Annotated in this window: 115 protein-coding genes (1 of these 115 running past the window's edge); 66 read left to right on the top strand and 49 right to left on the bottom strand. The window is 50.9% G+C overall.

The genetic code is table 11. The annotated features are described in order from the left end of the window. From ACESMK_RS09095 to ACESMK_RS09040, 12 genes are all read left to right on the top strand, one after another. A protein-coding gene (locus ACESMK_RS09095; protein WP_372997436.1) for a hypothetical protein crosses the window boundary here: on the top strand, positions 1-128 show its 3' portion. It extends 76 nt beyond the left edge of the window; the window shows 128 of its 204 coding nt (coding positions 77-204); its start codon lies off the left edge, out of view; its stop codon occupies positions 126-128. Between the two features lie 11 nt (positions 129-139). Continuing rightward, positions 140-370: a hypothetical protein gene (locus tag ACESMK_RS09090; RefSeq protein WP_372997434.1), complete on the top strand. Its 231-nt coding sequence runs from the start codon at positions 140-142 to the stop codon at positions 368-370. After that, positions 363-1301, top strand: coding sequence for a DNA adenine modification methylase (locus tag ACESMK_RS09085; RefSeq protein WP_372997432.1), 939 nt, complete (start codon positions 363-365; stop codon positions 1299-1301). The genes ACESMK_RS09090 and ACESMK_RS09085 overlap by 8 nt, the downstream gene beginning before the upstream one ends. Positions 1302-1473: 172 nt before the next feature. After that, positions 1474-1971, top strand: coding sequence for a hypothetical protein (locus ACESMK_RS09080; RefSeq protein ID WP_372997430.1), 498 nt, complete (start codon positions 1474-1476; stop codon positions 1969-1971). A 319-nt stretch (positions 1972-2290) separates the two neighbouring features. Continuing rightward, entirely contained in the window at positions 2291-3052 is a 762-nt protein-coding gene (locus tag ACESMK_RS09075) for a DotI/IcmL family type IV secretion protein (protein WP_372997429.1), read from the top strand. Continuing rightward, positions 3049-3642, top strand: a complete 594-nt coding sequence (locus ACESMK_RS09070; RefSeq protein WP_372997427.1) for a hypothetical protein — start codon at positions 3049-3051, stop codon at positions 3640-3642. Before ACESMK_RS09075 ends, ACESMK_RS09070 begins: the two co-directional genes overlap by 4 nt. Continuing rightward, positions 3639-4640: a DotH/IcmK family type IV secretion protein gene (locus tag ACESMK_RS09065; protein WP_372997425.1), complete on the top strand. Its 1002-nt coding sequence runs from the start codon at positions 3639-3641 to the stop codon at positions 4638-4640. The genes ACESMK_RS09070 and ACESMK_RS09065 overlap by 4 nt, the downstream gene beginning before the upstream one ends. 1 nt (position 4641) lies before the next feature. Continuing rightward, the gene (locus tag ACESMK_RS09060) at positions 4642-6012 is read left to right on the top strand and encodes a DotG/IcmE/VirB10 family protein (protein WP_372997423.1); all 1371 of its coding nucleotides are present in this window, start codon (positions 4642-4644) and stop codon (positions 6010-6012) included. Beyond that, positions 6009-7604 carry a hypothetical protein gene (locus ACESMK_RS09055; protein WP_372997421.1) on the top strand — a complete coding sequence of 532 codons (1596 nt, stop codon included), beginning with the start codon at positions 6009-6011 and terminating at the stop codon, positions 7602-7604. Before ACESMK_RS09060 ends, ACESMK_RS09055 begins: the two co-directional genes overlap by 4 nt. A gap of 14 nt (positions 7605-7618) precedes the next feature. Further along, the gene (locus ACESMK_RS09050) at positions 7619-7999 is read left to right on the top strand and encodes a DUF6750 family protein (protein ID WP_372997419.1); all 381 of its coding nucleotides are present in this window, start codon (positions 7619-7621) and stop codon (positions 7997-7999) included. 6 nt (positions 8000-8005) lie between these two features. Next, the gene (locus ACESMK_RS09045) at positions 8006-8650 is read left to right on the top strand and encodes an HNH endonuclease (protein WP_372997417.1); all 645 of its coding nucleotides are present in this window, start codon (positions 8006-8008) and stop codon (positions 8648-8650) included. A 62-nt stretch (positions 8651-8712) separates the two neighbouring features. Continuing rightward, on the top strand, positions 8713-8988 hold the full coding sequence (locus ACESMK_RS09040) for a hypothetical protein (RefSeq protein WP_372997415.1): 276 nt from the start codon (positions 8713-8715) through the stop codon (positions 8986-8988). A 9-nt stretch (positions 8989-8997) separates the two neighbouring features. On the opposite strand, the gene ACESMK_RS09035 is transcribed toward ACESMK_RS09040, so the two are convergent. From ACESMK_RS09035 to ACESMK_RS09020, 4 genes are all read right to left on the bottom strand, one after another. After that, entirely contained in the window at positions 8998-9597 is a 600-nt protein-coding gene (locus tag ACESMK_RS09035; RefSeq protein WP_372997413.1) for a hypothetical protein, read from the bottom strand. 14 nt (positions 9598-9611) lie between these two features. After that, on the bottom strand, positions 9612-12098 hold the full coding sequence (locus ACESMK_RS09030) for a DotA/TraY family protein (RefSeq protein WP_372997411.1): 2487 nt from the start codon (positions 12096-12098) through the stop codon (positions 9612-9614). Positions 12099-12220: 122 nt separating this feature from the next. Next, on the bottom strand, positions 12221-13375 hold the full coding sequence (locus ACESMK_RS09025; protein WP_372997409.1) for a ParB/RepB/Spo0J family partition protein: 1155 nt from the start codon (positions 13373-13375) through the stop codon (positions 12221-12223). Continuing rightward, positions 13359-14219, bottom strand: a complete 861-nt coding sequence (locus ACESMK_RS09020; RefSeq protein ID WP_372997407.1) for a ParA family protein — start codon at positions 14217-14219, stop codon at positions 13359-13361. The genes ACESMK_RS09025 and ACESMK_RS09020 overlap by 17 nt, the downstream gene beginning before the upstream one ends. Before the next feature lie 509 nt (positions 14220-14728). On the opposite strand from ACESMK_RS09020, the gene ACESMK_RS09015 reads away from it, so the two are divergent. The 15 genes from ACESMK_RS09015 (at position 14729) to ACESMK_RS08945 (ending at position 32454) form a co-directional block, all read left to right on the top strand. After that, positions 14729-16219, top strand: coding sequence for a hypothetical protein (locus ACESMK_RS09015; protein ID WP_372997405.1), 1491 nt, complete (start codon positions 14729-14731; stop codon positions 16217-16219). After that, on the top strand, positions 16219-19212 hold the full coding sequence (locus ACESMK_RS09010) for a hypothetical protein (RefSeq protein WP_372997403.1): 2994 nt from the start codon (positions 16219-16221) through the stop codon (positions 19210-19212). The genes ACESMK_RS09015 and ACESMK_RS09010 overlap by 1 nt, the downstream gene beginning before the upstream one ends. Then, on the top strand, positions 19209-19733 hold the full coding sequence (locus tag ACESMK_RS09005) for a DotD/TraH family lipoprotein (RefSeq protein ID WP_372997401.1): 525 nt from the start codon (positions 19209-19211) through the stop codon (positions 19731-19733). The genes ACESMK_RS09010 and ACESMK_RS09005 overlap by 4 nt, the downstream gene beginning before the upstream one ends. Continuing rightward, on the top strand, positions 19733-20650 hold the full coding sequence (locus tag ACESMK_RS09000) for a type IV secretory system conjugative DNA transfer family protein (protein ID WP_372997399.1): 918 nt from the start codon (positions 19733-19735) through the stop codon (positions 20648-20650). The genes ACESMK_RS09005 and ACESMK_RS09000 overlap by 1 nt, the downstream gene beginning before the upstream one ends. Further along, complete coding sequence (locus ACESMK_RS08995) at positions 20637-21785, top strand: type IV pilus twitching motility protein PilT (protein ID WP_372997397.1); 1149 nt, start codon at positions 20637-20639, stop codon at positions 21783-21785. The genes ACESMK_RS09000 and ACESMK_RS08995 overlap by 14 nt, the downstream gene beginning before the upstream one ends. A gap of 17 nt (positions 21786-21802) precedes the next feature. Then, positions 21803-22075 carry a hypothetical protein gene (locus tag ACESMK_RS08990; RefSeq protein WP_372997395.1) on the top strand — a complete coding sequence of 91 codons (273 nt, stop codon included), beginning with the start codon at positions 21803-21805 and terminating at the stop codon, positions 22073-22075. 51 nt (positions 22076-22126) lie between these two features. Then, positions 22127-22960: a toxin co-regulated pilus biosynthesis Q family protein gene (locus ACESMK_RS08985; protein ID WP_372997393.1), complete on the top strand. Its 834-nt coding sequence runs from the start codon at positions 22127-22129 to the stop codon at positions 22958-22960. Beyond that, positions 22957-24549 (top strand): hypothetical protein, encoded by a 1593-nt coding sequence (locus ACESMK_RS08980; protein WP_372997391.1) that lies wholly within the window; start codon positions 22957-22959, stop codon positions 24547-24549. The genes ACESMK_RS08985 and ACESMK_RS08980 overlap by 4 nt, the downstream gene beginning before the upstream one ends. Then, positions 24546-25871, top strand: coding sequence for a hypothetical protein (locus ACESMK_RS08975; RefSeq protein WP_372997389.1), 1326 nt, complete (start codon positions 24546-24548; stop codon positions 25869-25871). The genes ACESMK_RS08980 and ACESMK_RS08975 overlap by 4 nt, the downstream gene beginning before the upstream one ends. Next, a complete protein-coding gene (locus ACESMK_RS08970) occupies positions 25858-26451 on the top strand; it encodes a hypothetical protein (RefSeq protein ID WP_372997387.1) in 594 nt (197 codons plus the stop codon). Before ACESMK_RS08975 ends, ACESMK_RS08970 begins: the two co-directional genes overlap by 14 nt. 25 nt (positions 26452-26476) lie before the next feature. Continuing rightward, complete coding sequence (locus tag ACESMK_RS08965; protein WP_372997385.1) at positions 26477-28255, top strand: GspE/PulE family protein; 1779 nt, start codon at positions 26477-26479, stop codon at positions 28253-28255. Continuing rightward, entirely contained in the window at positions 28233-29351 is a 1119-nt protein-coding gene (locus ACESMK_RS08960) for a type II secretion system F family protein (protein ID WP_372997383.1), read from the top strand. The genes ACESMK_RS08965 and ACESMK_RS08960 overlap by 23 nt, the downstream gene beginning before the upstream one ends. Before the next feature lie 45 nt (positions 29352-29396). After that, positions 29397-29933: a type 4 pilus major pilin gene (locus tag ACESMK_RS08955; RefSeq protein WP_372997381.1), complete on the top strand. Its 537-nt coding sequence runs from the start codon at positions 29397-29399 to the stop codon at positions 29931-29933. A 15-nt stretch (positions 29934-29948) separates the two neighbouring features. Further along, complete coding sequence (locus tag ACESMK_RS08950) at positions 29949-31247, top strand: type II secretion system protein (protein WP_372997380.1); 1299 nt, start codon at positions 29949-29951, stop codon at positions 31245-31247. An 83-nt stretch (positions 31248-31330) separates the two neighbouring features. Continuing rightward, positions 31331-32454 (top strand): IS3 family transposase gene (locus ACESMK_RS08945; protein ID WP_372997378.1). Its coding sequence is split into 2 segments (ribosomal slippage): positions 31331-31589 and positions 31589-32454, totalling 1125 coding nucleotides; the frame shifts between segments, so codons are not numbered across the junction. 74 nt (positions 32455-32528) lie between these two features. Here the strand turns inward: ACESMK_RS08945 and ACESMK_RS08940 are convergent. From ACESMK_RS08940 to ACESMK_RS08925, 4 genes are all read right to left on the bottom strand, one after another. Then, positions 32529-32726 carry a hypothetical protein gene (locus tag ACESMK_RS08940; RefSeq protein WP_372997376.1) on the bottom strand — a complete coding sequence of 66 codons (198 nt, stop codon included), beginning with the start codon at positions 32724-32726 and terminating at the stop codon, positions 32529-32531. Positions 32727-32971: 245 nt separating this feature from the next. Beyond that, positions 32972-33640, bottom strand: coding sequence for a hypothetical protein (locus tag ACESMK_RS08935; RefSeq protein ID WP_372997374.1), 669 nt, complete (start codon positions 33638-33640; stop codon positions 32972-32974). A gap of 4 nt (positions 33641-33644) precedes the next feature. Next, positions 33645-34697, bottom strand: coding sequence for a hypothetical protein (locus ACESMK_RS08930; protein ID WP_372997372.1), 1053 nt, complete (start codon positions 34695-34697; stop codon positions 33645-33647). Then, positions 34675-35013, bottom strand: coding sequence for a hypothetical protein (locus ACESMK_RS08925; protein ID WP_372997370.1), 339 nt, complete (start codon positions 35011-35013; stop codon positions 34675-34677). The genes ACESMK_RS08930 and ACESMK_RS08925 overlap by 23 nt, the downstream gene beginning before the upstream one ends. 74 nt (positions 35014-35087) lie before the next feature. On the opposite strand from ACESMK_RS08925, the gene ACESMK_RS08920 reads away from it, so the two are divergent. The 5 genes from ACESMK_RS08920 (at position 35088) to ACESMK_RS08900 (ending at position 39238) form a co-directional block, all read left to right on the top strand. Continuing rightward, positions 35088-35570, top strand: a complete 483-nt coding sequence (locus tag ACESMK_RS08920) for a hypothetical protein (protein WP_372997368.1) — start codon at positions 35088-35090, stop codon at positions 35568-35570. Continuing rightward, positions 35563-36207, top strand: a complete 645-nt coding sequence (locus tag ACESMK_RS08915; RefSeq protein WP_372997366.1) for a hypothetical protein — start codon at positions 35563-35565, stop codon at positions 36205-36207. Before ACESMK_RS08920 ends, ACESMK_RS08915 begins: the two co-directional genes overlap by 8 nt. Then, entirely contained in the window at positions 36207-37706 is a 1500-nt protein-coding gene (locus ACESMK_RS08910) for a toprim domain-containing protein (RefSeq protein ID WP_372997364.1), read from the top strand. Before ACESMK_RS08915 ends, ACESMK_RS08910 begins: the two co-directional genes overlap by 1 nt. 62 nt (positions 37707-37768) lie before the next feature. After that, the gene (locus tag ACESMK_RS08905; protein WP_372997362.1) at positions 37769-38497 is read left to right on the top strand and encodes a hypothetical protein; all 729 of its coding nucleotides are present in this window, start codon (positions 37769-37771) and stop codon (positions 38495-38497) included. A gap of 21 nt (positions 38498-38518) precedes the next feature. Beyond that, a complete protein-coding gene (locus ACESMK_RS08900; RefSeq protein ID WP_372997360.1) occupies positions 38519-39238 on the top strand; it encodes a hypothetical protein in 720 nt (239 codons plus the stop codon). Positions 39239-39253: 15 nt separating this feature from the next. On the opposite strand, the gene ACESMK_RS08895 is transcribed toward ACESMK_RS08900, so the two are convergent. Next, positions 39254-39775 carry a hypothetical protein gene (locus tag ACESMK_RS08895; protein ID WP_372997358.1) on the bottom strand — a complete coding sequence of 174 codons (522 nt, stop codon included), beginning with the start codon at positions 39773-39775 and terminating at the stop codon, positions 39254-39256. 62 nt (positions 39776-39837) lie between these two features. Between ACESMK_RS08895 and ACESMK_RS08890 the strand changes: the two genes are divergently transcribed. From ACESMK_RS08890 to ACESMK_RS08875, 4 genes are all read left to right on the top strand, one after another. Further along, positions 39838-40446: a hypothetical protein gene (locus ACESMK_RS08890; RefSeq protein WP_372997356.1), complete on the top strand. Its 609-nt coding sequence runs from the start codon at positions 39838-39840 to the stop codon at positions 40444-40446. A gap of 4 nt (positions 40447-40450) precedes the next feature. Next, entirely contained in the window at positions 40451-41560 is a 1110-nt protein-coding gene (locus ACESMK_RS08885; RefSeq protein ID WP_372997354.1) for a hypothetical protein, read from the top strand. Between the two features lie 11 nt (positions 41561-41571). Further along, positions 41572-42618 carry a hypothetical protein gene (locus ACESMK_RS08880; RefSeq protein ID WP_372997352.1) on the top strand — a complete coding sequence of 349 codons (1047 nt, stop codon included), beginning with the start codon at positions 41572-41574 and terminating at the stop codon, positions 42616-42618. 66 nt (positions 42619-42684) lie between these two features. Further along, on the top strand, positions 42685-44349 hold the full coding sequence (locus tag ACESMK_RS08875) for a hypothetical protein (RefSeq protein WP_372997350.1): 1665 nt from the start codon (positions 42685-42687) through the stop codon (positions 44347-44349). A 49-nt stretch (positions 44350-44398) separates the two neighbouring features. On the opposite strand, the gene ACESMK_RS08870 is transcribed toward ACESMK_RS08875, so the two are convergent. Then, positions 44399-44749, bottom strand: a complete 351-nt coding sequence (locus ACESMK_RS08870; protein ID WP_372997348.1) for a hypothetical protein — start codon at positions 44747-44749, stop codon at positions 44399-44401. Positions 44750-45016: 267 nt separating this feature from the next. On the opposite strand from ACESMK_RS08870, the gene ACESMK_RS08865 reads away from it, so the two are divergent. The 3 genes from ACESMK_RS08865 (at position 45017) to ACESMK_RS08855 (ending at position 49281) form a co-directional block, all read left to right on the top strand. Continuing rightward, complete coding sequence (locus ACESMK_RS08865; RefSeq protein ID WP_372997346.1) at positions 45017-46381, top strand: helicase HerA-like domain-containing protein; 1365 nt, start codon at positions 45017-45019, stop codon at positions 46379-46381. Positions 46382-46459: 78 nt separating this feature from the next. Beyond that, a complete protein-coding gene (locus ACESMK_RS08860; protein ID WP_372997344.1) occupies positions 46460-46948 on the top strand; it encodes a hypothetical protein in 489 nt (162 codons plus the stop codon). Positions 46949-46950: 2 nt separating this feature from the next. Further along, positions 46951-49281 (top strand): AAA family ATPase, encoded by a 2331-nt coding sequence (locus tag ACESMK_RS08855; protein WP_372997342.1) that lies wholly within the window; start codon positions 46951-46953, stop codon positions 49279-49281. Here ACESMK_RS08855 and ACESMK_RS08850 read toward each other — a convergent pair. Beyond that, positions 49278-49787: a hypothetical protein gene (locus tag ACESMK_RS08850; protein ID WP_372997340.1), complete on the bottom strand. Its 510-nt coding sequence runs from the start codon at positions 49785-49787 to the stop codon at positions 49278-49280. The two genes, ACESMK_RS08855 and ACESMK_RS08850, sit on opposite strands and share 4 nt — an antisense overlap. A gap of 5 nt (positions 49788-49792) precedes the next feature. Further along, positions 49793-50977, bottom strand: a complete 1185-nt coding sequence (locus ACESMK_RS08845; RefSeq protein WP_372997338.1) for a hypothetical protein — start codon at positions 50975-50977, stop codon at positions 49793-49795. 180 nt (positions 50978-51157) lie between these two features. On the opposite strand from ACESMK_RS08845, the gene dnaG reads away from it, so the two are divergent. The 5 genes from dnaG to ACESMK_RS08820 are packed head-to-tail and all read left to right on the top strand — an operon-like array spanning position 51158 to position 59507. Then, positions 51158-53008: a DNA primase gene (gene dnaG, locus ACESMK_RS08840; protein ID WP_372997336.1), complete on the top strand. Its 1851-nt coding sequence runs from the start codon at positions 51158-51160 to the stop codon at positions 53006-53008. A 15-nt stretch (positions 53009-53023) separates the two neighbouring features. After that, complete coding sequence (locus ACESMK_RS08835; RefSeq protein WP_372997334.1) at positions 53024-55522, top strand: hypothetical protein; 2499 nt, start codon at positions 53024-53026, stop codon at positions 55520-55522. Between the two features lie 15 nt (positions 55523-55537). Then, positions 55538-57583, top strand: a complete 2046-nt coding sequence (locus ACESMK_RS08830) for a RecQ family ATP-dependent DNA helicase (protein WP_372997332.1) — start codon at positions 55538-55540, stop codon at positions 57581-57583. Between the two features lie 55 nt (positions 57584-57638). Continuing rightward, on the top strand, positions 57639-58349 hold the full coding sequence (locus ACESMK_RS08825; protein WP_372997330.1) for a hypothetical protein: 711 nt from the start codon (positions 57639-57641) through the stop codon (positions 58347-58349). Between the two features lie 3 nt (positions 58350-58352). Next, entirely contained in the window at positions 58353-59507 is a 1155-nt protein-coding gene (locus ACESMK_RS08820; protein ID WP_372997328.1) for an ankyrin repeat domain-containing protein, read from the top strand. 278 nt (positions 59508-59785) lie between these two features. On the opposite strand, the gene ACESMK_RS08815 is transcribed toward ACESMK_RS08820, so the two are convergent. The 18 genes from ACESMK_RS08815 to ACESMK_RS08730 form a co-directional block, all read right to left on the bottom strand. Further along, positions 59786-60010, bottom strand: coding sequence for a hypothetical protein (locus ACESMK_RS08815; protein ID WP_372997326.1), 225 nt, complete (start codon positions 60008-60010; stop codon positions 59786-59788). A gap of 445 nt (positions 60011-60455) precedes the next feature. Next, positions 60456-61124, bottom strand: a complete 669-nt coding sequence (locus tag ACESMK_RS08810) for a hypothetical protein (RefSeq protein WP_372997324.1) — start codon at positions 61122-61124, stop codon at positions 60456-60458. A gap of 16 nt (positions 61125-61140) precedes the next feature. Further along, on the bottom strand, positions 61141-62097 hold the full coding sequence (locus ACESMK_RS08805; protein WP_372997322.1) for a hypothetical protein: 957 nt from the start codon (positions 62095-62097) through the stop codon (positions 61141-61143). A 322-nt stretch (positions 62098-62419) separates the two neighbouring features. Beyond that, a complete protein-coding gene (locus tag ACESMK_RS08800; RefSeq protein ID WP_372997320.1) occupies positions 62420-62599 on the bottom strand; it encodes a hypothetical protein in 180 nt (59 codons plus the stop codon). A gap of 25 nt (positions 62600-62624) precedes the next feature. Continuing rightward, on the bottom strand, positions 62625-62867 hold the full coding sequence (locus ACESMK_RS08795) for a hypothetical protein (RefSeq protein WP_372997318.1): 243 nt from the start codon (positions 62865-62867) through the stop codon (positions 62625-62627). 19 nt (positions 62868-62886) lie between these two features. Then, a complete protein-coding gene (locus ACESMK_RS08790; protein WP_372997316.1) occupies positions 62887-63087 on the bottom strand; it encodes a hypothetical protein in 201 nt (66 codons plus the stop codon). A gap of 60 nt (positions 63088-63147) precedes the next feature. Next, the gene (locus ACESMK_RS08785; RefSeq protein ID WP_372997314.1) at positions 63148-63462 is read right to left on the bottom strand and encodes a hypothetical protein; all 315 of its coding nucleotides are present in this window, start codon (positions 63460-63462) and stop codon (positions 63148-63150) included. A gap of 18 nt (positions 63463-63480) precedes the next feature. Beyond that, the gene (locus ACESMK_RS08780; protein WP_372997312.1) at positions 63481-63777 is read right to left on the bottom strand and encodes a hypothetical protein; all 297 of its coding nucleotides are present in this window, start codon (positions 63775-63777) and stop codon (positions 63481-63483) included. A 31-nt stretch (positions 63778-63808) separates the two neighbouring features. Further along, positions 63809-64057, bottom strand: a complete 249-nt coding sequence (locus ACESMK_RS08775; RefSeq protein WP_372997310.1) for a hypothetical protein — start codon at positions 64055-64057, stop codon at positions 63809-63811. A 15-nt stretch (positions 64058-64072) separates the two neighbouring features. After that, entirely contained in the window at positions 64073-64255 is a 183-nt protein-coding gene (locus ACESMK_RS08770) for a hypothetical protein (RefSeq protein WP_372997308.1), read from the bottom strand. Positions 64256-64272: 17 nt separating this feature from the next. Further along, a complete protein-coding gene (locus ACESMK_RS08765) occupies positions 64273-64512 on the bottom strand; it encodes a hypothetical protein (RefSeq protein WP_372997306.1) in 240 nt (79 codons plus the stop codon). Between the two features lie 34 nt (positions 64513-64546). Then, a complete protein-coding gene (locus ACESMK_RS08760; protein WP_372997304.1) occupies positions 64547-64885 on the bottom strand; it encodes a hypothetical protein in 339 nt (112 codons plus the stop codon). A gap of 16 nt (positions 64886-64901) precedes the next feature. Beyond that, positions 64902-65114, bottom strand: coding sequence for a hypothetical protein (locus ACESMK_RS08755; protein WP_372997302.1), 213 nt, complete (start codon positions 65112-65114; stop codon positions 64902-64904). 91 nt (positions 65115-65205) lie between these two features. Beyond that, positions 65206-65436, bottom strand: coding sequence for a hypothetical protein (locus ACESMK_RS08750; protein WP_372997300.1), 231 nt, complete (start codon positions 65434-65436; stop codon positions 65206-65208). Between the two features lie 83 nt (positions 65437-65519). After that, positions 65520-65921, bottom strand: a complete 402-nt coding sequence (locus ACESMK_RS08745; protein ID WP_372997298.1) for a type II toxin-antitoxin system VapC family toxin — start codon at positions 65919-65921, stop codon at positions 65520-65522. Next, positions 65918-66154 (bottom strand): type II toxin-antitoxin system Phd/YefM family antitoxin, encoded by a 237-nt coding sequence (locus tag ACESMK_RS08740; RefSeq protein WP_372997296.1) that lies wholly within the window; start codon positions 66152-66154, stop codon positions 65918-65920. The genes ACESMK_RS08745 and ACESMK_RS08740 overlap by 4 nt, the downstream gene beginning before the upstream one ends. A 64-nt stretch (positions 66155-66218) precedes the next feature. Then, entirely contained in the window at positions 66219-66947 is a 729-nt protein-coding gene (locus ACESMK_RS08735; RefSeq protein ID WP_372997802.1) for a tyrosine-type recombinase/integrase, read from the bottom strand. Positions 66948-67138: 191 nt separating this feature from the next. Beyond that, complete coding sequence (locus tag ACESMK_RS08730; RefSeq protein ID WP_372997294.1) at positions 67139-72682, bottom strand: LPD23 domain-containing protein; 5544 nt, start codon at positions 72680-72682, stop codon at positions 67139-67141. A 128-nt stretch (positions 72683-72810) separates the two neighbouring features. Here ACESMK_RS08730 and ACESMK_RS08725 point away from each other — a divergent pair, with 128 nt between their 5' ends. Continuing rightward, a complete protein-coding gene (locus ACESMK_RS08725) occupies positions 72811-73692 on the top strand; it encodes an EAL domain-containing protein (RefSeq protein WP_372997292.1) in 882 nt (293 codons plus the stop codon). 34 nt (positions 73693-73726) lie between these two features. Here ACESMK_RS08725 and tnpA read toward each other — a convergent pair whose 3' ends face one another. Beyond that, the gene (tnpA, locus tag ACESMK_RS08720) at positions 73727-74155 is read right to left on the bottom strand and encodes an IS200/IS605 family transposase (RefSeq protein ID WP_372997290.1); all 429 of its coding nucleotides are present in this window, start codon (positions 74153-74155) and stop codon (positions 73727-73729) included. Between the two features lie 39 nt (positions 74156-74194). On the opposite strand from tnpA, the gene ACESMK_RS08715 reads away from it, so the two are divergent. Beyond that, entirely contained in the window at positions 74195-75496 is a 1302-nt protein-coding gene (locus ACESMK_RS08715; RefSeq protein WP_372997288.1) for an RNA-guided endonuclease InsQ/TnpB family protein, read from the top strand. A gap of 61 nt (positions 75497-75557) precedes the next feature. On the opposite strand, the gene ACESMK_RS08710 is transcribed toward ACESMK_RS08715, so the two are convergent. After that, complete coding sequence (locus tag ACESMK_RS08710) at positions 75558-77165, bottom strand: EAL domain-containing protein (RefSeq protein WP_372997286.1); 1608 nt, start codon at positions 77163-77165, stop codon at positions 75558-75560. A 667-nt stretch (positions 77166-77832) separates the two neighbouring features. On the opposite strand from ACESMK_RS08710, the gene ACESMK_RS08705 reads away from it, so the two are divergent. After that, positions 77833-78321, top strand: a complete 489-nt coding sequence (locus tag ACESMK_RS08705; RefSeq protein WP_372997284.1) for a hypothetical protein — start codon at positions 77833-77835, stop codon at positions 78319-78321. Beyond that, positions 78318-78920, top strand: a complete 603-nt coding sequence (locus tag ACESMK_RS08700) for a hypothetical protein (protein WP_372997282.1) — start codon at positions 78318-78320, stop codon at positions 78918-78920. Before ACESMK_RS08705 ends, ACESMK_RS08700 begins: the two co-directional genes overlap by 4 nt. A 9-nt stretch (positions 78921-78929) precedes the next feature. Here ACESMK_RS08700 and ACESMK_RS08695 read toward each other — a convergent pair whose 3' ends face one another. The 4 genes from ACESMK_RS08695 to ACESMK_RS08680 all read right to left on the bottom strand — a co-directional run bounded on the left by ACESMK_RS08695 (position 78930) and on the right by ACESMK_RS08680 (position 82712). Next, positions 78930-80216 (bottom strand): tyrosine-type recombinase/integrase, encoded by a 1287-nt coding sequence (locus ACESMK_RS08695; protein ID WP_372997280.1) that lies wholly within the window; start codon positions 80214-80216, stop codon positions 78930-78932. Positions 80217-80466: 250 nt separating this feature from the next. After that, the gene (locus ACESMK_RS08690; RefSeq protein WP_372997278.1) at positions 80467-80754 is read right to left on the bottom strand and encodes a hypothetical protein; all 288 of its coding nucleotides are present in this window, start codon (positions 80752-80754) and stop codon (positions 80467-80469) included. 225 nt (positions 80755-80979) lie between these two features. Next, entirely contained in the window at positions 80980-81237 is a 258-nt protein-coding gene (locus tag ACESMK_RS08685) for a hypothetical protein (RefSeq protein WP_372997276.1), read from the bottom strand. Between the two features lie 248 nt (positions 81238-81485). Then, on the bottom strand, positions 81486-82712 hold the full coding sequence (locus tag ACESMK_RS08680; RefSeq protein WP_372997274.1) for a DNA methyltransferase: 1227 nt from the start codon (positions 82710-82712) through the stop codon (positions 81486-81488). 345 nt (positions 82713-83057) lie between these two features. Here ACESMK_RS08680 and ACESMK_RS08675 point away from each other — a divergent pair, with 345 nt between their 5' ends. After that, the gene (locus ACESMK_RS08675) at positions 83058-83663 is read left to right on the top strand and encodes a hypothetical protein (protein WP_372997272.1); all 606 of its coding nucleotides are present in this window, start codon (positions 83058-83060) and stop codon (positions 83661-83663) included. A 246-nt stretch (positions 83664-83909) separates the two neighbouring features. Here ACESMK_RS08675 and ACESMK_RS08670 read toward each other — a convergent pair whose 3' ends face one another. Both ACESMK_RS08670 and recA read right to left on the bottom strand, forming a co-directional pair. Further along, positions 83910-84953 carry a hypothetical protein gene (locus ACESMK_RS08670; RefSeq protein WP_372997270.1) on the bottom strand — a complete coding sequence of 348 codons (1044 nt, stop codon included), beginning with the start codon at positions 84951-84953 and terminating at the stop codon, positions 83910-83912. A gap of 633 nt (positions 84954-85586) precedes the next feature. After that, positions 85587-86642, bottom strand: a complete 1056-nt coding sequence (recA, locus tag ACESMK_RS08665) for a recombinase RecA (protein WP_372997800.1) — start codon at positions 86640-86642, stop codon at positions 85587-85589. 294 nt (positions 86643-86936) lie between these two features. Between recA and ACESMK_RS08660 the strand changes: the two genes are divergently transcribed. From ACESMK_RS08660 to ACESMK_RS08645, 4 genes are all read left to right on the top strand, one after another. Then, positions 86937-87203, top strand: coding sequence for a hypothetical protein (locus tag ACESMK_RS08660; RefSeq protein ID WP_372997268.1), 267 nt, complete (start codon positions 86937-86939; stop codon positions 87201-87203). Between the two features lie 217 nt (positions 87204-87420). Next, positions 87421-87804 carry a LexA family protein gene (locus tag ACESMK_RS08655; protein WP_372997798.1) on the top strand — a complete coding sequence of 128 codons (384 nt, stop codon included), beginning with the start codon at positions 87421-87423 and terminating at the stop codon, positions 87802-87804. 26 nt (positions 87805-87830) lie between these two features. Next, a complete protein-coding gene (gene umuC, locus ACESMK_RS08650; RefSeq protein ID WP_372997266.1) occupies positions 87831-89087 on the top strand; it encodes a translesion error-prone DNA polymerase V subunit UmuC in 1257 nt (418 codons plus the stop codon). Positions 89088-89232: 145 nt separating this feature from the next. After that, positions 89233-90585, top strand: a complete 1353-nt coding sequence (locus ACESMK_RS08645; protein WP_372997264.1) for a hypothetical protein — start codon at positions 89233-89235, stop codon at positions 90583-90585. Positions 90586-90597: 12 nt separating this feature from the next. Here the strand turns inward: ACESMK_RS08645 and ACESMK_RS08640 are convergent, their stop codons facing one another. Continuing rightward, entirely contained in the window at positions 90598-92097 is a 1500-nt protein-coding gene (locus tag ACESMK_RS08640; protein WP_372997262.1) for an ankyrin repeat domain-containing protein, read from the bottom strand. 168 nt (positions 92098-92265) lie between these two features. Between ACESMK_RS08640 and rdgC the strand changes: the two genes are divergently transcribed. The 6 genes from rdgC to ACESMK_RS08610 all read left to right on the top strand — a co-directional run bounded on the left by rdgC (position 92266) and on the right by ACESMK_RS08610 (position 98211). Continuing rightward, positions 92266-93477, top strand: a complete 1212-nt coding sequence (gene rdgC, locus ACESMK_RS08635) for a recombination-associated protein RdgC (protein WP_372997260.1) — start codon at positions 92266-92268, stop codon at positions 93475-93477. A 68-nt stretch (positions 93478-93545) separates the two neighbouring features. Continuing rightward, positions 93546-93791, top strand: coding sequence for a hypothetical protein (locus ACESMK_RS08630; RefSeq protein WP_372997258.1), 246 nt, complete (start codon positions 93546-93548; stop codon positions 93789-93791). 225 nt (positions 93792-94016) lie between these two features. Continuing rightward, positions 94017-94544: a hypothetical protein gene (locus tag ACESMK_RS08625; RefSeq protein WP_372997256.1), complete on the top strand. Its 528-nt coding sequence runs from the start codon at positions 94017-94019 to the stop codon at positions 94542-94544. A gap of 332 nt (positions 94545-94876) precedes the next feature. Next, positions 94877-96115, top strand: a complete 1239-nt coding sequence (locus ACESMK_RS08620; protein WP_372997254.1) for a hypothetical protein — start codon at positions 94877-94879, stop codon at positions 96113-96115. Positions 96116-96179: 64 nt separating this feature from the next. Further along, positions 96180-96680 carry a hypothetical protein gene (locus ACESMK_RS08615; protein ID WP_372997252.1) on the top strand — a complete coding sequence of 167 codons (501 nt, stop codon included), beginning with the start codon at positions 96180-96182 and terminating at the stop codon, positions 96678-96680. A gap of 274 nt (positions 96681-96954) precedes the next feature. Next, positions 96955-98211: a tyrosine-type recombinase/integrase gene (locus ACESMK_RS08610; RefSeq protein WP_372997250.1), complete on the top strand. Its 1257-nt coding sequence runs from the start codon at positions 96955-96957 to the stop codon at positions 98209-98211. Between the two features lie 585 nt (positions 98212-98796). Here the strand turns inward: ACESMK_RS08610 and ACESMK_RS08605 are convergent. Continuing rightward, positions 98797-99138 carry a YebG family protein gene (locus tag ACESMK_RS08605; protein WP_372997248.1) on the bottom strand — a complete coding sequence of 114 codons (342 nt, stop codon included), beginning with the start codon at positions 99136-99138 and terminating at the stop codon, positions 98797-98799. A gap of 118 nt (positions 99139-99256) precedes the next feature. Continuing rightward, the gene (locus ACESMK_RS08600) at positions 99257-100018 is read right to left on the bottom strand and encodes a DNA/RNA non-specific endonuclease (RefSeq protein ID WP_372997246.1); all 762 of its coding nucleotides are present in this window, start codon (positions 100016-100018) and stop codon (positions 99257-99259) included. A 106-nt stretch (positions 100019-100124) separates the two neighbouring features. Between ACESMK_RS08600 and ACESMK_RS08595 the strand changes: the two genes are divergently transcribed. From ACESMK_RS08595 to ACESMK_RS08580, 4 genes are all read left to right on the top strand, one after another. Further along, entirely contained in the window at positions 100125-100724 is a 600-nt protein-coding gene (locus ACESMK_RS08595) for a hypothetical protein (protein WP_372997244.1), read from the top strand. Positions 100725-100863: 139 nt separating this feature from the next. Further along, on the top strand, positions 100864-101988 hold the full coding sequence (locus tag ACESMK_RS08590) for a hypothetical protein (protein ID WP_372997242.1): 1125 nt from the start codon (positions 100864-100866) through the stop codon (positions 101986-101988). An 8-nt stretch (positions 101989-101996) separates the two neighbouring features. Further along, positions 101997-104585, top strand: coding sequence for a type IV secretory system conjugative DNA transfer family protein (locus ACESMK_RS08585; RefSeq protein ID WP_372997240.1), 2589 nt, complete (start codon positions 101997-101999; stop codon positions 104583-104585). A gap of 42 nt (positions 104586-104627) precedes the next feature. Next, a complete protein-coding gene (locus tag ACESMK_RS08580) occupies positions 104628-106055 on the top strand; it encodes a hypothetical protein (RefSeq protein ID WP_372997238.1) in 1428 nt (475 codons plus the stop codon). Positions 106056-106068: 13 nt separating this feature from the next. Here the strand turns inward: ACESMK_RS08580 and ACESMK_RS08575 are convergent, their stop codons facing one another. The 5 genes from ACESMK_RS08575 to ACESMK_RS08555 all read right to left on the bottom strand — a co-directional run bounded on the left by ACESMK_RS08575 (position 106069) and on the right by ACESMK_RS08555 (position 109273). After that, positions 106069-106647: a hypothetical protein gene (locus ACESMK_RS08575; protein WP_372997236.1), complete on the bottom strand. Its 579-nt coding sequence runs from the start codon at positions 106645-106647 to the stop codon at positions 106069-106071. A 7-nt stretch (positions 106648-106654) separates the two neighbouring features. Further along, the gene (locus ACESMK_RS08570; RefSeq protein ID WP_372997234.1) at positions 106655-107251 is read right to left on the bottom strand and encodes a hypothetical protein; all 597 of its coding nucleotides are present in this window, start codon (positions 107249-107251) and stop codon (positions 106655-106657) included. A gap of 209 nt (positions 107252-107460) precedes the next feature. Continuing rightward, positions 107461-108087 (bottom strand): hypothetical protein, encoded by a 627-nt coding sequence (locus ACESMK_RS08565; protein WP_372997232.1) that lies wholly within the window; start codon positions 108085-108087, stop codon positions 107461-107463. After that, the gene (locus ACESMK_RS08560; protein WP_372997230.1) at positions 108084-108725 is read right to left on the bottom strand and encodes a hypothetical protein; all 642 of its coding nucleotides are present in this window, start codon (positions 108723-108725) and stop codon (positions 108084-108086) included. Before ACESMK_RS08560 ends, ACESMK_RS08565 begins: the two co-directional genes overlap by 4 nt. A 71-nt stretch (positions 108726-108796) precedes the next feature. Then, positions 108797-109273 carry a lytic transglycosylase domain-containing protein gene (locus ACESMK_RS08555; RefSeq protein WP_372997228.1) on the bottom strand — a complete coding sequence of 159 codons (477 nt, stop codon included), beginning with the start codon at positions 109271-109273 and terminating at the stop codon, positions 108797-108799. Positions 109274-109376: 103 nt separating this feature from the next. Here ACESMK_RS08555 and ACESMK_RS08550 point away from each other — a divergent pair, with 103 nt between their 5' ends. From ACESMK_RS08550 to ACESMK_RS08540, 3 genes are read left to right on the top strand one after another with little or no spacing between them, the layout of a single operon-like run. Continuing rightward, positions 109377-111575, top strand: coding sequence for an ATP-dependent helicase (locus ACESMK_RS08550; protein WP_372997226.1), 2199 nt, complete (start codon positions 109377-109379; stop codon positions 111573-111575). After that, positions 111572-112198: a tetratricopeptide repeat protein gene (locus ACESMK_RS08545; protein ID WP_372997224.1), complete on the top strand. Its 627-nt coding sequence runs from the start codon at positions 111572-111574 to the stop codon at positions 112196-112198. Before ACESMK_RS08550 ends, ACESMK_RS08545 begins: the two co-directional genes overlap by 4 nt. A 20-nt stretch (positions 112199-112218) precedes the next feature. Further along, positions 112219-112725, top strand: a complete 507-nt coding sequence (locus ACESMK_RS08540) for a hypothetical protein (protein ID WP_372997222.1) — start codon at positions 112219-112221, stop codon at positions 112723-112725. Between the two features lie 179 nt (positions 112726-112904). Here ACESMK_RS08540 and ACESMK_RS08535 read toward each other — a convergent pair whose 3' ends face one another. From ACESMK_RS08535 to ACESMK_RS08525, 3 genes are all read right to left on the bottom strand, one after another. Beyond that, on the bottom strand, positions 112905-113480 hold the full coding sequence (locus ACESMK_RS08535; protein WP_372997220.1) for a hypothetical protein: 576 nt from the start codon (positions 113478-113480) through the stop codon (positions 112905-112907). Next, positions 113480-113770: a hypothetical protein gene (locus ACESMK_RS08530; RefSeq protein ID WP_372997218.1), complete on the bottom strand. Its 291-nt coding sequence runs from the start codon at positions 113768-113770 to the stop codon at positions 113480-113482. The genes ACESMK_RS08535 and ACESMK_RS08530 overlap by 1 nt, the downstream gene beginning before the upstream one ends. Positions 113771-113910: 140 nt before the next feature. Next, a complete protein-coding gene (locus ACESMK_RS08525) occupies positions 113911-115245 on the bottom strand; it encodes an IS200/IS605 family accessory protein TnpB-related protein (protein ID WP_372997216.1) in 1335 nt (444 codons plus the stop codon). Positions 115246-115343 lie beyond the last annotated feature (98 nt).

Raw genomic sequence — 115343 nt, 5'->3', positions numbered from 1 at the left:
TGTCCCTGGTTATTGCGGGCACCTCAGGATACGAGGCCACACGACTATGGGGTGAGCAGATCGCTCAGGTCCAGATCATCGTCGGCGGCGTGATGGCTTCATTCAGCTTCGCAGCTCTTATGCGGTAACGGAGGCAGCCATGTTGCAAAGAACGAATATCATCAATGCTGCCCGCGACTCAGTGGCAAAGCTTGAATCTGAAAAGCCAGGCGCTGGCCTTGAAGAGATGGCCCATGCCTTCCGGGTCCTGATTAACAAGTATGTCGATGAGCGGGACCTTGAAGACCTCACCGAAGAATTTCACCTCGAAATCTTCACCTACTTCCCGGCGCTTCCTGGAGCCCCTGAGGAGGAGGCTGAACATGAATAAGCCTCAAGGGTTTGCAAGCTCCGTCGCCTCATATCCGAATCGCGGTAAGTGGGGTGACTCTCGCTGGCGGGGTAACTGTTCAGGTCACATCATCAAGGACGCTCTGGGCTCCTATTTCGATTGGTCCAACCCAGAGGCCCTTTTCGTTGACCCATCAGAGGGTTCCGGTACTTCCGGTGACGTTGCCCGGGAACTGGGGGTGAATTACAAAGGCCTCGACCTTCACAGTGGGTTCAACCTCCTCAGAGACGATTTGCTCGAGTCCGTTGGCCGTCCAGCTGAAATGATCTTCTGGCATCCCCCGTATCACTCGATGATCGAGTATTCCAAAAATGTATGGGGGAACGGACAGGCTCACCCCGACGATCTTTCGAATTGCCAGAGCGTCGGCGAGTTCATCGAGAAAAGCCAGTTGGCCCTGATGAATATCTATGACGCCCTGTCCCACCAGGGGCGAGCCACGTACTGCGTGCTAATCGGCAACATGCGTAAGTCCGGTGAGTTCTATGACCTTACAGGAATGCTCCAGAGGGTGGCCCCAGGGAGGCTGAGGGACATCATCATCAAGCAGCAGCATAACTGTGTATCGGACTCTCGCCGCTATGGGGGTGCTTCATTCGCCCGTATCGCGCACGAAACCCTATTGGTTTTCGAGAGGGACAGAAGGATTCTCTGTGCCATCGACTTTGCCTTCCAGGTTGAGCAGCGTTTAGCCAATGCCCAGAGAATGACGTGGCGATCGGCTTTGAAGCGTGTCACCCGCCCTGGCGAAAAGGTTCACCTACAGGACCTGTACGCTCGCCTGTCGGGGTACGCCAAGCGTGTTGCGACCAACCAGAACTTCGAGGCGAAGATTCGCCAGGTAGTCCGACGTTTTGAAGAGGACTTCACACCCCTCGGGAAAGGGGTGTATGAGAGGGTGGCGGCTTAATTGCCGCCATTGTTCATGGTCACCCATGCTGATAGTATAACTTGCTTTCTCAGGCAAGTTATCAAGCCGGGAGCCCCGGTTTCAGCTGGTGTGGCCCAGCCATTCGCTTCGCGATTTGTGTGCACTAATGGGAAGCGAACAATTGTGGCAACCGCTACACTTGGAGTTTGAATTGAATATTGAAGCTGTAAAGGAAACCGTGCCTACTCACTTCCCGGACCAGACAAGCAGCCCCTTCACTATCGGGGACATCATGACCATTGATATGGATGGTCATCTGGATTTCCATTGCACTCTTTTCTGGAATGGCCGGGAAGTCGCAAAGATTGATTCGAGCCCCGGCCCTTTTGAAGCCCTTAACTGGGAATGGCTTGATGAATCCGCAAAGAATGACTTTGCTTCGTTCCTCCGACTTGCAAAATTCCCTACAGCCGACCTTTTTGTGGGTAGCATGATCGCATGCTTCTGCAATATCGAGTGGCTTGCCAAGGAATGCGAAACAGATACATTGTTTCGTTTTGCAACCGACCCCCCTCACGTTTTTCAGCGTGTTAAACAACCCTTCTCTGCCGAGATAAAAGCCCGTCTTATCAATCGTTACGGGAAGAATATCTACTTCTTCAACGAGGCTCTCGATAGGTTCAACAAGATCGGCAATGTTCTTGACTGAAACTCTGATTTAATTTATCTTCTCATTAGGTTAGTGAGAGGTTTTATTTTGTCAGACGAATTTGATCCGAAGGCCTTAGAAAAGAAGCTGTGGAGTGAGAAAGTCGATCAAGAGGATTCCATTCGGTTCTCTTCAAAGACTTTGCCGCCAGCTTCAGTTGGGCTCGCAAGTATCAGGATGAAGCGCTGGACTCGCAGGCTGGTGGCTTTATCAGCTGTTTTCCTGGTGCTTTCAACAGTTCTATGGGTCAGTAAGACACATCACGTTCTGAGACTTTCCACCCAGGATGGATTGGTTCAATCAGTAGAGCTTTTAATTAATGACGAACGCTAAAACACCAGTACGGAAAACAATTAAGGCATCTGGCCAAAAAGCCAAGGCCTCGCCTGCTCGTGTCGTTCGTAAAAAAGCTCCGGCGCAGGCCAATCCTGCCGCTAACGCTCCGGTACCCACCCAAGGCCCCAAGACTTATAAAGAGAACCAGTCTCGCTTGGCCTTTGTGGACAGCAATCTGTCGAATTTTTTTTGGGCGCTTGGACTTTGCATCGGATCATTCGTGTTGTTTGTCATGGTCTTCTTCTGGACGCCTGATCATTACAACATTCCCGCCACTGACGATTATCGCTTGATCAATTTGAAGCCTCTCAGCGAGCAAGGCGATATTACTGATGCAGATGCGCGTGACTTTGCTGCAGAGGCGATCGAGGATGTTCTGTCATTGTCCAACCTGAATCCCAAGGCGAACATGAACGAAGCCTTGGACGAGTATTTCACATCCGGTGGGCGAAAGGACTTTCTCCAGGCGCTGGAGGCTGCGGGAGATCTCCAGCCATTGGTTTCCGGCCGATACTCTACCCTCGCTGAGATCCAGTCAGTGCCGGTAATCGAAGAGTATCGGCTTACCAACAATCGTTTCACATGGGTCTTTACGGTTCCAGTTCGCTGGCAGTGGTATGACACAGCTGAGAAGCGTCGTCGTTATGCAAACATCAACGTAACCATGTTCATCATTCGTGAGAGCCGGCTGCTCAATAGTGCCGGAATGTCTGTTGATGCTCTTGTTTACGGGAGCGGCTCATGAGTTTCCCTGATGTGGCAAACAAGAGCATCAAGCCCCTCTACATCCTTTCCGCGATCCTGATGATTGCCGTTGCTGGACGCTTACTTTTTGACTTCCATCCTCGGATTGATATTCGCCCAGATAGTAGCCCGGTAGTTCGTGCACCCCTGCTTCCAATACCAAATGTTGGTCCAATTGCACGGGAACACTGGATAAAAAAGACGCTTCGTGAGTGCTTTTCTTTCACGACTACAGAGATGGAAGAAACGACCAATAACTGTGCCTTGTTTTATTTTGACATTAATTCTCAGGGGGCTTTTGAAAAGGTTATCACTCGAAGCTCTTTCGGTAGATACATGCAGGAAAATCCTCAAAGTGGTGCGGTTGTCCAGTCAGTCAACAAACGAGGCCCTTTCATGATTTATGAAGGTTCCGCTGGCGGTCGGCCGATCTGGAGGTATCAAACTGAAATTATGACGACATTGTTTCTACCGGGCCGGACTGCCACAAAGCGTTGGTTAATTGACGCAACCATGACGTTCGATACACCCGATTCCCTGTACTTTTCCGGCTTTCGTTTTACGTCCTTTTTCATGAGGGAACAGGCATGATCAAGCATGTGACCCCTTTGGCAATGGGCCTCACTTTGTTCGTTTTCTCCGGTTTTTCTGTAGCTCAGAATTCCTCCGATTCTGGGGACGGTGTGTTGATGTTCACTCCCACTGAAAAAGACGAAACTGTCATGAAGCAGCGTCGTGAGGCAATGAGTCGCTATATCTGGCAAGAAAAAAATCTTGAGCCTATTCGTGCAGAGCTTAGGGAGCTCGAACGGGAAAAAGCGTATGCCCGTGAGCGTGACCAAAAGCTGGGCATTCCTCCTAAGATCATCATCGATCAGCGAGTAGTTCAGGAAGAGCAAATCCGGGCCCGCAATACCCCGTTAAGAGAGGCCGCATGCCAGATTAAGACGATCTCTTATAGCAACAGCAATCCTGAGGCCATCCGCTTGCCGATTGCTTCTCGATCCCCGGCTCATCTAATTTTTCAAGACTCCACAGGCCAGGTTTGGCCGTTGGATGGGCACACCCAGGGTGATTCTGGAGCTTTCTCAAGCGAGATCCTTGAGCAACAACCTCATATCTACGAAGTTGCAGTACAGAAGCCCTTCGCCATGGCCACTAATAACCTTTTGCTGGAGGGATATCCGCAACCGATCGTGGTTCGCCTGGTCGGCGATGAAGAAGAGAATGTTTGTGTTTTGAATGTTCGCCTTAACATGCCGGGCCCGAACGCTAAAACCAACCCTACAATGCTTTCTGATGCAGGCTATGGCGGTGGTGAAGACGAGATCATGTTCAGATTGGCAGTCAATGACATTCCTAATGGCGCTGAAGAAGTTGACTTGACTGGACTACAAGATGCAGGCCGGGCCTGGATTATCAACGGTCGGCTTTATTTGCGCAGCAAGTTCTGGATGGAAAGCCCCCCACGCGCTCAGATTCAGGATGTAAGTGGAATTTATGTTTACCGGATCGAAGATCCATCCCAGGCAACTGCCTACCTAAGAACGCCCGATGGCGAATCTGTAAGAGTAACTATTGGTTCTTAATATGGCCGACGAAAACATTCAGGATAGCCCAGATCAGGAAGCCAATACCTTTTGGGACTCCTATGGCGAAGAGCAAGATCGAGAAGATCGTGCCAGACGCAAAGCTGCTCTCAAAAATGCCTTCAAGAAGGGTGGGCGTGGTTTTTTGGTGATCGGCGTAGTTGCTGCGGGCCTATTCACATACATGATCATGAGCGCCCCAGAAGAGACAACCGAGAATTCCACAAACAATGCCAGTGTTGTTAACAGAACCAATCAAGGTAATGTTCGCGAAACTGAGCTTTCTGAGGACAGCCCTATTGCCCGCCAACAACGTGAAACTCGCGAGCAACAGGCGGAAAACGCTCGAACTCAGGGTCAAACGTACATCGAGCAAGTAACGTTACAAAATCAGGAACGGGCTGAGGAGTCTGCTGCAGAGGAATCCGTTGACACTAAGAGAGACACTGGTGATTTGGCGCTGGACACTTTGCAAAGTCAGTCTCAACGAGTTTCAACGGGAAACCCGACTCCGGTAACCCCGCCAGGCCAGACCAATCAGAATCGTCGGGCTAGTCAAAGCCAGCCAGAAGGCTGGACTTTGAAAGACGAAATTGAAGAGGCTAAGTCACTTGGCGAACAAGCAAAAGAGGATCTGCGAAAGGTCGCTGAATCCCAGGCCAACTACGGAACTTACACCAGTTACAGTTCCGCCTCTCGAGATACCAGCAACTCTGGGAGTTCCGATTCCAATGGAGCATCTAATGATGAGATCCCGTTCGTCACTGGTGGGTATGGTGAAGATTTGGCCTTTTCTCAAAATCCATCTGGTGAAAGCCCATCCACTTTCAAGATACCCGCAGATACACGACTTTTCGGAGTAGCTACTACTGCGCATAACTCTGACATAGGCGGCCCAATGTCGTTTGAGTCAGTAACGCCACCGCTTGATGGCGCCGTTTTCTTGGCGGAGGAGGTGCCTGTTCAAGGTGAGGCAGTTGTTCCCCAAATCACCCAAATGATCTACCGCGGTGAGAGTTATGACGTCCGAGCACTGATTGTTAATGCTGAAACCTTCCAACCAGGTATCGCTAGCGACTACGACAACCATTACCTGAGTCGCTGGGTGCCTTATCTTCTTGGCACCTTTGGTGGCGCCTATGCCGAAACACTACGAAATAGCACCACCACCACAAGCCCAGAAGGCGCAACCGTTAATGAATCAAGTGACATCCCTGATGCTGCCGATCAGGTCAAATTTACCGTGGGCACAGGTCTTGGTCGCATGGTACCGGTACTTCAGGAGCAAATTAATCGTCCAGTTACTGTTGAAGTTTACAACGGTGAACAGGTTGGAATCTGGATCCTAAGTGAAGTCGAGGTTAAGAGATGAGCTCTGAAAGTTGGATCGAAATCCTCAATCGCGCCATTCAACTGAGCGCAGATTGGGAAGTTGAAGATGATGAGTCCGGTCAAAACTTTATCTATGACTCCGAAGTTTTGAACGACATCGTTACTCTTCTTGAAACTGGTGCAACCAGTGATGAGGTTGTTCATCAATACGGGGAGTACGTAGGCTCTGACTTTGAGCGCTATGTGGAGGTTCTTGAACAGGCAATGGAGCAGGCGGAGGATGAGGAACCTGATGTTCTCGACGATAATCCTCCCGTTGTTCAGGAAACGTTGGACTCAGAACAACTGGACCAGCAAGGTGAATCTTTTGAGTTGCCTGAAGAAGAGGCTGGCGCGGCTTCAGAAGCTTCAACGAATAAGCCCCAGAAAAGTAAGAAGGGTCTTGTTGTCGGATCTGCTGTTGCCGGGCTTGTTCTGATGCTTGGCGCTGGTGGCTTTGTCTTCTACTCAGCCTTTACTCAGACATCAGCTCCGGCCGCACAAAGCAGAAACGTTACAACTGTACTGAAGTCCACACCAAAACCACCGGTAAATGAGCAGGGCCCTAGACAGCCTGAAACCACCGCAAACCCAGATGGTGTTGACACTGGTCGGCAACAGTCGTCTCCTGCAAACGAAAACAAAGGATTCACTGTGGCTCAAATAGGTTCTGAGCAAAACCAGAACGTCATTAGCCAGAGCCGTGCTCAAAACCCAACCCCTACAGCAGTTCAGCAGTCCGGAACTCCGACTCAATCGTCCAGGCCTGCCCAGAACGTGGCACTTGATGATTCCCAGATTGATGAAATGCGTAATGAGATCAACGCTCAGATTGAGAAAATTGAAGAGTCGATGACGGCCAAAATTGGTGACCGTTTTGGTGACCTTCGGGAAACACTCGGACGACTGGAAGCTCAACTAAAGCGAATTGATGAGCTTGAACAGAAAATCGCTGAAGAAAAAAGTGAAGAAGACGTTCGGTCGGAGCTTGTGAAACAGAAAGTTAAGGGCCTAACACGACTTGGTGAATTTTCAATTCTTGCGAACGCAGGTGTTAACAACCGAGTAGTGGCGCTCTCCCCTACCAACAAAGTTATTACTCTTGAAGAGGGCGAGAGAAACATCTTGGCGGCCGGGAGCAATCTCACAGTTGAAGAGATTATTGGCAACGGTGACGCTGTTATCTTTAGCAACGGATGGTTCATTGATCACGTCAGAGCTCCCGAGAGCTTGCGGGAGCAACGATTGTCGCAGGAAGCTGCTGAGTCCGACACCAGGAGCGAAGGCACGGACAATAAGCCTCAAGTGCCTCGTACAGCTGCCATCTCCAAATCCTTGAATCCTGCAACGGTCGCTGCATCTTCTCGCAACCGCTCTACAGTTGATTCACGTTTCCCGACAATTCAGCGGGCACCTCAGGGATGGGAAGCTTCGGCTCTTATTCCCCCTCGCAGAGCTGTCATCATAACCCCAGAAGGTAACTCAATCACGATTACCCCTGGATCTGAAATAGCTGGACTCGGCAAAGTGCATTCGGTCAAACAAGACCGCGTACTGGCCGGCCAGTACTTTATCCCCCTCAGCAACATGTAATCAGGAGAATACCTATGAAAAACCTCATGCTTAAAGCCTACGTTTCCGTTGCAGCATTTGCAGTCACCAATGTTGCGCATGCTCAGGAAGATCTTGCTTCACGTATCACTGACGAAGGCGGTTGGTTGGATCAGCTTGGCGCGATTGGAATGCTGGTCTTAGCGGCTGCGTTTCTGGCGGGTGTTGGCTGTGTTTCTTACGGGATCTGGTACTACGTGAAGAAAAGTGACAATCCCCAGGAGCCTGATGCCGGGTCCAAGGCACTGAAATTCATCGTCGGTGGCGCAGCTTTGACCATTGTGCCTTTGGTTATTGCGGTTATGACCATGACGCTTGGCGGCAGCAATGATGCATCCGGTAACGTCAACAATCAACTTCAGCAGTTCCAGGGATAATCTGATATGAAATCCATCGTACTTTCTGTCAAACGCAGTAAGTTTCGGATGGATGACGCCCGGTCTCATGAAAAAGACCGGGCGTATCAGCAGATCCGTCCTAAGATTCTTGAGCGAGACAATCACACCTGCCAATACTGCGATCTTCGTTTGGAAGGCAAGCAGGAGGTTCATCATCTAAGTGGTGAGCATGGCGACAACTCCCCTCAAAACCTGATTACTGCCTGCCGACTGTGCCATCTTGCCCACCATATCGGGTTCGTGGGCGTTAAAAACGCGGGTCTGCTAGTTCGATTGCCTGGTATTCAGCAAGCTGAGTTAAACCACCTGCTTCGAACTCTTTGGGTTGGAGAAGACTCCAAACTACTCACTGTTAAAGATCAGTGCGCAAGCCTTCTCAGATCGCTTGCATTAACTGCGCGAGGTGCTGAGGCCCTGCTGGGCTATAGTGACCCCAAGCTGCTTGGAGACTACCTTCTGAGACTCAATGAGAAGGCGTACAAGAGGCGTATCGGCATCCTCAGGGATATCAAGATCCTGTACCACAGGGATAGTTTTGAAGACCATATTCGCGATGTGTCTGACGTATACGCTGGATATCCTGTCGCCCGGTGGGGCAAAATAGCTGAAGCATTCTCTCAATCTACTTGACTCCCTCTACACGTTATTTTATCATTTGGTTGCGTGTAGAGGGATTTTCAAGAGGCAATGTTATGCGCTCAGGATCCCATGGTTCTTTTTTCCTGACCGGACTGATGATCTTCGGTTTGGTGTATGCCATCTGGCTTATTCAGCTTCCCCCCTTTTCTTGGTGGGATGGCTTTTTGATGTGGTTTTATGAGTGGGTGCTCGACTGGAGGGTTTCTTCAGAAAGTACTTTGTTCTATCTTTCTGTGATCGTTCCGTTAGAGTTCGTTTTCTTCTTCTTCAAATATCTCTTGTTCCCATCGATCGTAACTTCATTTTTGGCCGCGTTTTATAGGCCATAAAAAAGGGGCCTAGCCCCTTTTCTTTATTGTAACCTTTCTCTTGGGCGTCATTTCCGCCTTACTCTCAGCCTGCGGATCCTTTGTGTACAGGCGCCATTCAGGTGGTAGAGACGATGGAATCAATGTTCCTGGCCTTCTGGATATAAACTTCAGTAGTTCTCCAGGAGACAAGAACCTTTTTTCCTTGATACAAATCTGGTGATGAGTGGCCGCTAAAAGCATTGCCGGAAGGGCAATCAACGCCAGGATATTGAAAAGCCCGGCAATAACAGATCCGGATCCTGCCAACGCTATAGCCGCAGTCAGCGAAATCCCAAACCACAAAAAGCCCTGAATTACCGCGACATTTCTATATGCTTTCCTTACGTCATCAGGCCGACGCCTATTCTCGAAGCATTTCTTCTCAAAGTCGAACCCTTTTCTTTTAGCTATAACTTCCTTGATATTAACATCGTTGACCTTCTTCCATTCTGTATATTGATCTTTTAACGTACTCCCAACATCTGTTCCAAAAGACTGAGATACAAATGCTCTCGGCCCCATCGTTACAGCTAAAAACCTACGAAGTCCTTTACTTGGTTTTCTTCTTTTATTGACATCATCTTTCATAAATTCTTACCATCTTAATTCTGTTTCTTTGAAGCTGGGTTACGAGAGCCAGCAACTGAACCAGTAATATAAGAGACTTGACTCTTTACATTTTTCTGAACTTCATTTGCCGCATCAGGAACTCCAAACGGATTTACAATCCCGCCAGATATCCAGTTATTCATTGAGTCAGGAATAATGTGCTGAATTGAATAAATGAATCGGACAAGAATTGTCACAGCAATAACATATACTAAAAGCTGAGCGGACACTTCATAAATTACGTTAGATGCAGATCCACTTAGAGCATTATCTATATTCCAGGCTCGCCAATATTGGGTATTGAAAAACGAAAATATCGGAGCTGCCACAGCGTTCGCGACCGCCACGCCTATAACGATGAAAAATGGCTTTAGAAAAATAGCCGCAGTTAGACTTAGAGCTTTTAGGAATCCTGTATTAATTGCACCATCGCCGTCACTATTGGTAAGAAGAGATACAGCGAATGTTACTGCAAACATTCCTTCTACTGTTGTTGCTAACCACCCAACGACCTGCATCGCAAAAATCAGAAAAGGGATCATAGGGAGAACATAGGTAAGATAGAAGCCACTGGTGATCATCGCTATAGAGAGTGTCTCCATGAATCCCGCAAGAACGCCGAATAAAGCGGCCAAGGCACCTCCGGCTGCGCTTAGTAGATTCCCTATTCCAGGTATAGATGATTCAGACCCTTTATCAATGGTCTTTTGTGTGACAAGTAGGGTTGTTGTTACAACTTGATATGCGACCCCGAGTGTTTGCATAGAGGTCCCTAAACCTGCCAGTGTGTTTAATGGGTGCGGATCCCGTGTCGCACGCCAATCACGACTTCCCAAATCGCCAGGATCATTACCACTGTTTACCGTAACGTTTTCAGAAGCGTTTATGGTTGCATTATCGGCTCGGTTTAACCAGTTACCACTATAAGCCAGAGCATTTAGCGTGGTTTCTGAAAACGTTGAGGCAGCGCTTTCTTTAGCAGCCCTCAGGTTACATTGTGAAATCGTACAGTAATCAAGAACACCTATTTCGGGACGACTTGAATCGTTAAATGTTGCTCTGTATTTTCTTGTTAAATCCACCACCAGTGAGCTATAACTTAATACATCATTTTTTGCTTCACAGTTTTCATCCTTAATGAATCCCATTATTCCCGTGACTTCAGCACAGGGTATTTCTGATATTGACGAAGATACCAACTGGTGAGCTTCAGATGTGTTAGAAATTGCTAGGCTGGATATTCTTGGAATAACGTTGTAAACCGCACCTAGTGCCGCCCACCCGCCGTCCAAAATTGGCTGGAAAAGGTTGCCACTGAGTTGTTGGCTTAGGTTTTCAAGGCTGTTACTTACATTTGTGTAAACTAGAGTGTTGAAATCAATGATGGTCTGATAAAGAACAGCAGCCTCTTGATTTTCAGCTGGGTCTATCCTTGCCGATGTTTCGATTAAAGTTTTGTAGCTCCCATTCGAAACACGAGATTCAACGAACTGGAACATGTTTGATGCGAGCACTCGGTATGAGGGCTTATAAGTAGCAGTAATTGCATTTTGGGCCGCTTGAAGGTACGTCGCAGCCGTCGAGTCCCTACCGCCTGCATTCGATCTACTATTGTTTTCGAGTGTGAAGCTCAGCTGGCCGCAGCGACCCTCAGACCCAAAACTGATTCTTTTTGTGTCAGATTCATTGAATGCAGATTGAATAGCTTGGTTAACAGATCCCACAGTTTGGATTCTTCGTTTAGCGGAACCTCCTGGACTGTTAGTCAATTTTTGTCGCCACTGGTTTACTTTGTCATTGTCCACATAATTTGAAGGAATGAAACTTACGGCAGTGCCATTTGCTTTATGAGCGGTGGCAATGGTTGCAAACTTAGGTTCGTTTTCACCCTCCTTTGTAGCAACAATCACGGAGCACGCAGCAATCTCAAACATTGCAATTACTGCATCTTGCGTATCTGGTGGTCTAGCGTTGTTCAACGGGTACGCGAAGGCGTTCGTTACGTATGCTGCAGATACGTTATCCGCAAAACCGGAGCCAGCTTTCGCTATTTCCATCATCATTAGTTGTGACGTGGCGATTTGTGTCTGTCTGTCACCCGTGCCGATCGTCACTATCGGTATAATCAATGCCAATGCGGCAACAGTTCTCGCTGGCCAGAAAACTGAGTTAATGCCATCAGCTGCAAAAGAACCTGACCAAGCATTTTTAACCATCTGCATGATAAAGGTGTAACTTGAGATGATCAGGCCAAATGCAGCTGCAAGGATTCCACTGTAGCCAAGTAACGTTGTCAGAAGAGCTACTTCATCAACGCCCATGAAGTTGCCGTAAATGAGTGGACCTTGCTCGGTACCACGAGGAGCATTTTCACTGAAAACCCAGTTCCCAAATACCTTTGCAAGAAGTGTTTCTGCAACACTTTGCGGGGCCGGCTCAAACAGTGTTCTGGCGGTATCAATCCAGCTTTCGTCTTCCATCAGAGAAATACTTCTACTTTGAGTGACTGACAACTTGACTTAGCTGTAATTGTATCTTGTTTAGGGTTTGTTGGCGACAAAAAAAAAGGGGCACAAATGTGCCCCTTTGACAGCTTTGAGAACTACATGCTCTCTGCGGCTATCCGAAGATTCTCTGAAAGCTGCAGCGCCTGCTCCTTGGTGATATAGCCAGTGTTTGCCGTTAACTTCAGATACTCCGAGTTCTCCAACACATCAACTTGAAGGCTCTTCAGCACACGACCGGGAGGTTTGGGCTTTGTGGGAGCAGTTTGCTGTGCCGCGTTTTCTGAAGATAGAGATTGCTGTTCACCATTCAGCTTTTCAGAGGTTTCTTCAGCAACGGGGCCATTCGAAGAATCGGTATCCTCAGCTTCACCCGAATTCTTTGCATCCTTTTTACCAGGAACTTCAAGATATTTTGGTTCCCACTTGTAGGAAAGTTTCGCCTTACCTGTTGCTTGCTTGTATGCCTGGTTAGCAGCTTCCTTGGTGATATTGTCGCCATCGTTTAAGGCCTGAAGAACTAGATCTCTGGCGGGCCCTTTCTTTCGCTCCGTGCAATCGGCCATAAGTGCTGACGCAAGAAAATATAGTGCGGACATATTTTCGAGTTTGCGATCTTCTATGACGGCCCTGAAGGACGTGCCAATAAGTTCATCGTCTTTTTTCATCGCTGTGATGATCGTGGCCCGGCGACTTACCTCAGATTTAGCGCATTTCAATCGCTCCGCAACTCTATTAGTTACATCTTCATGGCCCTGTTCTGTGTACCGCTCAATATATTTTTCCGTGATATCGAGAAGCTCTGCGACTGTGAATGCAGCCCGCTGTAGGTTTTCGTCAACCTGGTTGTCGAACTTAGTATCATCATCAGGTTCTGGGACCAACTGACAAAGAACAAGCCGATCCTTGCAGTAGTCTTTTTTGGCCCGCCAGCGAGTCTCACCAAACCAGATTTGAATCTTTTGGTTTTTCTCACTGAAGTAAACCTTGATAGCAGTATGCTGACCCAATTCATCCATTGACGAAGCTCGAGCTTTAACTTCTTCTTCATCAAAATGTTTTCTTGGCTGGTCAGGATCTGGATGAATGAGGTCAGGGTCTAACTTAAACAGCCGCTCCTCTTTGATGTAGGTTTCCTTGATTGCGAGAATTTCTGAAAGTTTTTCAAACTCAGCCTCTTGCTCAATCGTGTCTTCTGAATCGAACCCATCAACCACATCGTTTGGATCTGCTTTTTTATGCGATGCAAGCATCTTCGCCTCCGTAAATCTTTAAGATCGTCTGTCTGCTGTATTCGTTTGCTTTAATCTTATCCCGCTTCGACCTTGGATCCACGACCCCGATCTTCGGGAGCACATCTTCAAACAAGGTCTTCTCAAAGAGGTAGCGAGCCCTATCTTCACCAAGATCTGCAGCTGTTTTGCCATCCCACTGGAGATCAGAATAACGGCGATATTTAATTATCGGTGTACTCGCAAGGCTGACCAACCCGCGACCCTTGTCACACCTATCAACAGATGTCTGAATTATTTTCCGCTCTTTTGCATAGCCCCATTTTGGATCAAGCTCATTAGGAATAACCACAGCTTGTCGCACAGGGGTTACGTTTGATTTCTGCAACATCGCCAGGTGAGTTGAGCAGATATTGATGTAGTTCCAAACTGAATGGATATCCGTCCTATTCATTTTTGTCGGGATGACAATCAGGTCTGCAGCAGTAAATGAATACAAGGTTTCTGGCCTGATAGATGCTTTCGCTGATCCTGGACCTATCTTGGCTTCAAAGTCACCACCCGCTGGATCCTTCGCTGTCCCCGGCGGCGAGTCTACAACAACATAGTCATAGCCTTCTGCAAGCTTTAGAAGATCATCCCTATCCAACTTGCTTGGTTGAAAGTGATAGTCAAATGATGGTTCACCAACATACTTGATTCTCAACTTGTGAGCGTCTGCAATCGAGCCTTGAGTGTCTTGTTCGACCAGCAAAACCTTCTTGCCATACCGATGCAGAGTTCCTGCCATGTGGATCGAAATTGTGGTTTTCCCTGCACCACCCTTTTTGTTCCCAACCACGATGACTTTAGCTTGGGTTGTCATACCTTCTTCCCGTATCTGTATGCGTAACGAAAAACTTGTTTTACGTATTCTCCACTTTTTTCACGTAAGCGCAAGAGTGAGGTGCAACTTGAATCCTGCTTTGCTTATCATTTCACTCGTAGATAGTTGCCCCCATTCGATGCCTATAGGACTACACTGCTATTTTTCCTGCTTCTGATCAGCCCAAGTTTCACGGTTAAATTCACCTGAATTTTAAGGCTTAACCTGCCCAACATCCGAGCATTGACAGGCGTGAGTTTCACGGTTAAACTGACGCTTAGGTACAAGGCAGATTTATAAATTATATATTATTTATAAATAAATATAATTATTTATAAAAATTATTAGGTCATCGGCAAAAAAGACGTTTTTTGTGATATTGATGGGTTAAGCAATCCAAAAAAACTGCAAAAAACACCAACTTTTGCTTGCTCTATCGAGCATCTGTGGCGGTCAAAAACTACCCTTAGAAAACTGCCATTTTTACCAACTTTTTCGGAGTCTTTTCAGTGAGCAAAATCGGTATTGCGCTCTTCGTAGATCCCAAGAAACCCACTGATGGATATGCATGCGAAAGCGGTGAGTCTACTGAGATCAGTGGTACACATGAATTATCAACAGACGTGCTTTGGATTACCAACATACGGCCCTATGATTTTATCCAGGGTGGTTACGGGCAGCTCCGCCATATTCGTAGCTCAAACTTCTTCAGGACGGATCTTGGGTATTTGATCCGAGAGTGGGGATTGGAGGGAGATCTTTCAGAGGCAGCCGAGTATCTCCATAAAGTTTTGAATCGTGCGCTATACGTAGTGCAAGATCGCAATCCAGTTGATCCGCAGGACTCTAGGATAGGCTTGCGCCAATCACTGTCCGAGATTGTTATTCCTGACTCAATTACGGAGCCTCTGATTGACAATCTTGAGATTAACAACGCTGTAGCCCAAAGCATTCAATACAACCAGGGCAGAGCGGGTTCTTCGAGAATCCCTGCTGGCGCCAAGATCTGTTCCTTCGTGGTTCCTCGATCAGCCCTTGCGAACTTCTTGTTGTCCAGGCGGCTTCCATCATCCCGGTCCTGGCAGCCGATTACTATTAAGTCTGGAGTCTTGCGCATTGGTTCTGCGAATGGTCGTAGTGCTAACGACTCTGCATCAGACGAATCGTTTTCGAAAATGCTAGAGATGGCAGAGTCAAAAGAATTCTTTTTGGATATTGACGTAAGAGAAATAGACCGCCGATTTGCTAGTCATAAGAGCTTTGGTGTCGGAGATCGTACCAGTCGTCATTATGCTTGTGTGGAGGAGGTGGCAGAGATGGCCCACTACTCTATTATCGACATAAGAGGTGGTTGGAGTTGCGATAAGAACAAGGATGCCCTGCCCTACCCTGATATGCCAGATGAGTTCAGTGTCGGTCGGAGTATCGCAAATGAAATCTACTGGCTAGCTATTGCGTCGAACAAGGACTCTAACAAGCCTTCACCATGGACTGCTTACTTGCGCTGTATTGAGAGAGTTGTTCTTGGTCGAGCAGCTGACCAATTCTCTCGCCATGGGTTCGTTGTTGGCAGCTATGGGACAGGGCGCATCAATGTGTTCCTTAGGTCGGCAGAAAAGCAAAAGGCAGCTGAGTTAGCTCTCTCTTTGGGTCTTCTGCCACCTTTTTCTCTACTAACTCAACCTTTATCGCCGAGTCAGGTTGCCTTTAAGCCTAAGTTATATTATCGTGACGACGTTGTTGATGGTCTTATTGGTTTAACTGATTTCATCGACTGTCTTGAGTCGGATTGGTTGAGGATGTTTGTTGCAGGAGCGGCTCTTAAAGGCGAAAACCCGTCAGGTGTTCAGCTTGAGTTAGATGCCCTACTCGATCTCCCAGAAAACCGCCGATTAGCCTCATTTGAGGCCCTGGTGATTAAGCACATCCAGGATGTTCCTGAGACTGTAGCCCCAGACACTGAAGACAGCGATGAGAGTGACGATGGTCTTATTTTTTGATGTCTGGACTCAAACAGTTCTTCGCGAAAACACTCTCACTCACGGCCTACGATCTTTGTGATCTTCAGGCCGTCGAGGACGACCACACGTTTGTAACTGCTGATGGCTACTACTGCTCTGCCATTTCTTTGGATGGAGCAAAGACTCACCTCGGTGAGAAAGAGCATCCAAAGGCGGTCCAACGCTTAAGTGATCGCCTAAACGCTTCATTTAAAAATCCTGGCCACCAAATTCAGTTTGTCTTTATTCAAGATCCTGAGGCTGGTGGGAAGTATGTAGCTAAGAAGCAACTTGACGAGTTGCGGAGTGTTGCAGAGCGGCTAGACCTCAACATTGAGCCGATTTTAGAAGAACGCGAGAGTATCTGGAGTCAAAAGCGCGTTCCATTTGAGGCTTGTTATGTTGTTGTCAAAACTTCTCTTGCTGCGTTCTCGAAGGCCGATCAGGAAAGAGCGATCAAAGATCGCGATGTCACACCTTACGTTGTAATGGGGCAGGATCCCCGTCGTGGTTATCGCAGACTTCTAGCGAAGCACAACTCTTTTGTTAAGAACCTGACCGGTGCTTTTTCTGAAGTTTGCGTTACTGAACCCACTACGGTTCATCAACTTGCGCGAGTAATTAACACCTTTATTACTGGCAGGTATGACGATCGCTTCAATTTGAAACAGGTTCAGAGCAAAAGAGCGGTTCCTCCGAGGCTTCAGGTTTCTACCTCTAACCCTTCCGACCCTACTCCGCTCTCCCAGCCTCCTATAGCGAACCAGTTTTGGACTGAGCGTCCAAAAGAGTTGGAAGATGAAGAAGCGATAGTGAAGTGCCATAACAGGTACATAGCTCCCATTCAGATCGAAACTTGGTCTGATCGGCCGCAAGCATTCACGGAGATGGTTAGCAGGATCGAGCGGCGGTTTCCTTTTAGTGCCAGTTTTACATTCCAAACCGGCAAAGATCAGGTTCGATCCTTCCTAAACTCGAAACATCGGATGGCCATGCTTGCCAAGATTTTCAATAAGGCAAATGGTGAGCAGGCTTCAGCTGCGACTGTTTTAAGAGATTACCTGGTAGGGAATGAGGCAAATGCTCTCAAAGGCCATCTGACCTTCACTACATGGGGAAAAGACAAGGATACATGTTTAACCCGGAAAGAGGAGCTTTCAGCAGCAGTTAGCTCTTGGTGCGGATTGCGGCCCGTGGAATTTCTCGATGACCCTGTTCGCCTTTGGCTCGAAGGAATCCCAGCCATGGCGAGAAAGCCTGTTAGCGTGCCTTCAGCTATACGCCTGAAGGACGCTCTGGTTTATCTTCCAGTAGATCGGCCAGCATCATTCTTTAAGAATGGCGCAATGCCGTTGTTCTCAACGGACTATAAGCCGATGCCCTTCATGATGGGCGCCCCGTTCCAGACAACGTGGAACAACAACTGGTTTGCACCCCCAGGCTCTGGTAAATCCGTAGGTCTATTTGGCTCTACACTTGCATTACTGCTGAGCGAAGATAACAAGCAGTTGCCGAAGCAAGTTTTTCTGGATGTTGGTCATGCTGGTGTCGGCCTCGTAAAGCTTTTCAAATCCATACTGGGCCCTGAGCGGGCTCACAGGGCGCATTACTTCACGATGCGCAATGATGGCCAGACCTTTATCAACCCGTTCGACACCATGACGTGCAATCGCTACCCAACTGATCAGGAAAAGCAGGATCTGATCAGTTTGCTGGGGATCATCTTCGCAACAGAAGACGGGGCAGACTCAAAATACCTAGAACTGATCATTCCTGATCTCATCAATAAGATGTATGAGCTGCGTTCTGACAAGTCAGGCGGGAAGGGTGATCCGGCTCAGTACAAGCGGCATCAAGATCCCGAAATTGACAAGCGCTTGGACAGGGGTGACATCGAGCTCGATGAAACCCCGCTATGGTGGGAAATAGCTGACGCAATGTTGTATGCCGGAGAATATCGGCTAGCGAACAGGGCAACACGTCAGGCTGTGCCCCTTCTGCGGGACATAAACACCATCATTGCAAAAGATGATGATCTGAAGCGTAAGTTTGCAGATGTAACCATAGGCTCGGTTCCTCTTCTCGAGTACATCCGCATCTTCACAGAATCAACCATCAGTAACGTAATCCTGCTGAATGCGCCTACAAATCTTGATCTGAATGAAACAGATCTCTTAGTAATCAACCTCGCTGACGTTGTTTCGACCGATGACGCTACCGGCCGAAAGCAGTCCGCAACAATGTTTATGTTGGCTATGGTGGCTGGCGCCAGGGAATTCTTCCAGACTCCAGAAGTGGTGAGCTCGCCGACTTTCTCCGATGACCCTGCGGTTAAGTCTTATCACCTTGAGCGTCTTAAAGGTAGCTTCAATACCAAGCGCCACCTGATTCTCGATGAATATCACCAGTTCAACACCATTCCTTCTTTGGACAAAAGGATTATTAGCTGTCGCCGGAAAGGTCGTAAGAACAACCTCATCATCTCACTGGCTACACAGTACGACTTTCACGTTACAGCTGAGCAGCGGGAAATCGCGACAAACACTTTCTTTATGTCCGCCAGCGATCGGACCGAAATGAACGGCCGGCAAGAGCGCTATCAGTTCTCAGATGACATCAAAGAGCACGCACTGCGAGAACAACGTGGTCCGGGAACTATGCTCCATTTCGCTAAGAAGAAGGACAACACTACCTGGCAGGTTTGCCGGGATGTGAAGGGCCCGATGGAACTGTGGGCTTTCTCTAGCACCGCGGAGGATCTTGATCTTCGGAATGCGCTTGAGGACAAAGTTGGCTTTTGGGAAGCGTGCAGGATCCTCGGAAAGAATTTTCCGGGAGGGGGAATCGGCGACTTCCACCACAAGTTCACAAAATATGTGCAGGCAACGTTTGACGACCCACAGATGGCAAAGCGTTGGCACCAAATTCTTGCAAAGAAAATCTTGATGGAGCCAGACACCTGGCGGCTCTCAATCTCGGAGGAACTCGAATGAATCGCAATTCAATCTGCGGGGCATTAGCACTCGCTGCAGTCTTTACCCTTACTGGCTGCGCATCGAATGAGCCGGTAGCTCAAGCGTCAGTTGCATCTTCAAACCTCCAGGAGTCGATGGAGAGGGTAGAGGTAGAGATTGTTGATGAGCTTCGTCTCTTGGCTAAGTTGAGAGATGAAGAGCGCAAGAAGCGGCTTACAGAAGAAGAGAAGCAGCAGCGAATCCTCCAGGCCCGGGATGAAAAGGTGCCGGCCGAGTTCAAGCAACACGCCTCTATGAATGTTCCACCTAAAGACGCACATGAGGTCTGCACGTTATTGGCCGACGCCGTTGAATACGAGAGTACGGTTGAGGGGCCAATTCCACGCAGGCCTATTTGGGTGAGGATCAATATTCGGGATGAGCCCCTTTATTCCGCAGTGATGGACTTAGGCCGCCAGACCGGCTCTGCCTTCACCATGGAGATTTACCCGCTTAGCAAGTTGGTGCGCTGTGTTTACAACCGGGAGATTAACGGCTGATGCGACGATTGCTGATTACTTCGATTTGTGCGGCGTTTTTAGCTGCTCAGGGTGCGAGTGCAAGCAATCTTGAGCGCGTTAACGCACCTAACTCCCTGAATGACTTAGTTAATCTCTCAAGCGATTACATGTCTGATGAGAAGTCGTCTAATGACGCATCCGCGGATCTTCGGTTGCGAGCCATGCGTCAGGCAGCAGAAGCTGTAGGGGTTCAGAAGGGCTATGCATTCAGAATGGATGAGTACCATGATCTTCTTCTGAAGCAAGAAGATAGGTACGACGAAATCTTCGACTTCCGGCAGTTAATGGAATTGGTGCCGGGAGATTATGACAATGAGGTTCGCCTGTACCGCTTGCCTGCTGTCATCCAGGAAGCCCGGAACTACATAGAAGGTGATGATTCGTTTCTGACTGTTACAGGAACGAACTACAAGATCCTCAAGAATACCCGTTTAACAACGGTACCGCCGACCTGGCGGGATTATCTGATCACAACGACCAATCTTGAAGCGAATAACCCGGCGCGATCTATTTTGCCCTCTGCCGATGATGAGCGAGAGCGGGAAATATGGTCAACCCACGTATTGAGAGGCTGGAAACGCGGCTTGAGTCAGGCAGATCAAGAAATCCAGTTAAGAATATCGAGGTTTCGTCGTGATTTTGTAGGGATGGTTCGGTACCTGAGATTGTTGGAGCAAGAGCTTATCGATCCTGACTTCATTGCTGTTCAGAACCAGATGGTCACTGGCGGTGGTGATCGGCTTGGGATTGATAAGACCACCTATCAGATAACTTCGCCGGCCCAATTCAATACGGACCATGAACGCTGGAGAGCAGACGTTCTCGATCCGCGAGAAAGTTTCCGCGAAATTCCCATCGAAGAACTGGATTACGAGGTTTACCGTGAGTCTAAGTGATACTGGCCCCCGCTTTGATCCTGAAATGTTTGTGAAGGATCAGATCCCGAACGTTTCAACAGGTGACCAAGTTCAAGCAATTCTTCGCCATGCTCATGAACTTGGCGCGAGCGACATTTTCTTTACTACAGACGTTGAGCCGTCGATGGATTTGCACGGCCGCAAAAAGGTTTTGCTGCCTCGCTGCCTGTCACAGCATGAAATGGATACAGTTCTGACCGAAGTGGCAGGTCGGGGCTCAGACGCCGTTCTGATGGGGGGGAAGAAGAAGGAGTTCTCCTATCCTGTTCAGATCGGAAGAGGGCGGTACATTCGTTTCCGCGGTAGCGCAGTCCCGGCAAGAATTAATGACACGATTGGGTATCGCATAACCCTACGGACGATTCCCGGGACGATACCGAGTGTTGAGGATCTGGACATTGAACCGGAAATTATTGAGCAATTCGAGAATTTCCGGAAAGGTTTGATCATCGTTATCGGTGCCACGGGCACCGGTAAGAGTACAACCCTTGCGGCACTGCTCAACCATAAGCTTTCACAGGTCGATGCAAACATGAACATGCTGACCTGGGAAAATCCGATTGAGTTTGTATACCCGCTGACTTATCCCTCGAGCCTCTGCCTTCAGCGTGAAATCGGCCGTGAGTGTGACAGTTTTGTTCAAGGCCTGATGGACAGTCTTCGCCAGACGCCAACGCACTCGTTGGTAGGTGAGATTCGGACCCGTGATGAGATTGAGTTGGCATTGATGGCTGCCAACACGGGGCAGGGCGTTGTGACTACTACCCACGCTAATAACGTTGCAATGGCGGCCCGGCGGCTCATTGCGCCATTCGATGATTCACAGAAAGCAGTCATCCAGGGTGACTTGTTTGATCTTGGCCAGATGTTTCTAGCGCAAGATCTTTTGCCAACTGTTGATGGTAAGCGATGCGCTATCCGCGAGTACGTAATCATGACCTCTGAAATTCGGGAGCGCCTGGCGACGGCAAAAAATATCACCTCCGAGATGATGAACGTCCTTGTGACCGAAGGCGTCACCTTCGAGAAATCTGCAAGGCAGCGCCTTGAAGAAGGAAAAATCACCGAAAAGCAGTATGAGCGTGTTGCACGACCATACCGGGCTTACATGTAAAAGGGGCGTGTGGCTGTATGGAAGATATTGATAGCTACGTTGCCCATTCCCGCAAAAAAAGGCTGTTCCTTGAGCTGCCTTTTTCCGCACTAACCCCCATTATACTGGCCTTTTTCCTCCCTTGGTTTCTAGGCTGGCTAAGCTTTGTAGCGATGCTTGTTTGGATCGGTTTTCTGAAATACACCGATTCTAAAGGCTATACCTTTTTCGGCTACTACCGCAGGAAGTTACGGCGCTGGGCGGGTGGTTACACAGCACGACCAAGAACGTACATAAATGTTGACTATTAACCCAAGTAAAAGTAGCATTTAACTGTTAAATCAATTTTTCTGGTGAGACAAATGAATAACACCGCACGCAGCTTGTCGCTGGTTATGATTTCGGCCTTCGGGACGGCTCATGCAGGAGTCTATATCGCACCCCTGGATGATGATGGCTCCGTCGAGTTTACCGAAGAGCCGATGTACATCGAAATGGATTCAAAGCGTGTCCAGTCCTACCTACCGCAGAATCAATCTGAGACTCAAGATCGGAATATCCCGATGACTGGTAGTGACCGGTTGAGCGTTGAGTCAGCAGAATCCAGCGACGAAATGAGTCGTGGTGCTGGTGTTCCCATGCGCCAAGCTGTTCAGGCTGTGTTACCGGATGAAGAGTGGGCTGTGAACTTTGACGGCAGTGTCAGCCCGCGTGAGCCGGCGGTATGGGCTACCAAGGGGGGTTGGCAGGATATTCTGCGCGACATTTCGAAGCGCAACGACGTGTCTATTGCCGTGAATGAAGAAAACAAGGTTGTGGGTGTTTCCAGAGATCCTGGCTACGCCCGCCTGCTGTCAGCGGCTGATGCCGATGTGGAAGGGCTTCGTGCGGCCCGGGAAGCTGGAGTGCCTGCAGCTGATCGCAATATTGGTCAAATGAAGGCCGGCGACAAGATTTGGTACATCAGCCAAGACCTTACTGTCCGTGAAAATCTACAAGCGTGGGGTGAGCGTGCTGAATGGTATGTGGATTGGGACTACCCCTCTGATTATACCATGGCGGCGCCCGCTCAGTTTGTCGGCACCTTTAAAGAAGCTGCTCGGGAGTTGATGTACGCGCTTTCAGATGCCGGGTATCCGATCGGCGCGGAAGTGAATAGCAAAAACCGAGTTCTGAGAATCCGGGGTATTAAATGATGAAGCGATTTCCTTTTGTGATAGTGCTCGCGGCAACCATGTTGGTGGGTTGTTCAAGCATGGGTGTTGATAAGTCTCAACAGCAGAGCGCTCAAGATCAAGCCAAGCGCTCAGCAGTCGAGGCAGAGGTGGCTCTGGATAGCGCCGGCGCTCACCGGCACCGGGAAGCCTTCCGGGAGATCGATCGTTATTGGCTTGGATCTCCCGCGGAAATTGAATTGAGTGATCCCTTGCCTCCTGAGCTGAAGCGAAGTTTCACTTATTCAACCTATTCGCCAATGAGCATCCAGGAAATCTCAAAGTTGGTTACCGAAATAACCGGTCTTCGGACCAGGATTGCCGAGGATGTCATTCGCTCTCTTCCCAGTGGTTCTGTTGGTCAGATCGATCAAAATGGAGCTCCTATGATGGCGTCGCGCTGGAGCGAGGATGTCGAGCTTATGGGGACAGGGCGTGAGCGAATTACCTTCGATGTTGATGGCACCGTAGAAGATCTTCTGAACATGGTATCGAGCCGGTTCAATATTGCATGGCGTATTGATGATGGGGTCATAATCTTTCATCGGTACGTAACAAAATCCTTCGCTCTCAACATTATTGACGAGCGTTTGGATACAACTACCGCATCTGGCGAGTCAAGCGAAGCGACTGGCGGTACGGAAAGCGTTAACAGTGAGATCGCCAAGAACGTATACAGCGATGTTATGGATTTAATGGCCGGGCTGATGTCCGATGCCGGCGTAATCACCAGGTCACCATCAACAAGTTCATTTACAGTTACAGATACCAAAGATGTGGTTGATGCAATTACGCGGGAGGTGGGGCGTGTAAATGAAGATCTGACTCGACAGGTTGCCTTGAACGTCCGCATCTACTCGGTTTCTGATGTCGATAACGAAGAATTCGAGTTTTCCCTCGACCTTCTCTACACCGGTATGGAGAGCTCTGCGCAAATCCAGAAGATTTCCGATCCCATTGGGGATATCGCCGGCATCAATTTCAACGGCGCATACCTGATGGGTGATTGGGCTGGCTCAAGCGTTAACTACGATAATGTTGCCCTGAAAGAGAATGTTGCCATTGTCACCCGCTCTACAAATATTACGACCAACAACCGCACTGTCCCCCTGGAGACGGCCCGGATTACGAACTACATCTCCTCTGTAACAACTTCTCGCTCAGACCTTTCGAGTGGTGTGGATACGGAAATTGAACAGGATAAAGTTGTCACTGGCTTAAATATGCAGGTTACGCCCAAGATTTTGGCTGATGACCGCATTCTTGTTCATTACAGCATCAACATTACTGACCTGGTAAGCCTGTTTGAGCGTCAGATTAATGAGGCCAGCGTCCAGCAGCCCGACATCACGCGCCGCAAGATTATCAATCAGGCCATCATGCGCAGCGGTTCAACCCTGGTTCTTACCGGTCTTCATGTGAAGAACGATGAATACAAGGACTCTGGTTCCTTCTGGCCAGGATTCAAGCTCTTCGGCGGTAGCCGCCGCGATAATGCGAATCGAGAAATGGCTGTAATCATGATCACCCCAGTCCTCCTTGGTAACTCTGTAGGAGAGCCCCGCGCATGATTCGACTGATCGACATAAACGGTCATGTCGCGGTCGCTGGGCTAACTTGGTCTAGCTTGGCTGGCTCGACGGCAAAGGGAATCGACGCCAAAGAGCGGGCGATGGACTTTGCAGCCGCGGCCTACCTGAAAGGGAAGAGTGGCAAGGGGAAAAGTAAGCGTAACTCTGCGGGGTATCTTGCGGCTGGTTATGCAGAGATTGAAGAGGTTCTGAGAAGCCCTGATGCTGCGGAAGAGCAGGACATTCTGAAGCAGCCATCCCTAATGCTTTGGTTTATTGAGGAGGCCAAAAAGAAAGGAATTGGTTACAGCGAGGAGCTCGGTGTCAACGGCGTATTCAAAATCGATCTTGGAAATGGTGAATACTGGATTGGAGCCGTACGTGAGTCGCGTCCTCTTTCTTTCGTAGAGAGCGACTGGGTTGGGGCTGACGAAGCAATGGCAAAGAGCCTTGAGGGTTTAATTGCTAGTTGTGAATCAGTGTTTGAGGAAGTTCAGGTTTTTGAGCTTACCACTGACGAAATCTTCGACGATAAGCCTAAAAAGAATGTTGGCGTTCTGGTCAAGGGTAGAAGTTCAACGGCATCAACTGCAATACAACTTGTCATTGTTTTTGCGCTTCTCGGCGGCATTGCCTGGTTTCTATATCAGATATTCCTTGCCGAACCAGAGCAGGTCAGTCGCAAAGGCCCTTCAGACGCTGAACTTCGACGAAGCGCTATGAATTCGTATCAGCAAGCAATGCAGAGAGACTTTGGCTACGTGGGTTCTGCTGAAGCTTACGACATAGTTATGTCGACTACTGAGGGAGTGCCTGTAGCCGTTGAATCCTGGTCCTTTATAGCTGCCAATTGTGGAGCTAGTTCTTCGGAATGTGTTTTCAAGTTCGAGTCTCCTGGTTATGGCGTGCCGAGCGTACTTGAGGATGCGCTTGGGGCTGGTGTACAGGTGAATCTCGGTGGGCGAGAGGCTCTTTTCAGGAAACCTGTGTCTTTCAGCAAAGAAATTGATCGGGATTTCATTGTTCCTGCATCAGATGTCGTTAGGTCAAGGTTGCTGGACACAGCCGCCTTTCTAAGGAGCCCCGCGTTAGATCTGAATGTTGAGCTTTCGGCTTTTGAGAAAGTGACTATCGACAATAGCTCTTTTCTCCGTGGTTCCACATTCACTGCGGAATACCAAAAAGGCGGCATTTCAGTAAGTGGCCCTGTAGGGCTTCTCGAGGTCGCGGCTCACGAACTCTCGATGCCAGGCGTTCTGGTCACTGAGATAGTCATCAACAATGAAGAATTTGCGATGCGAGGACATTATGCATTTCAGTAAAGCTGCCTTATTGGCTTCAGTGTTTGGCTTTGCTTTCAGTGGACTGCTATCGGCCCAACAGTCTGGAAATTCGGCGATGACAGTCGCCGATAAGATTGAGATGGCCCAGCGGATCAATGACGAACGCATGCGCTCAGAGTTAGCAACACAAGAGTCTGAGCGGCTTGCTGCTGAGAACGAAGTCCTCCGGATGAAAATTGAACTGCGCGATCTGGAGGCAAAGAAAAGCACGTCGATTTCAGAAATTGAGGAGATGAGAGCACAAATTCAACGCTATAAAAGGCTCCTGGCTAACAGCGCGACCAATGCGCAAAGAACAGATCAAACTGTTTCCCCCAGGTCTAAGGCCACCAAAGAGCCACCTCTTAACATGAGGTTGCTGAATGTATTGAAGGGGGAGGGCATTTCCACCCGGGCCCGTGTGGTTGTGCTAGGCGATAACGGCTCCGCCCAGGGTGAGTTTCAAGTGAAAGAGGGCAGCAGCATTCAGGGCTGGACTATCGAGTCAATCAACCAGAACTCGATCCAGGTCACCAAGAATGGTGACTCTTACACCTATGGCAGTGATGGAATGATGTAACACCATGAAGCCAGGAGCGTTTGGAATGACTGATAAGCCCACGAAAAAGCGGATTGTTGTTAGGACAAAGGCTGACAAGAAAGCTGAGCCCTCTTTGTCCGTCGTGGGCGGCCGTCGGTCTGTGTCGGAAACAAAGGTGGCAGGCCAGCCGGTTAGGATTTCCCGTTCTGGCGTCAAGCGCCTTGAATCACTGGCAGAAATTTCAACTCCTGAAAAGCTGCTTTCTATCCCAGTGTCAGATGTTAAGAACTCTTCGGCAGACGAGAAGCGCCCTTACATTCTTTCAGATTCAGTGTCTGAAAAGGCTGTGATCTTCCAGGCGAGTAACGGATCACTTTGGCTGCTTAAATCGGATGAGCTTAAGCCTGAAGAGGTTGAGGACCTCGCCTATACAGAAGGTAAGGTGAAGACCTCTGGTAAACCGTTCACTATTGCCATTGTTCCTGATGCCCTTTTCAAGGAATTCCATGCCCAGCTTAAAGAACAACACCGCCGCAAACTGAGTGCTGCGCCTAGTGACCAGCATGTTCAATTCGAGTCTCTGGTCGAAGACGCAGTATCGAACGGTGTTTCTGATATCCATATCACCGTAGCCAGGGGTAAAGTCACGGTTGAGTATCGAATTGACTCGCGTAACGTCGAGATCACCAAATTCAGTTGGTCCATATCGGTCGAGCAAACCTTCAAGTTCCTTCGCTCTGTTTTCAATACAATAACTCAGGCGACTGAAGATGGTTTCAATTCGAGAGTTCCCCAGGATGCATCAATCATTCATCCGATTAAGGGTAAGAATTACCAACTTCGCTATGCGCACGACAACGTTGAAGGCGAGGGTATTCACGCTGTTCTGCGGGTACTGGATGATCTCAGTGATGGAAGTGAGAACGCGGAAGGAAGCTTCGTACCACTGACAAAACTCGGTTTGTATGAAGACGAGGAGTCCCTGATTAATCGGATGATGGAAGCACCGTACGGCTTCCTTTGTGTTTCGGGTACAACTGGTTCCGGTAAATCGACGATGCTCAAAAACATCATCGGTGGTTATGCATATCGGAGCCCGGGAAAGAACATCATCACTGTTGAGAATCCAGTTGAATATCGGATCTATAACGCGAAGCAGACTTCTGTTTCTTCGCCAGACAAGATGGCAGCTCACCTGGTGTCGGCCCTTCGCCGTGATCCAGACTGTATTTTGATTGGTGAGATCCGGGACCGGGAAAGTGCGAAAGTGACTGTTGAAGCCACCCAGACTGGTCACTTCGTTTGGTCTACGTTGCACGCTTCGAATGCGTTAGCTCAAATCTCGCGTCTTGAAGATATCGGCATTTCACGCTTAACGCTTGCGGCTCCTGAATTTATAGCGGGAATGCTTCATTTGGCCCTTGCACGGAAGGTTTGCACGCATTGTCGAATTCACATTAAGGATGCATATCAGCGCGACCTTATAGCCAAGGATCGGTTTGAGCGGGTTAAGAAGGCCGTTAACCATCAAATCGACAATGTATATGTTGCTAACACTAAGGGTTGCTCTAAGTGTTCCGATTTAAGTGACGGTTCAAAGCCAGACGTAAATGCTGGATTCAAGGGTCGTATGTCTGTGCCAGAGATGGTAGTTCCAAACATGAAAATCCTTAATGCAATTAAGAAGGGTGATGATTTAGCGGCTTATGAGGCTTGGCGTGAGAGCGGAGGCATCACTATACAGGAGTCGGCAGTACGTCGTCTGAAGGATGGCTTTATCTGTGCCAATGAGATTGAGGCTCAGTTCAAGCGGCTCGATCATGACGAAGCATTCTATATCTGAGGCCATGATGGATTTAACGACATTATTTCCGGCATTTATGAGGTCATCCCCGCGGCGCAAGTCGAAGCCCCAATTGAAGGGAAAGGCCAAACAAGAGATTTACACACAGCTTGCCTCTTTTATTGAGGATGGATTTACTCCATACAGAACGGCCGAAGCCCTGGCGATTGAGTATGGCCGAGACAGCCGTGACAAACGTGGCCAGTTTTACCGATATCTGGTCCGGCAGTTGAAGGAAGGTGACGAGATTGCAAAAGCCCTTCGTGGTGTAGTTCCTGAGACTGACTTGTTTGTACTTGAGTCGGCTGAAAAGACAGGGTTGTTAGCTGAAGGTTTTCACAGACTGATCTACTTCAATGAGCAGTCCCTCATTCTCAAAGGGAAAATGTTTTCACTGCTGAAGCCTTTAGGCTTGGCAGCGGCTGCTCTGGGGATTTTGTATGGCTTCGCAACAGGAGTCCTGCCTGGGTTCACGACAATGGTTCCTGAAGATCAATGGGGTGGTGGTACCACGAGTCTTATTGCAATGGGTGAGTGGCTGGAGCTATATACATTGCCAATTTTAGCCGGCATTGCCTTTTACTTTGTTGCGTCATTGGCGATGTTGACGACCTTAACAAATTCCATAAGAGATAAGTATTTGAATCGTTATCTTCCACCGTGGAATTTCTACCAAATATTCACCTCGAATAGCTTTTTGCTGACCCTCGGCACAATCATGGAGTCAGGAATTCGATTGAGTCGGGCATTGCCGATGGTCAAGGAATATTCGGGGCCTTACTTGGCAAACCACATAGACATGATGGAGCAATCAGTGAAGGAGGGTGCAACCGATGGGGCAGCTGTAGCAACAGACTTATTCGACAAAGAGACCAAGTTGCTGCTCAGAGTCTATGGTCGTGGTAACCAGTTTGAGTCACAGGTCCAAAAAGTAGCCAGACGAAGCATGGAAGCTGCAATGCGGAGAATCGACAGCATTGTTGAGGCCGCAAACACGGTTATGAAAGTAGCCATTGCAGGCATCATTATTTGGATAGTTAGCGGAATAGGAGGCGTTGTCCTCCCAATGATTTCAAACATGAACATGGGTGCTTGACCCAACCAAATCAATTTTGATTCACAAGAGAGAAAGGTAGTAACCATGAAAAAAATGCAAACCCAAGTAAAAGAAAAAGGCTTTTCTTTGATTGAGTTGATCATTGTTCTGGCCGTAATTGGCCTACTGGCAAGTGGACTTTACTTTGCCAAAGAACGACTGTTCGGCTCTGTTGATGCTCAAGAGGAAGCCACCACTTACCTTCAAATGATTGGAACAGTCCAGGAAGGCTTCTCTCTCGCGTCTAGCTATGCGAATGCCGATGTGGCCTGGCTCATTGGGACTGGCCAAGTCCCGCCAGAGTGGATCGCCGGCACTGAGATTCGGAACAACTTCAACGGCATTGTGGACATTGGTCCGACTGGTACAGGTAATCGCCAGTTGCTGCTCACTTCCGAAGATCTGACCAGCGAGGCATGCCAGCAAATTGTTCGAATTATCGCCCGTGAATCGGTAACGATGGGTACAAACGCTTCGAACACAAATATTAAAGCGGACCCCTCCGACGAATACGATCCCACTGCGGTTCAGACAGCATGTAATGCCACCGATCCAGTAGATCTGAACATCGTAGCCAACTAAGCGAAAAGGGTGAGTATGGTGACTAACATCAAAACGGTGCAAAAAGGCTTCTCGATACTGGAGCTGCTGATTGTGTTGGCAGTCAGCGGCACCATACTCACCTTGATTGCCAACGTTGTTGAGCGCTACCGCGAAAAGGACGCCATGTCTGAGCTTGGTGGAGAGATCGCAATTGTTGCCAATGCAGTGACAGCGTACGTGTTCGACCAGGGACCGTTAGTTCCTGTTGGACCTACTACCTACAATGGTGTCGATTGGCTCAGGGATAGCACTTGTGGCGGTCCCGCTACGACAGCCCCGGGTGAAGGGTACCTTTCATGCAATTTCACAGCTAACTTAGCACCCAAATATGGGCTGGCATACCAAACCGAGGTAACACGTAATGCTGCTGCTAATAACTTGGTTACAGCCAATATCAATTTAGCAGGCGCACCAGTTCAGTACGGCGGTGAAAATCGACCCGACCTTTCAGGTACTGCGATGAGGATTGCGAAAGGCCGGTACGCGAACACTTCCACCAAACAGATCAGCGATGCCACGCTGGATCTTTATATTGATTACCAGTATGACCCTCAAACCGGTGCAATGACCGTCGTGGTCGATAATGCGAGTGATGGATCCGATCCATGGCTTTCTATCACCGGGCAGAATTCTATGCAGGCAGATCTGGACATGGGGGATGGAACCAACGATTTGGTTGATGCCAACAATGTATTTTGGGGTGGGACTCCGACAGCTGCGGAATCAGCCAACAATACGCAAAGTGCATTGCTTGGCAATAACGGCGGTGGTAGTACGGCAATTCGATTGAACGGTCGAGGTGGTTCTGGATCCGAAATTGTATTCATTCGAGACGGAAGTGAAACGACATTCAACGTTCGGCTTGCGAACCAAGCTGACGGCGAGTTGCTGCTTGAAGCTTCAAACGGTGTTGCTGTCGACGCCCCTGTGCTCGACCTCATCGGTGGAGCAGGGAACGGCCAAATGGCTGCGGACGACTTCTATTCGAAACAGAGAGGTCGAACGCTTAATCAAGCTGTAACTGACGTTTACATGGCGAATCACGATCAGTTGATACCAAAGCCTACGTGCCCAACAGGCTTGAATCCAACGATTTATACAGCAGTTTCACGATTTGCCGGCGTGGACCGAACAACTCCGAACAGCTTGAATAATATTGCTGCGTTTCAGGCATTAGCTCTAGACGCCGGCGCATCCTGGAGAATTCAACTTGAAGGTATTGTTCAAGACGAGGGGCAAGTGACACCCCCGGACGATTTGGCTGCTGTCATGGCTGTCACAAAGTGTTCTTAAAAAACTTGACACTTCTGACCTGCTCGCCTCTGGCTTAACCGTTTCTAGCTTAGTAATGTTCATCACAGCAGAGGACGATGAACATGAAAAAGCGATTTTCAGACGAGCAGATCATCAGCATTTTGAAGGAAGCCGAAGCCGGCCTGGCGGTGAAAGAGTTATGCCGCAAGTACAACATTTCTGATGCCACCTTCTACACCTGGCGCAAGAAGTTCGGCGGCATGGAGGTCTCAGAAGCTCGCCGGTTGAAGGCTGTCGAGGACGAGAATGCCAAGCTCAAGAAGCTATTGGCTGAATCGCTTCTGGACAATGAAGCGCTGAAGGCGGCCCTCAACCGAAAGTACTGACCGTCGAGAACAAGCGCGAGGCCGTGCGGGCGATGCAGGAGCAAACGCCGATTTCACAACGCAGGGCCTGTCTTCTCGCCGGGTTATCCCGCGCTTCATTTCACTATCGCTCCACCGTTGCGGCCGCCAACAATGTGCTCAGCGAGCGTATTACGGAACTGGCCCATGAGCGCCGTCGGTTTGGTTATCGGCGTGTTCACCAACTGTTGCGACGGGAAGGCACCGACGTGAATCACAAAAAGGTTTACCGGCTGTATCGGGAGGCTGGACTGGCCGTACCGAAACGCAAGCGCCGCAAGGGTATCGCCATGGAGCGTCAGCCCCTGGTGTTGCCGGAGGCTCCAAACCAGACCTGGTCCATGGATTTCGTGATGGACTCGTTGGCGTGCGGCCGGCGGATAAAGTGCCTGACCATTGTCGATGACTTCACCAAGGAGTGTCTCGACATCCCCGTGGCCAATGGCATATCTGGTGACCAGGTTGCCCGCACACTGGATGCCATAGCCGCCTTCAGAGGCTATCCTCAGGCTGTCAGGACAGATCAGGGGCCGGAGTTTACCAGTAAGGCTCTGGATCAGTGGGCTTATGATAACCGGGTGGAACTGAAGCTGATCCAGCCTGGGAAGCCGACTCAGAACGGCTTGATCGAAAGCTTCAATGGGCGCTTCCGAGACGAGTGCCTGAATGAACACTGGTTCCGGGATCTGGCTCATGCCCGCGAGATCATCGGTAACTGGCGACGAGATTATAATGAAAACCGACCCCATTCAGCGTTGTGCTACCAGACACCACTGGAGTTTGCCGCTGGCTACCGGACTACGGGAAAAGGGTCGAAATTAACCGACATTACTAAGCAGTGAGTGGTTTAGTGATTGGGGGCAGGTCAAGGTAACGCTACATCAAGCTCTTACGGCATTAGTTACCAACTTTTTTATCACACCACACCACCGGCGCGGGGAATCTCGATGCGGATGGTGCTACGCTTGTTGGAGACCGGGTGGTGGCTCGGCGCTGAGGTTGCCGCTGGCAGATCCACTGGTACAAATCCCGGTGTCTTTGAAGGCGTTTTATCTGCTCGCCGTGCCTCGCTGATCCAGCGCCGAACCTTGTTGGCGTTGAGGCCATTATCCAATGGGATCCGGGAAACGGATGCACCAGGGCCCTGTATTGGGCGTCAATTCCGGTTTTGAATTCCCAGGAATACCGGCGAAGGCGTTGGAAGGGCTTGGTTACGCTGAATTCGTTCATGTTAAGTGTCCACTTGACAATAAGTGGGCACTATCCTGACGGCAGCATCGCCTGCTAAAGATGGGATTACCGGTCGCTTACGAGGTGGATGCCGGTTATTGGCGAACTTGTTGCGCCGTACTATACCGGCTACCAGCACATGCTTTGAGTGCCACCGAAGGTAAGCACCAATAAGCATTGAGTTTGATTTATGAAGATCAGTCCGAGTCCAAAAAATAAATGACCAAGAATCTTCCCTGTTTTGAATGGCATGCTGGTGCCATACATATCATTGCCAAACATGACTGCTACGTAGGCATCTCTGAGGCCCATATAAATTGAAATGAGTCCTATAGCGATCAGGATCCCATAAAAGGCGATTAATGCCCCAGCTGGCACATATTTGCCAGGTCCGGTTTGGATACTTAGTGCTTCGGTTTGAGCAAGCGAACCATCAATAGCAAGGCGCTGAAATTCAACAGAGCTTACCGGGTTCTCAGGGGCAAACAATGAGTTCCCGCCAATAACAACGACGAAAGGCAATATGACAGCTAGGGTGCCAATAGAAAGCCCTGCAAGAAGCTTCCCGGCGCCCATCGTTTCACGCTCTGAGTTCTCTGTACTCATCCATCGGTTTATAGAGCCCCAAATCATTAAGAGCCCGCCCACCGCGGAGGCCGCCCATATCAATGCAGCAAGACCACCTACTTGCTTAAGTGCGTGCGCAGCACCGAGGTTGGGATCAACCTGCTGGGCTAAACCGACTTCTGGATACCCGCACAAAAATACGAGAGAAAGAGCAAAATAAGTTCTAACCATAGAGTTACTGCACCCCGTCGTCAGAAGTTGCCAACAAAGAAAGCAGCATGTTCGAGTGTCGTTTTTGCTTTAATATCTCATTGGCCAATTCAAGCTCTTGGCCCATCATTACGGCAATCTCTTTGAGAACTATCGAATCGTTTGCACAATTACCAGGATCGCCTGTTTGGGATGTGCAAGTAATCTTTTTGTGCCACTCATCGTTGCCGAACCTGCTGTTGATAATAAAGTCCTCTCGGGCAAGAGCTAAACTGTTTCCTTGGTCATCAGGCAGGTAATCAGATCGTATTTTCTCTAGCACAGCCCGGACAGCGCCTTTTCTAATAGTGGCCCGAGCGAGTTCGATCCTCTCCTTTTCTGTTAATTCTTCAAGTGACTTCTCTCCTAGTAGGAGCTCCGCTCGCTCACTGTATGGACCGACGAGAAGGTCAACAAAGAGCTTGCTTGATCGCACTTCGGTGTCACTATAGACCAGATCGTTGCTGTAGGGGCCAAGTCGCAAAAACACGTCAGCTCGAGAAAAGGCCTGCTCTTTTCCGGTACCGCTGAGTTCAGAGTTGATGGCATCCATCTCTTCCGTGAGTTGAGCGTTACGTGCTCTTCGATATCCCCTAAGGCTGGTTCCTGGCGGGGTTAATTCACTATTCCAATAGTCTGCCATCGCTCGCCAAGAGGTATCTCGGGCTGCAGATTCAGCGCTTTTCCTCGCCCGAGATACAGAGACGTTCTTACAGGCCATAAAGCTTGGTGTTACTTGTGCGTCCATTGCCTGGTTGTGAGTCTCCTCCAGCGCATCGGTTATCCTGACAATCGTATTGGCGGCTATGTTGGTGTCAGTTGCCTCCTGATTTTTGGCTATCTGAAGGTCATTCTCCATTCCCGCTTTTTTTAGCGCTTCATCTCGAGCCCAGGACTTCACGTCAGTAACAAGTTTTCTGAGCGCAAGCGTAACTGAAGTTCCATCGATAACTGGAATGCCGGCAGCATTTGCAGGAGAGGGCACTGAAAGAAAAATCGAAGAACTCAAAAACAGGCTAGCCAGTAAATTTCGGCTCATTGTTTTTTTCTCCTAGTGTTACTTTCTTGCCGTTAGGTAAGACAGCATCAATTTGTGGTGCCGGTTGCATCTTACGGTCGGCATGTTCCTGGCTGGGAGTCATTCCCCGTACCAACGCCTCGACGTATTCTTTCTGAGAAATCACATGAGCTTCCTTGAGCCCGTCAAGACAGAGTTCCTCACGCCGCTGACTGTCATCGTACCCAGTAAATTCAAGAAGCCGGTTTTCTGTTTCAGGGCCGACGTAATTGGATAGCGGGCCTAATGACCAGCCTTCCTTAAAAAGAATGTCGCCAAGGTTTTTGCTGAAGCTCACAAGTGATCCCTGCTTGTCCTGGATTAGAACTCAAGTTATTATATTTTAAATATCATACGCAGACAAGGTGAGCTGTGGCGTCCAAGACATTATCAAAATCCGACATCACTCGTTTTTGGAACGACTTTAGCCCTCAGATCCAGGAGGTGTTGGCGTCTGCAGAAGAAAGAGAGACGTGGGTGTACCAGCGGGATGAGCTTCCTGAACTTTTTGATAGCATTGAGTCATCACTGCCTGGAGTGGTGCAGATACCGCCTTCACCCGAGCAGACAGATGTTTTCCGAGACTTAATAAGCTGTCTTGCCTCCGTTCCTTTCCGGGAGTGTATAGCCGCACTCGCGTTTCTGGAAAAGCACAGCTTGCAGAAGTCATTAGCTGAAAATGAGGTAGGCTCAGGTACAGCCTGTTTTATGGTAGCTAACCGAATATGCCTGACCAGAGATGGCGATGTAAGCAGTGCGAAAGTGGTTAGGGATAGGGTTCAGTTTATGGTCAAGGTTGGCTTTCAGTTGTCATCATTTGCCAGGTCAGCAGAAGAGGTTTCCGAATATGCCTAAATTCGAAAAAGGATTGATGGTCGCCATCTTATCTTCAGTTGCTTTGCACTCAAGCTTCGCTTTTGCCCAGCAACCCCCTCGCAACGCTGTCGTGCAAGACTGCGAAGACCTCGATTTCTCCATCAAAAGGGAAGGAAGCCCTTACCATTACACAAACCCTAATGAAGGATGCGGAATCTCTTTGTCTCTGGATGGCCTTCCCGAAAAGACGGGGGATGGCTATTCCTTCAACGGTAACGATGCATGCCGTACGATTCAAGGTGTAGTTTCTAACCTTGAGGGCCGTTTAAATGAAAGGCTTCAGGGCGCACTTGGAGCAATTGGTGACGTTGTGTCTCCAGAAGAACTTGCACAAATTGGAGGGGCAGCTGGAATTGACACAAGCGCTTTGACAGGTGTCATGGAAAACGGTGTATCCTTCGATCGAACGCTTAATGACGGTCTGACTAATACGCTTGGAAAGCTGGCAACTGAAGAAGGTCGATCTGAGTTGGCGGATGACTTGAAAGATGGCGCTGCCGATGCGGCGCGTGACTCTCTGGAAGAGTCACAACAGAATGTATCAACCCCTAGCATAAATGACAGTCAAGGCGCTGGTGAAAGCCAATCCACTGAAAACTGGTCGATATTCGACTGATGGTAATCGTAATTGAGTCTCCATATAAGGCGGCTTCGCTCAAGCGGGCCTTAAGGGCTAATCAAATAGACGGTAAGGTCATAGCGACAAATGGCCGATTATTTGATTTACCGTCATCGGAGATTGGCCTAACCACGTCTTTCAACGTTCAGCGATTCGAGGCAGTAGACCCAAGTCATTACGAATCAATAAAAAGTGATTTGATGGCCCCTGAGCTCGTTATAGCAACTGACCCTGATGAAGAGGGGGACATGATTGCTTGGACAATCGGAAAGCTCAGAGAAGGCCTGGAGACCTACAGAGCCGAGCTTTTCGATTTCACAGATAAATCTGTAGCTACAGCTATTGAAAAACTGAGACCTGTGACTACAGCAGAGCCGCCTGCTTTATCGAGACGGATATTCGATCGCCTTTTAGGCTTCTCTGGCAATGATGGGATGTTCTTAAGCAGGTCGGCAGGTGCGCTTCTCGGTTTTGCTTCAGCTACCTCACTTGCCATTACAAAAACTGTTGAATCAATCAGTTGTCAGGATGCTGATAACGGTATGGCTTTCTGCGAACGATTCAATGACGTTCAGGGCAATGGCGTTCAATTTGGTATAGAAAAGCCCGGACAGCTTCCCAGGTTACGCCATTTATATGCGCTGGGGCCGGAGCTTGGCGCTACTCCTGAAGAAACTTTTAACGCGCTTCAAGAGCTTTACACGGGAGATGAGATTTCTTATTTCCGAACCGACGCGATGACGCTTAACGAATCTGCTCATGAGGCTTTAGAGAACCTTTCTAATGAAAGCGGATTCGATAATTGGAGTCGCCGGACTCCTTTATCCACTCAAACTACCCATCCAGGGATTTACGTAACTCGTTATGTTGACTCCCCTCCTACACGCGGACAGAGAAGTTCCCGTAAAAGCGTTCTAGCTCAAAAATTACACCGATACATCTGCAACGCGACTCTCTTTGCAATGAGTGACCCCGATACCCGGTCGCGTGTTCGACTGATTAAGCATGACAGGCTTTACACAGCGACAACCAGTCAAAGCCGGGGGCAAACTTATAGCTATCCTGACACAACATTTTCTTTGTCTGATGACATCTTGACTGGTTCACCGGATCTTTGCGCAACGCATAAGAGTTTTGAAGTGAAAAAAGAAACCTCCATCGCACTAGCTCTTAGCGGGATGGGTGTTGGTCACCCGAGCTCATGGGCTTCGCTAGCAAGAAGCTATTCCTGTCTTTTCGACAAAAACGGCCGCATGAGCACTCGTGGTGTAGCGTTTTTCCACAAACACAAATCTGAAGCCCCAGCTCTTCTGGAACCGGACATAGCCAGGGCTATTGAAGCAACCCTTCTCGATCCACAGATCGACCGTCAATCCAAAATTCAAAAAACCTTAAGCCTTGCCGGAATCGACCCAGCGAGATTCGAAAATCGTCTGGCGCCTGAGCCAGGTCCCGGCCTTGAGCCACGTTTTGATATCAGGGGCCCGGGACTCTGATTATCTTTACATAAAACTTATTTTATATTATGATTTTTCCAGATCGTTCAACTGGAAGAATTATGAGTCAGAAGCAGAGCTACCTCCTTTACGTCGTGGGTAAGGACGCGAAATCTAAACCTGCCATCGTGCCTGTGTGTGTTGAAGCTAGTGGGGCCGACCTACAGCGAAAAGTGCACATTCAAAGAGCTGAAGAAGCTGGCAAAGCGCAAGGCCTTGTGACTGTCTCTGAGGTTCTTTTTGCCGATGCCGTAAATTCTGCTGTCGAGAAGGGCGTTGATATGCAAGGTGACGCCGCGGCGGTATGTGTTGATCTCCACAATGAACTTCGTCGTGGCGGTGAGCTCCAGGATCCTCCGGAAGTAAATGACCCTATGTGGAGAATCGCAGAGGCAATCCTTCAGCTTCTAAGTGCCCTACCGCGCAGGTCTAAAGTTCAGTTCATAAAATCGATAGGAAGCAATCAGCCCAGTTGGGACCGCGCTGTCTATGGGGTTTTCCGCGTCGACCAGAAAGGCAAGCAATACGTGGATAAGCTCCAAGTTGAAGACCTATCTGAACTGAAGAGCCTCAAAAAGGCTGGCATGAACATGGAGTTCTTCCTGCGGATTCTTTCTAAGACTGGCGTTCTTGAGCCAATGATCCGCATGCTCGAAAGGAGATCGAAGTCGCTTGTGGAACTGCGGAAAGAGATGGAATTAGACGAACTCGGCAACGAACCAGCAGAGCGCCCTGAAGTGCTAAAAATTAGCACCAAGCGCGCTGGCAACGAAACGCGCAACCCTTTTTGATTATTGGCAGGAGCATCCATCATGAGCAATTACCAACCCGCAGATATCAGCATTAATTTCGATAAGATCCGCAACCAGTTGGGCTTGAAAGGTATCGACGATGCCAAGCTTCAGGACATGGTTAAGCATGCTGTTGTTGATCAACTTCGGGACCAGCTTGGTATGGATGTAAAGATGGACGACCTGGACGTATCACCGGTTCGTCAGGCTAAGAATGCTCAACTTGAAGGGCGGTTTAAGTATGAAGATAAGAACTGGTTGACTGAAGGCGACCCCTTAGAGGCTGCCCCTGAAGATGTTCCTTACCGAGTCTCTATCAACGAAGACACCAAGGCAATTTCGATTGACTCGAATCCGGGGAAAGCCGGCATAGAAACAAGAGTGGAGGTAGATCTCTCTCCGGGAGGCCTCACTAACATTAAGGTCTTTGGCCCTACCGATGGATTGCTTGCCACTTTGGTCCAGAAGGGCGATGTAATGCTCATGAAAGAGGGGAAATTTGCTGACATGGATTTCAGTGCCACACACAATAACTGCATGGTGCTCACCCGATCGTCGGCCGATCCACAAGCGGTGCTTACGATGGTTGAGCGAATGCCCCAGTTAATGAACGATAATGCAAAACCTCGCCTGGATGGGTATGACGTAACTCATGTTGAGCCGGAAGAGGTATCCTACGACGGCGTTTCGGACCCTTCAGCTAAAGGTCCGAGCCGGGGTGGCCCGGGAGGCATGGGCTAATGACGGGGAGCGTCTTCACCGGCGCTCCCAGAACATGGACTTATCCTTACGCACTTCGATTTCGAAAGAATCACCTGTCTCAGCATGGCTCCCGAGGTATTCGTTATGGTCATTCATTCTAACGAAGGTAACCCGGCCAATATGTGCCAGCTTTTGGTGAAGGGTTCGCGGGAAAGGAAGGGCGATTGCTATCGTATTGGACTGTCTTGCTTCTTCATTGCCCGCATGCATAACCAGAAACAAATACTCCATTGGGTGAACAAGAAATCCAGAGCATGCTTGGACCTTACTGAAAGACTCATAAACATCTACGTCATATTTCTGAGAAGGCAGGCCCACAATAAATTCTTCATCACCAGCGACAAACCCCAGCTGGTTACAGAAAGCCCGATCCAAAAAAAATGTTTTCTTGTATCGGCTCATGATGCCGCGCCCATGGCGGGGCGAAAAGTTAAGGAAAGAGCGATAAAGTTGAACAAGAAGCGACAACTCCTCTCTCAGTTCATCTTGCCCAGTACCAACGAAATGATTTATCATTCAGTAGTGCTCCTTGATTTGGCGCTACAGTTATTTTATCGAATGTTTCGGCAAAGGTCGATATGAAAGACAAAACAACGAAGTTGGCAACAAGCATTTTCCGGAGAGCAATGGAGCTGGAAGGCCTAACCTCCTATGAGCTTCAGATTGATGACGAAACTTTCGTTGATTTCGTTGACGCTGTGGTTGGGGAGCAGGGCGGTTTATCATCCCTGATGTTGGCTAGCGATCGGATATCTGTAATGCAGTATGGCGCTCGACTCTGGGATTGTGGTTACGCAAAATCTGAAACTTCTGGTGATGGTCTTAAAGTTAAGGCTGTTGAAGATTTTTCAGACGCAGAGGCGGCTTCAAGTTACCGGGCAATTGATTCAATAGATGCCAGGTCCGAGGTTGGCTTAGCTCTTATGCTTGCTCGTGACGCTGTACGACAGCTTTGTGAGCCAATCAATGAAAATGTGGCACGACTAAAGGGCGTTCCCGGTTTCTTTTTTGGCGTGGATTTCGATAACGATCTACGAGAAGAAATAGCCTTCGAAACCCCTTCAGAGATTTGTGCTTTTGGTTTTCGTCAGATGATGCTTTCGAATCGTGAGCTTGTGTTATCGCTTGGCAATGACCTTTCCCTGGACGCCAAGCAAGAGCGCACACCAACTGGACCGCAGGTGTAATTGAATGAGTAAAAGTCTGGATCTTACTACCGCACTGGGGGTCTCCCGGACGCTTTTGCAGAAGGTGTCATTTGATAGTTCAAATGTAGAAGGCCAGTTTGGTGAGGCTTACCAGGTATACCACGATCTTTGGTCGGTAATCACGAGCGGTTCAGCTTTATCTGATGGAAGCAGGCATGATGTTGCGATAGCCATCGCTGGTTATGCAAGCGAAGTAATATCTGGTGCCATGAGTATTGATGTTGCAAAGCTTGTCATTGGACAAACAATAGCCGAAGCCGAAGAAGCCTCCACCGAAAGCCCGGGAGAAGGTCATGAAAGCAGCATGGATCAACTTGTCCATGAATCTGAGGCGGAAATTTTAAAGGCTGCACTTAAAATCCGCAGGGCCGTTGAGCAAATGCCCCTGGGACAGGATTCGGATATCGCGGTGAGTTACATATTAACTCTGGTATCTGACCGAGCTAAGAATTACTCCAGAGAGCGCTCTCAAAATATGAGCGTTTCAGACGGTTTTGAGATTTTTATTCGAACGATGCCGCTCGTTACAGATATTGCATTGGATGCATGGAGTCGGCTTGGGAGCACATACTACAATCCTACGAACATCGTTTTTGAGCGGTCTTATGTGAGAGGAGCTCTCTCAGAATTCAGAACATACCTAGAGGCCTACGATATGGGCCTTGGCGCCGCAGTAGGGGATTTGGTGACGCGCACCGCTGACTTTATTGCAGAGGTTGCAGAAAACGAAGTTTCTCGGTTTGAGCATCTCTCCAAGACTGATATTAATGGCGTCAAACTTGGCATTGCTGACCAGTTGATAGCAATTGCCCAGAGAGCCTGGCGCCTATGCATCAATAATCTGATTTCTGAGGTCGACGAGATGCTTGCCGAGCCTGAGAAAGCAAAGCAGTGGCTAGAGCAAACAGACAAGCCTATTGAACCCGATGCCTTACTGGCGGCCATCCGAAGTTTGTACGCAGAGCTACCAGCCTTCACAAATGATGCAGATATCGATCTGGAATCTCTTGACGAACTGGTAAATCAAGAGTTTGCATTAACTGTGCAGGCCGCTGATGCAATGGTGTCTGAAATGGTTCCATGGTCCATGTGAGGGCAGAACGAATGCCACGATTCTGCTCTTTAGCTCTATTTCTTCTGATTCTGCCGGCCCAGGCTCTTCCCGCTGGCATCCCCATTATTGATGCTGCGAAAGTTCAGCAAATGATTCAGGATGAGATAAAGAAGAGAGTGAATGACCTAAGGCAAGAGGCTCTTGATAGGCTTCAACAAACAACTGGAATTGATATCCGTAAAAGCGAAGAAAGCAACGACGAGAATATTGCCGCCAACACTGCTACTCGAATTACCGATACAGTCAGTGAAATACATAACAATAAGGCTGACTCCCAAGTTGCTCCATTTCTTGACGCCTGCTCAAACGTGTCAATTGCCCGGACTAGCAACTCAACGGCTAATAATTCTGAAATTCAGAGAGATCTTCCGAATCGTGTCGCAGCTTACGTAAGACCCGATCGGAACCCTCGATTTCTGGCTGAGACACTTGCCTTTGCAAATTATCGAGGAACAGATTTTGGCACCGAAAGGCAAAGAATCCTGAACGACCTCCGTAATTACGAAAGGGAGCGATTACAGGTTCTGGATGACGCTATCATTAACGTTGCACAAGAACCGGGTGGATTTACTCTTGCTTATGAAGCGGCTGTCACGAACCGCGTGACTAAAGAAAGAGTGGATTTTCTAAGGCAAATGCTGATCGGGAACGGAGTCTCACCGTCATTCAAGCATGGCGCGATTAGCCCGGCGAACTCGGATGTTAGGCAAAAGCAAATGGTCGAGGAGGGCTTGTACCAAACAGAAAGGAGCGCAAGTCTTGTTGGTACTACGATCAATAACGACCAAACAGCCATTACCCAGGACAACATATTGCCGATCGAAGCAGCGATTGATGCAGCTGCAGATCCTGAACTGCAAGAACGTCTGAACGTAGAAATGACCAACAACCCCAGGATGATGGTGGATAGAGTAATGCTTCAGCGTTGGGCGCTGAGTAAGGCCGTCAGGCTTGCGGCGTTGCTCCAAGAGTATAAGCGCGGTCAAGTTGAGTTGTTACAGCTTTCCACTTTGGTAAAGGATCGTGTTCTCGAATAGCCTTTGACCATGCGTGATTTAGCCTATAAACTATAAAACAAGTTTTATTATTGGGTTGTGATAGGTATGGCCGTTCCTCAATCAGACATTGATTTCATCAATCAGAATTTTCCAGGGTCGCGAACGATCCCCGTCGACCAAGTACGTGACCTTGCCTCGCAAATGTCTGTACCTCTGAGTGATGAACTTAACCAAATTATGTCGCAAGAAGATGCCTTAGATATTGATAACCTGGAGTCTCAGGTAGGGGCGATCCCAGTCGATATCGATATTAGCGATATACCTCTTGATTTGAATGCGCGCCCAAACCAATCGCCTGAGGCTCCAAAACAGTCAACAGCCGATCCTGATTTGGCCCAATATGATGATCTCATGCAACAAGCACCCTCCGAAGAAGGTCTTGATCCTTCGATGTTTGGGTTCGAACCACCTATGGCAGAAGGTCCTCCACCAATGGAGGGGCCGCCGCCAGAGATGTATGAAGACAATCCATTTCCAGAGCCTCCAGAAGATCGTAAAGCTGCCTTTGAGGATGATTTTGAAGCTAGCGATCTTTCATTCCTGAACGAGCAAGCGGAATACGGAGAGTCGGTCAGCATCAAAAATAAATACAAAGAGGCTGCTTATAGCTCTGCTTCGCCGTCTGCGGCCAGTAGCCCCGCATCACAAGATCCTGAGGTGCCTATGTCTGAGAACAGCAAAGAAGTCGAGATTGAAAACACCTCTGCAGAGAATGAAAGCACACTAGGCGGGAAGAAGTCTGAAGAGCAACTGATTGTCGACGAAATAGCCGGTGATCGTCCGGTTTTCAAAATGCTCAAAGATCTGGAGGAGATGGCTCAGGTCTCCGAGAATGGAGAATTGGATTACGATGTCGTGATGCGATATCTGAAAACTGAGGTTGCTGACGATGAGCCTCTGCTTAAAAAACTGGAAGAAGAGCATGCAAAGGGATTTTCGAAATTCACACCTTCTGTCATGTTGAAGTTTGCCCAGGATAATCCGCCAGTAAATGAGCCGACGTCTCAACCATCTGAAACTCAGGAACCTACTCAAGAGGCTGAGAAGAAAAAAGAAAACGACAAGGACAACCCAGAGAACAAAGCTAAGGAAGCAAGCCAGCAAGCCCCAGTTCAGACTACTGCTGGCGCCGCTATGATCGGCGGTACCGCGAATGTTTTTAAGGGCGCCGCTGGATTCGGATATGGGATTTCAAAAGCTCTAGGTAAAGGTCTTGTGGGCGGAGCCAAGAACATGAAAGGGTTCTATGACTCTCACAAACAAAACCAGTTGAAAATGACATCTGATCTGAAATCCAATGTCAGCGGTTTAAGTTCACAGCTTGATGCTATTCAGGCCGATAGATCTGCCATGAAATCCGCAAAGGGTGCTTTCGAAAAAAAGCAGTACGCCGATCGGATGCAGAAAAAGCTTCAGGTCTTTGAGAAAACGGCCGCCAGTTTTGCTGACACTCTCGGCTCAAAACAAGGCCAGAAGGCTGCCAAGAAAGCCGACATGTCACGCAGCCTCGAGTCTCTGTCGAACAAGATGGAAAAGGTATTTAATGGAATGGAGGCCGGCAAGGGAGAGAAGAAGGTTATGGAAAATATTTCCGCTTCGATTGAGTCGGCGCTAGAGGCGGTGAAAGCCGTTGTCCAGGCTATCAGGAACGTGTTTTCTTCCCCATCAGTTGACGGCCCTTCCAATACGATGCAGGCAGGCCCTGGCTAAACTCAAAACCAAAAAAAGCGGCAAATCCGCTTTTGTAAGTCTTCTCACGTTAATCTACGTTCTCAATTGCATCAGAAGATCGAACATAGATGCTTTCCATTGAGCGGAGAAGCCTCTTCTGCTTTTGGGCCATCTCTCTGTTAGCTTCCTCTCCTGCCTTGACCTGTTCTTTTAGTAGAGCTACCTGTTGCTCAAGGTCATCAATGTAAGCAAGAGCGCTGTCCAGGTCTGTGATGTCTTTGCGCTTCTTGAGCGTCTTTCTGGACTTGGTTGTAACGCGGGCGGCGCCCAATTCACTCCTTGGGTTAAAATGGAGCTCGGAGAGGGCGGTAGGGCCTCTTTTTTCACGCTTTTCACCGAGAACTGGCTCGGCAATCTCAAATTTTCTTGCAGTTTTCATATAGCTACCTCCGGGACATTATCAATATCTTGAGTGGTGACTGACTCAAAAGATATTTTGCTTCAGGCGCTTACCTAGAGTCTGATGATGTTGTATCAGAATTCCCTTCCGCCTAGCCCCACCACAGATCTTAATATAGCAAAATGGCAGAGTTTAGACACCAAATTTTGCATAGAGTGAAACATAATTCACTTTCTTGACACATTTTGTCAGTTCACAAACTTGCCCACCATAGGTCGTTAAGTTATTCTATGTAAAACTTGTTTTATGCTCTGGATCAAAATGACTACACATAACGCCTCTACAGTCACTCCCCTTCGGCCCGAAGACCCGGCTGACATCGCATTTCACATTGGTAGGCGGCTAGACGGTGCACAGTCGCCACTGATTCATTCAATGAAAAAGGCCTCGAACTTCCACCATGCCCTTATTGGAACTTCTGGCGTGGGTAAGACCTACACTATCCGGAAAATGGCAATAGAGTTCGCCTCTCAAGGTGTTACCCAGTTTATTCTCGACACCCAAGGGGACTACAGCTTCGCAGAGTTTTCCTCAAACCATGACATGAAGGGTGTTCGGGTAAACGAAATAAAGTTCGGTTATGGACCGGGCACCGCTGGCATTAATCCTTTCGCCATTCATTCTGACGATCAGTATGGCGGTTTTCATCATGCAGTCATCGGAGTGATGGAGACCCTTAGACTGTTTAACCCCTCTATCGGCTCGCGTCAGAAAACGCAGCTACGGCGGCTTATCACCAGGACTTATGAGCGCAAAGGAATCGTAATGGAGGATCCTCGTTCTTGGCGACTCGAGCCTCCGACCATGAGAGATCTTCTCACTACAATTGATGACGAAATTAAGTCGGTTAAGTCACGATCTGGTACTGACATTTTTGACGAAATAGAAAAGGCACGGAAAAAAGCTCAAAGGGCTGCTTTTTGTATCAAGAACGACGAAAACAGTACCGATGACCTGAAGGCTCTTGAGCAGGAGGTTGAAGATCATAAGGCATCTGTGATGGCTTGTTTCGAGGAAATTCTGGATCAAGAGCTGCGTGATGGTGAGAAGCTTCCCTCCATCAGTGGAAGCTTGAATCGCCTTGAAGCCATTCACGACATGATAGAGGGCGCAATTATTTCGGGCCTGTTCGACGGGGAAAACATATCCGCAAAGCGGGGAGCTATTAATGTGCTAGATCTAACCTCCCTTAATCAGGCGGACCAGCAACCGATCTTTTACCTATTGCTGGAGAAGACCTTCCATAGCGCTGTAAGAACCTGCAAAAACCTGAACCCAAAAATCCCAGACATGATGTTTGGTTTTGATGAGGTAAAGCTGTTCACCGCGCTTGCAGACTCTCCCCTTGACCCTATCAACCGCTTCTTCACTGAAGGTCGAAAATATGGCCTGGGTAGCCTCTGCGGCCTCCAGCATCCCAAGCAGCTAACCAATGAAATGCGATCCAGTATCGGAACGATCATGTTGCTGCCGGTTGCGAAGGAAAAAATCTCTGATGTGAAGCGATTGTGGAATATTCCTGAAGAACAAATGGCGAGACTGAAAGCAAAATCCGATGCCTTCTATGGGTTTGGAAACGACTCATTCGTCCCGATCAAGCTGTTTGGTTAACTGCTTTTCATACGTACGATTTTGATTTATTATTTTTCTTGACGAGACATTAAACCTACGTTGTTCTGGTGCCGAAGCATGCTTTCAAAACTTTCAGCTATCACCTTGTTATCAGCTCTCATTTTTGTATCTGGCTGCGCTAACAAAGACCACAGTGTCGAGACTTTAGGCCAACCAGTGGTTTTTTTGGAGAGCTTGGACGGGAAGGTGAAGGAGCTATTCCCTCTTTCTGACTGGGACCAGACAAAAACTACTTTGTATGACCCTGAAGTTGAATTCTCAGAGGAAACCGGCGCAGTTTGGGTAAGAGTCAAAGGGCAGACCTGGAACTGGGATGAGCGTCGATACAGATACTCAGTAGCTATGCTGACTGTCCCTGAAATAGATACCGACACCAAAACAGTTCGCCTTCCACCATCCAGGGAGATTATTTGGCACCTTGATGAGGTTCCAAGAATTTACAAACAACAGGTCATGGATATGACCTATCCGATCATCATTGATACTTTTCATGACCGCGGCTTCAAGAACGTTCGCTTCGAACGGCGCCCGGTCTACCATGAGTAGTTATGGCCAAGAACGAGACCGCATTCACCGGCATCATTGAATCTTTTCTCTGGAAAGATAATAAGAGCAACCATGCTCTTATAAAGCTTAAAAATGTCACCACTATTGATAGCAGTCTCCCTCAGAGTGTTGTTTGTTCAGGGACGTTCGGAGATCTCAAGCCGGGGATGAAAGTTCTTGGTAAGGGTAGTGCGCGAGAGAATCGCCAAAATCAACTTGAAGTGAGAGTAAAAGCGTTCGAGGTGATTTTTCCGAATACGGCCTATGACACCCTTCAGTTCTTGTTAGCTGATGGCCTGCCATATATATCAAGCGTTAGAACTGCCATGGCATTCATCAAAGCGGGCAATGATGGAAAGATGCCATCCGGGATGTGCCGTGCAATCCGAAAACTTGCTAAAAACCCTGAAGATTTCCGGTTGCCCGGTTACCCCGCCTCTATCATCAAGGAAATGAGTGATGCTGTTAATGCGGAGGGCCAACGGATTACGACAATCAATTGGCTTGTACGCAATATGGGAGTTAGGCGCGAGGAAGCAATAAGCCTTGAGAAACAAATCCCAGGGGATCCCGAGGAATACATACGGCAGCGCCCGTACAAGGCAGGGAAGTTGTTCAATCTGGAATTTAGCATCTGCGACCAGGTTGCAAAAAATCTTGGCGTTCTTGAATCGCAACGAGGAGACCGTATAGATGCGGCTCTCTACTCGGCCTTCAAAGAAAAGATCGATCGTGGATCCACGGCCATTCCATTTGATGAGCTAAAAGACTCACTTACCAATAAAATTGGCGCCTTCCATGATGCGAAAAGCATAATTGAGGCCCTTCAGCTCTCAGACAACTACTCCCACATACAGATTGGCGATCACCATGTTGTCCAGCAGAAAAAGTGGTCAGTGGTGGAGCAGAAGATCGCAAAGGAGCTTCATCGGATAGCAACGGCTAAATCCGTTCTGGCTCCAAACGAGTGGAAGATGGAGAAGAAGCCCGGGGAGTCCGGATATGACCAGGAAAGAGCTATTCTTATGGCGCTGAATGCTAACGTGAGCATTCTTACTGGCGGCCCTGGTACCGGTAAAACAACCACTGTTAAAAGAATACTGAAAAGTGTCAAAGAGGCTGGTAAAAACGACGGATCAGCCGTTCGATTTTCGTTGTCAGCACCCTCAGGGCTGGCAGCTCTGCGTTTGAGCCAGCAGGCCGAGTTAGAGGCAAAAACTCTCCATAAAACTCTTCAGATGACTTATACCGGCGCCCCAAAGAAAGACAAAGAGAACCCCATCATTGCTGACATGGTGGTTATTGATGAAGGATCTATGCTCGATGCTGAGATCTTCTTGAAAGCCCTCGAGGCGGCTCCGTCCGGGTCCAAAGTTCTGTTGGTAGGTGACCCTGATCAGCTCCCTTCAGTTGGTGCCGGGAACGTTCTTGAAGATCTGATTAACTCGAAGAATAGGCTCATTCCCAGCACTAGATTGGGGGAAGTATTCCGTAACGCTGGACCGATCGCCGAGAACGCTCACGAAATCAATAAAGGCAACTCTCCCGATATATCTGCACAACATGTGGTCGATGAGGGAGAGAAATGGAACGTCTGGCTGATGAAGAGCGATGCGGAAAAGAAAGTAGCGCTGAGACAGCTTATTCGAAATGAATTGATTCAGAATTGCGGGTACAAACACAGCGACATACAGGTGCTTTCTCCGCAGCATAAAGGGGAACTCGGTACGGAATCACTGAATGTCATGCTCCAGGAAGTGATTAACCCTATGGGGCCCGGCAAGGTTTCGATGAAAATTGGTGCGAATGGTGAGTATCGAACCGGGGACAAGATCATCTATTTAACGAATTCGCCGGAGAAGAACTTGGTTAACGGTGACACCGGGTATATTCAGATGATTGATGAGCGTAAGCGTGAGGCTGTTGTTAGATTTAATGGTGTAGACGTAAAGCTTGACCGGCGAACACTCAGCCAGCGGACCAAGCTCGCGTATTGTTTGTCAGTCCACAAGTCCCAGGGCTCAGAATACCCTTGCGTCATTTTACCGATGTCAGAAAAGCACAAGTGGACTCGCCAACTCTATTATACCGGTGTCACGCGGGGTAAAAAGCACGTCTACACTCTCACCGATGAGAACACTCTTGAGGCGGCAGTCAAAGACTCCCACAGAGAGCATAGAATTACAGGGCTTCAAGCTGCCGTTAACAAATACTGCCCCGAAGGCTCAGATTACGAACTAAAAGTAGAAAATGGGTTTGAAAAGTTGGTCCCCATGGAGAAGCCGCAATCCCAGGAATACTCAACACTGAAGGCAGAACCATTAAGCTTCTAGGCTATGCGGGTACGTAATGTCGAAAATGCCCACCGCACAACTGCAACTGACGCCTTGTAAATGATGACAATGAGGTAGGAGAAAGCAGCAGTAACGAGGAATATCGAGGCCCCAGATATGATTGGGCTCTCGACAAATCTCAGTTGATTCATGTTGTACGCAAATGCCGCCTGGATCTCAGGGGTTGGGAAAATCGCATTACCTGAAAATCGAACAACCGCATCCCCGGTGTCTTGCCCATTCTCAATCATGCTATAGAGGCGCCTTATAGAAACTGTAGTTGGGCTCTCAATAGCAGAATTGTAGGCAAGAATTATTTCTTGCCCGGCCGGGACTCCCCTATTTACCTCCATGTCTGACAAAACAGACTCAAGCGCATCTCTGGCTGCTTTCTGCACCAACACTTGCCCTTTATAGGCGGTATAGGTAGCTATAACCGCAATTACAAGTGCGATGCTTAAAAGTCGCTTGAGTCCCTTAAGCCTCAGTTTGAATATTCGCAGCACAATCCTTACCAAAAAAAGAAGTATGTAAACATTGATACAGTGAAAGATCCGACCAGAGCAAGACTAATAAGCGCAAGCAATTTCGTGCGGCGGGCCCGGTGAAGCTGGGCCATTAGGCGCACTCGTGCTGCTCGCTCTTCAGCAATGCTAGATTTAGCAATATCCGTTAAAGAGACCTGCTGTCGAATTCGGCTTGTTAACTTCTTGTTGAGTTGCTTGCCGGAATTAACGGCTGCACCTAGCTTTTCAAGCTCTGCATTTTTATCTCGAATCGTTGCCGTAAGTTTTCTGTTCAGAGCTCGAAGGAAACCAATTGTTTTTTCTTTCTGCTCTATCGTGATGGCAGAACTGTTCTTGCGATCCTGGATTTTGATAAGGAACTTTCTGGCCTGTTCAGCTTCTTCTAGGGCAGCATTCAATTCAGCCTTGTAATCATGGCCTGCTTCGGCTGGCTGCACTTCGGCAAGCTGACGTTTCAGGCCCTTAATTTGCTCTGCGTTGGCTTTAAGCTCCAGGAACGTCTCGTTTAGCTCCTCTTTCAGGGCCCGAGTTTTCTCGCGTTCCTTCTCATAAATTGAAACGAGATTAGCAGCGGTACCAAAACGATCAGCGAAGTCTTCAGGGATGCTCCCAAGCAGGCAAGTTAGATGATCAAGCTCCAACTCCAGGTCATAAGCTTTTGATTCTTTCTCTTTCTTCTCTTCATTAAGATGATCGAGCTGGCTTTTAAGCTCAGCGATTCGTGCATCACTACGATTCTTGTTGGTAAGCGTCAGGACGTGCCAAAGCTCCTGAGCATCCGCCGGCTCTCGCTCCAGGTGGCGCTTTGCGTCCTCAAAAAATTCAACCACCTCCTGAGGATGGAACTCAGCTGAGATGTTGTACTGCTTGGCGATGGACGCGGCACGCGCTTTAAGCTCCCATTCTGCCCACTCAAAACCGGATCGGCCGGGTAGAGCAATGCTTCCAACAAACTCTTCTAGTGTCGTGTAAGTGCTTTCAGAGCCAACAACTTTTATGCTGCCGCTGCTGTCTTTGCGGCGAACAGTTGTAGTTGGACGGCAGATGACATGCTCAAAAAGCGGAACCCCGGCCTGTTTGGCTGTCTGCTCTACCTCGCTATACCAATCAAGCTGAACTGCCTTCTTTGACTCGCCAGCGACCCCAAGCCTTATCAACTCAGCACTCATGAATTTAGCTCCCTCAGCAAAACATCATAAAAAGATATTTCAAAATGGTACACCAATCAAGTTGGCTATACGAGTTATTCCAGATCATTTTTTGCACTCTATTGCTGTTCTAAGTTGCGCCACCCATCGCACTACTATAAAATAAGTTTTATACTTTGATGGTTGGTTTCCGGGGCAGACATGGCTAAATCAGGAAAGCTTGTATCTGACGCTTTTATCCAAGAATTGCTTGATCGCGCTAACATTGTAAAGGTCATCGACTCTAGGCTGGGCGGCAAACTCAAAAAAGTTGGAAGGGACTATAAGTGCCCGTGCCCGTTTCACGATGAAAAAACTCCGTCGTTTACCGTTTCTGAGGAAAGGCAAATCTTCACCTGCTTTGGTGGATGCTTTGGCGGAAAAGGGTCGAACGCGATCAACTTTATTCGGGAGTTCGAGCAAGTTAGCTTTAAGGAAGCCGTTACCCGGCTTTGTGAAGAGGTGGGTATGGAGCCACCGTTCGAGAATGAGGAAAAGCTTGACCCTAAAGCCCAGAGAAAGAAGCAGATATTTGCTGCTCTGTCTGACGCCAAAGACCTTTACCAAAATCTTCTCCGCGATCCTAAGTACCAGGGTCGTGCGGTTGAATACCTGAAAAAGCGCGGTTTCAGTGGTGAAGTTGCAAAAGAATTTGGGATCGGCGTTGCCCCGGAAGAATGGGCCATCACCATGAAGCGACTCAGCAATAAGCATGGTGCTGATGTGCTTAAGGAGGCAGGCCTCCTTGCGGAAAAGAATGGCAAAAAATTTGATCTTTTCCGTGATCGGATAATGTTTCCAATCAACGACCAGCGCGGTCGCGTGATCGGCTTCGGTGGGCGTCGTTTGAATGACGAAAGCAATGCCCCCAAGTACATCAACTCACCTGAAACCCTAGTTTTCAAAAAATCGAATGAGCTTTATAACTTCGATAAGGCTCAACTCTCAGCGCGGAAAGCCGGAAAGCTCTTCATCGTTGAGGGATACACCGATGTTATCGCGCATGCCCAGTTCGGGATCGATAACACAGCAGCACCGCTTGGGACTGCTTTTACCGAAGGTCAGCTTTCAAAGGTGCTCACTGTAACCAGCGATCCTGTCATGTGCTTTGATGGTGATAGAGCCGGCAGAGAAGCAGCCTGGAAAGCAATGATGATGTCCTTGCCGCATCTGAACGACGGTATACGGATGCAATTTCTTTTTTATCCTGAGGGGCAGGATCCAGATACTCTGCTAAGGGCCGAAGGCATTGATGCGTATCAGGCGAGACTTGAAGGGGCCATGCCTCTATCTAGGTTCGTTATCACCGAGCTTAAAAACCGATACGGTGATGATTCCCCAGAGGCGAAAGCTTCCATCGCTTCAGAAGCCGCCACAGTGATTTCGAAGATGCCACATGGTATTTACCGAGAAGTCATGTTGAAGGCGACTGCGCAGGCTATTGATCTCCCTGAACAACGGCTGGTTGACGCCATGCTCAAGCAACACCCTGAAGCCACAGTTACACCGGCGCATCCAACAAAGGGAAGACCTAACCCCGAGCCAGTTCAGCAAGCACCATCAAAGGCGCCAGCTCCAGCACCAACTGCTAGAACCAATCCCGCCAGCAAACCAGGAAACCATTTCACCGGTGGCGGATTGGTCCCCGGTATGCTCACCCCCAAAACCACAGCTGCACCAAGATTCCAACAGTTTCAGGCTCGCCATGAGCAGGAGATCAAAACGCTTCGCTCTACCGGCGATGTGGAAGGCTTTACGCGCAAAGCTGTAAAAGCTGAGCTACAGGCAACACGGGGCGCCGTTAACGCCCGATATCTGGCGGACAATCTCACTCAGACGATTGAATCGTTTGTTGGGAAGCAGTCGGCAAAAGAAATGGCGCCAAAGATCCGCAATTACACACTTGCTGCCACTCAAGAGTTCAACAAGCGGTTGGCTGATTATGAGAGTGGCACTAAGCAGACAATGAAGCCGGGGGAAGGGCCTTCCCAGGGCATGGGGATGAGCCGATAGGCATAGGAGCGAGTTATGAATGACAATCTCAGAAAGCTACTCGATGAACTGCTGCAAAACCCTGCCTTATCCCTGCAGGAGTTTGCCCGTGATATTCAGCTTGCGATTGCCTCCGGTGCTCGTATTGACATGCCATCTCCTGATTCGCGGGAAAAGCTGACATTCCTTCATGAGTTGGCCGATACTGCTCCTGAGCGTGCAGATTTGATTCTCGAAGCCTGCACTGCAGACCCTGAGGCTAACATCAACGTCACTGACATTTACGGCCAGACCTTTGGTGAAAAGCTTGCGTCAGGCATGAAGTGGGACACCATTAGGGAGTTGATTGACTCGGACACCCCCATCTTCATTGATACGCCTGTTTCCCGAGTATCTGGGGCTGAATCTATATACCGTCAGGCTATCAAGTCTGCGCCCATGTCTACCGTCAGGGCACTTGAAGAGTACGCCCAGCGGATGGACGATCGAGGGATAACATCGGTAGAGCTTTATCGAGACCGAGTAGACCGTTTTGGTGAAACTGTGCTGCACGGTCTTGCCTCTCGCAGCGACCTGAATGCCCGGGATTTCAAACAATACCTCGACATGACAGCGAGCGACATTCAGGGAGGGGCCCTGAAGTCATTGCTGGAGGCTCGGGGCCGAAATGGTGAGAACTTCTTCAACCGTATTGTTTCTCGAGATCCGCAGGTTGCGCTGGAGGTTCACCGCATGCTTAAGGATGAGCTGGCTCCGGCTGAATATGATGCTGCAGCCATCCTTGGGGGAGACGCTGAGCGCCCACTCAGTGATCGCCACTTCACATTACCAGAGAACACAGTGCCTGCACTTCAGTTGGCTGAAAATAGCTCTCCTGAAGCCGAGCAGTTGATGATGGAAATCATTAACGAGGTGGGCGCATCAAAACTCCACTGCCAGGCATCGAACGGCCATACGCCTCTCAGCATCATGGCCAAACATGGCTGGATAGAGGGGATTGTCCGGGCGGTGGAGCAGGGCCTTGATATTAACTATGGCGCTGATGGTTTTGCCAAGAACCCCCTCAATGAGGCAATGAACAACACCGCCCGCCCGGATGTTTCCTATATTACTGTGAAGCGGCTTGTCGGTTGGGACATCGATAGTCGGTGGTTAGAGCCTGCGAGGTTCAGTGATGCGTCAGTCGTCGGGTTTGCGGTTGACCATGGTGATCCAGACCTTCTATGGAATGCCCTTATGAAGGGTGCGGACCCCAACGGTCACCCTGCAGCTGACCGGTCCCCGATTCGATCAGCTATTGAGAACTTCAGCAAAGATACCGAGGCTTACGAAGTCATCATGCGACGACTGATATTGTCTGGTGCTTCACTGAAGAAGCTGGACTCCGACATGCTGAGCCCGAGCGACCGACTGCAAAACCCCGAGATGGCCGCTGCTAGGGACTATGTGCATCGCCTGGCAACTATCAATGGTCTGAAGGACCGTTACGGCTATCAGTTCGCTGAGCTTGCCGTCGACGGATTGAGTCAGCCTCAGGGGCAACTGGCGAAGCCTGAAGTTTCCCTTGGTACCTTGCAGATGATCCCAGGAGTGACACGCGCTCTGTCTGACGCCGTTGCGCTGGAATCAACCGGTCATGACCGCGTAGCTTCGATGTTGAAAGTAAACCCTCAGCACGATCCTGACGTTAATGTTCAGGATCTAGTGAATATGTCGCGCACCTTGCTCAAGGTGCCCGAAGTTAACCGCCAGAACATGCTGGTTGAACTAGACAAGCTGAGAGCAGGGCTGACGAACCTGAGCCCTCAGCAGGTGTCTCCGGAAGCACTAACCAAGTACCAGAACCAGGTGATGTCGGTTAACCGGGTCCATAACTGGGTACGAGACAGCCTGACGCATTCAGACAATATGATGGATGCGGGGATTTTGATGGGGGAGCACGGCCGGTATTTGGAGCGCAGCCTCAGAGACCTTGCGGATGTCGCAGCTGCTTCACCGCTGATGCTGAATCCGGCCGCCAGCGAGTTCCCGCTCACTATGAGTGTTGATGGCAAATGGAATGCCGAGGTTACGATTGCCGGAGACCAAAACCCGGCACCGGTACCCAATAAGCCCGCCAGCTTTCTTTTTGCTCAGCGAAATGAAGGTAATGCATTCTCCAGTGCCCGGATGCACAACGCTCAACCGACTGACAAGCCGATTGCGTATATCTCCGACATCACCATGGGCAACGACATACCCCAGGACCTGACCGCCGGCTACATAAAATTCGACAACCCCTCTGTTGTTCATGTCGAAAATAGCCTGATGAATGGTTTCGATGTCGATGTAGGCCTGATGCGGGATATGGGTCACGACGGGGTTTTGGTTTATGACAGCACGCGCAATTCGGTGGTTGGGGCAATCGACCTTGGTGGCCAGCGCATGGAATTCCCGAATGGTGTCACGGTGGAAAGTTCACCGGCGGCCCAGGTAGAGGAGCCTGAGATGGAATTGAAGAGCAATGAACCGCAACGCAGGAGCCCGGGCCTTTAACCCCGGGTAGACTGAATGACTCCGCGGGATGCGTTACAGCATTACTTTGGATATCCCGACTTCAGGGACGGCCAGGGCGAAATTGTCGAGGCGGTCCTTGAAGGGCGGGATGTTCTCGCTGTAAGACCCACGGGGTCCGGTAAGACCGTCTGCTTCCAACTTCCCGCCATGCTCAAGAAGGGTGTGACTTTCGTGGTCAGCCCTTTGATCTCATTAATGCAGGATCAGGTCGATGAGCTTGAAGGCACTCAGGTTTCGGCCACCTTCCTGAACTCCCAGCTCTCTGGGGGTGAGTACACCAAACGCCTTCGTGACATCGAGGCCGGGCGCTACAAACTGGTTTACCTGGCGCCGGAGCGCTTAACGCAGGAAAAGTTCCTGTTCTGGATGCGGAAGATTCACATAGCCATGGTGGTGGTCGACGAGGCCCACTGTGTCAGCCAATGGGGCTCTGACTTCCGGTTCTCCTATGCCCAGATGGGGCATGCGCTCGACCGTCTGGCCAGCATCAAAAAGCACAAGATTCAGCGAATGGCGTTGTCCGCCTCAGTAACCGAGGAGGTGCAAGCCGATATCCGGAATCGACTGAATCTTTTCCACCCCCAGGTATTCCTTGGCGGTTTCAACCGTCCAAACCTCCGGTACCGCGCCATATTCTGCGCTTCTGATGGCGGACGAATCCACCACCTCACTCGGTTCCTGAATAGGCTTACCGAGGGTGCCGGCATCGTCTACTGCATAAGCGTTAAAGACGTCGATCGCCTCTGGGGAAAGCTGGCGAATGAGGGCTACTCTGTCACCAAGTACCACGGACGCCTGAGTGCCGGTGAGCGAGAAGCCAATCAGACGAGCTGGATGAACGGGGAATCCCGCATCATCGTAGCCACAAACGCTTTTGGCATGGGCATTAACAAGCCGGATGTTCGGATGGTACTCCATTATGGCTATCCTTCCTCGCCGGAGGACTACATGCAGGAAGCGGGTAGGGCAGGGCGCGATGGGCAAGATTCAGATTGTGTCGTGCTGTGGTCAAAGCAGGACGCCATGGTCCAGAGCATACTCCTTGAGGGAAGGTTCCCATCACAGGAGTTGATGTCATGGGTGCTGGCCCGGCTGCACAACCGGCCGGACGACAAGAAGACAATGCCAATCAACCCATCGGATTATTCCCAGAAGGCCCCTTATCGATCATCCGCGGCTTTGGTAGAGCAGTCACTCCGTTTCCTAGAGCAGCAGAACATATTGAGCCTGAAGCGTGGCCCGCGCCCGGGGTTGATCGGCATTGCCAGTTATAACCCGCAAGCGCAGTTTGACTACGGAATGGTCTCTGCACGTCACTCCAAGGCGGATATGCGCCTGCGGAAGATGAAGGATTATCTCGAAGCGGTAGAATGCCGGGCCGTTAACCTGGTGCATTACTTCGACGCTGAGGCCGATGTTACTGCGTGCGGTGTTTGTGATAACTGCCTCACCGCCCAGAAGCCTGTGGATGGGGTGTCCTCGCTGGAATTGGCTGCCTTGCACCTTGTGCATGTCACCAAACAGAGGTTTGGCCGATCCAAAATCACCCTGACTCTCGATGGTGTCCGGGATCCGAAGGTTCTTGCTTCAAAGCTACACCTATACCCGGGTTTCGGGGTATGTAAGGGCAGCGCCACCAAGGCCAGCTCTTTGATTCAGGATTTGCTGACCAAGAAGTTGCTTCGCATGACCGTGGAGCCTCAATATAAGGTACTGGCCTTATCGGACCTTGGGTACCGGATGCTGCGGGAAAACTACCAGTCACTCCACGACTCCAATCAGGAAAAGCTGTCCCTGGCCGAGCCTGAACCAGATTTTCTCCAGGCGCTTCTAAATTTACGTGCGGAGCTTGCAGAGCGGTACGGAGTTACGGTCGAAACCATCTACTCACGTAAAGAGGCAGACACCATCGTAAGTGCTTTTGATTGCGACGATCCAGACGGCATGATCAACGATATTCTCGGGCCTGAACGTGGGCTCCAGTTTGGCTTCCGAATCATCGAAACACTCGACAATTTGAGTGCCGAGAAGCACTCCTGACCTTGATAATTTGTAAAATAAGTTTTATCGTAATGGGAGGCTATAGGAGGCACTTGTGAAGTATTCTCGATCCCTGATTATTGTTACCGGAAACTCCGGGGCCCCGGTTCAGCCGATGGTGGATCACATCCAGTCGAAGGCTGATTATCAGGGTGTTCGTCCAGTTGGTACCGAGAAAGCGATTGGGTACTCGGGTTTCGATATTGAGAATGCCATGTCTCGCGGTCAGGCCGCCGTTGTTGCGACTTATGACCCTTCCTCAACGGCCAATCTCCAGGACTGGGCAGAGCGTGAAGGTATCAATACGTTCACAGTATTTGTCAGTGCTCCCCAGGAACTTTCTTTTTCCCGGGCCATGGGCAATGCTCAGCAAATGAAGCAGGGCGTACCGATTCAGACTCTGCTCCCTGAAATTGAACACATGGACGAACGTACCTTGCTCGAGGCCTATGAGTCCGGTGAGCTGGCCTGCATTGATAAGCCGCACTACCAGTCTTCAATGACCCCCGATGATTTTCTGGCAAAGTTCAGCTCGATCATCCATAGCGAGCCCTTGTGGCGCGATTCCATTGAACACGACTCAACGGTGGATTTTGAGCCCGCATTCGGGCCGAGCATGGAAGATCTTGCCGGCCAGGCCCTGACCCGTCACCAGAGCGTTGCTCTTGAAGCGGGCTACGCCAAAGGTGATCCTGCCATGGAACAGTCGCCGGCCGTACGCCAGAGTACCCCTGATCTGTCGAGTCGTCCAAAACCTGGGTTTTAATTCATGAATAAAGCCATTTCTCCCTTGGCGGCCACTCTGGTCGCCTTTTTAGTCTCAGGGTGTGCCACTCAGCAGAGCCTTTCAGACGCCGCCAGCAATAACGACATTGACGCGGTGGTTAAGATGGTTGAAGCCGGGATGGATCCGTTGGAGCCGAACGAGTCCGGCCAGACGGCGTTCTCCATCGTTTATGACCATGCGTTTGAAACCACGAAGACCGACCGGGCCGCCGAAGCTGCCCTTCCTAATTTTGCCCGGGATATCGTGCGCAAAAGCGAACGCTGGGCTTCGGATCTGTGCACCAAGGTCCGCAACCGCTCCATCACGGTGGAGGAGTTTGAAGAGCGAGTGCAGGAGCCCTGGGAAGGCGTGACGCTCCGTGTTCGTGGCAGCTACATGAGCATGGACAACCATGTTCCCCTGGAGCATTGCCTGGTGGTTTCCAACCGGACTGAATACCTCGACGTCCTGTTCCAGCATGGGGGTGACCCGAATGCGATCGGTAAGAAGGACCGACGCGCACTTGATGTGGCCGTTTTCTATGGGCTCACCAATGTCACCGAAATGTTATTGAACCGAGGTGCTGACCCGAATCTGACCATTGACGATGAATCCAATGTCCTTGAGTTCCTGGTGGGGAATTCTCAGTTTGGCAATCGGGTCAACGACAAGGCGTTGCTACAGATGATCATTGCTGCCGGCATGGACGTGAATGCCCGGATCAAAGATTTAACGCCCATCGAGCATGCGATTCTCAATAACAATCTCGTAGCAGCTCAGATGCTGATAGACGCTGGCGCGGATCTCAGTCGGCCTCTGCATGTGGCAGGCTACTATGGGAAGGAATACGCTACCGAACTGCTTCTCCAGGCCAACGCCCCAACGGGCCCGCACCCTGACTTCAATGATGGCACTGCCTTACACACAGCCATCAGCGGCCTTGCTGACGGCCAGCATAGAAATGTTGATCTTGTCCTGACCATCGCTTCAGCGAGTGCTCACTCAGAGCTAAACAAGCCAGACGATGGCGGTTACACGGTGCTCTCCATGGCGAAGCGCGTTGGCGATCAGAAATTGGTTGAGGGCCTCAAGGCTGCCGGCGCTTCTCTCGAAGAGCAGGTTGTTTCTGCCAGCGGCCGTCAAGCTGAAGGGAGTTGATTGAATGACGCTTGAATGGTTGGTAGGAAGGAGCCCCGGCGGAAGAGGCCCTGGCAAGCTTTCTACGATGAATCATCTGCAGATAGCCCTCAGGACAGCACAGAACCCGTTGGACTTCGTGTTTCACCTCGGGTACCAGCAATTCCTTTTTCCACGATGGACGCGGCGTCTGTTTTTTCGGACGAGCATTCATAAGGCATGGCTCGATGGTTACCACGGATGGTGGATTGGGAAAGTAGGGGAGCGCCACTTTTGATTGTGGGCTCACCGATTTTCAATCAGTTGTTTGTGGCTCTCGTAGCCGCAGCTTTCATCCCGGCAATCTGCCGGTTCGACAGATTCTGATACTCAGTCCATTTGCAGGACGGGTGTTCAGGGTGCTCCCAGGTTTCCGCAGGGCCGTCTTCCTGCCCCATGAAAGGCTCAAGTTTTGAGCCACAAGCAGGGCAGTAGTTGGGCGGGTCCTGGTACTGGCCATTTTCATCGATGTAGCCCTGGCTCATCTCTCGCCGTCGTTCTCACAAGTTGATCATGAAAGTGCGTGAGTGGGTGTAGCCCAACCGCACTGGTTTCATTGGTTTTCTGGTTAAATGCCTCGTTTATGAGGCACCTGGTTCAGCAAAAGAGTCCCGGATGTGGCTATTTCACCGATTCTGAGCCCCGTTAAGGCACCCTGGAGCGGGATTGCAGCCCAGGCCAGAGTCGGACCATGGAGCCGGTTACAGCACCCTTCCGGCAGTGCCAGGGTTAGACCGCTTACCCGGTTCGTTCACCTTTTCCGGACTTACCATTACCCGGCATACTTCAAATTTTTAAGGCACCACCTGTAAACTCTGTCGGCCCTGGAACTACTGAACTACGAGTCTGATTTCGCTTGGTTAGGGCACTTTCCCAAGCCATCTTCTGGGAACTCCCGTTTTCCCATGTTCTGACAATCTTGTTTAGGCGTTAAAGCTCACGCATGGAGCGGGCGGTCGCAATCTTCTTTTGCTGGGCCTCATTCAAAAACATTGGGCTGACATCATTGGCAAATGGATGATCGAAAGTCTGTGCAAAGACCTTTAGCAGTTTTGCTGAGAAACCACCGGAGTCATTAATCTGTCCAGAAAAGATCATAGGTAGTGACCCAAGGCCTCCGAAGCGGGTTTCTCCTTCGGTGTAGAAGTGCTTGAGTATCCCGTTCACCACGCTCTCCAGAATGTCTTCTGTTCCGTCGTCGTCAATGATGATGACACCATTGAAATCATTAGGTGGTGCTGATCGCGTGTAGGTGGTCAGCCACGCATTCGTCCTCAGATCATGGGCTTGATAATTTCCCTCTTGCGCTCGTGCCACCAGGGTTTTGAAATAACTGAAAATCTGGCTCTCGGTCAGAGCTCCTTTGGTGGCGCTCTCTAGGGAGTCATCAAAGAGCTTGACCATCACACGGTCACGGATCTCAGGATAATCGCCAATCAACGTGTCTCGGACCCTGATGCCCAATCCTTCCCAGTCGATCTGCTTGAGATTGTGGAAGGGCAGTGACCCCGTTTGAGCCACCTTTTCGCCGAAGCGGCGGTCATCGGTCAGTATCGATAATGAAAAAAACAGCGTGTATGTAGTGCCTTGTTTGTTCATGTTTGTCGAATTCTCATTAATTGATTGATGACCCATGGCTACGTATGGCTATCTCTCCAAGACATGCAGCAGCCTCCGAGAAAACGTTAAAGAAGATATAGGTCCCGTGTACTTGCGTTACGTGATGACCACTTTCAATGATCAGCTCACTTAGAGCTTGAACAGATGGGTTATCGCTGTGATTTTTCATGATCGATTGGATAGCTTTCTCAACCATGCTCTCGTTTTTAACCAGCCAACAATCGAACACATGGAGGTAGGCGGGGGAGCCCTCGCCGGTGCGGCTCGTCAGCTTAGTTGTGAATTCGTCCCAGGTTATGGACCTCAACTCATCTCCCCACTCAACTGGCTCAAATACTGGGCGGAGGTATTTGCCTTCGGACTCGAACCTTTGTTCAAGGTAGGGCTCAGAGATTATTTCGCTGATCCAGCCCGAGATTTCAGTCAGAAGGGTGCTTCTGTTTGAAACAAAATAGTCCTTGATCAGTTCCGCAATTTGTTTAGCGTCGTCCTCGGATATTTTCGGTGCAAGCTTTGTGGATACACGGCCCTGGCCATCGATTGTGATACTCGCGATCAAATCTGCCTCGTTGCTCTCCTCAATCGTATTGTTGGGCCTAGTTATAAGCCCATAGAGTCTCCGTAATACGTTGACCAGATCACGCACAGGAATGCCACCGCATCGGCTATCCGCATAATCAGAACCTGAATCATTGAGTAGGTTATGGGGTACGCTGTCTAGGAATTTCCACAAATATGGCCCGGCAAGCTCTAAAGAGTCTCCATTCTCAAAGAAGACCGCTGCCGTCTCGGCTCTTTGATGCGCTACGTCGATAATGTCGCCTGCGCACGGTTTAGCCATTTCGATGTAAATATGCTTGATGCCAGGCAGGGTTTTTTCCATGTCGCTGAAGAATACGGCGGTCTCGAAGCGGCATCCAAAAGGGCCTGCTAAATTATAAATATTGCGCATGGTTCTAAATTCCCAAAGCTGTTCTGGCGGATTCCAATTACTTCGCGCTAAGCGCGGTTGTCTGAAGTGCTGAGCAGACAGCGTTTCTATCTCGCTGGGATTTCTGCAACACCAGCTCTCTGTAGGCGCTCATTATAGACGCGGCAAACAGTAGATCCTCTGCCTTCAGGCTTTCCCTCGCGTACCGAAAGCGCCACTCGATGTCGGATAAGCGCTCTGAAGCAGGGTTTGGAAAAGTCATATCACCGCCAACCTTCACGTATGCACCATGGCTAATTACTTCTGTGTTCACGATTCTTGTCTCCCGGTTTCCAATACTGTTTTACCCGTCAGCCTTGATGACGTAGGCGCCAATACCGGCAAAGGCCATCCCCAAACCTGGGCATGCCATCAACAGGGCTTCAAAATTACCGTAATGCTCACTCGCCTCACTGTATCCGACGTAAGCCAGCAGGAGTCCGAGAATCGCAAAACCTATCGCTAGAAGTCTTGGGTTAGGCATAAAGGTCGGTTTCCCATTACTTTTGTCAGGCCATTACCTGTTCTTTCGGGATCTCATCGTCGTACTCCGGGTCGTAATACAGCACCCAATTCAAGACATCATCCCAATCTTTGCGCTTGATTCGCCCTTGGCCATCGAAACCCTGACGAAAAACCGCCTGCCCATTTTCAATGCTCTCAACGCGCCAAAGCCCACCCCGAGAGGTCTCCCACACTTGCCCTGGGTGAAATTGGTTAATGCGATCATCTGGCATGCTTGCGCGGCTCATGAACAAGTCCTCCGATTTCCTATAGGTCGTTTTCAGGGTCGCAACCCAGCCCATACTTTTTTGCCAGTTTAGTTTTCTCATCATTGTCCAGCTCGGACAGCTTGAGCTTCAGATGAAATTGAGCAAGCGTGTACCGGCGAATACTAACGAGTTCGTTAACCACGAACAGGAGCATTATGAAAATAGCAACCAGCCCAGGCAACATAAGCACTTCAGACATACTGGTTCTCCTATTGTGCCACGCGAACGCGGCTGTAAATGTCTTTAAACACCGTTTCCATTACCTTTGCTGGGTATTCTTGAGGCTCTCAATACGATCATTCGCCATAGCCAGTGCCTCCAATGCTTCCCGATATCCCTGGTCGTCCAACTCGATGTCTGATAGCAATGTATTCAAACGGCTCAGCTCGATGCGGAGATCGTCATTGCGTGGCAAGTTAATGCTGCCCTGGGCGGCGGCAATCGCGCTCATGGCAATGCTGGTGTAATCGTGCCAGCGGTATTCATTACCACGGCAATCTCCCGTACTATCCGGGTTTTCGTCACAAGCTTTGCAGATCGCCCTCGCCACTCTTTCTAGGATTTCTTCCTGCATACCGAATTCCAATACGGTTTAAGTTGACGCCTTACTGTCCATGTAAAGTCGGTAACCGCCAATAATTAGGCCGCCTCCGGTCATCAAGGTTAGTCCGGCAAAAAACACCGTCATGACCCCATACATCAAAAAACCGAAGGTGAGGTGCAAGGCATCTGGTCCCAGCGCAACGTCCGCGAACCTTTGGCCCCAATCAGTCTGCGCAAACACAAGCGCCAAAGTTGTAATAAAGAACAGAGTAAAAAGCGCGGCCATCAATTTGCACGCTCCTTTGCGAGAACGAAGCTCTTCCTGACTGTTTTGATCTTCAAGCATCACCAAGCCTCCGAGTCTTGCGAATTCCCATTTAGCCCTTGAGGCTGTTTGCTAATTCCCGAATTTCATCACTGAATGCCAGAAGCTGCTCCTGGTTCAGCGATAGGCTATAAACCTCATCACAGCCATCCGTGAACTGGACATGCCCCGAATCCTTTGGCTCTGCGTGGAAAATGCCAGCATCAGACAATGCGTCCAGAATGGATGGGGCAGTCACCTTGCCAGCGCTCATTAAGTAGTGGTCGCCAGGCAGCGTTTCTTGATCAAACTCGTATGCCATATCTCGGATTCCCATTTAGTCGCTGTACTGAAACGCACCGTCTATGAAGGTGAGAGTCACATATTTGTCACTGGCCGAGGCATTAATGGTGACATCAGAAAATTTGCCATCCTCATGAATCTCAAAAGGGATACCAATATCTTCCAGCACTTGAACCAATTGCTGGCAGCCTGTTCTGTTATCTTGCTCTTCCGCCATGTGCCGAATTCCCATCGTCAGTTCTTGTTCCAGTAACCCGTGCTCATTTCATCCTTGAATGTTAATGGCACTTCTGAGCAGCGTTCACCACACTTCTGCTGCAACGCATTTATGTCATCCATAGCTGCCATAAGAGCATCGCCAGTGGCTATCGCAAAGTCGTAGTTCTTCTGAACCTGAAAGTAACCAATGAGTCCGACGAATAGGGCAGCTACCGCGGCCCCTGAGAGCGCTCCTACAACGAGACCTTCTTTCATTCTCAACTCCCGAATTCCCATTTGTCATTTGATTTTACTGAGCACCCTTCGGCAGAACAGCCAGAGATTTTTGAAGATAACGCGCTGTGAAAATCAGCGCAGCTAACGCCATGCTCGGCGGGATTATCCAAATAAAGGCATAGGCGAATCCGCCAAACAACACCTCAAAAAGTGACAACAACAACCCTGATCCAGGCTGTACCTCGCCGGGGTACGTCAAGTCACCAATGAACGGGATAACCGTAAGATCCCCGGCCCATACCATAGCCATTCCATATATCCCCTGGAGCGTAGCGGCTACACCTATCAGCCCGCACAAAAAAATCGACAAACAAACCAGGATCAATGCTGTTTTTAGGGCATTACGTTTCATTAGCCGGATTACCATCTCAAGTTGCGCTGCCCATAATGACGTGAGCCATGCCCGCCGCCATCCCAATAGCGCCAACAATGCCGCTTCCGGCCATAAACCACGTCTGCCCCCATCCGGAAGGTGGCTTACCAGTCAGCACAGGGCGCATGGATGGGATAACCCCCAAAAAGCCGAGGATTAAACCGACTTCCATCGGGATAAGCATCAGGGTTGTCAAAAATGAATTCATAAGCGTATTCCAATTCGATTCATGCTTCGGCCGTGGAGCCAGCACGCCACTTCATCGTGATATAGGGCAGAGCGTCGTGTTTGCCTTTAGTTCAGCCCAGGTACTGCCAGGGCTTATTTAGCCAAGTCACCACCGCCATCAGCGACCAGCCGACCATAGCCTGTGTATCCGAAAGCCAGGACTCCCAGAGAATGGGGTTGTCCGATTGCAGGAGCAGGCTCAGAACAGCCGGCATGAGAAGAAAAATCATAAACACGGCCATAAAGAATGCGACAACCAGCACTAAGCCCTTGCCTAATCGTCTCAGCGGGTCGTTACTCATCGTATATCATCCTCCGTAATGCGAAGGCTCCATGAAATGCGCCTCTACTTAAACCTTTCATAACCAATCCTCACGAATTCCTATCACCAAATTGACCGAACGTGCTTGTACGCTCGGATTCTTTCGTCTGCTGTAACCAACGGCACGTTGAAGTGCCTGGCAAGAGCCGTAATCATCCGGTCGGCTGGGTCTTTGTGGAAGTCACCCGGCAAACGTGTTGATTCAACGCCCACCACCTCATCAACCGGCACAAACCTCACTCCCTCAATTTCACGGACGGTTTCAAGCCAGTCATCGAGGTTCATCCCCAGAGTCAAACGGTCACGCGCGACAAGAAGGGCGATCTCCCAGGCAGATATTGCGGACACCAGAATGATTCCGTCTTCATCGTTCTGCTCGTGGGCGATTGCGGCCGTGGCGTTCGGGGAAAGCTGGCTGTCACCATTGACCCACCAAATAAGGGCGTGCGTATCGAGAACGATCAAGCCAGCGCCTCCCAATCGTCTTCACCAACAGGCTCTGTCGGGTTCTTGAATTCCAGAACGCTTCCACGCAGTCGCTCAAGAGGGGACCGCTTGTCGCTCCGGTAACGCCGAATCTCTACTGTTGGCTGGCCGCGATCTGTAACCACTACCGGCTCGCCAGAAGTTTCAACCTTGCGGAAATACTCAAGCGCCTTCGCCTTGAACTGTGATTTTGTTACCTGTTCCTGATTCATCGATACACCATAGTCACTGGGTATAGTCACTACTATAAATTAGCTTGGTGACCACTACAAGTAGTCATTTGTAATTGGGCACCTTAACGCCTGACCAAATAGACTGGAATGCTGCCTTAATCCTCGGTAGATCCGGCTCTATGTACTCCAGGGTCATATCGGGATTCCGGTGGCCCAATATCAACTGGATAAGTTCGAGGTCATAGTCCTTTCGATCGAGCCAAGTCGCCAGAGTCCTACGGCCTGAGTGGCTTGAGCCATGGATTAGGCCCGAGCCTTTCAGCAGTTCGCGCACCAGGTTTTCCAGCGAGCCACAGACTTTCGTGGTTACAACCTCACCGGAGCCTGTCTTGTATTTCTTATCGTTGAATGCGAGTCGCCGCCACGTTTTTCCTCGCCTACCGAGAAATAGATAGCTGTCGCCATCAAGTCCACCATAGGAGCCATCTTCTGAGGTGAAAGCGCCCTCGGTCACCCTCTGACCTCGCCACGCTATGAGGGCTTCCCTGTGCTGTCTGGCGAGGATAAAACCGGGGCGGTGCTGATCAGTCTTGGTCGTGGGCCCACGTATAATAAAAACCTCTTTGAGCGCTCCGTCCCTATAGAACACATCGGATACCTTCAGGTGCGCGACCTCATTCACCCGCATCCCGCTTCCAAAGAGCATCCAGACCACTGCAACATTCCTGCGACCAAGGTCGCCCCGCGAAGCTGCCCACAAGATATGTGCAAGCTGACCAGGGCGATCAACAACCTGGGCCTTTCCCCGGCCATGCTCCGGTTCAGCCAGCAAGCGGCGGGTGGGTCTAAGCTTTGGCAATCTGTGCCTCCGGTCGATGTTATGGTGCCAAATTCCAATGTAGCACGGTAAACCAACCTTTGACCGCTGGAGACCCTATCAAATAGACCTTCATGGGAATCTTGAGCTGCGAACATCGGTGGGAAGGTGGACAGGCCAGCTGTTGCCGGCCTGGAGCATCTTGTCTACATCGCGAGATTGCGTACTTGCGCCTTGAGCTGATGATTGCGGTCGACATTTTCCATTTTCTGCTCGTTTGCTGCCTCTGGCTTCGTTTTCGGCTGATGCGCCTGCTTCGAGCTTGACCAGTTACCCTCAAGGTTGAGGGTTGCTGCGTGAGCGAACTTGGCAGCCCGCTCCAGTGGCAATCCTGACAGGAACTCAGCGTCTGCAGGCTCCAGCATTCCGAGATTCTTCTCGACGACTTCGCGGGGAACGGCATCTAATCCTTCGCATTGGTTCACAATGCTCTCAATGACTCGTGCTCGGTTCCGCTGTGCCGGAGCACTGCTGTAAAGAGTTCGCTGGATAGTTGGATCGCCAATCCGCTCGAATGTGTTGATAGCCTGGTTCACGCCTTTTGTGAGGTACGCCCCCAGCTCCATAGATGATAGGTTAGGCGGCACAGTTATGGCGCCAGCGCTCTTATCGAAGCGTGTCTCAGGCCTGTCAGGGCTTTGGGTAACCATGACATCCTCAAGCTCGGGGTAAGCGACAAACACTTCATGATTGCCCAGCAGGGCCTTCAGAGGAACGTCCTGACGGGTGATCTGATTGTAGATGCTGGTTACCCGGGTAACATCAACCTGACCGGACCTGACGCCCTCAGCGAGTTTCTGAACGTCCCGGGCAATGAACTGGCCCAATGTCTGTTTGGCGCGAAGATCCGGAACTGAAAGCTCAAACCTGAGATGCCCGGTATCATCGAGTACCCATCCTGTCTTTGATTTCAGCTCCTCATTAATCTGACCGGCCAGGCGACCGAATCGTTGTCGGAGAGCACCCCCAGTAGCGCTGTAGTCATGCCCCGCCAGCGCATTAAGAACTTTGGGGTAGGCCTCGCTGACCCCCAGCGCTTTCTGCGACACCAGCTTTGCAGCCGTTTCGAGCGAAGCGAGATTGATACCTTGGGCATTCGGACCAATCTTCATGGTGACGGTACCAGCCCGGCTAACAATCTGCTCTTCAGGAGCCACGTCATAGCGGGACATCGGATGAACAGATTTTAGTTCCGGATTACGGTAGGTCGATTCTACCGCTCTGGCCTCAACCTCACCGGCTGTCCGGTAATAGGTGCTGAGAGCATCCGCCGTCTGCTGCTTGTACATGGGGGTGGTGGAACCCCTCAGGTCCGCACGAAGTTCGTTCGTGATCGCTACTGAAGGGAATTTCTGGTCGCTCGGGGTATCCAGATCCGCATTGATTGAGCGCCACTCGACTTGCTGGCCGTAGCTCTTGAGGGCCTTATTGAGGGCCTTGGGGAGCATGTTGTCGTAGAAGGTCTCGAACCCCTTCGCATCCGTGGTAATGCTTGGACTAAACATGCTGCCAGACTCCTCCGAGAGAATGGCTTTGGCCGTTTTGCTGTCGAACAGCTTCTTGATCTCGGCCACGGTGAACGCATCACTGATGACGTGCTCATCTCCACGCTCGGCGGTTACGACGATTTTGTCGTCATCATGGGCAGGGTGCCATTCAACTTCGTCATACCGCTGACGCTCACCGCCGGCATAGCGCTCAGCCTGAACTGCTGATGGAGACCAGGCCACGGAGTCAAAGCCATTTTCAGCGGCGTATCGAATAAGGCGTTTGGCCACCGTAGCGTACCAATCCTTCCCAAGCGGGAATGCTTTCGGTGTGTCAGATGCATTCATCAGCGCTCTCGAACGAGCTTGGTCGACATCCTCATACTCTGCCTTTAGCAGCTCGATGTCAGTCACCAATCCCAGGGAACGGTGCACTTCTGCATCGTAGGAGTCAGCAAGATACTGGTCATCGGGAGTTAAGTCGCTGTATGACAGATCCCCCTCATGGAGATGTTTCACGTTTTCGTTTTGGCCAAGCTCAGAGATTCTTCTCTGACTCTGCTCTAGCGCTTTCTCAGCGTCACCAAGCCGGGCAGCGACTTCATTCAGTTTCGCGGCCAGATCCCCGTAGGCCGCCATAGCGCCATCAGGATCAGAAGCATCGCCCATCTGTTGGACTCGAGTACGCCAGTCACTTTGGATTTCTTCGATCAACAGTGTTTTCTGGCCAGCCTCATTGATCGTTTGGAACCTGGCATGGGCCATAACGTTGCGTTGTCCCGGCCAATGCTCGGACACGAAGTCTTCTCCCTGCTTCATAGCCGTAGATTGATCGTCCGCCAGCATGAGGAATTCTCTGTACTCGGAACCACCACTCAGAATGTAGTCCTCATACTGGGGGGAGGTGCCAGGAGCGGCCAGCTCAGCGGAAGACTCAAGGTCGTCTACCTTTTTGACTATCTCCAGGAAGTCTTCGTATTTGTGGCGCTTGAGGGCATCGAAAATCTCACCAAGGCCCTCGTATTCGGATAGCGGGGGGATTTCCAAGTGAGTTGAATAGCACCAACCCGCCCGGGACCGGGCCTCGTGGATAAGCTCAAGAGGCTCCTCGAAACCAAATCCGTGCTCCGATGCCTCTTTGGCGAAGGATTCGCACCAGTCGCCCAGTTCTTTGCGCAGCGTACGGGCCGCTGTAAGCCCCTGCGAGTCGATGAACACTTCCCGGGGGCTCAGCCCCGATTTGGCAATTTGGTCAGCCAGATCGGCTTGAGAGACAGGGCCATCCAGATCCGCATCTTCCAGCCACTCCCCGAGATTCAGCCAATCCAGCTCGGCCTGCTTCACGCCCGGTTGCTTCTTCAGATACCCCATCCATTGATCTGGGGCTGCTTTCTCAAATGGAGCAGATTGAACCGCATGAAGAACCGCGGAGTGATACTGCTTACCGGGATTTTCCACTTTGGCCGCCACAGATGGCGCCCCCGGGGAGGTGCCCAGGGCAAAACCCTCTATTGACTGTATTGCATGCTGAGTTTCGTGCAGTAGGGTCGGGATAAGCTGCCTGACAGACTGGGGAAACAGCACGATCGTCTGACGCTGGCTATCGCAAAAAGCAGAGCTGTTTGGGAAATCCTCCGATTTCGGATGGAATGCAACGTTCCATTCTTTTAGCTCAGGGTAGGCCTTGAACAGCTCAGGATGGTTGATAAGCCGATCGAGTGGTAGGAAGTTGTGCTGGTCGTAGGTGAAATCGGTATCCAACTGCCGGCCATTGGGTTCATCCGTTTCGAAATCGAAGTAATCGAGTTTACCGCTACCTTCCATGATGCTGGAGGCGACGGGGACGGGCAGGTTCATCATCAAAAACGATCTGGAAACGCCCTCAAGCTGAATGATGTCGCTGACCCGCGTTGCGTCTACGGGGATCATTTGGACATCGAAGCCGCCATTAGGGTTCTTGCGATGGACTACCCGGTCAATGCGCGGGGCTTCGAGAGCGTTCCATGCAGGCTTGAGGATAGAGAGCGCGTCCGGGTTCAGGGACGTCTGAGAATCGTCAATTTCGAATCGCCAGAAACCGTCGACACCTCTGAACCAGCCGGTCTGATCCAAAATGGTTTCGCGATCAATGCCGGCTAACTCAAGATCATGGGCTTGGCTGAGTCGACCGGGATTTGCGGTGCGTGCCCTGGCACCCACGAACATCGCTTGTGGAACGTCCTCAAATTGATGGACCACGAATTCATTCGGTTTCGGATCGGTACCATAGGGCGCTATGCTGCGGCGCTGTCCTTCGGTCATGGCTGCCCGGGCAGCTGACTCATGGGCTTCGATCTCGCCGAAGGCCTTGGTATAGGCCTCAGGGTCAGCAATCAGGCGCAGGCGCTCGGCCAGTTCGTTCATTCGCTGGATGCTCGGACTATCCTCCTCGAGCACCTTCATTTCTTGCTTGGTCAGCTCAGGGTTAACACCGGTGCGCCCATCGAACAGCTCCGCGTGCAGTTCCATGTAAATCTGCACATCCGGATCAGACTCGAGCAACTGATTGAGTTCGCTCTCCCACGCTTCACGCTCACCATTCATGAAAGGACTTAGGCCTTTTGCGAACCCCTCCAGCCTCTGCACCAGGTGCTGGGTTTCGTGGATCAGGGTTTCTCTCAGGAGATCAGCGTCTTCCAGATAGCTTTCAGGAATGATGATTCTGGGGGTGTTCGTAGTAACTTCAGGGTAGGGCGCTGTCGGATCGACGATCACGCGCATGGACCGAAGCTCCGGATAAGCCTCAAAAAGTGTGGGGTGATTCAGGAATGCGGGGAGTGTCCCGGGTTCCGCCAAATCAAAGTGAGAGCCTATCTGATCAATACGCTCCATGTAATAGGACGTTTTTCTGGCCGCTTCTGCGGAACCAATCAGACCATCCGCAAGCTGGCGGGAGATGTTATTCAATTCCTGCTGGAGCCAGGCAGTTTCTTCCATGGCCTGCAAATTGGTCGTGGCATCCCGATCGGAGATCTCAAAGCGCCATGCACCGTCAGGGCCTTCAAACCATCCTGTTGCGGCCCATATCTCTGAGCTTGTCCGACCTTCCATTTTGAGCTGTGTGGCTTTCTCAAAAGTTTCCGTACGCCCAAGCCTCTCAGAGGCCTGTTCACCGAGATACATAAACCTTAGAGGATTCGAATATACGGCTGCAGTCCTTGCCAGGGCCGGGGATATAACAGAAAGACCGTCACGTTCGGCAAGGTTCTCGTAAGTCGTGGCCGTATCCACACCGTCGATATTTGCGATTACTGTCTGACCGGCAAGCAGGCTTGCACCGAATTCTGTTAATGCGGTGACTCTGACGGAACCGTCGCGTTCTATTTGAACGCCATTTGCAACGAGGTACTTATCGAATGCTTCAGTCAGCTTTTCTGCGGTCGCATAGTTTTCCACCAGCTTTTCGATCTGGGCTTCCCCGCGGCCCATCAGATGCTGGTCAAACTCGACCCAGCTCTCATCTGGAAGAGATTTCAGGAGACTGCTCAGCTTTGACTGTCGCGGTTCCAAAGCACTGGGACCACGTAGACCGGGGCTTGCTGTAGGAGAAAATGAGGCTTGCGCCCTGAGAAATTCCCGGCCTCGTTGAAGCAAGACCCGAATATCTTCATCGGTATAAACGATGCCAGCTCCCGTTTGTGAGCTGTATTGCTGCTTGGCGGCCAGGTGGATTTTGTCGTAGAGACTGGGTTGCTCACCGTTCTCGGCGATCATCGCCACAAGTTCTTCGGCTACCAACATCTGATTTTCGTTGAAGCTCAGATCTAGTTGGTAACGTTCGGCAATTTGTTGGACGCGAGGATCGGACTCAAAGGAATGGTATATCTCCTGAAAGGTTTGATCGCGGTCGGCGCCAAGTGTGGCCCGCACGCCCCTGTGACCGGTGACCTCATGACGGTATGTCATGACTGCATCCGTTGCGCTATCAAGTCTTGTCGCAATCAGGTAAACCCGGTTATCCCGGGTGTCAAAAATGCCTTTGGCATTTTCTTTCCTGTACCCGAATTCTGCCATTTTCTGGCGGATATCCTCTGGCAGCAGACTGACATCCTCTACCAGTTCTGTTCGAGTTCCGAAATAGCGGTCAAGCCTTGAAATTGCCTGCCTTGCAAGACTCTCCGGTGCGCACAGTGCAGCAGCTTTACCAAAATCTTCAGGATTCATAGCTCACGCCAACATGGTCACTTTATGAGCTAATTTACCATTGAGACTTACTACTTGACCAGAAAATAATATAGAATTAACCAAATCTTGCTCTAGCTGTTTTATAGATTTATCAATTGAGGTTTAAGATGAAAAAATGCCTAACGTTACCGGCTATCCGAGAGCTTGAAACATCTGGTTTTTGCGTGGCAACGCAGCCAATTGTGACTGGTGACGTTCACGGCATACCTCGGGTTTCTGGGCATGAGTTGTTGCCCCGATTTAGGGAGGATGAGAACTCTCTTTCAGGTCCAGATAAATTTGAGGGTGGGTTGTCACGAGACCAGTTAGCAACCCTCGATGCATTTATGGTTCAAGAGGCCATTGGGTCTGCAGTTTCCGCTGAAACATTTGACTTGTTTTTTAGCTTCAATCTCCGTGCCGCGCACCTGGCGGATGCCGGATTCTCTGATTTCCTTTTGTCTCGGCTCGATGTCATGAGCACTGTTGAGCGATCGCGACTCATGGTTGAGATTTCTGGGTGCCATCTCGCCGATGGAAAGCTATTTTCTAACTACCTTCCAAGGCTAAAGAAAACACTGCTCAAACTGGCCCAGATGGGCGTTAAAATCTGTGTCGATAAATTCAGCCACCGATCGAATGGATTTCGGCTGGCTAGCCAGCTGCCGGTTAATGCCGTGAAATTCAGCCCTGAAGCGCTACTTGCAGAAATGAGGTTCCATAAGGGTGACTGTGATGAGTCTGAAGCCATTGACCTAGAAGTGATGCGATCCTTTGGGCTTAGCATGAAAGCGTGGAGATGCCTGGTTATCGCAGAGGGGATTGAGGCTAGGGCACATACAGCATTTGCAGACGGGTTGGGTGCAACGCATTACCAGGGATCAGCCTTTGGGCAACCTTTGGTCGAATCTGAACTCCCTGATGATCTTGAGGAGCCAGAGGCGATTAACCGTTCTTATCGTGGTGGGGACCGCGAAGTGAACAAAATTCCCGCGCATTCCCCCTGCTAGGCAAAGCCAGGAGGCGGGTCTAGCGGGAAAGTCTTTATCTCTTTTTCTTTCGGGCATGCTCTTCCGTACCCTGTGCCTGCACATACGCCTTAACCGTTTCCAGTGAGGGGCTGCCGACACTGGATACAAAATAGGCTCGGTGCCAGAACTGAGGCTTGACGTAGAACGAGGCAAGATGTTCGGCGAATCGGTTTCGAGCCCGCCGCGCACTGGCGGTTTTCAGGTTGTTGATCAGTACCGACACGTTAAGCGCCGGATGAATGTCCACCAACAGATGCACATGGTCACTTTCCCCGCCAAATTCCAGTAGTGAGCACCGCCAGGCCGCCAGAATCTCCGAGAACGCCTCTTCCAGGTAGATCAGTAGTTTCTCGTTCAGAGTTTTCCTTCTGTATTTGGTTACAAAAACAATATGTAGCTTAATCGAAAACACCGAGTGTGAGCTTGAGATATGGGCATTCATTGTATTGCGGCCTAATGGGATTTCGGGTAATGTTATCCCATGGAAAGGCGCAAAGTCACGTTCAAGCTGTACCCCAATGCTCGCCAGCGTCAAATGCTGAACGAGTGGTTGCGCCTGCACGCCGAGCTGTACAATGCTGCCCTGCAGGAGCGCATTGATGCGTACCGCAAGGCGGGCAAATCCATCAGCTATTACGATCAGCAAAACACCCTCCCGGCCATCAAGCAGGACAGGCCCGAGCTGGTTCCTCTCGGCAGTCATGCCCTGCAAGAAACTTTGCGTCGGTTAGACCGGGCCTTTCAGGCGTTTTTCCGGCGCGTAAAGGCCGGGAAAACGCCGGGGTTCCCTCGCTTCAAATCATCGCGCCGCTTCCCGGGGTTCTCCTATCCTGACCCAGCCGGCTGGAAACTCATGCAGCACGGCACTCGCGGCGCCACCTTGCGCCTTGGCAGCGGCAAGAACGCCCTGATGATCCGGGCGCGAGGCAAGCACCGGTTCGGCGACTTCACGCCCAATGACGTAACCCTGATACACCGACGCAATCCGCGCACGGGGCATAGCGAATGGCAGGCATCCATCACCCTTCGGGTTCCGGTAGAAGCGTGTGCGCGGAATCGCACAGGCTCCGAGTCCGTTGGGGTTGATTTCGGGGTGAGCCATTGGGCTAACTACGACGACGGCAGCCAGACGGACAATCCTCGCTGGGTGCGTGAGGCGGCACCCAAGCTGGCAGCACTACAGCGTGAGAGGGCGCGTAAGCGCAAGGGTTCCCACCGGTATCGTCAGCTTAGCGAGCGCATCCGCAATCTTCACGAGGCTATCGCAAACAGTCGCCGCGACTTCATACACAAGCAGACCACCGCCCTGGTTCAGCGCTGTGAGCTGATCGCGACGGAGGAACTGCAAACCGGAAAAATGAGTCGCAGTGCTCGCGGTTCACTGGAAAAACCGGGAAAGAGGGTCCGGCAAAAAGCCGGACTGAACCGGGAAATACTCTCTGCTGGCCTGGCCATGGCTCACCAGATGCTGAGGTACAAAGTGACGGAAACTGGTACCCGCTTGCATCTGACGAATACTCGCCAGCTCAAACCCTCTCAGCGCTGCTCGGGATGCTGGAACATCGTCAGCAAGACACTGGCCGATCGCGTTCACCAATGCCCGAGCTGTGGCTTGTCTATGCCGAGAGATCAGAACAGTGCTCGCGTCGTCTTGTACGACGCATGGACACCGAACAACTCGCCTGGGACGGGCGAGGCGGCGAGAGCGAAACCGCTGGCGACAACCGTCGCCAAGTCAAACTCTGTGACCCGCGAAACCCCCACTACAGCCGATCTGGCTTAGTGGCGGGAGAGTTCATAACCTTCTCCCAAGGCATGCTGATAAGTTGATACGGCAAGCGTCGTTAATGATCGTTTCTTGATTTTGCCTTAGCGGCCAACTCTACCACTTTGCTCTTCTGCTCCTGTTCAGCCCAGTTTTTACCGCTAACAACCAGATCAATAAAATCGGCAGGCGGTAACGGGCGGCTGAAATAGTAACCCTGCCCGAATCGGATCTGAAGAGATCGTATAGCTGCAAGGTTTTCCTCTGTTTCAATGCCTTCTGCGACAATCTGCATACCGGCGTTATCCGCAATAAGTGGAATATAGCTTGTCAGCGAGTCTTTGACATTGCCTGGGGTTAGGTGGCTGACAAGTGATTTATCGACCTTGAGGTAGGAAAGAAATGCTGACTTAAGGCGACTCATGTTCCCATAGCCGGTACCAAAATCGTCTACAGAAACCTCAATACCTATGCGGTTTAATTGCTCAGTGAATTCACGGTACTGATGCTCCGATATAGAACTGTCTTCAGTAACCTCCAGACAAATTTGCAATCGTTCGTCAGCCAGTGCCGGATGTGACTGGAAGAACGACACCATTTCCTTATTCAAATTTGACGGAAAAATGTTGAATGAAAGTTTGAATCTTTTTCTCCCAGTAACTTTGAGCTCGCGAATGCCCGAGTACGCCTGATCGAAGATCATTTTGGAGAACTCATTCATCAAGTTGTTTCTGGCAACGACCGGTATAAATTCCGCGGGGGACAGAGGGCCATAACGATCTTCAAGGCGAGCCAGAACCTCACAACCAGCTATATGCCCGGTCTCAAGATCAACTATTGGCTGATAAGCGCAATGGAAGGCGCGTTTGTTGATGGCCGCTAGAGACCGGGCGGCAGCCGTTGACGACCGATTAACCTGCCATCGAATCAACGATGAAAACCAAAACCCCAGCAGTAGGGTTATGAGAGAAAGAACCACCAGGATTGGGAAGTGCTCAGCGATGATGGCTTCCCATGGGATCATAATGACGACGCAAATGTTGAAACTGTTTGAACACTCTATTGAGACAATGCCATGACGGCCGCCGCTTCCATCAGAGTATTTGCGGTAGAGGCCGTCTGAGCCACTGATCGTGAAGGGCCCGCCATTGGTGTAAACGAACTCCCAGAGAAACCGTGTTCTTCCCCTTTCTTCGATAGGGAATGGTTCAACAAAATAGATCAATTTGCCGTTTGAAAACGCAAGTGAAGGATCAATCCCATCATTTTCGATGAGATCTCGCGAACGCCAGATTCGACCTTTTTCTGAAACCGGAATGAAGTTCTCTGGGTCTATCGATTCTTCTGGCAGCACATCTGTCATGGCTGTACACGCAACACCTTCTTTGCCGTAAATACCAATGTCCGAAATTCCGGCGTTCACGAAGACGTAACCCCTTAAAATTCGCCTGCTTTCACTACTACAACTGAGATTCTCGACACCCGCTAAAGCCATAGACGTTGAGTTAATCCTGCTGGAAATCTTTTCAATGTCACGAATGGTCTGGCTGGCGAGGTAGGAGTTCTCAAGGCTTACATCTCTGGCAAGATAGAGATATCCGACGACGGCACATAGTGCCGCCGCCAGAAGCCAGGCCGAGCAGGAAATAAGGACAGTTTTTAGGGTGGCGTATGCAATTTTGCGCACAGAAGGCTCTCTTACCTAGTAGTAGTGGTACTCGCCTTCAATCCCTGCGCCCGTAACACGAACAAATCGTTTGCTCTTGACGTTACATTCCCTTCTGAGGTCATACATGGGGTCGCTCTGCCGGTCTCGGGCGGCTACGTATCTACCGTCAGGTCTTGGAAACCAGTGACTACAACTTTTACCACTGTGATCGTAGTGCTCTTCGATGATCTTCGATTTTCGGCAAACCCTTCCAACATAATCCCCTCGTGCGTTTTGCCGGCGCCCCCAGTCCAGGCACACCTGGTGACGGGGGATAAATCTAGCGACTCCGCGCTCAGGCTTGGGTAAGGCTGCGTTGTTTTGCCCACCACCAACATTTGGTCCTGACTCCATCTTGCAGCTCGGGAAGCCTTTCCCCTTTGAAAGTCGTTTGTAGAGCTTCTTCAGAATCGGCTTGCACTCCTGCGGAGTGCCCTGATTGGCCGCCAGACAAAGCAGCACTTCACAGCCAAAGCTGGCCTTGGCCTGGGGTGCTCCGACAAAAAGCAAGACTGCAAGGCTCATGCTTAGGAATATTTTCACTGGACTGCCTCTTTTTTGCACAACTGTCTTCCGCTAGAATATTATAACTGTAGCAGCCAAACAAGTTGCCAAAGCTCGAATCTTAATCACTGCAGGTAATACAATGCCGCTATCCGCAATCTCCAAAGAAAATGCCACAGAAGACCAGATTTCTTTTTTAGAAACCGAATTTGCTGGCGGCATCTATGCGGTTGGAGGGCTTTTCTACGAAGATGAAAAAGGGTTCTTATACCCGGGGTTCAAATATCCTTACTCGATGAACGACGGAACAGAGCTGACATTTCACATTGGCTTTAAAACCGTCAGTGGCGAAACGCCCATTTCGGCAGATGATACCTGCATTGTCATGCTTGAGGTGCCCGACCATTCGATATCCACTCAAACCGCCAGCAGCGTTTTACTTCGCAAAATGATGAGCACCCCCAACGCTTACATTGTGTATGCCGCAATCTCAACAGTGCTGGCGGAAAATGGTTCCATCGATCTTCTGGCACGTATAGAGCGTGAAATGATTGATGATCTCCTTGTCGACGACATGGCAGATGTAGATCCGGATGACTTGAGAGATCAAGTTTGGAGGGCTCACAAGTGATAGGCAGAGGTCTGGCCATCATTTTGATTGGCGCTTTATCTAGCCAATCTGCTGCGGCCGATTGGGAGGCCTACGATCACCTTTCAGAACGGTCAGGAAACTGGACGGTGTACGATCGCAAGGCGGGCGTTACCGGTCCTTCCGACACGCGAACCTTCTTGATGGCGTCCGTGCATTGTGCCGGGGAGAACACCGACGCGCTGAGGCTTAGCTTTGGCAGTCTCATTTCCCGGGTATACCGACTGTACTTTGTGAGTGAGCTTGTCCCGGCCATACAGGGCAACAGGGCAGACCTGTCAATTTCAGTCGACGATGGTGAAAAATTCCCGCTTCAATATCACAACGCCTCGATCGACAATCAGAATCAATTGACTGTATCTGGAATGCTTGTCAGCGAAAACTCGGAATCAGAAGCACTGAATGCCTTGATGTCGGGGCGCCAGGCGACATTCAGTCTGAGCTACAATGGGAACCTGCTCTTAACCCAGAAATTCACGCTCTCAAACTCCTCGGATGCGCTTTCCAGCCTCAAATGCCCAGAACCCACCACTACAGTTGCTGATAGCCAGAACCCTATGGCCGCCGACCAGCCGCTGTAAGCGGCCGTCTCATAAGATCCCTCGCACGTAGCCACTTTCATATCGCTTAGCGGTATCTGCATCGATGTATTCAGATTCAGTAAATGCTGCTGACTCATGGCCCAAGTCTTCCGATACATCCCTCAGTGGGCGCTTGTTATCGATGATGTCCATCGAGGCCCCGGTGTGCCGGAGAATGTGAGTTTTCTTCGCGGTCTGCAGGAGTTCGGCTGACGCATCCGGCATGCCCATATCGACATACCGGCTTGCTGCCAGTGTCATGCTTTCTTCGACAATCCGCTCGACAGTCCTTTTGCTGAGTACGGGGTCTTCTTTTCCTCGCTTCGCAATTAACGGTGATGTTTCCCCGGGTGAGGGCATTGGAGGAAGGCCTCGATATTCACGGTACCGTTTCAGGTAAGGGATATAGGCCTTCGGCAATGGAATTGCCCGGTCCTTGTCCCCTTTGCCTGACACATTCAACTCCCAGTATCGGGTATTACCAAGTGTCGTTATCTGAAAGTCACCCATCGTCGGAGCCACATACTGTTCGGAGTCGGGATCTCCATGAGGGGCAAGCTCGAAAACTCGTAGGTAGAGAGTCTTCATAGTGACAACGATGAACAAATTGATTTCGTAATAGTTGTCCTGGTCGGCCGCCGCCAGCAGAGTGTCATGGACATGGCGCCACTGATCGGATGTTAATCGTGGTGCCGTGGCTTTGCGGCCCTTTGGCGACATGGGTGAGCGGCCAGCTCTTTCTGCCTTGCTGGCCTTCTGAACCCTCTTGGTTGCCTCGAGCATGGGAGAGCGATTCAAATATCCTGTAATGGTTAGCCGTTTGAAGAAGATGGATATGCTGGCAACTGCTGCATCGATCGTGCTTTGTTTGCGAACCTTCCCTGCATCGAAGAAGGGGCGCCATTGATCGTTTGCTTCCCGGCGCCCACCGCGTGTCACGAAACCTCTTAGCCGGCCTTGCTCTGGCGTCGTCGCCCAGTTCTTTGGCGGTCGCTTGATGATATTGATGTAGGCATCAATGTCGTCCCCATTCAGCTCCTTGAGCGACTTACCCCGAATGCACCATGCGAAATTCAGGAGCCTCTGCGCTTCACCGCGGAACTGAGCGAATGAGCCCGGGGTAGCTGTATGCTTACTCAGGAACTTCGCGGCCTCGAGCCAATCAGCTCGGGCCTGGGGGTGTTGTCTATCAAGAAACTGATCGAGGGTAGGGTAGTCCTCCAGGCTGTCTATCTGACCTTCCAGCAACTTGGCTGTATCGAACAGAGGGTGCCCCGGGAAAGTTTTTCTGCTCATTTTCAGGATCTCGAATCTTGTTGTTTTGCTTTCATGGCAGCGATTCTGGCGTAGGCAGCCCGGCCCCGGGAAACGTATTCATGGCCACAGGTATTGCAGCGGCACAGAACACCTTGGCCCCGAGTCTTAACCACCTCGACATTGAACCAGCGCCAGAACGTGGGGCTGAAATTGCTCCGGGCGTACATATAGCTCCATTTTGCTTTACATTTGGAGCAGTACAGGGCGCGTACCGGCGTAGAACGTCCCATTATTGTTGTGGCTCTCTATCGGCGCGGTTTTCGATCATTCCGTCTCGGACCATTTGCTGAAGTTCCGTGATACTTACCGCCCGGGTTTTCTCCAGTTTGGCCTCAAGTTCTGTTTTCTTCCCCGGGAAAAGTTTCTTCTTCAGCCGGTGAAGTGCCCGAATCTGACGCTCAACTTCATCCTTCTCGGCTTGCGTGCAGTTGCTGATGGCATCGAGAAATGTTTCACGATCCTGCAGGGCCCACTCGATGGCCATAAGCATGGTGTCGCCGTAGGAATTCAGATGCATATTCACCTCCCGCTCAACGCGGTTTAGTGCCGGACAGGTTCAAAGACCTCGTATCCAGCGAATAACTTGATTGTCCGATCGCTGCTATCCCATACAGCTACCGGTGTGCCGTTGTTGGCCAGTGACATCTGCCTGGCCTCGGCCTCGGCAGTTTCCCGGCAATCAACGACCGGATCCTGTGGCTGCGGGTTCAGATATAGCCCGTAGCGGAAATCTCCTCTGAGTTCACTCGCCACGCTCCAGCCCTCCATCCATTGTCGACGTGCCGCCGTCACCCCCATCAACGTGACCGTCGACGTAGGCCAGTACCAATTTTTGGCCTTGTCCATCATCAAAGCGGAGGGAGCCGGTGCCCGAACCTCCGAATAGCTCAATGCCAAGACTGTCGGCCTCACGCAAATACCGGCTAAGACCCTGCGCAATTCGCTCTACCTTCTTCGGGTCGAGGCCGGCGTGCACACACTCGGGGACGTTTACAAACATTCCGCTACTCCCATACTGTGCCAGACATACCTATTACTCTTTCCTTTTGCGGTTACTTACCGTCTCGAACCCAGCGGCGAACACGCAGTTCACAACCGGATGTCAGGGCTACACCATTGGCCATACCCACATGAGTTGCCCTTTGCTTACACCCGCAGCTGCAAATCTGGCGACTTCTGCCGGGTGCTTTGACCATGTACCGTTCGTGCTCAGATGCGCTACCCCAGATCACCACTTCAACTCTCCCATTAAGCCACGCAGGCTAAGAACTCAGGATTAACCATGAGAGATGGATTACCGGCGAACCGGAACGATCCACCGTGGACATATTCATGCATGCAGTCGGTAATCAGCCATCTCCGGTTGGCGTTCTCAGCCCCGACCGCCGTGGTCAGGCTCCCGCCAAATGGATCTACCACCAGGTCACCCTCCCGCGACATCAGTCGAATCAGAAACTCCGCGAGGCGCAGTGGGTACGGGGCTCCATGTACCGGTAATCCTGCGGCCTTCGCCGCCTTCTTGTAGGCAGACTGAGAAGGGCAGTTGTGAGGAAACCGGAGAATGTTCTTCGGAATCTTCCCCGGCGTCTCATTTGAAAACGCTCCGGCCGGGCGGCTGTAAGCTCCATCAGAATAGGATTTGGCTTCTTTGGTACCGCCAGCTCGAATCAGAGACAAGTGACGCTCTGAGTGCGGCTCCAGAACCCGGCGGTTATCGGAGATGAGCTGGGAAGGGTCATTACTGAACCAATATATCGGTTCCCAGGCAACGTTCAGTTGCTGGCGGGTTTTACTGGCCCACTGCACCGGCCCGGGCGGCTTGCAAGGGTTCTCCCATACCAATTCGTCAATTTTCCAGAGACCGAGCTCTTCCGCCAGCGCTATTACCATTTTTTCTCGGTATAGCGATCGCGCAGGACTGCCGGGCTCAAATATGTCATTGGATACGTTCAGACAGATGCTGCCACCGGCCACCAGGTTCCTGGCGATTGGGCGGATGCTGTCCACAATGAATTCGATGTACTCGTTTAATGAAGGGTTGCCGTATGCCCGGGATTCCCGGAGCGGGTAGGGCGGTGACGTCAGACACAGTGTTATAGGTGTGTCTATAGACTCAAACACGTCACTGCTTATTGACCAGAGGGCCGCGCCGAGTTTAGTTGAGAACGCTACCATTGACGCCTTGGGCTGCGCCTGGCGAAGTTTGATTTTACCTTTACCCGTCAGAGTCCATTCACCGCGAGTCGCTGTACGTTTTAGCAGCCCGGCAGCTTTCAAGGTCTGCTGGTGCCAGCGGATCTCTCGCTTAAGCGTGCTTCTGGGTGAGCCCTCAGCGCCAACCGGTACACGCTCATTCATCACATCCAATGGTATTCCGGCTTCTCGTGACACACGACGGTAGAGGCTGGCATTGTCGACAGGACCTTCAGCTTTGGCATAGACAGTCTTTACAGCGTTGAATAGCGAAAGCTGCACGTCACACTCCTAATTCATCCTAACCTTAGCATATTCTTCAATACTTCCTGCATGTTATCAAGTGTCATATAACTTTATTATTGCATTTGATTAATAGATTACTTTGGGAAGGGGGGGGCTTCGAAAACAAGCCATCTGAATTCAGTTTGAGTGCCGTATCATCTAGGTAAAAAAACACAGACGATATCTTTACTGAATTCGTAGTGATTGATTATGATATTTCTATATCCACTAAAAGACCAGATTGCGGAGTGGTTCAAATTCAATGACAGAGGCTTGTCCGGGCAGGTAGGTTGAACTATAATGGAGTTTATTAGATCAATTCTCCACGTCAGGGAATACGATATGCGGACCAATATTCTTCGGGTTTCTGTTTTTTGCTTGGCAGCGACCGCAGCGTTTGCAGCGAGCGCTGAAAGCATTTATCAAGTTGAGCGGGCCGGGGGTGTTGATGCTACCGGCGGAAACGAAGACGGCAGCCTCAGAGGATACCGAAGCAAGTCTTTTAGTGACCTGGCATCACTGACTGCTCCGAACCTCTCTCAGATGCAGGATCAAGTGACGAACTTGACCCAAAAGGTTGAGAACAACTATACGAGCATGCAGGATCTGATTACCCGCATTCAAAACAACGAAGTAGCCACAAGTAATGCTTTGGGCGCGGCTCAAGGCGCACAGGCTACCGCTGACACAGCGCTTAGTCGAGCCAATTCGGCTTACGCTAGGGCGGATGCGGCGTACAACAAGGCTACTTCTGCTCAATCGCAGGCATCAAGCGCTTATAGCCTGGCAAGTCAGGGCCCGAATGTTTACCTGCAGGACTACACCCACGAAACAGGACGCAGTGGCGACAAAACGTATTATTGCCGGGTGAAATTGGTGGTTGATGGAAGCGTGAAGAATGACATGCTTCTTCACGGAGGTAAATGCGGTAGGGACTCGCTACGTTGAAGTCTGTGCATCAGAACTTTGAGCAGAGTGTTTGATTTACCCGTTCCGGTAGCCCCGGAGACAGAACGGGTAGGCTTCATAGCCATTCCTGGCATAGGTTTTGATTGCTTGATTTGATCACTCATTCTTGACTCTCGCTTAAATCGGAATTATCGGAACTGCCCTAGATCTTACATCTGGCTCTGTCATACAATTTAGATTATATGACTTAGAGTGTGGAGTTACTGATGTAATAAAATCCTCTCCTCACGGACCTGATGGCCCCTTACTAAAACTCCCTTCTGAATTCATCGCCGGCAGGATGTTTCCCTTCAACTGGTATTCACGAACGTTCTTTGGCATCAACGCTTGGTAATTCCGAAACTCCTCCGGAGCTTTACCAAAACCAAAGTCCTCGAGCGCTTGTTGGTCGAGCCACATAAGGTCTGCCACCTCCCCATTTTCTGACCATCCCCAGAGCTGCCCGAAAATCTTAAAATCATGGTCAAAGTTATATGGGTTCTTTGTTAGGTGTTGTGCTGGTGGCTTTTCGATATCGATTGTCAGAATCCGGACATCTTCAAGTGAAAATGACAGGTACTCAATCTGATCGACCAGAGACTGTATCTCGCGTCCCATATTGATCACATCTTCCGGGTGTGCGATGTGATCTGCCAGAAGCTGCGCTTGAGCTTTGATGTAGTTGAGCGCCTCTCCCGCTACAGGGTTTTGCTCCTCTTTGGCTTGCACCCATATATGACGGAGTTGAATCAATAGATCCCCGGTGAGCTTTGCCGTAGCTGATGAGAATGATGGGCCATTTTCTATGAGGTCCAAAATACCTTTAATGGTGCCAAAAGGTTGGGCAGGTAGAATGCCGGCTGCATCGTTGGCCACGTCCCCTGCTCCGTTTTGTTTCTTGTCTGGCATCGCTGCACCACCAGGCGTCATGTCATCGATTCCGGACACAGTTTGGATCCAGGTAGAGTATGTCCCCACCGGAATTCGCTTGGCGCTAGATTTTACGCCTTCAACCATCGATTCGACTCGACCGGATACGTAACCGTCAAATACCGAAACCCCCTGCCTTCCCTGCTTCCGGTCCAGACCAAGAGCCATTCCTGCCGAATATATTTTTCTACCAAGAGGATTCGTTGGAAGTTGTCGCTTTGGGAGGATCTGAGGAATGAACTTGTCGAAATGCATCCCTGCCTGCCGGCCATACCGGTTGGTAAGGTAAAACATTTCGATGATTGGCGGAGATTTCCGGTTGTTGTCGAGATAGAGGCCCAGGCAGATCGAGGGATTCATGTCGACGCCATTGTGTACGGCACCCTTCCCCACCAAAACGTGTCGGTGTACCTTTTCATAATAAGGAGTGTGAACCATAACCACACCTATTTGGCAAACGGGCCCATAAATTTAGAGTAGAGCTTCGATTTTACCATGATGACAAATCGAGGATAGCTACGTTAAAGCGTCTCGCATTTATCTGCTCTGGCTGCTATGACGCTACACACCTGAGACAGGCTCAGCTAAAAAGCTCAAAAATGCCGCCTACAAGATCTCCCTTTGCCTCTGCTGTTTACCGACTTAAGGTTTATCACAAAATAACCGATCAAGACGTCCAGTCTTGGCTTGCAAATGAGCTCGCCCTCTGGGCTTCTCGGAAAGACAATGAATATCCAGATCAAATTGACGTCGACATCATTGAAAGTGGCGTCGAGCTTTTGTGGCGGCCATAACAACAAGCAAGGGGGCAAGAAGCCCACCGTCAAACACTATATTTTGTCCTCCCGGAAGGCCAGCAACCCGCGGTCACTGGCCTTTCCCTGTCTTCATAACCACCCAATTCCTATCCGGGCTTCCGCTTGATAGGCGCCGTTGAGGTTTTCGCATCAATAGCGCCAATCTCTGAAAGCCCTACGTCTTTCTGTAAGCTTCTCAGGCAAACTCTTCCTGATGTTCTCCGGCTGTCTCTGGCTCCGGAGCTTTCTCTTCCGGGCCAACTTTCGGCAGCAGCCGGTCACGGATCTGGGCTTCCAGTTGCTGAGCAACCTCCGGGTTTTCTGCCAGGTAAGAGCAGGCATTGGCTTTGCCCTGTCCGATCTTGTCCCCGTTGTAGGCGTACCAGGCACCGGATTTTTCGACCAGGCCGGTGTGGACACTCAAATCGAGGATTTCGCCGTTACGGTTAACGCCTTTGCCGTACAAAATCTGGAACTCGGCTTGCTTGAATGGCGGTGACACCTTGTTTTTCACGACCTTTACGCGGGTCTCATTGCCAACAATGTCATCACCTTCTTTTACGGCACCAATCCGGCGGATATCCAGGCGCACAGAACTATAAAATTTCAAGGCATTTCCGCCACTTGTGGTTTCTGGCGAGCCGAACATAACACCGATTTTCATTCGTATTTGGTTAACGAACACCAGCAAGCAGTTGGAGTTTTTAACGTGACCGGTAAGCTTTCTCAGAGCTTGCGACATAAGGCGGGCCTGAAGGCCAACATGGCTGTCGCCCATTTCGCCTTCAATCTCGGCCTTTGGAACCAGTGCAGCTACCGAATCGACGATAATCACATCCACGGCTCCGGATCGTGTAAGCATGTCCGCAATTTCGAGGGCCTGCTCACCGGTGTCGGGCTGGGAAAGAAGCAGGTCATTAATGTTTACACCCAGCTTTTCGGCATAAATCGGGTCAAGAGCATGTTCGGCGTCGATGAACGCACAAGTCTTGCCCGCCTTCTGTGCCTCTGCTACAATTTGAAGGCAAGTTGTTGATTTACCGGAACTTTCCGGGCCATAGATCTCGCAGATTCTGCCGTATGGCAGGCCGCCAATACCCAGCGCAATATCCAGCCCGAGGGATCCGGTAGAGACAGATGGCATCATTACTCGGGGTTGATCGCCCATTTTCATAACGGCACCTTTGCCGTATTGCTTTTCAATTTGCCCCAGGGCTGCAGCAAGTGCCTTCTGGCGGGATTCGTTCTTCATATCGGTCATCTGTATTTCTCCTGTTTGGTCCTAACCTTCAATACAAATGATAATTTAATTTCTTTGTTCAGTCAATCTGCAAGGTTGTGCAGACCAGAGAATACACTGTCTTGAGTAGCTGGCGGTCTCCAAACCGTTGTTGGACTCCACTATTTCTTCCTTCTCGGCAGACCCGCCTGAGAGCATTTTTCAAGCTTTCTGAGACATCTATTGCAGTAGTGATAACAACCTATACACTTGGTCAAGTCATCTAGTTATATTGCACGAAACTTCCTTGCACATTTAGACAAGCCCATGAAACGCACTGTCACAACCAATCAGAACCAGGACTTCTCCAACCAGTATCTGTTCGAGCTTTGCGTGCTCACTGCTTTCCTCTTGTGGGTAACCGCGGTCACTGTGGGGATGATTTCGGGGCAGACCGGAAATCCAGATCAAGGTATCGCTCTTGCGCAGCACAAGGAAAACCTGATCTTTCTGGGCGGCCTCTTATTTGGTGATGCTGTCTTTTTGAGGAAGCTTGCCAGAGCCCTTAAAGCACGCTTTTGGGCACGCCGCTGAAGTTGCCGGATAGCCATAAAAGCGTTTGAGTGTGGCGCTCTATGGAGCTCCAGTTTAGGCCTGTCGAGACAGGCAAAATGGTTTGTGCCCCGGGCTTCAAATCTGGCACTCGGAAAGCTCTGCAATGCACCGTATACTGTATGCATAGACAGTAAAGGAGCAGGCAGTGAGACCCCCGTTTGATATCCCCGCAATTGACACAAAAGCTGTGTCCACGATGTATTCAGACAAAGTACCGGCAGGCTTTCCCTCACCGGCTGCAGACTATGCAGAGAGGCCGCTGGACCTCAACGACTATTGCATAAAGAAACCGGCCGCAACGTTCTTTGTTCGCGCCCAGGGCGACTCTATGCGCGGAATTGGGATCTATGACAACGACCTGTTGGTAGTGGATCGTAGCCTGAGCGCGACTCACCGCCGCATTGTCATTGCGGTGGTTGATGGAGAGTTCACGGTCAAGAGGCTGGATCTCTCGGATACTGAGCGGCCGGTTCTGCGTGCCGAGAACCCCGACTATCAGGATATCCACCTCAAAGACGGCAGCGAGCTCCAGATTTTTGGTGTTGTCCGGAACGTAATTCACTCCACGCTGGACGTATGAGCACCCCCACTAAAACCGTATGGGGTTTGGCAGATATAAACTCGGCCTACTGCGCGTGCGAGCAGCTATTCAACCCCAAACTCCGCAACAGGCCGGTAGTCGTCGCCTCAAACAACGACGGCTGCGTGGTGGCTCGGTCTCCGGAAGCAAAGGCTCTTGGGATTAAGATGGGGGTGCCGGTCTTCGAGGTGAGACACCTGCAGAAATCTCACGGGCTGGAAATATGCAGCTCCAATTATGCGCTCTACGCAGACATGTCGGCCCGGTTTATCCAGACCCTACAAGAGTTGGCGCCTGAGGTGATGCCATACAGTATCGACGAGGCGTTCATGGACCTCACCGGCATTAATGCTGCAGTGGACCTTGAGGAATTCGGGAGAACGATCAAAGAGACGGTTGCTCTCTATACCGGTCTCCCTATCTGCGTTGGCATTGCCCCGACCCCTACCCTGGCGAAGCTGGCTAACCACGGCGCCAAGAAGTACCCCGGGACCAGGGGTGTTGTAGACCTGACCAACAGGGAGCGCCAACGGAAATTGTTGAACCTGACGCCGGTTGAGGATATTTGGGGCATTGGCAGGAAGCTAAGCGCCAGATTGAATTCCGCAGGCATACGAACTGGGCTGGAGCTGGCGGATGCTGAGACGACGTGGATTCGCAAGGAATTCTCAGTCGTTGTTGAGCGCACTGTCCGGGAGCTAAACGGGATTACCTGCCAGGAGATGGAAGCGGTACCACCTACCAAGCAGCAGATCATTTCGAGCAAGTCGTTTGGCTCTCCAGTAACCGAGCTGGCGGACATGCTGGATGCGGTATCGAGCTATGCCACCCGGGCGGCCGAAAAGCTCAGGGGCGAAGGCCAGGCCACAGCCCATATCACTGCTTTCCTATCCACAAGTCGTTTTGCCGGCGTCGAACGCTATTCAAATTCGGCTGGCACTCCACTGGCGCATGCCACACAGGACACCCGAGTCATTATCCAGGAGTCCCTGAACCTGATCCGCAAGATCTGGAAGTCGGGCTTACGTTACAACAAGGCGGGAATCATGCTGGGAGACTTCCGGGCTCCAGGTAATGAACAGGAAGATCTCTTTAGCGAGGTATCTGACTCGAGCAAAGACGAAGCCCTTATGCACCTGATGGACACTATCAATTCCAGGAATGGAGCCGGGACGTTGAAGCTTGGCCGCAACTCGGGAGGCAAAGGTCAGTGGGCTTTGAAGAGGCGGAATTTGTCCCCGGCCTACACAACAAGATGGACTGATATTCCCAAGGCCCGGTAATTCAACAGAATTGGCGTTGAGGTTTTGTGCAATTCTGGACAACTTGAACCGGACAAAAACGAAGAACAAAAAGTTACTATGTTATTGATTTAAATAGGTTAAGGTATAGCTATAAACTATATTTTGGTGCAGGAGTTGGCGCACTATGGCGAAACACGTCCCCTGGTCCGATGAAGACGACTTTTTCTTGTTAACGAACTGGCACCAAATGCTGGTTTGCGAGCTTGAAGCGTCTCTAAGACGCACTAAAAGCTCGATACTGCGACGAGCCAGGGCGCTTGGCTTGCCTAAGAAGGGTGAGTGGAGCGATGAAGACAATGCGTTTTTGCAGACTAACCTGCCCGTACACGGTGTTGAGTACTGCGCTGAACAATTGAAGCGGTCTCAAGAAGCAGTCCGGATGCAAGCAAAGCGCCTTGAGGTACCAATCCCTTCTCAATACCACCGGGACTACACGCAGGATGAAGACGCGCTGCTCCGAGTCAAATCGGAACTTCCAAGCATGACTTACCAGAAATGCGCTGACCTCTTATCCAGGGGTGCTGAAGGAGTGAGAAAGCGAGCAAAAATTTTGGGAACTCCAACGCAGGAAGATTACAGAGTCGCTGCTGACTGGCTGTTCGAAAATTCCGGGTTTGGCGTGCTCAGCAGAGAAGATAAGGCGCTTCTTGAGCAACGGGTTAAAGATCCCAAACAAAATCGGAAAATTTTTAAAAGCTCAGACCATCGCAAGAAGTACACGCTTTCAGAAGCGCTGATCATTGGGTTTACGGAGAAGTGTGGGGTGTTGCCTGTCGCTAACGCTCTTGGAGAAGACTCGGAAGATGTTGAGAGGGAGTTAAATAAGCTTGGTCCCATTACGAAAGAGCAAAGGCGCTACGCAGAGGATTTTGTATTCAACACCGGCATTATTGAGCGCATGAATTGGCAGAGCATTGTTGCCGCAATGGGGGAGATCGCTGATTTAGTGCTCTGGCCTATGAGCCAGGGATTGCGACCCATGGAGGAATTGCAGTGGGCCTATCATGGCCTCTTGGGTTTGGTGCATCAAGATCGGCTTGAAATGACGGAAGTTGACAAATGCCTGGTGACGTTTTGGGCCGTAGATCGTCGGCTGAGGAATCAATACCCACACATTTTATCCCGGGCGCTGGGCGTTTCTGAGCCTGTCATTATCAGGGAGTTACTGAGTCGTTATCGCGATATGTTATTGGGCGCTGTACCTGAAATATACGAGGACCGGATACCAGTTGATACGTATGGTCAGATCAACACCAGAATGAAGTCTAACTTTCTCTTGGAGGAATCGGTCAGCATGCATGCAATGCGTTTTGAGGTGCCCATCAAAGCTGCAGCTCGAGCGCTCATGAAACAAGATGCTCACAACGATCCTTATGTTAGCTACCGGTGGGACCTTTTGCCGAAAGCATGGACAAAACCCCTTCTCAGAAAAGAAATCAAAGCCATGGAGGCATCGACCCGAGGCACCCTGTGGTGAACCGCTCTGGTTCTAATCTTGTCGCTGGCGAACAGCTTCAATTACCGGGTAGTGGTTCTCAACCAGAGCAATGAACTCGGCCGTTTCACCTCGGTTGTTCCGCAACGTTGGATCGGCCCCATTTTCCATCAGCGTTTCAGCCATTTCTGCGCGGCCATAGCGTGCCGCAACCATCAGAGCTGTTTCTTGCTGAGCGTCCTGCTCATTTATAGACGCTCCGCTGCTGATCAGCATTTCAGCCAGGGCTGGTGCCCGCTGCTGTGAGACTGACTCGCTACCCCGAGCGAGATAATGAAGCGCCGTTCTCCCCTGAGCGTCTTTGATTCCGACATTGGCTCCATTCGATAACAGCAACTCCATGGAACGCAGGTCTGTCACTGCCGATACCATGAGTGGGGTAACGCCACGTCCGGGCGCACGATAATCTGGATCCGCACCCGCCTTCAGCAGCACTTCAACGCCGTCAGGCATGGCATTGTAGGTAGCCAGAAGCAGAGGGGTCATGCCGTCGTCTGTCTGGGCTTCCAGCGGGGCGCCGTTGTTGGCCATTGCTTTGGCCAGGGCCCGGCGCTCCGGCTCGTTGAAGGCAAACTCTTTGTGACTGTTGAAGACGAAGTGGAGTGGGGTCCAATCACTCTGCCCTGGGATGGCCAGTGAATCCGGGTAGGTTTTGGCAAAGAACATAGCGATGTCAGTCTGTTTCCTCGTAAGGGCAAGGATGATGGGGGTGTAGCCCCTTTTCGATCGACTGACTGCAAGGTCTGGCTTTGAGGCCAAAATCGCCTTAACCGCGGTGAGATCCCCTGAAAGGATTGCCTCTGCAAGAGTTGTGTTTGAGTGCTCGGTTTTTGCGTTTTCAGTTGGCGCCCGGTCACGAAGCATGGCCGCAACCTCAGAATGACCGGCCTCCAGAGCTGCGATAGCCGCAGTGGTACCCACGTTGGTTTTGACGCCGGGTTGAGCGCCTGCATCGAGCAGAACCGACACCGCCTTGTCAGCGCCTGCTTCGGCGGCCCAGAAAAGAGGTGTTGCGCCGCTGCCATCCCTCGCATTTACGTTGGCTCCCTGCTCTATCAGGCGCCGGATGATATCAATCTGCTCTGACTCCGTGACAAGGCCTCCGTTCACTTCTTTTGCCGAAAAGCCCGACGCCCAGTGGATGGGTACAGTCCCAACGGGAGAGGGCTTGTTAATGGAGGCACCGGCATTAATAAGCGCGTCAACCATATCGACCCGTCCCCAAACGATCGCAGTGGAAAGCGCCGACAAGCCCTCGCTAGCATTGGGGTTACCACCCTGCTCCAGAATCAAGCGCAACCGTCCGGCATCACCGTCCATGATCGCCTGAATTACCGGGCTTAACTTGCCCGGCTCGGTTTTCTGTATGGCAACTTCCGGGGCCCGGCTTTGATCGTCCCCACGCTCTTGAACGGTCGGCCCGGCGGCGCATGCAGTCAATACCAATGCAAAGGTCACCAGGAGCAGGCAGTTTGTTTTCTGGGGTCTCGGCATAATTCCTCTGCCACTTACAGGCCATGTATAAGATCAGGGTCTCTGATTCTTTCAATAATTGATAATTCAAGTATAGCCTGAAACCAAGTTGTTTAGTATTCTTGGTAATCATATCAAATGCGATACCTGAATCGCTGTCCGCATCTCAGCAAATGGATGGAACTGCCAATGATTTTCAAGAACGCCCGCGTATTCCGATTCACCAAACCCATCACTATCGATCCGGACCAGCTTGAGCAAAAGCTTCGGGCGGATCAGTTCAAGCCGTGCGGCCCCCAGGAGACTTCCCGCATGGGTTGGGCCTCTCCCCTTGGCAACAAGGGTGAGTATATGGTTTATGCTGCTGGCGGCTGCATGTTGATCTGCCTTAAGAAGGAAGAAAAGATCCTCCCGGGCCCGGTCATCAAGGAGATGGTAGAAGAACGCTGCGAGGATATCGAGACGGAACAGGGTCGCAAAGTCCGCAAGAAGGAAAAGGACGAGATCAAAGAGCAGATTATGCTCGAGTGCCTCCCCAAGGCGTTTTCACGCACCAAGCGCACCTTTGCCTACCTCTCCCCGAAAGACGGATTTATGGTAGTTGATCACGCCACAGCAAGCGTTGCTGAAGAGCTGGCCAGCGCACTCCGTAAGTCCCTTGGATCTTTGCCCGTTCGGCCTCCGGTTGTTCAGCAGGCCCCCGCCTTCACCTTTACCGGTTGGGCGAACGAGACCATCGATCGTCCTGAGAGCATTACGCTCGGTACCAAGGCAACTCTGGTTGATCCGTCCGAGGAAGGTGGGAAAATCAGTGTCGATGGAATTGATCTCGGGAGTGACGAGATCCGGAATCACATCGATGCCGGCATGCAAGTCACCAAAATCTCTCTGGGTTGGGATGACAGCGTTAAGTTCGTACTCAACGAGGAGCTGGCGATTACCGGCCTTAAGTTTGGCGAGACCTTCCAGGAAAAGCTGGATGACGTCGATGCAGACGATGCTCTGGCCAAATTCGATGCCGCATTCGGTTTGATGACGCTTGAGCTTTCACGGATGATTCCGGGTCTCTTCGAGGTTCTTGGGGGTGAAGACGATTCTGCGATTGTGACCGATTTACCGGCCACCGAACTGACGGCTTACCAGAAAGCCAGTGAGTCAGACGACTCTGGTCCCGCGCAGCCTGTCGACACGCCGGCTCAATCAGACAACCTGTATCCGGAAGTAGAGATGTTTGTAGTCGACGAGCAGCGGGCATCTATCTCCGGCGTTCAGCGCAAGTTCAAGATCGGTTATAACCGGGCGGCTCACTTGGTTGAGGAGCTTGAGCGCAGAGGGGTAGTCAGCCCTGCAGGAAATGATGGTGTACGAGAGGTACTGAAAGCGCCGGCCATGGCCTCCTGACACGGGCGCACCCTTCAGGAGGCAAGGTGGTGAGAGTTTCTGATTTTCAGGTAGGAAAAGTCTACAGGATGGTGCTCAAGCCTTGGGATACACCCTTGGGCCCCGGTGGCGATGCCGAAGTGATCGTCCGGCGTATACTTGATCCAGCAGACGACTCGAATACGGCTTTTATAGACGGCCACGCTCCACAACATGTGATCGAGAGCTGGCGGTGGTTTCTAAGAGTTCAGGATATTCATGGTGGTAGCGCTCATTTCCTGGCGCCATGCACCATTGATTCTGCGACTCTGGTAGAGCCAGACACAGACGAATGAGAGAAACGGTTTATGTCAAAACGTGAAGAAAAGAAAAACAAGACCCCTAATGGTTTGCCGATAGCTTGGCATGTTACAGGCTCAGGAAAGTCTTCCGCTTTGACTGATATTGTCCGGAAACTTTTGTCTGAGTCGACCTAGCAGTCATCGACATAAAGCTTTTGATATTATAATATTTGCATCTGAACAAGCTTGCCATTGCTGCATAACACAGGAATCAAAAAAATGACTGCAGAAGTTCAGACGGCCCTTGAGGGCAGTGTAGAAACGAAAGAATGTCCAAAATGCGCGGAAACTGTGAAAGCAAAAGCCACGGTCTGTCGGTTCTGCAATCATGAGTTTGAAGGGTCCATCAAATCCTCGGAGCCAAAGATTTATCTGGAAGATCCTCTGAAGGTAACCAGTCAAAAGGTTTATCCGGTTAGCGGTAAAGGAACTGCAGTTCGCCTTAAGGACATTCAGCGTGTAGGGGCTAATGTTCCACCAAAAAGAGGGTTGAAGCGAGGAGCTGCAACATTCGTAGTGCTGGCCGCTATCTCCTTCGCTTTGAATGGTAACGTTTTTGGCGGGTTTTGCGTAGTTATGGCAATCATTATGTTTGTCCAACAACTCACAATGTGGGATTCCAGTGTTACGCTTTCTACAGCTTCAGGCCCCGTAGTTTGGACATTTAATAACCGAGAACATGGTCCGATCGTTAAAGCAGCTGTTCAGGAAGCCATTTCCGACTCCGCTGAACTCGATCCCGCCTAACATCCTTTGCGCGGGCTATTGTGGCCCGCGCCACTGTTTGCTTTAAATCGCCATATTGCTCTCGCAGTTATCCCCACCTTCCGTAAAATGGCCTGATGAATTTTACTCGCCCACCAAAGAATTTATCTGTAAATGGCTTCCCCATTACTTTCAGAGAGATTGCTCTGAACAGTGGCCGCCGGTTGTGGGTACCACGCGGAATCTCAAGAAATGAAGAAGCCGGCTGCTGGCGGATATACGTTGTCAGTGAGAACGACATTTTCACCCGATACGTCCACGATCAAGACTATGAGGGAGAGTCTGAAGCGTCCCTGAAGGCATCTTTCGAACTGATGAAGGCCTTTCTCCAGGATTCGACCTCACGCTTCATTGTTGATCAAAGAGCTCGCTCGCCAGGTGGTGAGCGTGACCCAATGACTGACTGCGGTGTGACCGGAGTAATGATTTCTCGCAGTTCTTATCAGGGTTACAAGAAGGTGGTGGTGACCAGCTACTATGCGTATCAACAACCTGATGGCGATCTACAAAGGACCCAATATTATGCTGGGTCGATTAGTGAGCGGAGTGAACAGTCCAACCTGGTGTCGCTACAAAAAGTCTTGTTGCAGCACTTGCGGAAGGCAATTGATGTGCGCCGGCACTACAATCGGCTACGTTCCCAGGGGGTTCACCCTCAAAAACCTCTTAGTCATGATGATGTTCCGGCTGATATCCGGGCCATGCCTGTTACCATTCCGGAGCATATCGACGTTGCGGAGATTCTGGATTCGTACATGGCCACGCCATGGAAACCTCGCGTTCGGACAACAGGTGGCGACCCGGAATTGCTGGCCGCCCGCCTTCAGCAACATGACCTTACCCACCCCCATAAGCTGGTCTACCTCAACGGATTTTCACTGAGGTTCAGAAAGCGTCACTGTGAAGGGCAAACGCTCTACCTCCCCAAAGAGATTTACCGGGCGCGGGGAGAGTGGCGCATACGTCTGTTCCATGCAGATGGGATATTCACAGACTCGGTGACTGACGATGAATGCCAGGGAAGTATTGAAGAGTCACTCAGGCAGGCATGGCTTTATTTGATATCTGAGATCCGGCAGAGCAGCGCCTATAGTGAGGTTCAGAACTTCAGGCCAGCAAGAAACCCCCTTTTGGAAACCGGCATTCGAGCCGTAAATCTATTGATCTTTTTTGCGAGCGGCGCCGGAAAGCGCCAACCAAGGTGGAGGGTGTCTTTGGGAATGGTTCAGGACGAGGGTGGAGAGCGCATGAGACGCACACTTATTCGGACCTGGACGCTTTCCACGGTAACGGACGAAAAGCTCTCTGAGGCGCTCAGGCATGGCGCAGCCATGTCTGCGTATAGGTATCATCTGATTAATGCCGGCATCCCGCCTGAGGAAGTGGTACTCAAGAAAGATTCTTCGATCCCGGATGAGTTCTGGCCCGATTCCCCTCCCTGTCCAATAACAGTGGATGACCTTCACTATTTCGTTGAACAGTCTGACTCCGAATATCGGGGCCGGGCTGATCGACATTCCCATGGCGCCCGAGTGGCGCCCAGTCAAAGCTGAGCAAAAGCTCGGACTGTCAAGACGGCAGCAAGCCGACGTAAACACCCCCACAGCAAGGATCTTTATGACAGAAGTAGATCAGCAAGCGACAATGGAATGTCCCATGTGCGCTGAAACAATTAAGGCCAAGGCAAAGGTCTGCCGTTTTTGTAACGCGGACTTAACTGGCAGTGAGGGAAAGCCAGAGGAGAAAATCTATCTGAAGCATCCAATCACGGTCACCAGCGAAAAGGTTTATCCGGATTCAAAGAAAGACCCTATTCGGCTCCGGGACATTACCCATGTCAGTTCCCATGTCTCTTCGAAGCAACAAGGCTACTATGTAGGGCTGGGCTGTCTTGTAGCTGCTATAGGCTTTTGGATCGGCGAGCCCAGAGGCTGGTTTGGTTTCACTGGACCATTGACGATCGGCGGCTTGTACTTTCTGTACAACTCGTTCTTGACCTCTCACTCATGGGTCATTTTCACAACCCCGGCCGGGAAGTTCACCACTCACTGCAATGACTATCACCATGCCGGTGAGATAAAGGCAGCTGTAGATAAAGCCATCTACGAAACTGCCTGATTTAATCGTGCAAATTCTGCGCGGGGTTCACCCGCGCAGTGCTCCTTTTCTGTTTTTGAAAACTACGAGGGCAATTGATGCCATTCGCCGCATATTTTACGGAATCTTCGTATACTTGAGGGTATATGCAGATCACGCGATTATTCCGTCTTGGGGGTGAGAATCTGGCTTCAAAGAAAATGCGGAAGGAACCTGGGTGTTTCAGGTGGGATACGAGAACTATACCTGCTGGCCGAGCGAGTGCAACGACCTTCGAAAGAACCGAAATTACCGAATGACAAGCAACCCCCCTCACCTGCTACATCCGCTTTTTGACACGGCCCGGAACCTGATCGACAGGAACTGCGAGCTGGCGGACTACCCATCACTCACCAGTTTTCTGGATTCGTGCCCGAATGGTGCAATTGAGGACTGGGAGAAAACGGCCCGATTCTTGATCGATTACAGTGCCAGCACCGGGACGTATTCTCGCTTCCGAGGTGAGATCCAGCGATTCTTGCTGTTCCTCTGGCGTGAGCAAGGCCGCTCTCTACAAAGCTGCAATGAGGAAGACATAAACGCCTATATGCGGTTTCTGAAAAGCCCGCCTTCCCACTGGGTTGCCGGGAGCCCTGCCAATGCGTTCAAGACTCAGGATGGAGTGAGGGTTAATAGGGCTCAATGGCGCCCCTTCTTCAGTAACGGTGTTGCTGGAATGAGGCAGGCGACATTGGATGCCGCAACCCGCGCTCTAAGCGTTTTCTTCAGGTCAATGGTTGCCCGCGGGTATCTGGATCGCTCACCCATGGCCAACGCCAGGCGATCAGAGCAAAAGGCCAGTCGCACCCGGCTTGAAGATGAGGACGCCGACGTCCTGGCACCGCGGTTCACTGATGAACAATGGAAGTACATTAAAGAGACCCTGTTGCTGGCGGCCGAGGAAGACGATAAGTACGAGCGACACCTGTTCATCGTGATCACGATGAAAAGCCTTTACCTCCGGGTGTCTGAATTGGCCCCGCAGACAAACGAGCTGACCAATGAAACGTACTATCCGACTATGGGGGCCTTCCGGCAGAGAGTGGTTGGAGGTGTCAGGTACTGGCATTTGAAAGTGCTTGGTAAAGGAAACAAGGTTCGGTACATCCCCCTGCCCTCCGGCTACCTTTGGTACCTCAAGCGATTTCGCCGCTGGCGGGCTTTACCCCCTCTTCCGGAACGGGGCGAACAGGTTCCAATGATTCCCCGCCGGCATGGGGGTGGTCAGGTTGGTAAGCGAGCCATTGAGAATCTGGTGAAAGAAGCATTCTTGCTTGCAGCCGATCGCCTGGATAAAAACGGGCAGATGGAGGAGGCTCGAGAGATGCACCAGATATGCGATCGAACTCATTACCTTCGTCATACGGGAGCTTCAATGGACATCGAAGCCGGGCGCCCAATCCGCCATGTCTCGGAGGACCTGGGACATAGTTCGGTGGCATTTACCGAGGCTATTTATGTCAGTGCGAGCAGTACGGCGAGATATAAAACCGGATTGGGGCGCCAAATATAATCGAGCAGACTTAATCAGTGGCGTGTCGTTGGTACAAGTGTGCCTAGCTGTTCTTCTAACCTGTGAGTCGCCTCCTCTATTGAATTTGATTCGCTACTGCCGGAGGCGATGATCTTTTGGTCCCTGGCATGCTTCCTTACCGGCGGTTTCAGCTTGTATTGGGGGGCAGCACGGATCAGCGCTTCAGTGAGATGAAATATGAGACCGGTTAACTGAAAGATCCCGCAACTGAACCCAAACGGAGACTGACCCGTGGATGCATACTTTGAATTACCTTCAGAGACTGGAGCTTACTGGTACTGGTGCGAAAAGCGCCACGGGTTCCGCATCTGCGAGATTATCGAGAAGGACGGCCAGCTAAGGGCCAGATTTACAGATGGCAGTTTACAGCGGTGGTGCGGGATTAAGAGCTATTTCGTTGGGCCTATTCAGGAGCCTGTCATTGAGCAGGACGGTAAGATCAAGACTGCATAGGGGGATACGGAATTTTCGGACTGGAGTTGCCAGGGTGGCGGCAGTGTTGGATGGACACCAAGACGCCGCTACCGGCCGCGCTCAGTGCCCGTTCCACAAGGCTAAAAGTAATTACACCTTTACCGGCTCTACCTTTTTCTTGCGCCCTTTTCTGGCCGGCTTAGCCTGATCTTCAGCTTTGGTTTGCTCGATATTTTTCTCGCTCAAGACGCTAGGCTTAGTCATGGCCTTTTTCATAAGGTCTCGGTTCTCCGCGATAAGCATCGATACGGAGTCCGCGGTGTCTTCATCCAGTCCTTTGCAATTCCGGACCAGGAAGTCCCTCATTTCATCTGCCAATTCGAGGAGTTTGTCCCGGGCATCAGCTTCGGCTTTGGTTGAGTACACCCGATTTTCCTCCATCGCTTTTTCCAACCCATCTCGATCCGAGTAAAAAAGAGCCTGTACGCCCATTTCTCTATCCTTCTTCGTCTGTAGTTTTGGTGAATCGATAACAGCATGCTACACCGTTCATGGTGCAGTATTCTCGGCCTGGTGCCGACTCAAAGCAAGGACCAACAAGTCTGATGCGCTACCAGAGCTTGTCAGCAATCTGAGACTCAAGGTCATTTTCCTGTGAATCTTCGAGCAACGACATAAAGTCCAGTCCGGTTCTTCTCTCAATTTCGTCTACGCTGGTGAGATAGCTGCTCACCTCATATTTGGCATTTTCCTTATGAGGGATCCAGAAGGCGATGACCTCTGGCCCTATTGGGGAGATAACGATCTTGAAGAAATCTGTTGGGACGCTGACGCCGTTGCCAATGCGTTGTGCCCCCTCGCCTATATAGGCGCCACTGATCACATACACCTGATCCCGTTGGCGAGCCCAGTCCCGGATTTCGTTTTCAAGGTGGCCCCACGCTCCCTTGTGACCAAACATATCTCTATTGAAGCCTGGCTTCTGGGGGAACATGTTCGTATAGAAGAATGTTTCCTGGTTGGCTTCGGCGCTGTAGTCGATAGAAGCGCTCGGCGCACAATGGCCACGGTCATAACCGCTTTTCGAATAGTCTCCCCGTGTAGAGGAGTATTGCCCCGGAATCTGGGGGTGCTCAACGAACCGATCCTGACGCTCCACGTTAATATCCACTGTCTCCCTTTCTATCCAGTAAGCACACCACATTGGGATTTTGTGCTGGTAGCTATAACCCACTGCGTAGCCGTCATGACAGAGAATGGCGTCTGCACCTCCGGGGTTCCCCAACTCCATGTTGGTGGAACATGACTCATTGGCTGAAACCGCCACAGAAGCGGCTAGAAGCCCAAGTACCAAGATGAATCTGAACAGCATGAGGATCGGCCTCCGAAATTTTTTAGGAAAATGGTGTTGCATAAAACAAGTTTTACATTTAGGATTCATTAAAACATAAAACTTGTTTTATATAAAGGTGGCAGGCATGTGTAATCCAACTCAGAAAAACGTCTCCGAAATAGTGTGCCCTTCGTGCTCCGAGGTCATGGTTTCCTCCAGGGTTGAGGTCAATACCGGCAAGGTTCGGGTGAAAAATTTCCCCGGAATGAAGAACGTATTCAAGACCTCTACTTTTGAGTCCTCAGAGGAGTTGGAACTGACTGGACTGGATTTCTCTCGTGAAGTTCGGCGCCGCCACACAGACGGCCGCACATTCCTTTCCGAGTGCACCGGTGTCTGCCTGGCATGCAACAACCCATACGTTGTATATCGCATCGTCCACACCTCCGGCCCTGTTCCCATGCAGCACTCCGCGGCCGATTTTGAGCACGGATACCGCAACGCAACGATCTACGACGCCGACCAACCCGGTTTTGCTGGCGGACACCTTCTTGAAGATGTGATGCACCACGGGGCCTACTATGGGTATTGGCTGGAATGCTGGTCCCGGGCTTATCCCTGGTGCACCGTTGAGCCCAATGAGATTGCAGCACTCACTGAGCGCTCTCTTGATGTAGCTTCATCCATCGCTACCCAGCACCACGAATCCAACAAGCTTTGCCGGCTTGAGGCCCGAATTAACTGATAAGCACTGCCGAGGCGATTTGGAGGTCCCCAGGGCCTCCCTTTTTTCTCGTTATATCCTCGGTCCCCCTAGAACAACTTGCCCCGAAACTCTAATTGATTTATATTTTCTCGGTAAATTTCTTTGCTGAGAACTCTTTGTGGCCCAAGAAGAAAACCGCATCGACCGAACCAACGTTTTCATGACCGGAGTTGTGATCTTCGGCCTACTGATTGGCATGGTCGCCTTCGTAATGTGGGCGCTACAGGATCAGATGATTCTGGTATGGCGTGTCCTTCGTTATTATCAGTACTCCGCGACTGCTTATATTCCCTTTATAGGGCCACCCAGTAGTGAGCTGCCACAACTTCTCGAATTCTTGAAAAACACACCATCGAAAGACCTCTTTGTCTCCACCATGTGGGAGATCGACCAGCATTACGGCCGCAATTTCGGGATATTGCTAGCGGCTCTTTTCTTGACCATCGGAATCAATAGAATTCGTGCCGGCAAGGGTGCTACCGGCCCGGAGCTTTCTGTAGAGAGTGTCCTTAAAACCCTTTCCCCGGTATTCCCTCACCTGAAGTACATCGAGGAAAACAGCCCGGTGGGTAAATCCATCAAGTGGGATCCAACGCCTGGTGCTGATAATCGCTTTGCTATGCCCCTTCAGGTGTTCGAGTTTGCCGAGATGGCGCCGCCACCTGGTCTCGAGAAGGTTTTAACCCCGGCCCAGCTGAAGGCCTGCCGGGCAATCTATGAAAAAGACACCAAAGATTTCTTCGCTGCATTTGATAAGAGCCTGGCCAGAAAGGCTTTTGAGGCCCAAATGGGGCCTCCCCTAACAACCCTGAAAGATTTTTCTGATGATGAAAAAAAGGCCTTCCACTATTTTCGGAAGAAGCTTGAGAAAAAGGTTCCGAAGAAAGAGGTCAAGGCTCTTATATTGCGACTCGAACAGAAGCACGGCTTTGTCCGGACGTTCTTGATGTCCATGTTCGAAGAGGCAAAGCGAGTCGGGATCGTAACCATGAACGACGAACTTTTGCCCATCATGGACTCTGATCGCACTCTTTACTGGGCACTCGATTCGGTGGGTAGAGATACGCCCTGGATCGAAGCTGCCGGCCCTTATGTTCATAAGGATATGGAGGACTTGGTTGGTATTCGTATTACGGAACCTGAGGTCACCGAGGCAGTAGAGAGCCTGGAGCGGTACCTGAAACTTGACCGTGAAACCGCTAGAGAAATCGCGGAGTCGCAAGGCGACGGTGGTATGGAGTGATTTATTAGATGTCAGGTGTAATTGGTGTACACGGCGTTGAAGCCAATGAAGACTTAGACAAGGGGCTCCTTCAGCGGGAGATACGCCCCGTTAGTATGCGTATGCTCGATACCCTCCGGAACACCGGAGGCGTTTGGATGATCCTTTTTGCCATTCTCCCGCTGACTCTCCCCGCACTTAACGAGCTCTGGGTTTTTATTGGCTTGCTCCTATGGATGATCACCCGCAAGAAAGCGAAGCCCTGGGCTTTAGAGCAACCCAAAACCGTTAAGCGAAGCATCACCGGGAAAGAAACAACGGTGGGCACTGGAATATTCCCTGTTGGCTATGACATGGAAGGAGGGAAACGGCGGTATCTCTGGCTGAGTGACGATGCGGTGAGGACGCATTTCATGGTGTGTGGAAGTACCGGCTCGGGCAAGACCAGGTACTTGCTTTCATTGACATATCTGGCTCTTTTGGTGGGATCAGGGGCCTTGTACGTTGATGGCAAAGCCGATGTAGAGTCCTTCTGGCTGCTTTTTGACTTGATGCGGCGCTTGCGACGAGAGAAAGACTTGTTGCTGATGTCGTTCCTGACTGGTGGCCGGGAAAGCGTTCAGTTGCGCAACATGCGGCAACGACTGTCGAACACGAATAACTTCATGGCAGTTGGCGCTACGGAAGAGCTGGCAGAGACCGTCTCGGGATTGATGAGGGACGTTTCGGGCGATGCTGAGATGTGGAAAGGTCGTGCCCGCGTACTGGTATACAACATCATGCGGGCCCTCGTTAGCCTAAGGAACCGGAAAAAGATTTCACTGAATATCCGTGAATTCACCAGCTATCTACCCCTGCCCAAGATATTGGAATTGGCGAATCGTGACGATATCGACGAGGACACCAAAGGTGGCCTTCGTGCATATCTGAATGATTTGCCGGGTATGACAATGAATGCTATCGAGGCTCAAGACGCCAGCAGCGAAAAGGCGAATGAGCAAAACCAATATCTCCAAATGCAACTAACTGAAATACTTGGGGAATTGAACAACACCTACGGGCACATCTTTAACCCCATCGTCGGGGAAATCAATATGAAAGATGTTATCTACAACCGTAGGGTCCTGTTTGTTATGTTGCCGGCCCTGGCCAAGACTCCGGACGCGCTGGCGGGTTTGGGGCGCCTTGTAATTTCTCAGATACGGGCAGCTTTAACGCCGGCGCTCGGGTCTGATGTTGAAGGTGAGCGCTCCTATTTGGTGGAGGCACGACCATCGGGTGCATTAGTTCCCTTCCTAATGGTTCTTGATGAATATGGTTATTATGCTATTCGTGGCTTCGCCGCTGTCGCGGCTCAGTGTCGCGGTTTGGGGATTTGGGTGTGCTATGGTTTCCAAGATATCAATAGCTTGCAAATGAATGAGGGGGCTAAAGCCGAGTATCGATCGATAATGGCGAACACGAACTTCAGTGTTGCCATGAAGTGTGAAGAACCGGAAGAAACAGCCGAGTACTTCCGTGCGCGTGCCGGACAAGCTCGCATTGCCCAGACTCAGGGATCAGAGAGAGAGCGTGGCTCCACGTTTAACAAAGTTTATGACAAGGGCGACATTGCTATTGCTGACCGGGATCGCATAAGTGCCCGGGATCTCGCTTCCCAGGAAAAAGGTGGCGCCCACTTCATCTGGGGCGACAAGTTGTTCCGCGGACAGACCATGTTCTTTGATGCGGAAAAGACCCCTTCAGCGAGGCTTAACCAGTTCCTTCCAGTATTCCCGCCCAAGGTGACGAGGGCCAAGCAATACAAAGTCATGAATGAGCGAATGTCAGGCCTATTCTCCGGTGCGTATACGCCAGATCCGACCAAGGCCCCTCCTATTCCGGAGCACCTCGAAAACCTGATCAAAGACATCCGTTCAGCCCGCATGCAGAGCAATTCCATGATCAAGTCCACGATCATCGGTATCGGCATGATCGGTATACGTCTGCGCCAGTCAACCGGTCAGTTTGGTCATGTTTCTGAACCGGCGGCCAAGACCGGTTCCGGAGACAAGGTTCTCCAGGGCCTTGCAGCTGGCGGACCAGCAAAGCCTGCGTCACCGCAAGCAAAGACTGAGACCCAGAAGCCAATTCCTGCGAATAAAGCCCCGGCCAAACCGGAGGAGTCTGAGGAACTGGAACGTGAACGTCGGAAGGCGGAAGCCCGTCAAAAAGCACTTGAAGCTCAGAAGCGCAAAAAGGCCGAATCCTCTGACAGTGACAATGGTGCCGAGGAAACCGATTCCAAAGCCTCGACCAGCAGCGGCTCCGGCGGCATGGCCGGTGGTGTTGGGTATGAGAATGCGTTTAAAGGTGCGATCAGAAATGTAGTTAAGGCCACGGCCAACGACCAAGCTGACGCGATTTCTGATCCCAAGAACCATTTCGAAAGCAATGCCAAAGCGATGGGCTTGTCTGACAGTGAATCTTCCGAAAGCGCAGAACGCAGTTACCGTCGACTTGAAGAGTCGCACAGCTATCCTGCCAAACCAGTTCCAGAAAAACGCGCCATGGAAGAGGTTCGCTCCGAGGCTGACCGATTAAAAAGTAAGCTGAAGGGGCTTGATAGACTCCGATAAGAAATATAAAATAAGTTTTACTATTTGGTTGGAGGCAGAACAATGGCAGAGTCCCTGCAGGAACAGGATGGAGTTTGCGTCGTCGCGTATCCTCAGGAGTACGTGATTGGTCAAGATGGCGATGATTATGTGCTTGCCAGTGACCCCTCTGGCTCACTGATTAAGGTTTCGATGCCTTCTACGGCCGTAATGGACGAGCTTCGCTCAAAGTACGATGTAGACCATACCCCATCGATTGCGCGTTTCTCTGACACTCGCGACAGCAACCCGATGGCTTGTCAGCATGCTCCAGATAACGGCCCTGAGAATCCCCAGGGCCAGATCCTTTTCCAGCAGAGCTTTCTGGTCGGCTATGAAGGTGATGTGCCGCACTTCCGGGCCGGCTGGGGCTCTGTTATCTGCAAAAACGCGCAGAGCCTAGCTCCTGAGTTCGGTATCGGCTACATGGAGATCGACTACAAGAAGCACCTGCTCTCACCCACTGAGAAGTCCGAGTTCACTCAGCTCGAGCAGTCTTTCAAAGCAATTAACCGGAAGCTGTTTGCGGCCGGCGACTCACCATCCGGAAAAAAGCTTCAGGAAGAATTGAAGCTGGTAGCCCGTCGCATGGATGAAATGACCAATCCCGCTTTCAGGGCGGTGATGCTCCATCCCGAAGAAACCGTCAGCATGCCGTTGAGTGGCATCAAGAACATCGAGCGAGCGATGGAGCATGCTGTTGAGCGATACAGCCACCAGGGCCGTTTGGGCGGTTTTCTCCTGCGAGTAACGGATGAGGGTGGCCGCGTTGTTCCCGGTCTTAGTGGTTCAGGCTACGCCTGGCGTAAAGGCGGGCAGACGCAGGAAGCCAGCGAAGTGTCACGCGGATACCTCTATGCAATGGATCGTGGTCGTGCTTTGAAAGAGTATCAGGGGCAAGGCTATACAGTCGATATCGTACCGACGCAGCGTATCAGTTGTGGTCCTGGGGGCAACAACACATACCAGCGCCCGGCGCAACTGGACACCTTGCGCAAGATGTACATGGACAAGAGGACTGGCGCCACCCTCGCCTACCCGATGGCGTTGCGGTTGGCGACAACCCGTGATTTCCAGAATCATCTTTTGGCCCGCGCCTACCCTGTTGGCCCGGCCATGGGACACCCGCTCCAGGTGGATCCGGAAGGTTCATTCTCTTACCCACTGAAGTTGGATGGCGCCGATCTATCGCTGGCGGACCAGTACAAGAACATGCGAACCAATCGTGAGTTCTCAACGGATGTTGAGCTTCTGGTCGAAGGTGAGAGTTATCGTGTTCGCGATTCTCGCGGCAGCGAATTCAACGCTACGTGCGAATCTATTAACGGTGAGAACCAGCTGGTGGTGAATGGGTTTGCGTTGCCGGAAGGCTTTGAGTTCTCACCCAAGTCGGGTCGTTTTGACAAGAAGCCAGAACAGGCACAGACAGCAGAAATGAAAGCGGCTCCATAAGGAGCCGCCTTCATCAGTCATCGCGTCTTCCTTCAGTAAGGGTAAACTCGACTCCACTCTTTTCTTGATGCTCTTTTGCAAGCTTACGAAAATCAGCAAGAAATGCGCGATATTCCTTTCCTCGCTTTGATTTCCTGTGAAGCCAGAGAACAGTTTCGTTTTGTCCCAGGTTGCCCAGGACTTCAGTGGAAAACATGGAGCTCTCTCGCATGCGCTTGTTTCGACGAGATAGCCGGAAAACGACAAAGGACAATCCGATTACCAGGAAAGCCAATACCGCGCTTGCTCCGATGAGCACGTCTTCTCGACCTCCATCAAATATATCCAGAAGAGGGTCGGAAGCATCAGCGACGGTAAAGGAACCGGTCAAGCTTTCACCTGCACCATTGCCTGAATAAGCCCCTTCTGAAGAACGAGTAAAGACTTCCGGACTGGTGCCGGATTTCTCTGCTGCAAGTTGGGCTTTTGTGCTGGCGATCGCTTCAGCGACCATCTCATCCCTTTCCTCTTTAGCGATACGCTCGCTTCGAGGCATGGGAGGCTCGCGGCCCAACATCTTTTCAGTTGCTTGAATCAGACTTTGTTCAGGCATGGCTTATTTACCTCGACGGCGAAAAATCAAATCCTACGATTGAGTAGATCTCGTTTGCCACTGCCGCCTTCTTCTTTTCAGAAAGTCCTTTTTTATTGAACTCAATGCCCAGACACTCAAGGATGATATCAAGGTGCTGGGCGACGTAAGCATGCGTGCTCACAACCGCTTTGGCGGCCTGATTCACGCCCTTTTCGTCCTTAACCTGCTCAGACATCCTCCGTTCAACAACTGCCTTGATAGAGGCTTGAATGAGCGCCTGAGGGTGGTACCAGATCGTCGCCAGTTCTTTTTGCAGTTTCGGGTCTTCCGAAACGTTGTTGGCCTTGAATATCTGGGCAATACCACCGTTCTGCGCCATATATTCAACGACATCGATGTGGATGGCGCGTTCTTCATCGGCCTTGGTTGAGGGGGACCTCCAGCGGATCAGCTGCCAGGGTCGCATTGAAGTTTTGAAGTGTTCGTTCATCACTTCGATGGACTTTTGCTGGCTGTACCCATAATTATCAGCCCCAAACTCAACCCACCGGCTAATCAGCTTCCGGTCTTTGGCTTTGCTGACCGGGGCCGGCAAATAATGATCTTTCGTTCTACTTGGCATCCGTTATGGCTCCCTAAAATACACCTATATTGGCAATATTACACCTTGGTTGGTGTACTTTCAATACCCGTTAACCAAAAAAGGTTGCCCGAAGAAAGGGCGCGGTATCAAGCAATAAGAGATATCAGGGGCAGGAATAAACAGAAGGTTGCTGTGAGGAGGGGCGAAGCTGAGAAGCCGGGGCCTGGGCCCCGGCCTAAGAGAGATGATCAGCGCTTGTTGACCATGATCAGTTTGAGGTCTTCCCGCACTTCAATATCGATTTCCGGCCACTGCTGCTGGGCAATCACTTCCAGATATTGGATGTCTTCCTGAAAGTCCTCACCAAAGAACTCAGTGATGTTGTTAAAGAAGTAGTGTTCCCGGTTGAGCTTCGGAGACCACAGCATGCGATAGCCGCGATCGGCGGACATGATGAACAGAATGTCGGCGAGATAATTCGGCAGGGCCATGTAGGGCTTACCGATGTAACGCTCAGCCTCGGTCTGGCCCAAAATCGCTGGATGCTCACCGTCATAGACGTAATAGGTGTAGGCTGCCAGTCTCTTCACGTTGTAGCCGGCTTGAGCCAGGGCGTAATTGATCGCGTCGTCCTGGTACCGCTCCCCTTTGAAGCTGATTGGCTTGGAGATATTCAGGCCGGGCTCATAAAAGAACGTGTCATTCTCATGCTTGATCCTCTGGATGAACGCGGCCAGTGGCACGTAGTCTTCGTTCACCGAGATAATCTGCTTCTTCCCCTCAGGGTGGTAGTAGAGTTCCTGCTCTGGGTTGAACTGCGCAGACGCGAGTCCGGCAGCCAGGGTCAGTGTGATGGCGGTTAGTAGTCGGATCATTTTGGTCCCAGTTTGGCGGAATAGTCGAAATTGGATTCTTCGTTGCGCTCTATCTTCACTTCTTTGTTTCTCAGATGAGCGAAAGGGTCGGCCTTTTGCTGGCGCTCCAGGTCGAACGACCGGTTATTGGCCAGCTCGAAGGCGCTTCGAGGTTGATTCATTTCGGCGTTGCACTGAGTCGTTTGTTGAAGCGTTGCCACCGCCTTCTTTCCTACCATCTGAGTGGCCACGTTATCGAGACCACTGATCAGTGTCTGGGCAGCATCCATGAGCAATTTTTGCGGAGCCGAATTTCCTCGAAATGCATCCTGCGCCCGGGGATCGGAGAATACTCCGCGGCTGTTATCCATGAAGTTTTTCACAAATCTTCCGGCCTGGTTGCCATCAAGCTCAGACAGGCTTGCCGCCATGCGGGCAGTATCAGCAACGAGGGCTTTCAACGGTGCGTTAGGATCATCAACCAGATCTGCGGCATTCAGTTGTTGAGACTGCTCTTTCAGTGTGCTTATAGCCTGTGTCTTGTCCCATTCACCACTGTAGGTGGATAGTTCATGGCTGAATTCATGGAGCGCGACCGTTGCAGCTTCCAGCTTTTCGGTTGGACTGCCCGGCAACTGATCACCCATGGAAAGTTTCATCGCCTCAGGATTCGCCTCAAGACGATCCAGGAGCATTTGGCGAATCTCCCACTGTTCTTCAGATGGACGCATCAGTATTCGCCTCGATCTGCCAGTCTTTGACTTCTGCCGTTCAGCTTCAGTTCCAGCTGCTGGAGTTTTCGATACTTATTCATGACGTGTTCTTGGTAAATGGCGCCCAGGTGCGGAGTTTTGCTGTGGTACCAGGCAACCCCTTTCCAGATATCGCCGTCATTTTCATTGATCTTGTTTCTGAGATGCCAGCCGGCAACGGCCGCATTCAGACAGGGGTCATACATGACCTGGTGCATGGTAATACCGAAGTTTTCCAGATCCGGGCCGTGGATGTTGTTAATCTGGAATGGTCCATAATCATAGGACCCGTCTGTATTGGGGTTCCTTTTCCCAACATCGCCTCGCTCGTGTTCCCGGATGGCGCGAAGTAGCAGTGGGTCGATTTTATACGCCACTGCAACCTCCATAATGCATTGATTAATAACCTGTTCTTGATGAGGGTTATCATCATAAATGACTGGAAGATCAAACATCGGTTATACCTAATCACCTTGCTTTCCCAGTGATTTTAATTTATTATTTACCCTAAGACAACATTGATTGTGAAACCCGATAAACTTCTTACACAGGTGATATGTGACACAATTCAACCCCGAGCAAAAACAGGCTGTAGAGGCTCCTTTCGGGCCTCTGGCCGTGGTTGCCGGGCCGGGATCAGGTAAGACCAAAGTGATCATCGGCCGGGCTGCTCGCCTTATTGGCTCAGAAGGGGTTCCGGGTTATAGCATTCTCCTCGTAACCTTCACGAATATGGCCGCCAAGGAAATGAAGAAGCGGCTGGTTGATGAGGTGGGTGCGAATGCCGAGGGTGTCGCCTGTGGCACAATGCATAGCCAGATCCTCAAGCATGTCTTGAAGGAGTTCCCGGACTGCCCGCCTATGCAGCGTCGAGGGCTGACCGGGGAGTGGTCCATTCTTAACCAGGATGATCGCTCTGCTCTGCTGAAACGGATTCAACCGCAACTCCCGGACGATGTGCAAAGCTTCATGGATGAGAACTCCGTATCCGTTGAAGAGCTGGGCGGCGTTGTCAGCCTCTCCAAGAACTGGGGCTACGGACGCGAACAACTCCAGCGTCGTCTGAAGCCCAATCATCCGAAGTTCCAGCTCTACTCCTGCGCCCTGAAGTTGTGGGAATTGTATGACCGTGAGCTGCAAAGCAACCGGGTTGTGGATTTTGATGACATCCTGACGATCGGCGCTGAAGCTGTGACCGAATGCGATTGGATCCGGAAGTCCCTGGCGAACCGTTTCCAGCACATCTTTGTGGACGAGTTCCAGGACACCAACGCCATTCAGCTCCGATTCTTGAAGGCGCTTGCGGCTGAGCATGGCAACTTCTACGTTGTAGGCGACCCGAAGCAGTCTATTTACCTGTTCCGTGGCTCTATGCCGTCTATCTTCGATCAGTTCTTTGGTGCATTCCCTGCAGCGACGATCGTCAACCTGAACAAGAACTACCGCTCCTTGCCCCACATCGTAGGCTTGGCGAACCGACTCACAGGCACCATGCCGGATCGCATTGCGCATGATAAGGATCTGGAGGCGATGCGTGAGGACCCGCTTGAGGCGAAGTTCAAGGATGAGGATTACTACTCCCAGTTCGCCAATGACTATGAAGAAGCCAATGCGATCGTTGAGAAGGTGCTCGAGTACCGAAAGGACGGGTATGGTTTTGGCGATATGGCCATTCTCTACCGGAAGAACGCATCAAAACGAGCCATTGAGCAGGTGTTCATGGCCAACAACATCCCGGTTGTTGTGGCTAATGATAAGGCGATGCTCGAGCGCAAAGACGTTCGCAATCTTCTGGCCTTCCTTCGTGCTGCCTGGCAGCCGTGGGACAAGCTCGCCTATCGGCGTCTCGTTAAGAATTTTTCTCTGGGGGTGACCGAATCCACCTTTGAGGCTGCCCTGGCCGATGCTGGCGGTGAAGTTATTGACGCCATTGATAAGCTGGTGGCCAGGGGCGGCGCTCATGCCGAGAAACTTCGTAGCCTTGTTGACCAGCTTACGATGCTTCGCAAGCACGCCTACGAATCGAAAGGTGATGACGTAAAAGCGGTCATTGATCACCTGATCGAGCACTACATTACTGCAGAATACCGCAGCGATGATGATCGCCTTGCCCAGTCCGAGGAGCGCCTTAATGTGGTTGCTGCCGAGGTTGCACGGATGATCTCCGGTGACATGGACTCTCGCGATATCCTTGAGCGATTCGCCCTGATGGAAACCGCCCACCGCAGTAAGAGCGACGATGCGGTTCAGTTAATGACCATCCACGGATCCAAGGGACTGGAATTCCCTATCGTGTTCTGTGTTGGTGTTGATGATGATGCGATGCCTGGTGGAAACGTTGAGCGTGAAGAAGACCTCAACGAAGAGCGTCGCATCCTGTTTGTGGCTATGACACGAGCCAAGGACTTTTTGCACCTGTCCTCGGCCCGGCGCCGGCGCCAGGGCAGCCAGATCATCAGTACGGATCCCTGCCGGTTCTTGTTTGATGTAAACCTGGTCACCTCCGACTCACGTCTGGACTGCTCGCTAACGGACAATCCGGCGTTCTCCAGGCTGCCGCCTATCAAGATCCAGAATCCGGACGCAGCGCCCAAGCAGCGGCCGGGCAAGGGTAAGATCGATCCGGACGCGCTCGAGGCGATGCAACGAGACCCGAACTTCAACAAGATGGTTCGACGGTTCAACGCCACCGTAATGATGTGCATGCCAAACAAGGGCTCAAAGCAACCGCCGACTCGCCGGGGTATTCAGTCATGAAAGTCCGTTCTGTCGTTGCTGCTTTGGCCATTAGTGCCATGCCGGTTCAGGCAACCTCGGCAAATGAGGATATAGCCTCAGCGGCAAACGCCTTGAAGTCCGGTAATTATGGCCAGGCCATGGCCACGGCTCAGCCGCTGGCGGAGAAAGGAAACCCGGATGCCCAGCTTTTGATGGGGATCATGTACATGCGTGGGCTTGGTATCAGCAAAGACAGGTCGATGGCCTATGATATGTACCTCAAAGCTGCTGAGCAGGGACAAGCTGCAGCAATGCACAATCTGGCCAGCATGCATTACCGAGGTGAAGGTGTTCCGATCAATTTCACTGAAGCCCGGGAGTGGAACAAAAAGGCGGCTGAAGCCGGCCTGACCATTGCTCAGCATGACTATGCCGCTATGCTCGAATCGGGCGTTGGTGGGGACCGCGACCTGAACGGTGCAGCTCGTTTTTACCAAATGGCAGCTCGAGGTGGATATACGAATGCTTCATACAAACTTGGGCGGATGCTGGCGGGCCAGAATCCTCAGGCATCAATGAGATTCTTGTGCCAGGCCGCCTCAAAGAACCATGCCGAAGCAAAGAAGATGCTCGGCCCCAGAATACGCAACTGCCGGCGCTGAGCCGAGACTAAAGGTGTGATATGACGAATACATCCAACCTACCCACAAATTCACCTGAGCAGGCCTGGTTCACCGGATTGTTTTCGGTTGATATGTCTGGGAATCCGGTTAGCATGCGCCTCTATCTCTACCCGGGTACGGGTAACTCGAAGTATCCGGCTGACATCCGCATGAGTACCGGCGAAGGCGATTTGACCGAAACGGTCTTTGAAGGGATCTGCGTTCTGGAAAACGAGGAACTTCGGTTCTACGAAAAGGCCAACGCAGATGTTCCGGGGAATCCAAGCTTGATTTGCACCCTTTGCGCCAGGCGGGCACGAGAAGACCTGTACATTGGTGGGCCCGAAACACACTCTGGTCTTTTTGAGCCGGAGGTGGCTCTGAGGATTTCTCAGTTGCGGAAAACGGTAAACGCCAGCAATGGATCCAAGGCGGCAGCCTTGCAGTTGAACTCGCTGGTTCAGAAAGGTACTCCAGTGACGATCCATGTTGATCAAAACGACGCGAAAGAATCCATGCTTCACTGAAGCTTCCGGCGCGACACCAGCGCCGCACCGTAACCACTGAAACGCCTAGCGCTGAAGCAAATTGGCCAATTTAGAGAGGCGAATGACTGACATTGATCATGAGAAGAACCTCCAAATGATCAGGTTTAGTCAATTTTTCGCGACCTAGCTAGGACCCTTCCCGTAATTTTGCCCTGCAATCAGTCATTAAAGAAATTCGACTTCGGCTTTAGGTATTCTTCAATTGTCGGCTTTTCGGCTGTGGGGAGATCCGAAGTTGAAACCAGCCTCTCTTTAGATTTACCGCCGGCACCAGTCTTTTTCCGTGACTTCTTCTTGGATCGCTTAGAACTGGGTCTTTTGGTTGGGTGGCCTGCGCGATCATAGCCGGACCTTTCTTCTTCATCATCGCCCATTTCAGAATAGGCTGCAGCTGAACCAGGGCCTTGGTTCATGGCCGGGAATGGACTGATTGGGCCTTCATCTTCCGTAATCTCGCCCTTTTCTGCAGTGGCCTTCTTTACGGAAAGTTTTTCACGGAAATTCAGCGAGCGATTGCGAGTGGATACATACCAGTGAGAGAGAATTGACCCGATGGCACCAAGAGTGACAATCAAGCCCGAGAACCAGTGCGGTGGCAGGAAGAAGAAGACGACAAGGAAAAAGACCGTGGATAAAGCAACGCGGCGAGCCGGCACTCGAAGAACAATGCTGAGGATCGCCAGGTTAAGGATGATGGCGATAACCGCGGATGAGAAAAAAACAAGCTCAATCATCAGATAAGCCCGAAGAGGATGGCCATGGTAACCGCCGGCAACACAAGAGTCAGGCTGACCAGAGGTGTAATGGCACGGATGGCGCCCTTGGTCTCTTCAAATGCCCGGGCAACCCTGCCAAAGATGTTGGCACAGGCAAAGCCAATTAGTGCAATGAGAACAAGCAAGCCGAACTTCAGCATTGGCGTGGTTTCGCCCGAGATAACCATTGCTGCAAACGCACCTGCAATGATGTTCAGTACTATCACCGCTAGGTATGTAGGAATGACTTTCTTCAGCTCTAATTTCACCGGTTACCTCCTCAACTATTGCCCAAATGATAACATTACTTGTACTTGCAGACAAGTTGGGGCCGGTTTCGTGCTCCTCATAGCGGGTTGAACCCTCCGACGACTCATTCGGAGAATTGAGTCGCGGATTCTGATCACTCTCACGCGGCGTTGGCGGTAGGCCAAAGCACGGAGAGCGTCACCGGGGTTCCCGGTGTACGGGCAGACGTTGGCTGACCCGCACGGGCAGACGGCTTACGCCGACCGCCCTGAAAATAGACCAACCCTCGGGCCGCGATGTTGTAAGCCGCGTTGAGGTCGGCGTGGTACCGCTTGCCGGAGGCAAAGGTACACAGGCTGTAGTTGCTCGCATCCCGCTTCACAGGGCCGGAACCATCGAACGCCTGGGCGCTGGTGCCTCGGGCATAGACCAGCACCGACCGCAGCCCGGCTTCTTGCGCCTTGCTCTGAATCCGATCCACCAGCATCCGGTGAAACCACCGATGGAAGCGAGCTTTCATCGCAGAACGCTTGCGACCGGCTTTCGGACGCCAGCCTTTCAGGTTTTCGGCTACCACGGCTTCGCAGTCATGAGCCATCGCCAGATTGACCAGTTTCCGGCTAATCTGATGCGCCTGGTTATCCGCCAGCCGCTTGAGGCGCTGGTGATCCCGGGCACAAAAACCCGCGGGCAGCCGGCTACCGTGGCGCGTGTGTTGTCGCGCCTTCGAACGGATGCGCTGCATCAGTCGATGTTCCCGGTCTTTATCACTGCGCCTGAGGAATCCTCGGGCGTGGACAGTGCCTTGATCATCGACTACGGCCCAGGTCGCTGCGGTGTTGATGCCTACATCCACGGCCAGCACCCGTTTCGGTGTCCTGGCCGGCGCTGCCGGCGTGAACTGCTCCGGCAACGATAACCCCCACTGTTTGCCATTGAAGGTCAGCAGTGGGGACTTGGCGGTTCCGCGACCGCGATAACGGAGCTTCCCGGACAATCGAAAGCTCATCCAGAGCCAGTCGTTGCGATATCGGACTTTGATGAAGGCCTGCGTGGCGGCCTCGTTGAGCTTGATGCACTGGCCGCCGTACAGGCTTGGAAAGGTGTTGGTGCTGGCGGTCAACCGTGGTGGCCGCGAATGCAGATGCCGGCGCTGGCCGTCGAGCCAGTCGCCATAGCGACTCATGAACGACCGAACCTGGCCGACGGCATCCATGATGGCCACACGGCGCAGGTAAGAGGGGAGCTTGTAGTACCGGTTCTGGAAGTAGCGGTAGCGAACACTCGGACGCTTCGAGGTCGGATGGATCAGCCCCTCGATCACGGCCACTGCCTCGTTGCCTTTGGCGGGGCCAACCGATGGCCAGTGCTTGAAAGCCACCGTCATCAGGTCTCGCACCAACCGACGATACAGCGCCAGCGTCTCGGCCAGCGCGTCGCGCTGGGCCGGACTGTCGGCGTGGATTCGGAGTCGATCGGAGCGAATAATGGTCATGCGAACACTGTATAAATAAACAGTCCCAAAAACAAGCCGCCTTGACTAGCGACTCATTCGAAGAATTGAGTCGTAGAATGCGGCGGCATTTTGTTCAA

Origin of the sequence: Marinobacter sp. (assembly GCF_041687235.1) — a bacterium.
Classification (GTDB): Bacteria; Pseudomonadota; Gammaproteobacteria; order Pseudomonadales; family Oleiphilaceae; genus Marinobacter.
Note: the sequence above shows the minus strand (reverse complement) of the source record. Positions and strands in the feature narration are given on the sequence as shown.

Coding starts and splice junctions, on each gene's coding strand:
- ACESMK_RS09090 (WP_372997434.1), top strand. CDS start 140: ATGTTGCAAAGAACGAATATCATCAATGCTGCCCGCGACTCAGTGGCA.
- ACESMK_RS09085 (WP_372997432.1), top strand. CDS start 363: ATGAATAAGCCTCAAGGGTTTGCAAGCTCCGTCGCCTCATATCCGAAT.
- ACESMK_RS09075 (WP_372997429.1), top strand. CDS start 2,291: ATGACGAACGCTAAAACACCAGTACGGAAAACAATTAAGGCATCTGGC.
- ACESMK_RS09070 (WP_372997427.1), top strand. CDS start 3,049: ATGAGTTTCCCTGATGTGGCAAACAAGAGCATCAAGCCCCTCTACATC.
- ACESMK_RS09065 (WP_372997425.1), top strand. CDS start 3,639: ATGATCAAGCATGTGACCCCTTTGGCAATGGGCCTCACTTTGTTCGTT.
- ACESMK_RS09060 (WP_372997423.1), top strand. CDS start 4,642: ATGGCCGACGAAAACATTCAGGATAGCCCAGATCAGGAAGCCAATACC.
- ACESMK_RS09055 (WP_372997421.1), top strand. CDS start 6,009: ATGAGCTCTGAAAGTTGGATCGAAATCCTCAATCGCGCCATTCAACTG.
- ACESMK_RS09050 (WP_372997419.1), top strand. CDS start 7,619: ATGAAAAACCTCATGCTTAAAGCCTACGTTTCCGTTGCAGCATTTGCA.
- ACESMK_RS09045 (WP_372997417.1), top strand. CDS start 8,006: ATGAAATCCATCGTACTTTCTGTCAAACGCAGTAAGTTTCGGATGGAT.
- ACESMK_RS09040 (WP_372997415.1), top strand. CDS start 8,713: ATGCGCTCAGGATCCCATGGTTCTTTTTTCCTGACCGGACTGATGATC.
- ACESMK_RS09035 (WP_372997413.1), bottom strand. CDS start 9,597: ATGAAAGATGATGTCAATAAAAGAAGAAAACCAAGTAAAGGACTTCGT.
- ACESMK_RS09030 (WP_372997411.1), bottom strand. CDS start 12,098: ATGGAAGACGAAAGCTGGATTGATACCGCCAGAACACTGTTTGAGCCG.
- ACESMK_RS09025 (WP_372997409.1), bottom strand. CDS start 13,375: ATGCTTGCATCGCATAAAAAAGCAGATCCAAACGATGTGGTTGATGGG.
- ACESMK_RS09020 (WP_372997407.1), bottom strand. CDS start 14,219: ATGACAACCCAAGCTAAAGTCATCGTGGTTGGGAACAAAAAGGGTGGT.
- ACESMK_RS09010 (WP_372997403.1), top strand. CDS start 16,219: ATGTCTGGACTCAAACAGTTCTTCGCGAAAACACTCTCACTCACGGCC.
- ACESMK_RS09005 (WP_372997401.1), top strand. CDS start 19,209: ATGAATCGCAATTCAATCTGCGGGGCATTAGCACTCGCTGCAGTCTTT.
- ACESMK_RS09000 (WP_372997399.1), top strand. CDS start 19,733: ATGCGACGATTGCTGATTACTTCGATTTGTGCGGCGTTTTTAGCTGCT.
- ACESMK_RS08990 (WP_372997395.1), top strand. CDS start 21,803: ATGGAAGATATTGATAGCTACGTTGCCCATTCCCGCAAAAAAAGGCTG.
- ACESMK_RS08985 (WP_372997393.1), top strand. CDS start 22,127: ATGAATAACACCGCACGCAGCTTGTCGCTGGTTATGATTTCGGCCTTC.
- ACESMK_RS08980 (WP_372997391.1), top strand. CDS start 22,957: ATGATGAAGCGATTTCCTTTTGTGATAGTGCTCGCGGCAACCATGTTG.
- ACESMK_RS08975 (WP_372997389.1), top strand. CDS start 24,546: ATGATTCGACTGATCGACATAAACGGTCATGTCGCGGTCGCTGGGCTA.
- ACESMK_RS08970 (WP_372997387.1), top strand. CDS start 25,858: ATGCATTTCAGTAAAGCTGCCTTATTGGCTTCAGTGTTTGGCTTTGCT.
- ACESMK_RS08965 (WP_372997385.1), top strand. CDS start 26,477: ATGACTGATAAGCCCACGAAAAAGCGGATTGTTGTTAGGACAAAGGCT.
- ACESMK_RS08960 (WP_372997383.1), top strand. CDS start 28,233: ATGACGAAGCATTCTATATCTGAGGCCATGATGGATTTAACGACATTA.
- ACESMK_RS08955 (WP_372997381.1), top strand. CDS start 29,397: ATGAAAAAAATGCAAACCCAAGTAAAAGAAAAAGGCTTTTCTTTGATT.
- ACESMK_RS08950 (WP_372997380.1), top strand. CDS start 29,949: ATGGTGACTAACATCAAAACGGTGCAAAAAGGCTTCTCGATACTGGAG.
- ACESMK_RS08935 (WP_372997374.1), bottom strand. CDS start 33,640: ATGGTTAGAACTTATTTTGCTCTTTCTCTCGTATTTTTGTGCGGGTAT.
- ACESMK_RS08930 (WP_372997372.1), bottom strand. CDS start 34,697: ATGAGCCGAAATTTACTGGCTAGCCTGTTTTTGAGTTCTTCGATTTTT.
- ACESMK_RS08915 (WP_372997366.1), top strand. CDS start 35,563: ATGCCTAAATTCGAAAAAGGATTGATGGTCGCCATCTTATCTTCAGTT.
- ACESMK_RS08910 (WP_372997364.1), top strand. CDS start 36,207: ATGGTAATCGTAATTGAGTCTCCATATAAGGCGGCTTCGCTCAAGCGG.
- ACESMK_RS08905 (WP_372997362.1), top strand. CDS start 37,769: ATGAGTCAGAAGCAGAGCTACCTCCTTTACGTCGTGGGTAAGGACGCG.
- ACESMK_RS08900 (WP_372997360.1), top strand. CDS start 38,519: ATGAGCAATTACCAACCCGCAGATATCAGCATTAATTTCGATAAGATC.
- ACESMK_RS08895 (WP_372997358.1), bottom strand. CDS start 39,775: ATGATAAATCATTTCGTTGGTACTGGGCAAGATGAACTGAGAGAGGAG.
- ACESMK_RS08890 (WP_372997356.1), top strand. CDS start 39,838: ATGAAAGACAAAACAACGAAGTTGGCAACAAGCATTTTCCGGAGAGCA.
- ACESMK_RS08885 (WP_372997354.1), top strand. CDS start 40,451: ATGAGTAAAAGTCTGGATCTTACTACCGCACTGGGGGTCTCCCGGACG.
- ACESMK_RS08880 (WP_372997352.1), top strand. CDS start 41,572: ATGCCACGATTCTGCTCTTTAGCTCTATTTCTTCTGATTCTGCCGGCC.
- ACESMK_RS08875 (WP_372997350.1), top strand. CDS start 42,685: ATGGCCGTTCCTCAATCAGACATTGATTTCATCAATCAGAATTTTCCA.
- ACESMK_RS08870 (WP_372997348.1), bottom strand. CDS start 44,749: ATGAAAACTGCAAGAAAATTTGAGATTGCCGAGCCAGTTCTCGGTGAA.
- ACESMK_RS08865 (WP_372997346.1), top strand. CDS start 45,017: ATGCTCTGGATCAAAATGACTACACATAACGCCTCTACAGTCACTCCC.
- ACESMK_RS08860 (WP_372997344.1), top strand. CDS start 46,460: ATGCTTTCAAAACTTTCAGCTATCACCTTGTTATCAGCTCTCATTTTT.
- ACESMK_RS08855 (WP_372997342.1), top strand. CDS start 46,951: ATGGCCAAGAACGAGACCGCATTCACCGGCATCATTGAATCTTTTCTC.
- ACESMK_RS08845 (WP_372997338.1), bottom strand. CDS start 50,977: ATGAGTGCTGAGTTGATAAGGCTTGGGGTCGCTGGCGAGTCAAAGAAG.
- dnaG (WP_372997336.1), top strand. CDS start 51,158: ATGGCTAAATCAGGAAAGCTTGTATCTGACGCTTTTATCCAAGAATTG.
- ACESMK_RS08835 (WP_372997334.1), top strand. CDS start 53,024: ATGAATGACAATCTCAGAAAGCTACTCGATGAACTGCTGCAAAACCCT.
- ACESMK_RS08830 (WP_372997332.1), top strand. CDS start 55,538: ATGACTCCGCGGGATGCGTTACAGCATTACTTTGGATATCCCGACTTC.
- ACESMK_RS08820 (WP_372997328.1), top strand. CDS start 58,353: ATGAATAAAGCCATTTCTCCCTTGGCGGCCACTCTGGTCGCCTTTTTA.
- ACESMK_RS08815 (WP_372997326.1), bottom strand. CDS start 60,010: ATGAGCCAGGGCTACATCGATGAAAATGGCCAGTACCAGGACCCGCCC.
- ACESMK_RS08810 (WP_372997324.1), bottom strand. CDS start 61,124: ATGAACAAACAAGGCACTACATACACGCTGTTTTTTTCATTATCGATA.
- ACESMK_RS08805 (WP_372997322.1), bottom strand. CDS start 62,097: ATGCGCAATATTTATAATTTAGCAGGCCCTTTTGGATGCCGCTTCGAG.
- ACESMK_RS08800 (WP_372997320.1), bottom strand. CDS start 62,599: ATGCCTAACCCAAGACTTCTAGCGATAGGTTTTGCGATTCTCGGACTC.
- ACESMK_RS08795 (WP_372997318.1), bottom strand. CDS start 62,867: ATGAGCCGCGCAAGCATGCCAGATGATCGCATTAACCAATTTCACCCA.
- ACESMK_RS08790 (WP_372997316.1), bottom strand. CDS start 63,087: ATGTCTGAAGTGCTTATGTTGCCTGGGCTGGTTGCTATTTTCATAATG.
- ACESMK_RS08785 (WP_372997314.1), bottom strand. CDS start 63,462: ATGCAGGAAGAAATCCTAGAAAGAGTGGCGAGGGCGATCTGCAAAGCT.
- ACESMK_RS08780 (WP_372997312.1), bottom strand. CDS start 63,777: ATGCTTGAAGATCAAAACAGTCAGGAAGAGCTTCGTTCTCGCAAAGGA.
- ACESMK_RS08775 (WP_372997310.1), bottom strand. CDS start 64,057: ATGGCATACGAGTTTGATCAAGAAACGCTGCCTGGCGACCACTACTTA.
- ACESMK_RS08770 (WP_372997308.1), bottom strand. CDS start 64,255: ATGGCGGAAGAGCAAGATAACAGAACAGGCTGCCAGCAATTGGTTCAA.
- ACESMK_RS08765 (WP_372997306.1), bottom strand. CDS start 64,512: ATGAAAGAAGGTCTCGTTGTAGGAGCGCTCTCAGGGGCCGCGGTAGCT.
- ACESMK_RS08760 (WP_372997304.1), bottom strand. CDS start 64,885: ATGAAACGTAATGCCCTAAAAACAGCATTGATCCTGGTTTGTTTGTCG.
- ACESMK_RS08755 (WP_372997302.1), bottom strand. CDS start 65,114: ATGAATTCATTTTTGACAACCCTGATGCTTATCCCGATGGAAGTCGGT.
- ACESMK_RS08750 (WP_372997300.1), bottom strand. CDS start 65,436: ATGAGTAACGACCCGCTGAGACGATTAGGCAAGGGCTTAGTGCTGGTT.
- ACESMK_RS08740 (WP_372997296.1), bottom strand. CDS start 66,154: ATGAATCAGGAACAGGTAACAAAATCACAGTTCAAGGCGAAGGCGCTT.
- ACESMK_RS08730 (WP_372997294.1), bottom strand. CDS start 72,682: ATGAATCCTGAAGATTTTGGTAAAGCTGCTGCACTGTGCGCACCGGAG.
- ACESMK_RS08725 (WP_372997292.1), top strand. CDS start 72,811: ATGAAAAAATGCCTAACGTTACCGGCTATCCGAGAGCTTGAAACATCT.
- tnpA (WP_372997290.1), bottom strand. CDS start 74,155: ATGAATGCCCATATCTCAAGCTCACACTCGGTGTTTTCGATTAAGCTA.
- ACESMK_RS08715 (WP_372997288.1), top strand. CDS start 74,195: ATGGAAAGGCGCAAAGTCACGTTCAAGCTGTACCCCAATGCTCGCCAG.
- ACESMK_RS08705 (WP_372997284.1), top strand. CDS start 77,833: ATGCCGCTATCCGCAATCTCCAAAGAAAATGCCACAGAAGACCAGATT.
- ACESMK_RS08695 (WP_372997280.1), bottom strand. CDS start 80,216: ATGAGCAGAAAAACTTTCCCGGGGCACCCTCTGTTCGATACAGCCAAG.
- ACESMK_RS08690 (WP_372997278.1), bottom strand. CDS start 80,754: ATGCATCTGAATTCCTACGGCGACACCATGCTTATGGCCATCGAGTGG.
- ACESMK_RS08685 (WP_372997276.1), bottom strand. CDS start 81,237: ATGTTTGTAAACGTCCCCGAGTGTGTGCACGCCGGCCTCGACCCGAAG.
- ACESMK_RS08675 (WP_372997272.1), top strand. CDS start 83,058: ATGCGGACCAATATTCTTCGGGTTTCTGTTTTTTGCTTGGCAGCGACC.
- ACESMK_RS08670 (WP_372997270.1), bottom strand. CDS start 84,953: ATGAATCCCTCGATCTGCCTGGGCCTCTATCTCGACAACAACCGGAAA.
- recA (WP_372997800.1), bottom strand. CDS start 86,642: ATGAAGAACGAATCCCGCCAGAAGGCACTTGCTGCAGCCCTGGGGCAA.
- ACESMK_RS08660 (WP_372997268.1), top strand. CDS start 86,937: ATGAAACGCACTGTCACAACCAATCAGAACCAGGACTTCTCCAACCAG.
- ACESMK_RS08655 (WP_372997798.1), top strand. CDS start 87,421: ATGTATTCAGACAAAGTACCGGCAGGCTTTCCCTCACCGGCTGCAGAC.
- ACESMK_RS08645 (WP_372997264.1), top strand. CDS start 89,233: ATGGCGAAACACGTCCCCTGGTCCGATGAAGACGACTTTTTCTTGTTA.
- ACESMK_RS08640 (WP_372997262.1), bottom strand. CDS start 92,097: ATGCCGAGACCCCAGAAAACAAACTGCCTGCTCCTGGTGACCTTTGCA.
- rdgC (WP_372997260.1), top strand. CDS start 92,266: ATGATTTTCAAGAACGCCCGCGTATTCCGATTCACCAAACCCATCACT.
- ACESMK_RS08630 (WP_372997258.1), top strand. CDS start 93,546: ATGGTGCTCAAGCCTTGGGATACACCCTTGGGCCCCGGTGGCGATGCC.
- ACESMK_RS08625 (WP_372997256.1), top strand. CDS start 94,017: ATGACTGCAGAAGTTCAGACGGCCCTTGAGGGCAGTGTAGAAACGAAA.
- ACESMK_RS08620 (WP_372997254.1), top strand. CDS start 94,877: ATGAAGGCCTTTCTCCAGGATTCGACCTCACGCTTCATTGTTGATCAA.
- ACESMK_RS08615 (WP_372997252.1), top strand. CDS start 96,180: ATGACAGAAGTAGATCAGCAAGCGACAATGGAATGTCCCATGTGCGCT.
- ACESMK_RS08610 (WP_372997250.1), top strand. CDS start 96,955: ATGACAAGCAACCCCCCTCACCTGCTACATCCGCTTTTTGACACGGCC.
- ACESMK_RS08605 (WP_372997248.1), bottom strand. CDS start 99,138: ATGGGCGTACAGGCTCTTTTTTACTCGGATCGAGATGGGTTGGAAAAA.
- ACESMK_RS08600 (WP_372997246.1), bottom strand. CDS start 100,018: ATGCTGTTCAGATTCATCTTGGTACTTGGGCTTCTAGCCGCTTCTGTG.
- ACESMK_RS08595 (WP_372997244.1), top strand. CDS start 100,125: ATGTGTAATCCAACTCAGAAAAACGTCTCCGAAATAGTGTGCCCTTCG.
- ACESMK_RS08585 (WP_372997240.1), top strand. CDS start 101,997: ATGTCAGGTGTAATTGGTGTACACGGCGTTGAAGCCAATGAAGACTTA.
- ACESMK_RS08580 (WP_372997238.1), top strand. CDS start 104,628: ATGGCAGAGTCCCTGCAGGAACAGGATGGAGTTTGCGTCGTCGCGTAT.
- ACESMK_RS08575 (WP_372997236.1), bottom strand. CDS start 106,647: ATGCCTGAACAAAGTCTGATTCAAGCAACTGAAAAGATGTTGGGCCGC.
- ACESMK_RS08570 (WP_372997234.1), bottom strand. CDS start 107,251: ATGCCAAGTAGAACGAAAGATCATTATTTGCCGGCCCCGGTCAGCAAA.
- ACESMK_RS08565 (WP_372997232.1), bottom strand. CDS start 108,087: ATGATCCGACTACTAACCGCCATCACACTGACCCTGGCTGCCGGACTC.
- ACESMK_RS08560 (WP_372997230.1), bottom strand. CDS start 108,725: ATGAAACTTTCCATGGGTGATCAGTTGCCGGGCAGTCCAACCGAAAAG.
- ACESMK_RS08555 (WP_372997228.1), bottom strand. CDS start 109,273: ATGTTTGATCTTCCAGTCATTTATGATGATAACCCTCATCAAGAACAG.
- ACESMK_RS08545 (WP_372997224.1), top strand. CDS start 111,572: ATGAAAGTCCGTTCTGTCGTTGCTGCTTTGGCCATTAGTGCCATGCCG.
- ACESMK_RS08540 (WP_372997222.1), top strand. CDS start 112,219: ATGACGAATACATCCAACCTACCCACAAATTCACCTGAGCAGGCCTGG.
- ACESMK_RS08535 (WP_372997220.1), bottom strand. CDS start 113,480: ATGATTGAGCTTGTTTTTTTCTCATCCGCGGTTATCGCCATCATCCTT.
- ACESMK_RS08525 (WP_372997216.1), bottom strand. CDS start 115,245: ATGACCATTATTCGCTCCGATCGACTCCGAATCCACGCCGACAGTCCG.